Annotated in this window: 129 protein-coding genes and 1 other annotated feature; of the genes, 63 read left to right on the top strand and 66 right to left on the bottom strand. The window is 46.9% G+C overall.

The window, feature by feature from the left end:
• Positions 1 to 270 precede the first annotated feature (270 nt).
• From B2U10_RS09585 to B2U10_RS09550, 8 genes are all read right to left on the bottom strand, one after another.
• Positions 271 to 546, bottom strand: coding sequence for a hypothetical protein (locus B2U10_RS09585; RefSeq protein ID WP_290787118.1), 276 nt, complete (start codon positions 544 to 546; stop codon positions 271 to 273).
• 223 nt (positions 547 to 769) lie between these two features.
• Positions 770 to 1,663, bottom strand: a complete 894-nt coding sequence (locus B2U10_RS09580; RefSeq protein ID WP_290750026.1) for a DMT family transporter — start codon at positions 1,661 to 1,663, stop codon at positions 770 to 772.
• Positions 1,664 to 2,025: 362 nt separating this feature from the next.
• Positions 2,026 to 5,262, bottom strand: coding sequence for an ABC transporter permease (locus B2U10_RS09575; protein WP_290750029.1), 3,237 nt, complete (start codon positions 5,260 to 5,262; stop codon positions 2,026 to 2,028).
• A gap of 297 nt (positions 5,263 to 5,559) precedes the next feature.
• Positions 5,560 to 9,288 carry an ABC transporter permease gene (locus tag B2U10_RS09570; RefSeq protein WP_290787115.1) on the bottom strand — a complete coding sequence of 1,243 codons (3,729 nt, stop codon included), beginning with the start codon at positions 9,286 to 9,288 and terminating at the stop codon, positions 5,560 to 5,562.
• Between the two features lie 64 nt (positions 9,289 to 9,352).
• On the bottom strand, positions 9,353 to 13,057 hold the full coding sequence (locus tag B2U10_RS09565) for an ABC transporter permease (protein ID WP_290787112.1): 3,705 nt from the start codon (positions 13,055 to 13,057) through the stop codon (positions 9,353 to 9,355).
• Between the two features lie 207 nt (positions 13,058 to 13,264).
• On the bottom strand, positions 13,265 to 13,642 hold the full coding sequence (locus tag B2U10_RS09560) for a GNAT family N-acetyltransferase (RefSeq protein WP_414655323.1): 378 nt from the start codon (positions 13,640 to 13,642) through the stop codon (positions 13,265 to 13,267).
• A gap of 3 nt (positions 13,643 to 13,645) precedes the next feature.
• Positions 13,646 to 13,786, bottom strand: coding sequence for a hypothetical protein (locus B2U10_RS09555; RefSeq protein ID WP_290787109.1), 141 nt, complete (start codon positions 13,784 to 13,786; stop codon positions 13,646 to 13,648).
• A gap of 19 nt (positions 13,787 to 13,805) precedes the next feature.
• On the bottom strand, positions 13,806 to 15,032 hold the full coding sequence (locus B2U10_RS09550; RefSeq protein ID WP_290787106.1) for an MFS transporter: 1,227 nt from the start codon (positions 15,030 to 15,032) through the stop codon (positions 13,806 to 13,808).
• Positions 15,033 to 15,097: 65 nt separating this feature from the next.
• Positions 15,098 to 15,354: a binding site (T-box leader), on the bottom strand.
• 203 nt (positions 15,355 to 15,557) lie between these two features.
• On the opposite strand from B2U10_RS09550, the gene B2U10_RS09545 reads away from it, so the two are divergent.
• The gene (locus B2U10_RS09545) at positions 15,558 to 16,037 is read left to right on the top strand and encodes a hypothetical protein (RefSeq protein WP_290787103.1); all 480 of its coding nucleotides are present in this window, start codon (positions 15,558 to 15,560) and stop codon (positions 16,035 to 16,037) included.
• Between the two features lie 46 nt (positions 16,038 to 16,083).
• Here the strand turns inward: B2U10_RS09545 and B2U10_RS09540 are convergent, their stop codons facing one another.
• From B2U10_RS09540 to B2U10_RS09525, 3 genes are all read right to left on the bottom strand, one after another.
• Positions 16,084 to 16,521, bottom strand: coding sequence for a hypothetical protein (locus tag B2U10_RS09540; protein ID WP_290787099.1), 438 nt, complete (start codon positions 16,519 to 16,521; stop codon positions 16,084 to 16,086).
• Between the two features lie 319 nt (positions 16,522 to 16,840).
• Positions 16,841 to 17,335: a hypothetical protein gene (locus tag B2U10_RS09530; RefSeq protein ID WP_290787096.1), complete on the bottom strand. Its 495-nt coding sequence runs from the start codon at positions 17,333 to 17,335 to the stop codon at positions 16,841 to 16,843.
• Positions 17,336 to 17,360: 25 nt separating this feature from the next.
• Positions 17,361 to 18,236 (bottom strand): alpha/beta fold hydrolase, encoded by an 876-nt coding sequence (locus B2U10_RS09525; protein WP_290787093.1) that lies wholly within the window; start codon positions 18,234 to 18,236, stop codon positions 17,361 to 17,363.
• Between the two features lie 241 nt (positions 18,237 to 18,477).
• Here B2U10_RS09525 and B2U10_RS09520 point away from each other — a divergent pair, with 241 nt between their 5' ends.
• Positions 18,478 to 19,161, top strand: a complete 684-nt coding sequence (locus tag B2U10_RS09520) for an ABC transporter permease (protein ID WP_290787090.1) — start codon at positions 18,478 to 18,480, stop codon at positions 19,159 to 19,161.
• A 1-nt stretch (position 19,162) separates the two neighbouring features.
• Positions 19,163 to 20,053, top strand: coding sequence for an ABC transporter ATP-binding protein (locus B2U10_RS09515; RefSeq protein WP_290787087.1), 891 nt, complete (start codon positions 19,163 to 19,165; stop codon positions 20,051 to 20,053).
• Here the strand turns inward: B2U10_RS09515 and B2U10_RS09510 are convergent.
• The 3 genes from B2U10_RS09510 to B2U10_RS09500 all read right to left on the bottom strand — a co-directional run bounded on the left by B2U10_RS09510 (position 20,042) and on the right by B2U10_RS09500 (position 22,341).
• Complete coding sequence (locus B2U10_RS09510) at positions 20,042 to 20,653, bottom strand: YdeI/OmpD-associated family protein (protein ID WP_290787084.1); 612 nt, start codon at positions 20,651 to 20,653, stop codon at positions 20,042 to 20,044. The two genes, B2U10_RS09515 and B2U10_RS09510, sit on opposite strands and share 12 nt — an antisense overlap.
• Positions 20,654 to 20,716: 63 nt before the next feature.
• Positions 20,717 to 21,802, bottom strand: a complete 1,086-nt coding sequence (locus B2U10_RS09505; protein WP_290787080.1) for a GGDEF domain-containing protein — start codon at positions 21,800 to 21,802, stop codon at positions 20,717 to 20,719.
• A 155-nt stretch (positions 21,803 to 21,957) separates the two neighbouring features.
• On the bottom strand, positions 21,958 to 22,341 hold the full coding sequence (locus tag B2U10_RS09500) for a hypothetical protein (RefSeq protein ID WP_290750063.1): 384 nt from the start codon (positions 22,339 to 22,341) through the stop codon (positions 21,958 to 21,960).
• Positions 22,342 to 22,689: 348 nt separating this feature from the next.
• Here B2U10_RS09500 and B2U10_RS09495 point away from each other — a divergent pair, with 348 nt between their 5' ends.
• Complete coding sequence (locus tag B2U10_RS09495; protein WP_290787077.1) at positions 22,690 to 23,193, top strand: hypothetical protein; 504 nt, start codon at positions 22,690 to 22,692, stop codon at positions 23,191 to 23,193.
• A 107-nt stretch (positions 23,194 to 23,300) separates the two neighbouring features.
• On the opposite strand, the gene B2U10_RS09490 is transcribed toward B2U10_RS09495, so the two are convergent.
• The 3 genes from B2U10_RS09490 to B2U10_RS09480 form a co-directional block, all read right to left on the bottom strand.
• Positions 23,301 to 23,723: a MarR family winged helix-turn-helix transcriptional regulator gene (locus B2U10_RS09490; protein WP_035408199.1), complete on the bottom strand. Its 423-nt coding sequence runs from the start codon at positions 23,721 to 23,723 to the stop codon at positions 23,301 to 23,303.
• Positions 23,724 to 23,742: 19 nt separating this feature from the next.
• On the bottom strand, positions 23,743 to 24,162 hold the full coding sequence (locus tag B2U10_RS09485; protein ID WP_052019029.1) for a MarR family winged helix-turn-helix transcriptional regulator: 420 nt from the start codon (positions 24,160 to 24,162) through the stop codon (positions 23,743 to 23,745).
• A 141-nt stretch (positions 24,163 to 24,303) separates the two neighbouring features.
• Entirely contained in the window at positions 24,304 to 24,843 is a 540-nt protein-coding gene (locus B2U10_RS09480; RefSeq protein ID WP_290787074.1) for a hypothetical protein, read from the bottom strand.
• 193 nt (positions 24,844 to 25,036) lie between these two features.
• Between B2U10_RS09480 and arr the strand changes: the two genes are divergently transcribed.
• Both arr and B2U10_RS09470 read left to right on the top strand, forming a co-directional pair.
• Positions 25,037 to 25,438 carry an NAD(+)--rifampin ADP-ribosyltransferase gene (arr, locus tag B2U10_RS09475; RefSeq protein ID WP_035408197.1) on the top strand — a complete coding sequence of 134 codons (402 nt, stop codon included), beginning with the start codon at positions 25,037 to 25,039 and terminating at the stop codon, positions 25,436 to 25,438.
• A 142-nt stretch (positions 25,439 to 25,580) separates the two neighbouring features.
• Positions 25,581 to 25,757 (top strand): hypothetical protein, encoded by a 177-nt coding sequence (locus B2U10_RS09470; protein ID WP_155960154.1) that lies wholly within the window; start codon positions 25,581 to 25,583, stop codon positions 25,755 to 25,757.
• Between the two features lie 11 nt (positions 25,758 to 25,768).
• Here B2U10_RS09470 and B2U10_RS09465 read toward each other — a convergent pair whose 3' ends face one another.
• Positions 25,769 to 26,206, bottom strand: a complete 438-nt coding sequence (locus B2U10_RS09465; protein WP_290787070.1) for an Rrf2 family transcriptional regulator — start codon at positions 26,204 to 26,206, stop codon at positions 25,769 to 25,771.
• 164 nt (positions 26,207 to 26,370) lie between these two features.
• On the opposite strand from B2U10_RS09465, the gene B2U10_RS09460 reads away from it, so the two are divergent.
• Together B2U10_RS09460 and B2U10_RS09455 are read left to right on the top strand one after the other, a co-directional pair.
• Entirely contained in the window at positions 26,371 to 27,006 is a 636-nt protein-coding gene (locus B2U10_RS09460; protein ID WP_290787066.1) for an NAD(P)-dependent oxidoreductase, read from the top strand.
• A 128-nt stretch (positions 27,007 to 27,134) separates the two neighbouring features.
• The gene (locus tag B2U10_RS09455) at positions 27,135 to 27,317 is read left to right on the top strand and encodes a hypothetical protein (protein ID WP_035408191.1); all 183 of its coding nucleotides are present in this window, start codon (positions 27,135 to 27,137) and stop codon (positions 27,315 to 27,317) included.
• Between the two features lie 57 nt (positions 27,318 to 27,374).
• On the opposite strand, the gene B2U10_RS09450 is transcribed toward B2U10_RS09455, so the two are convergent.
• The 4 genes from B2U10_RS09450 to B2U10_RS09435 all read right to left on the bottom strand — a co-directional run bounded on the left by B2U10_RS09450 (position 27,375) and on the right by B2U10_RS09435 (position 29,480).
• Positions 27,375 to 27,656 (bottom strand): hypothetical protein, encoded by a 282-nt coding sequence (locus tag B2U10_RS09450; protein WP_056061134.1) that lies wholly within the window; start codon positions 27,654 to 27,656, stop codon positions 27,375 to 27,377.
• A gap of 91 nt (positions 27,657 to 27,747) precedes the next feature.
• Positions 27,748 to 28,143, bottom strand: a complete 396-nt coding sequence (locus tag B2U10_RS09445; protein ID WP_290787063.1) for a hypothetical protein — start codon at positions 28,141 to 28,143, stop codon at positions 27,748 to 27,750.
• Positions 28,109 to 28,912: a hypothetical protein gene (locus B2U10_RS09440; RefSeq protein WP_290787058.1), complete on the bottom strand. Its 804-nt coding sequence runs from the start codon at positions 28,910 to 28,912 to the stop codon at positions 28,109 to 28,111. The genes B2U10_RS09445 and B2U10_RS09440 overlap by 35 nt, the downstream gene beginning before the upstream one ends.
• Positions 28,913 to 28,937: 25 nt before the next feature.
• Complete coding sequence (locus B2U10_RS09435) at positions 28,938 to 29,480, bottom strand: GNAT family N-acetyltransferase (protein WP_290787055.1); 543 nt, start codon at positions 29,478 to 29,480, stop codon at positions 28,938 to 28,940.
• A gap of 214 nt (positions 29,481 to 29,694) precedes the next feature.
• Between B2U10_RS09435 and B2U10_RS09430 the strand changes: the two genes are divergently transcribed.
• From B2U10_RS09430 to B2U10_RS09420, 3 genes are read left to right on the top strand one after another with little or no spacing between them, the layout of a single operon-like run.
• The gene (locus B2U10_RS09430; protein ID WP_035408181.1) at positions 29,695 to 30,324 is read left to right on the top strand and encodes a DedA family protein; all 630 of its coding nucleotides are present in this window, start codon (positions 29,695 to 29,697) and stop codon (positions 30,322 to 30,324) included.
• Positions 30,325 to 30,378: 54 nt separating this feature from the next.
• Positions 30,379 to 31,506, top strand: coding sequence for an MGDG synthase family glycosyltransferase (locus B2U10_RS09425; RefSeq protein ID WP_290787052.1), 1,128 nt, complete (start codon positions 30,379 to 30,381; stop codon positions 31,504 to 31,506).
• Positions 31,507 to 31,522: 16 nt separating this feature from the next.
• On the top strand, positions 31,523 to 32,209 hold the full coding sequence (locus B2U10_RS09420; protein WP_290750106.1) for a polysaccharide deacetylase family protein: 687 nt from the start codon (positions 31,523 to 31,525) through the stop codon (positions 32,207 to 32,209).
• 46 nt (positions 32,210 to 32,255) lie between these two features.
• Here B2U10_RS09420 and B2U10_RS09415 read toward each other — a convergent pair whose 3' ends face one another.
• Genes B2U10_RS09415 through B2U10_RS09405 form a run of 3 tightly spaced genes read right to left on the bottom strand, consistent with a single transcriptional unit; the run spans position 32,256 to position 34,036 of the window.
• Positions 32,256 to 32,501, bottom strand: a complete 246-nt coding sequence (locus tag B2U10_RS09415) for a hypothetical protein (RefSeq protein ID WP_035408177.1) — start codon at positions 32,499 to 32,501, stop codon at positions 32,256 to 32,258.
• Between the two features lie 33 nt (positions 32,502 to 32,534).
• Entirely contained in the window at positions 32,535 to 32,909 is a 375-nt protein-coding gene (locus tag B2U10_RS15560; protein WP_035408175.1) for a YkvA family protein, read from the bottom strand.
• A gap of 17 nt (positions 32,910 to 32,926) precedes the next feature.
• Positions 32,927 to 34,036, bottom strand: a complete 1,110-nt coding sequence (locus B2U10_RS09405) for a GGDEF domain-containing protein (RefSeq protein WP_056061157.1) — start codon at positions 34,034 to 34,036, stop codon at positions 32,927 to 32,929.
• A 154-nt stretch (positions 34,037 to 34,190) separates the two neighbouring features.
• Here B2U10_RS09405 and B2U10_RS09400 point away from each other — a divergent pair, with 154 nt between their 5' ends.
• Positions 34,191 to 34,724 (top strand): DUF402 domain-containing protein, encoded by a 534-nt coding sequence (locus B2U10_RS09400; protein ID WP_290787049.1) that lies wholly within the window; start codon positions 34,191 to 34,193, stop codon positions 34,722 to 34,724.
• A gap of 317 nt (positions 34,725 to 35,041) precedes the next feature.
• On the opposite strand, the gene B2U10_RS09395 is transcribed toward B2U10_RS09400, so the two are convergent.
• Entirely contained in the window at positions 35,042 to 35,506 is a 465-nt protein-coding gene (locus B2U10_RS09395; protein ID WP_290787046.1) for a hypothetical protein, read from the bottom strand.
• Positions 35,507 to 35,719: 213 nt separating this feature from the next.
• Here B2U10_RS09395 and B2U10_RS09390 point away from each other — a divergent pair, with 213 nt between their 5' ends.
• Positions 35,720 to 36,205, top strand: coding sequence for an NUDIX hydrolase (locus tag B2U10_RS09390; RefSeq protein WP_290774548.1), 486 nt, complete (start codon positions 35,720 to 35,722; stop codon positions 36,203 to 36,205).
• Positions 36,206 to 36,245: 40 nt separating this feature from the next.
• Here B2U10_RS09390 and B2U10_RS09385 read toward each other — a convergent pair whose 3' ends face one another.
• Positions 36,246 to 36,737, bottom strand: coding sequence for a DinB family protein (locus B2U10_RS09385; protein WP_290787043.1), 492 nt, complete (start codon positions 36,735 to 36,737; stop codon positions 36,246 to 36,248).
• A gap of 91 nt (positions 36,738 to 36,828) precedes the next feature.
• Here B2U10_RS09385 and B2U10_RS09380 point away from each other — a divergent pair, with 91 nt between their 5' ends.
• From B2U10_RS09380 to B2U10_RS09365, 4 genes are all read left to right on the top strand, one after another.
• Positions 36,829 to 37,584, top strand: a complete 756-nt coding sequence (locus B2U10_RS09380) for a helix-turn-helix domain-containing protein (protein WP_290787040.1) — start codon at positions 36,829 to 36,831, stop codon at positions 37,582 to 37,584.
• Positions 37,584 to 38,219: a M15 family metallopeptidase gene (locus tag B2U10_RS09375; protein ID WP_290750126.1), complete on the top strand. Its 636-nt coding sequence runs from the start codon at positions 37,584 to 37,586 to the stop codon at positions 38,217 to 38,219. The genes B2U10_RS09380 and B2U10_RS09375 overlap by 1 nt, the downstream gene beginning before the upstream one ends.
• Positions 38,216 to 38,461 carry a phage holin gene (locus B2U10_RS09370; RefSeq protein ID WP_290750129.1) on the top strand — a complete coding sequence of 82 codons (246 nt, stop codon included), beginning with the start codon at positions 38,216 to 38,218 and terminating at the stop codon, positions 38,459 to 38,461. Before B2U10_RS09375 ends, B2U10_RS09370 begins: the two co-directional genes overlap by 4 nt.
• Before the next feature lie 134 nt (positions 38,462 to 38,595).
• Entirely contained in the window at positions 38,596 to 39,732 is a 1,137-nt protein-coding gene (locus tag B2U10_RS09365) for a GGDEF domain-containing protein (RefSeq protein ID WP_290774554.1), read from the top strand.
• A 55-nt stretch (positions 39,733 to 39,787) separates the two neighbouring features.
• Here B2U10_RS09365 and B2U10_RS09360 read toward each other — a convergent pair whose 3' ends face one another.
• Both B2U10_RS09360 and B2U10_RS09355 read right to left on the bottom strand, forming a co-directional pair.
• Positions 39,788 to 40,081 carry a hypothetical protein gene (locus B2U10_RS09360; RefSeq protein WP_035408158.1) on the bottom strand — a complete coding sequence of 98 codons (294 nt, stop codon included), beginning with the start codon at positions 40,079 to 40,081 and terminating at the stop codon, positions 39,788 to 39,790.
• A 204-nt stretch (positions 40,082 to 40,285) separates the two neighbouring features.
• Positions 40,286 to 40,969: a hypothetical protein gene (locus B2U10_RS09355; RefSeq protein WP_290787037.1), complete on the bottom strand. Its 684-nt coding sequence runs from the start codon at positions 40,967 to 40,969 to the stop codon at positions 40,286 to 40,288.
• 124 nt (positions 40,970 to 41,093) lie between these two features.
• On the opposite strand from B2U10_RS09355, the gene B2U10_RS09350 reads away from it, so the two are divergent.
• Entirely contained in the window at positions 41,094 to 42,167 is a 1,074-nt protein-coding gene (locus B2U10_RS09350) for a threonine aldolase family protein (RefSeq protein ID WP_290787034.1), read from the top strand.
• On the opposite strand, the gene B2U10_RS09345 is transcribed toward B2U10_RS09350, so the two are convergent.
• A complete protein-coding gene (locus B2U10_RS09345; RefSeq protein ID WP_214853527.1) occupies positions 42,137 to 42,544 on the bottom strand; it encodes a MerR family transcriptional regulator in 408 nt (135 codons plus the stop codon). The two genes, B2U10_RS09350 and B2U10_RS09345, sit on opposite strands and share 31 nt — an antisense overlap.
• Positions 42,545 to 42,626: 82 nt before the next feature.
• Here B2U10_RS09345 and B2U10_RS09340 point away from each other — a divergent pair, with 82 nt between their 5' ends.
• From B2U10_RS09340 to B2U10_RS09330, 3 genes are all read left to right on the top strand, one after another.
• Positions 42,627 to 43,376, top strand: a complete 750-nt coding sequence (locus B2U10_RS09340; protein ID WP_035408149.1) for an SDR family NAD(P)-dependent oxidoreductase — start codon at positions 42,627 to 42,629, stop codon at positions 43,374 to 43,376.
• A gap of 539 nt (positions 43,377 to 43,915) precedes the next feature.
• On the top strand, positions 43,916 to 44,257 hold the full coding sequence (locus tag B2U10_RS09335) for a DUF3139 domain-containing protein (protein ID WP_035408148.1): 342 nt from the start codon (positions 43,916 to 43,918) through the stop codon (positions 44,255 to 44,257).
• 250 nt (positions 44,258 to 44,507) lie between these two features.
• The gene (locus tag B2U10_RS09330) at positions 44,508 to 44,756 is read left to right on the top strand and encodes a hypothetical protein (protein WP_056061193.1); all 249 of its coding nucleotides are present in this window, start codon (positions 44,508 to 44,510) and stop codon (positions 44,754 to 44,756) included.
• Between the two features lie 66 nt (positions 44,757 to 44,822).
• Here the strand turns inward: B2U10_RS09330 and B2U10_RS09325 are convergent, their stop codons facing one another.
• The gene (locus B2U10_RS09325; RefSeq protein ID WP_214853536.1) at positions 44,823 to 45,149 is read right to left on the bottom strand and encodes a DUF3139 domain-containing protein; all 327 of its coding nucleotides are present in this window, start codon (positions 45,147 to 45,149) and stop codon (positions 44,823 to 44,825) included.
• A gap of 71 nt (positions 45,150 to 45,220) precedes the next feature.
• Complete coding sequence (locus tag B2U10_RS09320) at positions 45,221 to 45,730, bottom strand: hypothetical protein (RefSeq protein ID WP_290787030.1); 510 nt, start codon at positions 45,728 to 45,730, stop codon at positions 45,221 to 45,223.
• 136 nt (positions 45,731 to 45,866) lie between these two features.
• Here B2U10_RS09320 and B2U10_RS09315 point away from each other — a divergent pair, with 136 nt between their 5' ends.
• Together B2U10_RS09315 and B2U10_RS09310 are read left to right on the top strand one after the other, a co-directional pair.
• Positions 45,867 to 46,199, top strand: coding sequence for a methyltransferase domain-containing protein (locus B2U10_RS09315; protein WP_290787027.1), 333 nt, complete (start codon positions 45,867 to 45,869; stop codon positions 46,197 to 46,199).
• A 147-nt stretch (positions 46,200 to 46,346) separates the two neighbouring features.
• Entirely contained in the window at positions 46,347 to 47,282 is a 936-nt protein-coding gene (locus B2U10_RS09310) for a cation diffusion facilitator family transporter (RefSeq protein WP_290787024.1), read from the top strand.
• Positions 47,283 to 47,328: 46 nt separating this feature from the next.
• On the opposite strand, the gene B2U10_RS09305 is transcribed toward B2U10_RS09310, so the two are convergent.
• Positions 47,329 to 47,646, bottom strand: coding sequence for a hypothetical protein (locus B2U10_RS09305; RefSeq protein WP_064300912.1), 318 nt, complete (start codon positions 47,644 to 47,646; stop codon positions 47,329 to 47,331).
• Between the two features lie 175 nt (positions 47,647 to 47,821).
• Between B2U10_RS09305 and B2U10_RS09300 the strand changes: the two genes are divergently transcribed.
• Together B2U10_RS09300 and B2U10_RS09295 are read left to right on the top strand one after the other, a co-directional pair.
• On the top strand, positions 47,822 to 49,021 hold the full coding sequence (locus B2U10_RS09300) for an MFS transporter (protein WP_290787019.1): 1,200 nt from the start codon (positions 47,822 to 47,824) through the stop codon (positions 49,019 to 49,021).
• A gap of 376 nt (positions 49,022 to 49,397) precedes the next feature.
• Entirely contained in the window at positions 49,398 to 50,138 is a 741-nt protein-coding gene (locus tag B2U10_RS09295) for a sugar nucleotide-binding protein (protein WP_290787016.1), read from the top strand.
• Between the two features lie 49 nt (positions 50,139 to 50,187).
• On the opposite strand, the gene B2U10_RS09290 is transcribed toward B2U10_RS09295, so the two are convergent.
• Positions 50,188 to 51,327: a globin domain-containing protein gene (locus tag B2U10_RS09290; protein ID WP_290787013.1), complete on the bottom strand. Its 1,140-nt coding sequence runs from the start codon at positions 51,325 to 51,327 to the stop codon at positions 50,188 to 50,190.
• Positions 51,328 to 51,466: 139 nt separating this feature from the next.
• Positions 51,467 to 53,098 carry an ABC transporter substrate-binding protein gene (locus tag B2U10_RS09285; protein ID WP_290787010.1) on the bottom strand — a complete coding sequence of 544 codons (1,632 nt, stop codon included), beginning with the start codon at positions 53,096 to 53,098 and terminating at the stop codon, positions 51,467 to 51,469.
• 102 nt (positions 53,099 to 53,200) lie between these two features.
• Between B2U10_RS09285 and B2U10_RS09280 the strand changes: the two genes are divergently transcribed.
• Positions 53,201 to 54,436, top strand: coding sequence for an MDR family MFS transporter (locus B2U10_RS09280; RefSeq protein WP_290787007.1), 1,236 nt, complete (start codon positions 53,201 to 53,203; stop codon positions 54,434 to 54,436).
• 15 nt (positions 54,437 to 54,451) lie between these two features.
• Positions 54,452 to 55,015 carry a GNAT family N-acetyltransferase gene (locus tag B2U10_RS09275; RefSeq protein WP_290750181.1) on the top strand — a complete coding sequence of 188 codons (564 nt, stop codon included), beginning with the start codon at positions 54,452 to 54,454 and terminating at the stop codon, positions 55,013 to 55,015.
• Positions 55,016 to 55,106: 91 nt separating this feature from the next.
• On the opposite strand, the gene B2U10_RS09270 is transcribed toward B2U10_RS09275, so the two are convergent.
• The 6 genes from B2U10_RS09270 to B2U10_RS09245 all read right to left on the bottom strand — a co-directional run bounded on the left by B2U10_RS09270 (position 55,107) and on the right by B2U10_RS09245 (position 59,269).
• Complete coding sequence (locus tag B2U10_RS09270) at positions 55,107 to 55,622, bottom strand: DinB family protein (protein WP_035408126.1); 516 nt, start codon at positions 55,620 to 55,622, stop codon at positions 55,107 to 55,109.
• 76 nt (positions 55,623 to 55,698) lie between these two features.
• Positions 55,699 to 56,604, bottom strand: coding sequence for a helix-turn-helix transcriptional regulator (locus B2U10_RS09265; protein ID WP_035408125.1), 906 nt, complete (start codon positions 56,602 to 56,604; stop codon positions 55,699 to 55,701).
• A gap of 712 nt (positions 56,605 to 57,316) precedes the next feature.
• Positions 57,317 to 57,451 (bottom strand): DUF2164 family protein, encoded by a 135-nt coding sequence (locus tag B2U10_RS15525; protein WP_308102102.1) that lies wholly within the window; start codon positions 57,449 to 57,451, stop codon positions 57,317 to 57,319.
• A gap of 194 nt (positions 57,452 to 57,645) precedes the next feature.
• The gene (locus tag B2U10_RS09255; protein WP_349680030.1) at positions 57,646 to 58,062 is read right to left on the bottom strand and encodes an SRPBCC domain-containing protein; all 417 of its coding nucleotides are present in this window, start codon (positions 58,060 to 58,062) and stop codon (positions 57,646 to 57,648) included.
• Positions 58,063 to 58,185: 123 nt separating this feature from the next.
• On the bottom strand, positions 58,186 to 58,944 hold the full coding sequence (locus B2U10_RS09250) for a hypothetical protein (protein ID WP_290787004.1): 759 nt from the start codon (positions 58,942 to 58,944) through the stop codon (positions 58,186 to 58,188).
• 1 nt (position 58,945) lies between these two features.
• The gene (locus tag B2U10_RS09245; RefSeq protein WP_290787000.1) at positions 58,946 to 59,269 is read right to left on the bottom strand and encodes a PadR family transcriptional regulator; all 324 of its coding nucleotides are present in this window, start codon (positions 59,267 to 59,269) and stop codon (positions 58,946 to 58,948) included.
• 141 nt (positions 59,270 to 59,410) lie between these two features.
• Here B2U10_RS09245 and B2U10_RS09240 point away from each other — a divergent pair, with 141 nt between their 5' ends.
• From B2U10_RS09240 to B2U10_RS09230, 3 genes are read left to right on the top strand one after another with little or no spacing between them, the layout of a single operon-like run.
• Positions 59,411 to 60,076, top strand: a complete 666-nt coding sequence (locus B2U10_RS09240) for a GntR family transcriptional regulator (RefSeq protein WP_035408119.1) — start codon at positions 59,411 to 59,413, stop codon at positions 60,074 to 60,076.
• The gene (locus tag B2U10_RS09235) at positions 60,076 to 61,008 is read left to right on the top strand and encodes a multidrug resistance efflux transporter family protein (RefSeq protein ID WP_290786997.1); all 933 of its coding nucleotides are present in this window, start codon (positions 60,076 to 60,078) and stop codon (positions 61,006 to 61,008) included. Before B2U10_RS09240 ends, B2U10_RS09235 begins: the two co-directional genes overlap by 1 nt.
• Before the next feature lie 16 nt (positions 61,009 to 61,024).
• Entirely contained in the window at positions 61,025 to 61,729 is a 705-nt protein-coding gene (locus tag B2U10_RS09230) for a DUF554 domain-containing protein (RefSeq protein ID WP_035408116.1), read from the top strand.
• 44 nt (positions 61,730 to 61,773) lie between these two features.
• Here the strand turns inward: B2U10_RS09230 and B2U10_RS09225 are convergent, their stop codons facing one another.
• Positions 61,774 to 62,244, bottom strand: coding sequence for an NUDIX hydrolase (locus B2U10_RS09225; protein ID WP_414655322.1), 471 nt, complete (start codon positions 62,242 to 62,244; stop codon positions 61,774 to 61,776).
• 5 nt (positions 62,245 to 62,249) lie between these two features.
• On the bottom strand, positions 62,250 to 62,993 hold the full coding sequence (locus B2U10_RS09220) for an arylamine N-acetyltransferase family protein (protein ID WP_290786991.1): 744 nt from the start codon (positions 62,991 to 62,993) through the stop codon (positions 62,250 to 62,252).
• 183 nt (positions 62,994 to 63,176) lie between these two features.
• Here B2U10_RS09220 and B2U10_RS09215 point away from each other — a divergent pair, with 183 nt between their 5' ends.
• Genes B2U10_RS09215 through B2U10_RS09205 form a run of 3 tightly spaced genes read left to right on the top strand, consistent with a single transcriptional unit; the run spans position 63,177 to position 66,104 of the window.
• On the top strand, positions 63,177 to 64,097 hold the full coding sequence (locus tag B2U10_RS09215) for an ABC transporter substrate-binding protein (RefSeq protein WP_290786988.1): 921 nt from the start codon (positions 63,177 to 63,179) through the stop codon (positions 64,095 to 64,097).
• Positions 64,098 to 64,155: 58 nt separating this feature from the next.
• Positions 64,156 to 65,139, top strand: coding sequence for a FecCD family ABC transporter permease (locus B2U10_RS09210; RefSeq protein WP_414655317.1), 984 nt, complete (start codon positions 64,156 to 64,158; stop codon positions 65,137 to 65,139).
• A 5-nt stretch (positions 65,140 to 65,144) separates the two neighbouring features.
• Entirely contained in the window at positions 65,145 to 66,104 is a 960-nt protein-coding gene (locus B2U10_RS09205) for a FecCD family ABC transporter permease (RefSeq protein WP_290787669.1), read from the top strand.
• A 105-nt stretch (positions 66,105 to 66,209) separates the two neighbouring features.
• Here B2U10_RS09205 and B2U10_RS09200 read toward each other — a convergent pair whose 3' ends face one another.
• Entirely contained in the window at positions 66,210 to 66,785 is a 576-nt protein-coding gene (locus B2U10_RS09200; protein ID WP_290786985.1) for a hypothetical protein, read from the bottom strand.
• A gap of 75 nt (positions 66,786 to 66,860) precedes the next feature.
• Between B2U10_RS09200 and B2U10_RS09195 the strand changes: the two genes are divergently transcribed.
• Positions 66,861 to 67,193, top strand: coding sequence for a hypothetical protein (locus B2U10_RS09195; RefSeq protein WP_290786982.1), 333 nt, complete (start codon positions 66,861 to 66,863; stop codon positions 67,191 to 67,193).
• A 118-nt stretch (positions 67,194 to 67,311) separates the two neighbouring features.
• Here B2U10_RS09195 and B2U10_RS09190 read toward each other — a convergent pair whose 3' ends face one another.
• From B2U10_RS09190 to B2U10_RS09180, 3 genes are read right to left on the bottom strand one after another with little or no spacing between them, the layout of a single operon-like run.
• The gene (locus B2U10_RS09190) at positions 67,312 to 68,241 is read right to left on the bottom strand and encodes an ABC transporter ATP-binding protein (protein WP_290786979.1); all 930 of its coding nucleotides are present in this window, start codon (positions 68,239 to 68,241) and stop codon (positions 67,312 to 67,314) included.
• Positions 68,241 to 68,930, bottom strand: coding sequence for an ABC transporter permease (locus B2U10_RS09185; RefSeq protein WP_290786974.1), 690 nt, complete (start codon positions 68,928 to 68,930; stop codon positions 68,241 to 68,243). The genes B2U10_RS09190 and B2U10_RS09185 overlap by 1 nt, the downstream gene beginning before the upstream one ends.
• A gap of 28 nt (positions 68,931 to 68,958) precedes the next feature.
• Entirely contained in the window at positions 68,959 to 69,372 is a 414-nt protein-coding gene (locus tag B2U10_RS09180; RefSeq protein ID WP_290786971.1) for a DUF4064 domain-containing protein, read from the bottom strand.
• Positions 69,373 to 69,559: 187 nt separating this feature from the next.
• On the opposite strand from B2U10_RS09180, the gene B2U10_RS09175 reads away from it, so the two are divergent.
• Positions 69,560 to 69,862: a DUF2089 family protein gene (locus tag B2U10_RS09175; protein WP_056061265.1), complete on the top strand. Its 303-nt coding sequence runs from the start codon at positions 69,560 to 69,562 to the stop codon at positions 69,860 to 69,862.
• On the top strand, positions 69,859 to 70,143 hold the full coding sequence (locus tag B2U10_RS09170) for a hypothetical protein (protein WP_035408095.1): 285 nt from the start codon (positions 69,859 to 69,861) through the stop codon (positions 70,141 to 70,143). The genes B2U10_RS09175 and B2U10_RS09170 overlap by 4 nt, the downstream gene beginning before the upstream one ends.
• A 135-nt stretch (positions 70,144 to 70,278) precedes the next feature.
• On the opposite strand, the gene B2U10_RS09165 is transcribed toward B2U10_RS09170, so the two are convergent.
• On the bottom strand, positions 70,279 to 73,497 hold the full coding sequence (locus B2U10_RS09165; RefSeq protein WP_290786968.1) for an ABC transporter permease: 3,219 nt from the start codon (positions 73,495 to 73,497) through the stop codon (positions 70,279 to 70,281).
• 445 nt (positions 73,498 to 73,942) lie between these two features.
• Between B2U10_RS09165 and B2U10_RS09160 the strand changes: the two genes are divergently transcribed.
• Positions 73,943 to 74,416 carry a hypothetical protein gene (locus tag B2U10_RS09160; RefSeq protein ID WP_035408091.1) on the top strand — a complete coding sequence of 158 codons (474 nt, stop codon included), beginning with the start codon at positions 73,943 to 73,945 and terminating at the stop codon, positions 74,414 to 74,416.
• Between the two features lie 65 nt (positions 74,417 to 74,481).
• On the opposite strand, the gene B2U10_RS09155 is transcribed toward B2U10_RS09160, so the two are convergent.
• From B2U10_RS09155 to B2U10_RS09145, 3 genes are read right to left on the bottom strand one after another with little or no spacing between them, the layout of a single operon-like run.
• Complete coding sequence (locus B2U10_RS09155; RefSeq protein WP_290773163.1) at positions 74,482 to 74,859, bottom strand: VOC family protein; 378 nt, start codon at positions 74,857 to 74,859, stop codon at positions 74,482 to 74,484.
• 17 nt (positions 74,860 to 74,876) lie between these two features.
• Positions 74,877 to 76,040, bottom strand: a complete 1,164-nt coding sequence (locus tag B2U10_RS09150) for an MFS transporter (protein WP_035408088.1) — start codon at positions 76,038 to 76,040, stop codon at positions 74,877 to 74,879.
• Positions 76,037 to 77,020, bottom strand: a complete 984-nt coding sequence (locus B2U10_RS09145) for an ROK family protein (RefSeq protein WP_290786964.1) — start codon at positions 77,018 to 77,020, stop codon at positions 76,037 to 76,039. Before B2U10_RS09145 ends, B2U10_RS09150 begins: the two co-directional genes overlap by 4 nt.
• Before the next feature lie 260 nt (positions 77,021 to 77,280).
• Here B2U10_RS09145 and B2U10_RS09140 point away from each other — a divergent pair, with 260 nt between their 5' ends.
• The 4 genes from B2U10_RS09140 to B2U10_RS09125 all read left to right on the top strand — a co-directional run bounded on the left by B2U10_RS09140 (position 77,281) and on the right by B2U10_RS09125 (position 79,855).
• Positions 77,281 to 78,186, top strand: coding sequence for a methyl-accepting chemotaxis protein (locus tag B2U10_RS09140; protein ID WP_290786961.1), 906 nt, complete (start codon positions 77,281 to 77,283; stop codon positions 78,184 to 78,186).
• Positions 78,187 to 78,295: 109 nt separating this feature from the next.
• A complete protein-coding gene (locus tag B2U10_RS09135) occupies positions 78,296 to 78,784 on the top strand; it encodes a GNAT family N-acetyltransferase (RefSeq protein ID WP_290786958.1) in 489 nt (162 codons plus the stop codon).
• Positions 78,785 to 78,818: 34 nt separating this feature from the next.
• A complete protein-coding gene (locus B2U10_RS09130) occupies positions 78,819 to 79,397 on the top strand; it encodes a GNAT family N-acetyltransferase (RefSeq protein WP_290773157.1) in 579 nt (192 codons plus the stop codon).
• Positions 79,379 to 79,855 carry a GNAT family N-acetyltransferase gene (locus tag B2U10_RS09125; protein ID WP_056061289.1) on the top strand — a complete coding sequence of 159 codons (477 nt, stop codon included), beginning with the start codon at positions 79,379 to 79,381 and terminating at the stop codon, positions 79,853 to 79,855. The genes B2U10_RS09130 and B2U10_RS09125 overlap by 19 nt, the downstream gene beginning before the upstream one ends.
• Before the next feature lie 39 nt (positions 79,856 to 79,894).
• On the opposite strand, the gene B2U10_RS09120 is transcribed toward B2U10_RS09125, so the two are convergent.
• The gene (locus B2U10_RS09120; RefSeq protein WP_290773151.1) at positions 79,895 to 80,947 is read right to left on the bottom strand and encodes a C45 family autoproteolytic acyltransferase/hydolase; all 1,053 of its coding nucleotides are present in this window, start codon (positions 80,945 to 80,947) and stop codon (positions 79,895 to 79,897) included.
• 162 nt (positions 80,948 to 81,109) lie between these two features.
• Between B2U10_RS09120 and B2U10_RS09115 the strand changes: the two genes are divergently transcribed.
• Positions 81,110 to 82,816: a methyl-accepting chemotaxis protein gene (locus B2U10_RS09115; RefSeq protein ID WP_290773148.1), complete on the top strand. Its 1,707-nt coding sequence runs from the start codon at positions 81,110 to 81,112 to the stop codon at positions 82,814 to 82,816.
• 142 nt (positions 82,817 to 82,958) lie between these two features.
• On the opposite strand, the gene B2U10_RS09110 is transcribed toward B2U10_RS09115, so the two are convergent.
• Entirely contained in the window at positions 82,959 to 83,462 is a 504-nt protein-coding gene (locus B2U10_RS09110) for a DNA topology modulation protein (protein ID WP_035408072.1), read from the bottom strand.
• A gap of 477 nt (positions 83,463 to 83,939) precedes the next feature.
• On the opposite strand from B2U10_RS09110, the gene B2U10_RS09105 reads away from it, so the two are divergent.
• The 6 genes from B2U10_RS09105 (at position 83,940) to B2U10_RS09080 (ending at position 88,986) form a co-directional block, all read left to right on the top strand.
• The gene (locus tag B2U10_RS09105) at positions 83,940 to 84,380 is read left to right on the top strand and encodes a VOC family protein (protein ID WP_035408070.1); all 441 of its coding nucleotides are present in this window, start codon (positions 83,940 to 83,942) and stop codon (positions 84,378 to 84,380) included.
• A gap of 79 nt (positions 84,381 to 84,459) precedes the next feature.
• On the top strand, positions 84,460 to 84,789 hold the full coding sequence (locus tag B2U10_RS09100) for an ArsR/SmtB family transcription factor (protein ID WP_052019022.1): 330 nt from the start codon (positions 84,460 to 84,462) through the stop codon (positions 84,787 to 84,789).
• A gap of 19 nt (positions 84,790 to 84,808) precedes the next feature.
• The gene (locus B2U10_RS09095) at positions 84,809 to 86,104 is read left to right on the top strand and encodes an arsenic transporter (protein ID WP_035408067.1); all 1,296 of its coding nucleotides are present in this window, start codon (positions 84,809 to 84,811) and stop codon (positions 86,102 to 86,104) included.
• A gap of 15 nt (positions 86,105 to 86,119) precedes the next feature.
• Positions 86,120 to 87,778 (top strand): FAD-dependent oxidoreductase, encoded by a 1,659-nt coding sequence (locus B2U10_RS09090; protein WP_290786952.1) that lies wholly within the window; start codon positions 86,120 to 86,122, stop codon positions 87,776 to 87,778.
• A gap of 108 nt (positions 87,779 to 87,886) precedes the next feature.
• Positions 87,887 to 88,504 carry a flavodoxin family protein gene (locus B2U10_RS09085; protein WP_056061306.1) on the top strand — a complete coding sequence of 206 codons (618 nt, stop codon included), beginning with the start codon at positions 87,887 to 87,889 and terminating at the stop codon, positions 88,502 to 88,504.
• Complete coding sequence (locus B2U10_RS09080; protein ID WP_290750264.1) at positions 88,501 to 88,986, top strand: YusW family protein; 486 nt, start codon at positions 88,501 to 88,503, stop codon at positions 88,984 to 88,986. The genes B2U10_RS09085 and B2U10_RS09080 overlap by 4 nt, the downstream gene beginning before the upstream one ends.
• 478 nt (positions 88,987 to 89,464) lie before the next feature.
• On the opposite strand, the gene B2U10_RS09075 is transcribed toward B2U10_RS09080, so the two are convergent.
• The 3 genes from B2U10_RS09075 to B2U10_RS09065 form a co-directional block, all read right to left on the bottom strand.
• The gene (locus B2U10_RS09075) at positions 89,465 to 89,941 is read right to left on the bottom strand and encodes a hypothetical protein (protein WP_056061317.1); all 477 of its coding nucleotides are present in this window, start codon (positions 89,939 to 89,941) and stop codon (positions 89,465 to 89,467) included.
• Positions 89,941 to 90,147 (bottom strand): helix-turn-helix transcriptional regulator, encoded by a 207-nt coding sequence (locus B2U10_RS09070; protein WP_035408056.1) that lies wholly within the window; start codon positions 90,145 to 90,147, stop codon positions 89,941 to 89,943. The genes B2U10_RS09075 and B2U10_RS09070 overlap by 1 nt, the downstream gene beginning before the upstream one ends.
• A gap of 180 nt (positions 90,148 to 90,327) precedes the next feature.
• Positions 90,328 to 90,609 (bottom strand): hypothetical protein, encoded by a 282-nt coding sequence (locus tag B2U10_RS09065; RefSeq protein ID WP_290750277.1) that lies wholly within the window; start codon positions 90,607 to 90,609, stop codon positions 90,328 to 90,330.
• Between the two features lie 172 nt (positions 90,610 to 90,781).
• Here B2U10_RS09065 and B2U10_RS09060 point away from each other — a divergent pair, with 172 nt between their 5' ends.
• From B2U10_RS09060 to B2U10_RS09050, 3 genes are all read left to right on the top strand, one after another.
• Positions 90,782 to 91,000, top strand: a complete 219-nt coding sequence (locus tag B2U10_RS09060) for a hypothetical protein (protein WP_155960153.1) — start codon at positions 90,782 to 90,784, stop codon at positions 90,998 to 91,000.
• A gap of 133 nt (positions 91,001 to 91,133) precedes the next feature.
• Positions 91,134 to 92,045: a PhzF family phenazine biosynthesis protein gene (locus B2U10_RS09055; RefSeq protein ID WP_290786947.1), complete on the top strand. Its 912-nt coding sequence runs from the start codon at positions 91,134 to 91,136 to the stop codon at positions 92,043 to 92,045.
• Entirely contained in the window at positions 92,017 to 92,622 is a 606-nt protein-coding gene (locus tag B2U10_RS09050) for an HAD-IA family hydrolase (protein ID WP_290786944.1), read from the top strand. Before B2U10_RS09055 ends, B2U10_RS09050 begins: the two co-directional genes overlap by 29 nt.
• 39 nt (positions 92,623 to 92,661) lie before the next feature.
• Here the strand turns inward: B2U10_RS09050 and B2U10_RS09045 are convergent, their stop codons facing one another.
• The 3 genes from B2U10_RS09045 to B2U10_RS09035 form a co-directional block, all read right to left on the bottom strand.
• A complete protein-coding gene (locus B2U10_RS09045; protein ID WP_290750289.1) occupies positions 92,662 to 93,843 on the bottom strand; it encodes an MFS transporter in 1,182 nt (393 codons plus the stop codon).
• An 8-nt stretch (positions 93,844 to 93,851) separates the two neighbouring features.
• Complete coding sequence (locus tag B2U10_RS09040) at positions 93,852 to 94,454, bottom strand: TetR/AcrR family transcriptional regulator (protein ID WP_290750293.1); 603 nt, start codon at positions 94,452 to 94,454, stop codon at positions 93,852 to 93,854.
• 118 nt (positions 94,455 to 94,572) lie between these two features.
• A complete protein-coding gene (locus tag B2U10_RS09035) occupies positions 94,573 to 95,625 on the bottom strand; it encodes a hypothetical protein (protein ID WP_290786941.1) in 1,053 nt (350 codons plus the stop codon).
• Between the two features lie 291 nt (positions 95,626 to 95,916).
• Between B2U10_RS09035 and B2U10_RS09030 the strand changes: the two genes are divergently transcribed.
• The 3 genes from B2U10_RS09030 to B2U10_RS09020 all read left to right on the top strand — a co-directional run bounded on the left by B2U10_RS09030 (position 95,917) and on the right by B2U10_RS09020 (position 99,329).
• Positions 95,917 to 97,209 carry a globin-coupled sensor protein gene (locus B2U10_RS09030; protein WP_290786938.1) on the top strand — a complete coding sequence of 431 codons (1,293 nt, stop codon included), beginning with the start codon at positions 95,917 to 95,919 and terminating at the stop codon, positions 97,207 to 97,209.
• A gap of 78 nt (positions 97,210 to 97,287) precedes the next feature.
• Positions 97,288 to 97,983: a hypothetical protein gene (locus B2U10_RS09025; RefSeq protein WP_290750303.1), complete on the top strand. Its 696-nt coding sequence runs from the start codon at positions 97,288 to 97,290 to the stop codon at positions 97,981 to 97,983.
• Positions 97,984 to 98,387: 404 nt separating this feature from the next.
• Positions 98,388 to 99,329: a sensor domain-containing diguanylate cyclase gene (locus B2U10_RS09020; RefSeq protein ID WP_290787666.1), complete on the top strand. Its 942-nt coding sequence runs from the start codon at positions 98,388 to 98,390 to the stop codon at positions 99,327 to 99,329.
• A gap of 51 nt (positions 99,330 to 99,380) precedes the next feature.
• Here B2U10_RS09020 and B2U10_RS09015 read toward each other — a convergent pair whose 3' ends face one another.
• Positions 99,381 to 100,001 carry a serine/threonine protein kinase gene (locus B2U10_RS09015; protein ID WP_290786935.1) on the bottom strand — a complete coding sequence of 207 codons (621 nt, stop codon included), beginning with the start codon at positions 99,999 to 100,001 and terminating at the stop codon, positions 99,381 to 99,383.
• A 155-nt stretch (positions 100,002 to 100,156) separates the two neighbouring features.
• Here B2U10_RS09015 and B2U10_RS09010 point away from each other — a divergent pair, with 155 nt between their 5' ends.
• The 5 genes from B2U10_RS09010 to B2U10_RS08990 are packed head-to-tail and all read left to right on the top strand — an operon-like array spanning position 100,157 to position 104,327.
• Positions 100,157 to 101,635: a carboxypeptidase M32 gene (locus B2U10_RS09010; protein WP_290786932.1), complete on the top strand. Its 1,479-nt coding sequence runs from the start codon at positions 100,157 to 100,159 to the stop codon at positions 101,633 to 101,635.
• Entirely contained in the window at positions 101,635 to 102,357 is a 723-nt protein-coding gene (locus B2U10_RS09005; protein ID WP_290775072.1) for a glycerophosphodiester phosphodiesterase, read from the top strand. Before B2U10_RS09010 ends, B2U10_RS09005 begins: the two co-directional genes overlap by 1 nt.
• A 13-nt stretch (positions 102,358 to 102,370) precedes the next feature.
• Positions 102,371 to 102,820: a hypothetical protein gene (locus B2U10_RS09000; protein ID WP_035408033.1), complete on the top strand. Its 450-nt coding sequence runs from the start codon at positions 102,371 to 102,373 to the stop codon at positions 102,818 to 102,820.
• Positions 102,821 to 102,830: 10 nt separating this feature from the next.
• Positions 102,831 to 103,388, top strand: coding sequence for a guanylate kinase (locus B2U10_RS08995; protein WP_214853717.1), 558 nt, complete (start codon positions 102,831 to 102,833; stop codon positions 103,386 to 103,388).
• Between the two features lie 51 nt (positions 103,389 to 103,439).
• Positions 103,440 to 104,327: an aminoglycoside phosphotransferase family protein gene (locus B2U10_RS08990; RefSeq protein WP_290786929.1), complete on the top strand. Its 888-nt coding sequence runs from the start codon at positions 103,440 to 103,442 to the stop codon at positions 104,325 to 104,327.
• Positions 104,328 to 104,402: 75 nt separating this feature from the next.
• Here the strand turns inward: B2U10_RS08990 and B2U10_RS08985 are convergent, their stop codons facing one another.
• The 4 genes from B2U10_RS08985 to B2U10_RS08970 all read right to left on the bottom strand — a co-directional run bounded on the left by B2U10_RS08985 (position 104,403) and on the right by B2U10_RS08970 (position 106,881).
• The gene (locus B2U10_RS08985) at positions 104,403 to 104,651 is read right to left on the bottom strand and encodes a hypothetical protein (protein WP_231496855.1); all 249 of its coding nucleotides are present in this window, start codon (positions 104,649 to 104,651) and stop codon (positions 104,403 to 104,405) included.
• An 80-nt stretch (positions 104,652 to 104,731) separates the two neighbouring features.
• Positions 104,732 to 105,217 (bottom strand): tetratricopeptide repeat protein, encoded by a 486-nt coding sequence (locus B2U10_RS08980; RefSeq protein WP_290750328.1) that lies wholly within the window; start codon positions 105,215 to 105,217, stop codon positions 104,732 to 104,734.
• A 72-nt stretch (positions 105,218 to 105,289) separates the two neighbouring features.
• Entirely contained in the window at positions 105,290 to 105,733 is a 444-nt protein-coding gene (locus B2U10_RS08975; RefSeq protein WP_035408025.1) for a MarR family winged helix-turn-helix transcriptional regulator, read from the bottom strand.
• Between the two features lie 71 nt (positions 105,734 to 105,804).
• Entirely contained in the window at positions 105,805 to 106,881 is a 1,077-nt protein-coding gene (locus B2U10_RS08970) for a GTP pyrophosphokinase (protein WP_231496854.1), read from the bottom strand.
• A gap of 140 nt (positions 106,882 to 107,021) precedes the next feature.
• On the opposite strand from B2U10_RS08970, the gene B2U10_RS08965 reads away from it, so the two are divergent.
• Positions 107,022 to 108,158 carry a Six-bladed beta-propeller, TolB-like protein gene (locus tag B2U10_RS08965; RefSeq protein ID WP_290786926.1) on the top strand — a complete coding sequence of 379 codons (1,137 nt, stop codon included), beginning with the start codon at positions 107,022 to 107,024 and terminating at the stop codon, positions 108,156 to 108,158.
• A gap of 345 nt (positions 108,159 to 108,503) precedes the next feature.
• Here B2U10_RS08965 and B2U10_RS08960 read toward each other — a convergent pair whose 3' ends face one another.
• Positions 108,504 to 108,926 carry an organic hydroperoxide resistance protein gene (locus B2U10_RS08960; protein WP_023468292.1) on the bottom strand — a complete coding sequence of 141 codons (423 nt, stop codon included), beginning with the start codon at positions 108,924 to 108,926 and terminating at the stop codon, positions 108,504 to 108,506.
• Between the two features lie 108 nt (positions 108,927 to 109,034).
• Between B2U10_RS08960 and B2U10_RS08955 the strand changes: the two genes are divergently transcribed.
• Positions 109,035 to 109,466: a MarR family winged helix-turn-helix transcriptional regulator gene (locus B2U10_RS08955; protein WP_023468293.1), complete on the top strand. Its 432-nt coding sequence runs from the start codon at positions 109,035 to 109,037 to the stop codon at positions 109,464 to 109,466.
• Between the two features lie 17 nt (positions 109,467 to 109,483).
• On the opposite strand, the gene B2U10_RS08950 is transcribed toward B2U10_RS08955, so the two are convergent.
• Entirely contained in the window at positions 109,484 to 109,939 is a 456-nt protein-coding gene (locus B2U10_RS08950) for a hypothetical protein (protein WP_023468294.1), read from the bottom strand.
• 126 nt (positions 109,940 to 110,065) lie between these two features.
• On the opposite strand from B2U10_RS08950, the gene B2U10_RS08945 reads away from it, so the two are divergent.
• The gene (locus B2U10_RS08945) at positions 110,066 to 110,557 is read left to right on the top strand and encodes a PH domain-containing protein (protein ID WP_035408021.1); all 492 of its coding nucleotides are present in this window, start codon (positions 110,066 to 110,068) and stop codon (positions 110,555 to 110,557) included.
• Positions 110,554 to 111,609, top strand: a 1,056-nt coding sequence (locus B2U10_RS08940; protein WP_290786922.1) for a PH domain-containing protein, incomplete at its 3' end; no start/stop codon positions are given. The genes B2U10_RS08945 and B2U10_RS08940, both read left to right, overlap by 4 nt.

Genomic DNA, 111,609 nt, shown 5'->3' with positions numbered 1-111,609 from the left:
AGTTTCGAATCGTGATCGATGAGCATACTCGTGCCTTTGCTAAGTAGCGCCGATGATGATGGATGTATGCAGCAACGAATAGAAGGTGGATGGATCTGTCTTCTTGAAAAATCGTCTGAAGAATTTCTTTCAATTACGAGGCATTTAGGTCTTCCATTAAAAAGCGGATACGGCGTTCTGGTGTTGACTGAAAATAGGGTGTTGGTTTCTTGATATCAAGCTCGATCTGGAACCGAGATAAATCAAGCATATAGAAGTCTCCTCATTCTATTAAAGTTTTGATGACGAATAGGGAATGTGACGGATGAAGGCATCCAGCTGAATGTCGAAGTACGCTTCAAGATCGAATCGAAGTTGCCTTTCTAAATCAGACAAGCATGTCACCAAGGTGTCGAGAGGAATAACAGTGTTCATCCGTTCGTCGCCCCATATCGATTGAATGCGACCTTGATCCGTGAAAGGGACCATCGATACGATTGCCCCTTCTTCATCATGATCAAACTCCACCGAGTAATAAGAGAAGGCAGGAATGAAGATCGACGTCACCTGTCTTTTCCACCGATACAACGATTTATAAAACTCGAAGATGGCTATCGATGTTTCGAGATATAGTGCTTGATCAATGATGATTTTGACATTCGCTTCAATCGACAGAATGGTGGGGGTGTCCCTTGCTGAAGAATTTGAAATAGAGTTCGGTGAATTTAAAAAATCATACGTACATCTAATTTGAGAAGACATGTTCATCACTCCGGTTCATGAATTGACATTAGCTGAATACTTTATTTCGTTGCCGAAACGGACGAATCCCTAGAGCAACCGAAGCCCCGATGCAACTAAATAGACACCCGATGATTAAAGGAAGAGACAGCGTCGATTCACCGATCAATACTGAAGCAACACCACCGATTAGAGGGAATAGTGCCACCATATAGCCGCTCTTCGCACCACCGATCCGTTCGACGAGTTTCAAATAAAACAGCCAGGCAAGAAATGATGCGATCACGGTTAAATACAGTAAAGCAGAAAGATAGGTGACGGTTGTCGGGAGCGTAAGCGGTGTTCCTTGGAACCAGACGATAGCGCCCATCAGTAGACTCGCGACAGTAAATCCAATCGCGTTGGCGTGGACCGGGTTGATTCGTTGTTTGGCGTTACGCGCTGAACTGGCGTCACCCACTGACGTCAATAGCGTGCCGACCAAGGCAATCAAGACCCCTTTTAAATCGGTCAGTCCATCGATGCTACTTAGACTCGGAACAATCAGGACACCGACGCCGATGATACCAAAACATCCGCCAATCCAAACGCGCGCATGGAGGGTCTCTTTTAAAAACAAGCGCAGAGCGATTGGTGTCAAAATGACCTTGAGTGAGAAAATCAACGTCACGATGGCGGCAGAACTTAAGATCGTCGCGTAATAAAGACATAAGTAACTCAGAGCGAAGTTACAGACACCGAATACGACGATGAAAGGCATATCCGTCGCGCTAGGTTTGTTCGTTCGTTTAATGAATAACGCGAATAGGATGAAAAGAACAGCGGTCATCGCTAATCGATAGGTCAGGGATACTTCCAAGGCGACAGGTGTTCCTTGGATTTTGACAGCAATGAAATTCAGTCCCCAGACGATCAAACAAAATAGATACATGAAATATGTCATGGTTCGTCTCCGTTCTAAATATGTCGTAGTGTAACTTCCATGACTCAGTGTATCAGAGAAGCATGGTATTCGGTTTGCTGAAGTGACGTTCGAAGTAATGAAATGGGGCTGACTCAAAAGTCAGTCTCTACAAAGATAAGGGTTGCAGAATGATGATCTTCCACCCTTATCTCATGACAAAAAGAATGACGCGTCACACGCCACTCCTACAGGAAAAAACGCATTTATGCGTTGTCAGAGACGAACAAGACCCGCTTTCCTGATTAAGTGAAGCAGGAAATTGGCTTGTGTCTCGCCTGAGGAAAGGGCGTGAAAAGACGCGTCGTTCTTTTTTGAGTCAGCCTCTTGCGCAGAAAACAGGTTTAATTGGTTCGCTTCTGTAGATCAATTTTAACGGTGATTTTTTTACCGACTGCAGCCCCGTCCGCTAACAGTACATAGGTCGCTTTTTTGTCTGGCACGCGATAGACCAAATCTACTTGAGAGCGATACGGAGGATAATACTGAAAAGCATTGACCCATGCTTTTTCATTGTGATTGACGTAATCGATGGGTTCATAAGCATGTCCTTTCGCATCTTGAAGCGTGAAAGTGTTCGGTCTGTAGACCGCATAGCCGATGTCACTCTCTCCCTTTTCATGTAGGATGACTGGCACCGTTACATAACGTTCATTCTTGAGTGTCGGTAAATCGAGCGACGGGGGTGGTGTCTGAATTAACCGATCCACATGGAAAGTACTCTGTTTATGGAGCGGATCACCGGGATAGGTTTGAACTAAGCCTTGATCCATCAGTTTGTCGATGGTCGTCGCAGTTGACTTAGACGGTGCTTTTTCAGTTGGCTTTGAATCATTTTTCATATCGCGTAACTTACTTCCCGTCGTTTGGACAGTTGGTATTTTTGAAGTGACCGGAGTCGTCGATGTATCAGTATCCTCAGACGACGCGAAGAAGAAGAGGGTGAAGACAGCAGCAAGTAAGACGCCACCCGTCGTTCCAAGGGCGATTTTAAAGCGACGCTCTGTCGCTTTCGAGTTGATGACCACACTCCCAATAGCAGCATTTGGTGTAATTCGTACGGCGCGTTGTGCAGGGAGCAATGCACCGAGGACACCAGTTAACATCGGGATCAATAACATCGTACTTAAGAAGCCGAGTTCGCTGACCGGGAACTGATTGTAGACAAAGCCAATCATCCCGAGGGCGACGAGTAGACCGAGTATGCCGGCAAAGAGTCCGGTCATCATCCCTTCAATCAGGACGAGCGAGCGGATGTACCCATCTCGCCAACCGGTGGCTTTTAAGACGGCAAGTTGTGTTTTTCGTTCATTGACGTTCTGCCACATGATTTCCGTCGTCGTCAAGATAGCGATTAGAAGTGCGACGCCCATTGCGACATAATGCATCGTTCCGACTTCAAGGGCGACGAATTCACCGAGCCACGTCGCATATAAGACACCTTTTAAGCGGAACGTGACGAACAGGAAGAAGATGAACAGGCTTGTAGGTAAGGCAATCGCAATGATCGACAGGAGCGTCCGTTGCCAATAGGTCGCGAGCTGGTTGATGCTCATGCTGACGATGCCCCGAGCACGGACAATCCGGCGTCCTTTTGAAACTTCCCCCGACTTCATGCTCTCATAAGGACGAATTTTCCGAATGAGTGCCATCGGAACAAGCGTGCCGCCCCAGTAGATGAGAAGACCCACGAGACCAATCAGGATGATACGTCCTACTGAAGTCGCATGGCTCGTCGTCAACCAGAATGAGCCGAGGATCGCCCAAGAAATCAAGGTGACGAAGCTTCCTAAGAGAGTCGCTTCAAGGAACAATAACTTCGAGAGTTGACGCGGGCGCCAACCGAGCGACAGCAAAATCGCGAATTCCTTTTTCCGAGCAAACAGCAAAATGATGTTCGAACTAAAGACATACACTAAAGCAACCGCGATGACGCTTAAGATGACCCCGCTCATCCCAACCTTGGCTTCTTGGAAAATCGCCATCGAGGAGCCGAGCTTGATCCACGGCTGTTGCACCCAGCCGAGAGCCGATTCTCCTTTTAAACCAGGTAAGTAGGTCAAAGCGAGTTGTGGCGAGGAACCGAGTGTGACGTCTGTGATCAGTCCTGTTTTATCTTCGATTTCTTGCGCGACCGCTTGGAGTTTCTTTTCGCTCTCTGCATTCATCGTCTCGACACCTTTGACATTGACGCGAATGACAGAGATTGCTTTTTTGCCTCGTAACTTGAAGGCAGCATCCAGTGTCGTCAGCATCGAAGGCGGTTTTGTCAGGAAGTCATAGGCATCATTCGTCGGTTGGACATCACGTGGTGGATTAACTGGACGATCCTTCTTATCCATGACCCACTGAGCCTTCGCTGGGAAGTAGGTCTCCATTGGTAGTTCCGTTAACGGATCTTTTGAAATGTCTAGCTTTTTCGGATCAAAGATACCAATGTAATTAAAACGCATTTTAGGCATGTTGTTGATGTCTGTTCCAAATAGACGTGCTTCACGGTACATCGTTCGTTTGGCGAGTAGGCTATCGTTTGTGACTTCATATGGTTTGACCTGGTAGCTGAATGGCCACCGGGAGGGGTAGGGGCTAGCGACACTCTGATAGGAAATCGGTGATGGTTTGAGTGCTAGCCAATTAAAGCTTCCGGGTGGCTCTTCTGGAACCGTATGTTTTAGAATGTCATTCACTAATGTCTTCTGCGTATCCGAAGTCGTGACTTTATATGTTTTTTTATCCGATAAAGGTAACGTGTTCAGGTACTTGTAGCCACCTTTTTGAATAACTTGCTCCATCGTCGTATTGATCGAATCGTTCTGTAAGGGGAGATCAACTTTTTCATATTTATATGTCCGGAAGGCATCAACGTACTCGCGCTGATTTAATAAGATCGGGATTTGATAGACGTCACTCCCCATGTCAACGGGACTGTCATCCGTTTTAAAATAGCGGCTGTATGTAGCGGATTTAGTCGATTGATCCAGTCCGACCATTTTCGCCTCGGCTTCCGGATCAATTCCAGCGAGCATCGTCGCACTACCATAAGCGAATAATGGTTGTTCTCCGAGTTCTAATAAAGACACGCCTTTCACACGTGTCCCGCTTGGAGGTTCCCAACCGGCAGCAAGGAACGAAGTCGTCGTATCTTTTTCCATCCTCAGACCGGTATTTTGGGAGTCGGTGATCGTCAGTTTATAGATGCCGGGATCGGTGATCGTGTGGGTACCGACGTTCGCATCGATATAACTATTTCCGATCATCGCAATCGGGGCAGCGACTTCGACATCCGTAATTTTTTTGATCGTCTCATATTGTTTACGCGTGATGCCGCCGTCAAGACCACTTGTATAGTTTGGTTCAAGCAACTTCAAATCTTCCGTCACACTTCGGCTGTCTTTCGGACGAACGACAATATCGTAGGACGATCCCCAACGTTTTTGAAGTTCGTCGACGACTGTTCCATTATTGGCTTGCGTCGTCCCAATCAGATAACTCAGTCCGGTACTGACGATCAGGACGCCGACGAGAAGAAGAATGAATCGTTCTTTGTTCCGCCACCAAGAGTTCCAGATGAATCTAAGCATTGATGATGACCTCCTTTTGTAAGTCGAGTTGGTATGTAAGACGATCGTGCGGTTTACTCTTCATGAATCCATGCTTTAGGTGTGAGAAAGATCAGATTGTTTATCAGAATCTGCTCTTGAATGAAATCTGAGCAAACAACCATATATTTCATTATAAATCCAATACTTTACTATTGAAGCCTTTAATAAATCCTTGGAGTTCAAATAATTAAGTATGAGTCATTTGTATATCCTGTAGTTGTAAAGCAAAAAATAAGCCCATCATCTAGCTTGATGATGGACCGAGATAGCAAAAGGTCATAATTTGATTTTAACGGTGTAGAGAAAACCAGTGAATCCTGTTTTTACGTTCATGACGAAGGTATTTTCATTTTTAGGTACGATGTAAATGACATCAATTTTTGAGTGTAACGGAGCGTAATAACCTAAGCTTTCTGAATAGGCTTTTTTGTTCAGATTGATCGTTTCTTCAGGCGTGTAGCTTTTCTTGTGACGATCCATCAATGGGAAAGAAGAGGGTTTATAGTCGATATAAGAGTCAGCTGAATCTTCACCCTTTACCTGCATCTCAAGTCTGACAGATACGGCTTGTTTATCTTTCGGAAGATTCTTAAGTGGAACACGTTTCGCCGAACTGACCATGAACCCACGTTCTTTCATTAAATTTTTATCACCAGCATAAGTCTGAAGACCACCTTTATTCATCAGTTCTTCGATGGCGTCTGTATTCTTTTTCTTTGACTGTTTCTTTTGTCCGGTCTTCACGGTGGTTGATGTAACATCTACAGCATCGACTTCGATTTTGACGGTCGTCGGCTTCGCAATGGCTTCGCTTGTCGCGAGAAGCACATACGTATTTTTATCACTTGGTACACGGAATACAAGGTCGACTCGAGAAACGGAAGGAGCAAAGTAGCGATAGCCATCCTTCCATACATCTGGATTACGATTCTCATAATCAACCGTTTCGTATACTTTCCCGTTCGTATCTTCTAGGGTAAATGTGTTCGGTTTATAGATAGCAGGTCCACCTTCTACGTTACTATCCTTGTAGTTCTCTAAAATAACCGGTACCGTGACATATTGTTCGTCATCGAGAGTGGGCAATTTCAACTCTTTTGGTGGTGATAGGAGAAGTTTATCAACGCGGAAAATATTTCTCTTCGCTTTCGGGTCTCCCGGATAGGTTTGAACGACCCCACGCTCCATTAGTTGATCGAGCTTGCTCGAATTGACTTTTTTAGTAGAGGACGCCTTCTTTTTCGTGTTTTTTACGTCTGCCAATTTCGTTCCTGTCGTCTTGACCGTTGGCGTAGCTGTTTGTATCGGTTTCGTGGACGCTGGTCCTTCTTCTGTCGTAGCAAAGAAGAACAGGGAAGCGACACCAACGACAAGGGCACCACCAACTGCGGATAAGGCCAGTCGGAAACGTCGTTCCGTCGCTTTCGTATTCGTCGCGACACTTCCAATCGCAGCATTTGGTGTAATACTGACGGCGCGTTGAGCGGGTAAGAGGGCACCGAGAACTCCCGTGATGGCAGGAATCAACAACATGACACTCAAGAAACCGAGCTCACCTGTTGGGAACTGGTTATAGACGAAGCCGATCATCGCAAGAGCGATCAGTAAGCCGATGATTCCAGCGAACAGTCCCGTCATTAATCCTTCACTTAAGACGAGCGTCCGGATTTGACCGTTCCGCCAACCAGTTGCCTTCAAGACGGCAAGCTGACTCTTTCGTTCGTTGACGTTTTGCCACATGATCTCCGTCGTCGTCAGGATAGCGATAAGTAAAGCGACACCCATCGCAACATAATGCATCGTGCCGACTTCGAGTGCAACGTATTCGCCGAGCCATGTCGCATACAAGACACCTTTCAGTCGGAAGGTGATGAATAGGAAGAAAATGAACAGACTCGTCGGCAAGGCGATCGCGATTGTCGAGAGGATCGTCCGTTGCCAATACGTTGCAAGTTGGTTGATGCTCATCCCAAGAACACTTTGTGCCCGGACGAAGCGACGACCTTTTGAGACTTCACCAGAACGCATACTTTCGAATGGTTGAATCCGGCGGATGAGCGTCATCGGGACGAGCGTACCGCCCCAGTAAATCAATAGACCAGCAAGTCCAATCAAGATGATCCGTGATAAGGCAATCGGATGATCCGTCGTCAGCCAGAACGAACCGAGGATCGTCCAAGAAATCAAGGCGACGAGTGTGCCGAGTAACGTTGCTTCCAGGAACAGAAGCTTCGAGAGCTGACGTGGACGCCAACCGAGCGACAGTAAGATCGCGAATTCCTTCTTGCGGGCATAGAGTAAGATGATGTTTGAACTAAAGACATACACGAGCGCAACAGCGATGACACTTGCGATGATGCCGCTCATTCCGACTTTCGCTTCTTGGAAGATGGCCATCGATGAACCGAGTTTGATCCACGGTTGCTGGATCCAACCGAGTGCCGATTCACCTTTTAATCCAGGGAGGTATGTCAGCGCGAGCTGTGGCGAGGAGCCAAGCGTGACGTCGGTGATCAGACCGGTCTTGTCCTCGATCTCTTGAGCAACAGCTTTCAACTTTTTCTCACTCGTCGCGTTCATCGTCTCGACACCTTTGACGTTGACACGAATGGCAGAGATGGCTTTATCACCACGTAACTTAAAGGCGGCGTCAAGCGTCGTCAGCATCGATGGTGGTTTCGTCAAGAAGTCATACGGATCGTTCGTCGGTTTGACTTCCCGGACTGGATTGACCGGTTTTTCATTCTTGTCCATGACCCATTGGGCTTTCGCCGGGAAATAGGTCTCCATCGGCAGTTCCGTCAATGGGTCTTTCGAGATGTTCAATTTCTTCGGATCAAAGACACCAATGTAGTTCAAATGCATTTTCGGTACTTTATCAAGGTTACCGGTGTTGTCACCGAAGACACGTGCTTTTCGATACATCGATCGTTTCGAAATGAGGACGTCCTTATCGACCTCTTGAGGTGTTACTTGATAGGTGAACGGCCAACGTTTGGCAAAGGGACTAGCAATCGTTTGATACTCGACAGATGATGGCTTTAAAAACATCCAGTCAAAGCTACCACTTGCTTTTTCCGGAACTTTATCTTCGAGAATGTTCTTAATAAGTTGCTTTGATGCTTGCTCTGTCGAAATATAGTATTCCTTCGTATCTTTAACAGGAAGCGTTTTGAGATAGGATTCGCCACCTTTTTTCATGATACTGCGTACTGTTTCAACCATTGAATCTTTGACGAGCGGGATATCGACTTTCTCGTAGCGATAGGTCCGCGAAGCATTGACGTACTCCTGACTGTTCATGATCAATGGGATGTCCCAAACACCGTCACCATAATCGTTCACGACATCGTCCTTCGTGAAATAACGACTATGCGTAGCCTTTTTGGTTGCCTGATCGAGTCCAACGAGTTGTGCTTCTGCTTCCGGATCAATCCCGGCAAGCATCACTGCGCTCCCGTAACCGTAGATAGGAAACTCGCCTAATTCTTGCGGTGAAACATCTCGATTCAATCCGTCACTCTCAGGAGGGAACCAACCGGCTCCGGCAAAGAATGAATAAGATTCTGTTTCTTTCTTTAGCCCAGTATCTTGCATATCCGTAAACGAAATTTTGTAAATGCCCGGTTCTTTGAAATTATAGGTATCCGTTTCAGCATTCGTATTGTAGTTCCCAATCATCGCAATCGGTGCTGCGACTTCTACGTCAGCAATCTGCTTGATCGTCTCATATTGTTTGCGGGTGATCCCGCCGTCGAGCCCACTCATGTAGTTCGGTTCGAGCAGGTTCAAGTCTTCTGTGACGCTCCGGCTGCCTTCCGGACGAACGACGATATCGTATGATGAGCCCCAGCGTTTTTGCAGTTCATCGACGACCGTTCCGTTGTTGGCTTGCGTCGTACCGATCAAGTAACTCAGTCCGGTACTGACGATCAGGACGCCAACGAGGAGCAAGATGAACCGCTCCTTGTTACGCCACCAGGAGTTCCAGATGAATTTAAGCATCGACAAAACCTCGATTCCTTTCAATGATGGTACGACCCATGTCAAATTCCTCCTAGTGATTAAATTATTGTTTCGTCAGATCGATTTTGACGGTCGTTGGTTTGGGAAAAGCTGGATCAGAAGCGAACAGAACGAATCGCTTCTGATCGATTGGTACTTGATAAACCAACTCCACTCGTGACTTGTACGGTGCGAAATATTGAAAACCGTTTTTCCAGGCTTTCTCATTGCGATTCACATAATCGATCGGTTCATAATCAGTTCCTTGCAAGTCTGTCAAGGCATACCGATTGGGACGATAAGTGATGAATCCTCCCAGATCATCCCCTGTATCTTGCATGACGACAGGGATCGTCACGAAACGATAACCAGCACGTTGCTTTAGATTCAGTTCTTTTGGTGTGTCGATCAATGCCTCGACATGAAAACGATCAGATTGATGTTTCGGATTCCCGGGAGTTGTTTGCGTGACACCTCGCTTCATCAATGTTTTTAATTTTTCCGTTTCCTCTGTTGAAGGATTAGTAGCTGTCGCATTCGCTTTTTTGATATCGTCGAGTGTGATCTTGACGGTCGTCGTTTTTTCGACGGCCTCATCTTTTGCAAGCAAGACGAACACCTTTTGGTCAACCGGTACTTGGTAAACAAGATCGACCCATGATTTTTTCGAATTGATGTATTTGAATGCATTTACCCAAGCCGTTTTATCGTGATTGACATAATCGACGGGAGTGAATTCTTTTCCGTCAAGAGCAATCAAAGAGAAGGTTTGTGGTCGATACGACGAAAACGAATCTGCAGCTAATTCATCCCGGTTATGAAGGAAAACTGGAATCGTCACGAAACGATATCCTGACTTCTCCTTGAGCTTTAACTCTTTTGGTGTTGAAACGAGCTTTTTAACAGAGAAGTCATAATTCTTCGCCGCCGGGTCACCCGGGTACGTCTGAATAGCGCCTGCGTTCATCAATTGCTCCAGTGCCGTGTTGTCTTCGGCAGTATGTTTCTTATCGTCAGGATCTTGAGCGAGATTTTTTAATTTTTGTCCGGTCGTTTGTACTTTTGGTGTCGTTATTTCTTTTTGAGCCGTTCTCGTTTCAGGTGCAACGAGGAGGAATAAACTCGTCGTCCCGATGACGAGCGTAGCAGCGATGCTACCGAGTGCCCATTTGAAGCGACGTTCGGTCAATTGTTGATTATCGTTTACGCCACCGATGGCTGCATTCGGTGTGATCCGCACAGCACGCTGGGCAGGAAGCAAGGCACCAAACACACCAGTCGTCACCGGAATCAGGAGCATAAGACTTAAGAAACCGAGTTCACTGGATGGGAACTGATTATAGACGAAGCCAATCATTCCTAAGGCAACAAGTAGACCGACGATTCCAGCGAAGAGTCCAGTCATCACACCCTCGCTTAAGACGAGAAGTCGGATTTGACCGTTGCGCCAACCGGTTGCCTTCAGGACGGCGAGTTGATTCTTTCGTTCGTTGACGTTTTGCCACATGATCTCGGTCGTTGTCAGGATGGCGATGAGTAAGGCGACGCCCATTGCGACATAATGCATCGTACCGACTTCGAGCGCGACGTATTCACCAAGCCATGTCGCATATAAGACGCCTTTCAGTCGGAACGTGATGAACAAGAAGAAGATGAACAAGCTCGTCGGTAAGGCAATTGCGATGATGGACAGAAGCGTGCGTTGCCAGTAAGTCGCGAGTTGGTTGATGCTCATTCCAAGAACACTTTGTGCTCGGACGAAACGACGTCCTTTTGAGACTTCGCCAGAGCGCATGCTTTCAAATGGTTGAATGCGTCTGATGAGTAACGTCGGAACAATCGTCCCGCCCCAGTAGATCAAAAGCCCGGACAATCCGATCAAGATGATGCGTCCGAGGGCAATCGGATGATCCGCTGTTATCCAAAATGATCCAAGAATCACCCAGGCGATGAGTGCGACCAGCGTTCCAAGAAGTGTCGCTTCTAGGAAGAGGAGTCTCGATAGCTGCCGTGAACGCCATCCGAGCGAGAGTAAAATCGCGAATTCTTTTTTTCGAGCATAGAGCAAGATGATGTTCGAACTGAAGACGTAGACGAGCGCGACAGCGATGACGCTCGCGATGATGCCACTCATTCCGACTTTCGCCTCTTGGAAAATTGCGATCGACGACCCGAGTTTGATCCACGGTTGCTGGACCCAACCGAGTGCCGATTCTCCTTTTAGACCGGGTAAATACGTCAAGGCGAGTTGCGGGGAGGAACCGAGTGTGACGTCCGTGATCAGACCCGTCTTATCCTCGATTTCCTGTGCGACAGCTTGCAATTTTTTCTCACTTGTTGCGTTCATCGTCTCGACTCCTTTGACATTGACGCGAATCGCAGAAATTGCTTTATCCCCGCGTAACTTAAAGGCAGCATCGAGTGTCGTCAGCATCGATGGTGGTTTCGTCAGGAAGTCATAGGAGTCGTTGGCGGGCTTGACGTCACGGACTGGATTGACCGGACGATCATTTTGATCCATGACCCACTGTGCTTTTGCCGGGAAGTAAGTTTCCATTGGAAGCTCAGTCAAGGGATCCTTTGAAACATCGAGCTTACGTGGGTTAAAGACACCGATATAGTTGAGATGGACTTGTTTCCAGCCTTTAAAGCCACCTTCGAATTCACGTGCTTCGCGATACATGCTTCGCTTGAAGAGTAAGGATTCCTTGGCGACCTCTTTTGGTTGAACTTGGTAGGTAAAGGGCCAACGGGAACCGTACGGACTCTTAATTGTTTTGTATTCAACCGGTGAAGGTTTCAAAGTAATGGAAGACAGTGAATCACTATTGTTCGCATCACCTGTTGATAAGGTGTTTTTAAGGATACCGTCCACGAGCTTTTTTTGGACGTCTTGAGTCGTGATCGAATAAGAGGTAGGCTCTCCTACTGGTAGTTTACTCAGGTATGTTTTCCCACCTTTTTGTTCAATCTTTTGGACCATGTCTGCAACGCCTGTTGCAGTGAACGGAAGCTCTACCTTTTCATATGTATAGGTGCGCATCGCATCGACGTATTCGCGAGAATTCAATAGAATCGGAATCTGCGTCGCTTGATCACCGTACGAAGCGGGAAGATCCGTTTCGCTGAAGAAACGGCTATACGTTCCGGTAGTGGTCGCTTTTTTCAAACCGACGAGCTGGTCTTCAGAAGCAGGATCGATTCCGGCAATCATGACTTCTGAGCCATAGTCATAGAGGGGTTGTTCACCAAGTTTTAAAGGGGAGACGCCTGTGCGCGTTGCATCATCCACTGGTTCCCAGCCAGCAGCAAGAAACATTGTCATGGTATAAGATTCGTTTTGGAGTCCCGTATTTTGAGAATCCTTGATTTTCAAGCGGTAAATCCCTTCTTCTTGAATCGTATGGGTACCGACGCTACTCGATGTCGATGTATAACCAATCATCGCGATTGGTGCTGCGACTTCGACATCAGCAATCTGCTTGATCGTCTCGTACTGCTTGCGAGTGATCCCACCGTCGAGTCCGCTCATATAATTCGGTTCAAGCAGGTTCAAGTCTTCCGTCACACTCCGGCTGCCTTCCGGACGGACGACGATATCGTACGATGAGCCCCAGCGTTTTTGCAGTTCATCGACGACCGTTCCGTTATTTGCTTGTGTCGTACCGATTAAGTAACTTAGTCCGGTACTGACGATCAGGACGCCGACGAGGAGCAAGATGAACCGCTCCTTGTTACGCCACCAGGAATTCCAGATGAATCTCAGCATGTTCTCCACCTCATTTCGATTTGGTTAATTGAGCATTGCATAAGATGCCTTTCGATAAGATATTCTTTTATCCATATATTTCTTTTTATTTTTCCATTATATACAAATAAGAGTGAATTGACTAAAAAATCTGTTAATTATGGATATTAATTTTAAGGAAATAGAAATAGCACCTCACGGAGGAGGTGCTACATCAGGATTGACTCTTTAAACAACGCGTGGATTCCGTTTCCGCATGATGATTTCGTCAAACGAAACGCCATCGTACAATAAAGCATCAGGAATCATTTCAATGATTTGAAAACCGGCTTTCTTATAAGCCGCAATTGCTCGTGCATTGTGCGAAAACACTTCGAGTTCAAGTTGACCCAGCTGAAGTTCTTCGAAACAAAATCGAAAGATACACGCGATTGCCTCTGTCCCGTATCCTTGACCGGTCCAGGGGAGGGCACGCAGTGAAATCCAAAAGCCAGCGATTCCTGAATCCAAATCGATATCAAGAATCGAACACTCGCCAATCATCTCACCCGACGTCAGGCAAATTGCAAAATCATGACGCGTCGCATCAGCTTGAATCGAGAGAATATGCTATTCAATCTGTTCGAGCGAAAACGTCGCTGTCGTTCCGGTCAGGTAACGTAATGTCTCATTTTGTGTTTGTTCGAATAAGACGTGCGCGTCCGTCACTTCAATCTGGCGTAGAAAAATTCGTTCTCCAGTCAACTGCATGAATATCTTCCTTTCCTTCTCATGACGAAAGTTTAATCGTTTCATCGGTTTCGGTCGTAAAATATTGACGTTTCGTTCGGTCTTGCACGATGAAGACGATCAATACACCAATTAGGAGGAAGCCAACTGAAGCAACGGTATACGTCAACCGGATCGAGGTCTCGGCATATAGACCGATCAAGGCAGTCAGTAGAATGACACCAGTCGATTGTACAACGTGGATGCTACTGAGGAACCGTCCCATCAATTCGACCGGAATGTGTGTTTGAGCAAACGTCATGAAGCCAGTGTTTGCGAATGCAAGGGCAAAACTTAGCAAGAAAAAGCCAATCGCTGCAATCAAGAATGACGTCGCCGAGGCAAAGATCAAGTAACCGACAGGCGTCATCAGTGCCCCAAACTGGATCAAGAACCGGAGCGACAAGCGATGCGTAAAGGTTGCATTGACCGCGGAACCACAGATGATGCCGATTCCGGCGATACTGACGAGGAATCCATACGTACTCTCATCCATCTGCAAAACGATCGTCGCAAACGAGGCTTCAAGCGAATCGAGACCGCTCATCAGGACGATCATTAACGCATAGAAGGCATAGACGAGCGTGATATAGCGCCGCGTTCGTGCAAACTGAAAGGTTTCTTTCCAGTCCTTAAGAATCACTCGGAGTGAAAAGGGGACTGCTGTAGTCGCCGCCAAGCGGACGTCAGGCAAGACGGACAATAAAGTAGCAGAACACAACAGTGCTCCCGCGTTCAATACGATTGCTGTTTCTGGGGAACCGACCAAAAATAAGAACCCGGCAATTGACGGTCCGAGAATGAAACCGGCCGACTGAATGAAATTCTTTAATGCATTGAACCGTTGGCGACTAGTCTCTGGCACGAGCTTCGTCATGTAGATCAATGAGGATGTCTCAAATAGCGTGTTACCGATGTTCAGGATGAAGACGAGCGCATAGAGAACATACAATGAATCGATCAATGTCAGTGAAAAGACGAGCGCGGCGCGCCCGACGTCAAGCATTACGAGTAAGCGACGTTGATTGATTCGATCGACGACACTGCCGGACCAAAGACTCGTCAACAGCGCGGAGATCGGTAACAGGATATAGAGAACGGAGACGGCGAACGCCGATCCCGTTCGTTCGAGGACGATTAAATTCAAGGCGATGAAGTAGACCCAAGCTCCAATGTTCGAGACACCGACACCAAGTAACAGCAATCCAGGGTATTTCCAATTCGACATATGACACACTCCTTTTTTAATTGTGTTTTAAGCCAATAAAAAAATCCCACCTCCAAGACGTTGGTCTTGGGGACGAGACTGTGCGTGTCGTGGTGCCACCCCTGTTCGCGAAACCGTCACCGGTACCGCCTTCATCGGTACGACCGCTTTTAAACGGCAAATACCTGAGCTCGATAACGGGAGCACCCGTCACGATATCCCCGATTCGGTTCCACCGTGCTGCTCAGAGGCTTGGTTCGGTCAATGACTTTTGCTCCTTCCCACCAATCGGAGCTCTCTAGGAAAAGCCGAGATGACGTACTGTTCTCTTCAATGCGTTTGATTCATATGATTTGTCTCATCCTAGCATATGCCAAATGAAATCGTAAAGAATTTTTATCATTTTTTTACAATTGTTGAAAAAAGTACATAGGTATCAAAATTTGAAAAAATTATAAAAGTGGTAAAATATGTAACGTGCTATATGTTACATTGTCTTAGTTATGTGTTCACTTTCAAGAAAGGTGTATGAAAGGTGGGAAAAAAGTGAAACGTTTGATTTTTTTCATATCTCCACTCCTGGTTCTTAGCGGAGCTGTCTTTTTTACGACGTTCCATCCGATCGAGCAAGCAATCTATTTCTTAATCTTATTTTTACTGACCTGTCTGTCAGCGATGACAGTAGTGGAGCGTCTTGTCAAACATCATGATGTGATCCGGCGACTGAACACGATCCATCCACTTATCGGGATCGTACTGGGTACCCTCATGCTTGCCGTATTCATTGGTAGTATCTTGTGGCTAGCACCTTCACTAACGCACTCAAGTCCCGTCGGTCTTCTCGTCTCGTTCCTATTCATGTATGGTGGAATCCTCGTTCTCGGCTTCATCGTCAGTTGTTTCTTCGAAGGTATCACGCGACAACCGAAGGATCAATTGATTCGCCCGGTCTTTCTGTTCATCGGAACCGGCCATCTCATCTTGACTGTCCTCGGAATCTTGCAACTGTATCGTCAAACCGGATGACAGCAAACCCCACTGAAGTCATGAGACGACAGTGGGGTTATTGTATTTACTGCACTTTCAGTAAGAATCCGAATTGTCCATCTCCTTGTTTCCAGCGCGAATTTAATTCATACGCATAGAGACCGGGTTCTGTTGGGGCGTTGAACTGATCATCTTTTAATACAACACGAGATTTTTTTTTCTGTTCGTGCCATTGTGTTAGCTTAACTTGTTCTGGATTGCCGGATAATTCGACACGGACGACTGATCCGGAAGAGACATTAACCGGTTTTTGTTCTTTTGCCATATCGAGTCCATCGCGATAAACTTTATCACCACATTGACTGCGGAGTAAGCTGTCCCAGCAATAAGACCCTTGAACGGTCGGAACATCCTTTCCGTTCGCCTTAACTTCAGGGTTCGGTGGTGCGCCACGGAATGGTTCGAAAACGATGATGCACACGACTAGAATCAATAGGACGACCAATACTAAGCCACGTTTCATGAGGCACCTCCATTTGTTTTTATTTATTTTATCAAAATAAAACAAAGCAAGCGGAGGTGTCTTTCAAAAGAAAGGCTATTCCTTTCTTAAATTTCGAGAGTCCGTTTCCCATGACTTTACAGACAAGAAGTCGGTTCGAACGAAGACGATTCCGTTCGTCATCGATCGAACGTTTCCGCTCGCTGAAGCACGAGAAGTTCAAGCATACGTCAAACAAGCCCGTAAATTCGGCAAGGTCATCTTGCTATCATAAGAGAAAACGAACAAAACGAGCTATCCTATTCTTGTTAAAGAAAGGGTGGCTCGTAGTCGTATCCATTTAAGAATTAGGCAAGATGTAAAAAAGCGTGACGATTGAGCTGACAGGCTCATCTTCCGTATAGTCAACAAATTCCTCTTGTGATTCATGAAACGTATAACGGTTGCTCGGAAAGAGTTCCGTTACCCAGGTCGGAACATGTAAAGAAAGAGGGAAAGACTGAACCTGCTCGAGTGGGAAAGGAGTCCTGTATGGATTCGACGTGTGGACATGCAGTGCGTCTTGTGAAGCATCTTCGAGGGCAATCGTCATATATATCTGATGTTCAATCTGTTTTTTCGCTAGGTGTTGCCGCATGTCCTGCAAAGCGCCCAACGCAATCCGAAGATGGGCTTTTCGAATACGAAGACTCGCGTTGCCGTGCCCATAAAAGTCAGGGTGTACATGCCAGTCGTTAAACCAATCGTCTATATCGATATAGGAAGGAGAAGAGAAGCTTTTGAACTCAAGTTCTAGATTTTTAAAATAACGGCGTTTACCGCGAAATTTTTTCATGGTTCATCGACCTTTCACGTATAAATTATTCTATTCTAGCATTATTGATCAAATCTTGTTTATCGAACGACCAATGATGCCGAACCGCCTCGATGATGACATCGGGACGATCCCAGTGCAACATATGTCCTGTACCCGGCACATGGTGAATGGTTGCTTGCGTCATCTCATGTAATAGATTCGTCGCCTGCTGACGGATGGGTGCTTGATCTGGAGGTAACGTTGCGACGTACAACTGAATGTTTGTTAGTGGAACATCCGGGAGAAAATCAAGGACATCATCATGGTGAAGCGCACGTATGATCGCAGCGGCCGTCGTACCGCGCGCATGCCAGTGGAATCGTCCTTCCTCCATTCGAATGAGATCGACTCCCGCTTGATCAAGTGAGGGAGAACGACGAGCGTTTGGGGCATAAACGGCAATGTTTAAAAATTCGTCCCATGTTGAAACGGAATCCTCGAAATCACGTTCGTAAAAAGCGACCTCCTCTCCGACTGACTTCCCGTACAGCCGTTTACTATGATAGCCGCCGTCAATCAGGATCGTGCCGAGCACACGGTCCGCATGTTCAATCAAATAATAAAGCGAGAGAACACTGCCCCACGAGTGCGACAAGGCATAGAACCGCTTGATATCAAGGATGTGTAAGACTTCGTCGATCCAGTCCGTGAAGGGTTTCATTCGATAGTGTTGGGGATCTGAGAAAGCTGGTGTTTTGCCGTGACCGGGTAAATCAATCGCAATCAGACGGAATTCGTCCGCGAGCGCTTCGGCGATTTCGATGAAGCTGAGACTCGTACTGCCGAGTCCATGGAAGCAGACGATCATCGGAAGCTGTTCGTTTCCCCATTCCGTAATGTGGACGGATTGTTGCTGACAGGTGATTGTATAACGTTTCATTTGCCTCCTCCTTTTTTCTTTTACTGTACCATGAGGAGAATGTTGGAAATTGAAAAATAAGGAAACTTTCTTTAAGAAGTAGCGTAGAGTAAGATGACACGTCATTTACATAGAGGAGAATTCACATGGAAACCATCATCACGATGTTCTTAACAGCCGTTACCTTATATGGACTCGGTGTCTTTGTCACGAAAACAAAAGAACGCTTGCGTTAATCAAAATAAGTTCAAAGGAGTCCGTCATGTTTCCAATCGTAAAACAAGAATTCACGAGCAGCTTCAAAAGCATCAAAGCGATTCTATTGATTCTTTTTCTGACGATCACGTCTGTCTTCACAGCATCGTATTTGACGAGGCATCCGGAACTGCTTGCTGGTGTTAATCAACCGTCTGCTTATACTTCAAGTATTAAGTTCTTCATCCTGTTCTTCGGTTTTCTATTCGTGGCTGCATTATCACACGATATCATTAATCGTGAAATCGAGACGCGGACGATTCGTTTACTGGTCACGAAGACGTCGCGTCTGCGAATCGTTTTGGAGAAGTTTCTCGGTTCATTGTTGTTCTGGTGCGCGACGCTAACGATCAATTTCCTCATTGTCTCGCTCTACGCGCAGCAATGGTTCTGGATGGATTATCTAACGGTTCTGATCGTCATCCTATATATCACCAGTTTCAACATCTTTTTATCAACGATGATTGCGAAGCCTGGTTTGACGATGTTCCTCGGTATTTTTCTCGGGATCGTCGTACCGATCATCGGTCTTTGGTCAGCGTTCTCAGAAAAATGGTATCTGGTACCGTTTCAATACATCTTGCCGTACCATGCCGTCATCATGTCTGGAACGTTATTACTGTTACCTGTTTTATGGAGTGGGTTGTTTTTGACGGTCTCCTGTCTCACGTTAAAGCGAAAGGATTTGTAATATGAAAGCGATTGAAGTAAAAGGATTGAAGAAATTGTTCGGTGCGAAGGAAGTCTTACGAGAGGTGGATTTGACCGTCGAGCGAGGAGAAATCTTTGGTTTTTTAGGTCGTAATGGTGCTGGGAAATCGACGTTCATTCAGATTATGACCGGGATTACACAAGCGACAGGCGGAACCGTCGCACTTCTCGGTGAATCCGCTAATCGACTAGATGCCATCAAACAACGGATCGGGGTCATGCCGGATACATCAAATCTGTATCATGATATGACGGCACGTGCATTTCTTAACTACATGGCAGGATTATCAGGAGTTCGCATCACGAAGCAAGAAATTGGAAGATTGCTTGAACAGGTCGGATTAAGCGGGACGGAGCGACAAAAAATCGGGAGCTTTTCGTTCGGGATGAAGAAAAAGATCAGTATCGCGCAAGCGCTCACCGGAAATCCGGAATTACTCTTTTTAGATGAACCGACGTCCGGTCTTGATCCAGAATCGGCGATCGATATCCAGCGATTGTTGCTTGCATTAAAAGCGGAAGGAAAAACGATCTTCTTGACCTCGCATAACTTGAATGAAATCGAAAAGATATGTGACCGTGTTGCCATCATGGCGGAGGGAAGAATCGTCCGCTATGGAACCGTTGCGTCCTTACAAGAAGCGATGAGGCAGGAAATTCAAATCCGTATTCGGACTGTTCCGCGATTAGCGCCATCGCATCTACCAGCATACGCTCGGCTTTTGTCGCAAGCTGATGATTGTACACGGCTTGATTTATCGACGGAAGAGGATATTCCAGAGTTACTCGTCATGCTTGCGAAACAAGACGTCAAAGTCTACGAGGTGCAGATTGAACGCCAATCGTTAGAAGAGATTTTCTTAGCGGTCTGACCGATCAGCCTCTGATTCCGTCTCCGGAACATCTTCGAGTAAAAGACGACCTCCGTCATTCCATTGACCGTACATCTGATTCAGTTTCGTTTTTTCAATCAACGTTTGCAGACGTTTTTCATAGAGAGCGGGATCCTTACGTACACTTTGAATCGTATCAATCCGGATGCATCGATAGAGCTCCGGGAAGTCATTAAACTGTTCATGGACGATTGGGTCTTCTTGTAGACGCGCCTGGATGGTGTCATCGATGACGAACGCATCCGCACGCATGTCTGGTAGAACCTGTCGTCCGGACGGTTGCATCAAGCCGAGGCGCTCTAAGCGACGGACCCGTTCCTTATTTAGTTCGGTCCAGTTACTGTTCTTTCGACGCGGGGTGAACCGTTGCGCCAGTTCACCGTCCGTTGTCTTCTTCACAATTCCATCAATCCAGCCGAAACAAAGTGCCTCCTCGACGGCATCAAGATAGAGTAAACCTTCTCTTGTCTGTTTTCGACTGAGGATTACCCAACAAAACGACTTATGTTCCGCGTGTTCTGATAACCACTGTCTAAAGTCCTCGCGATTAGTGAACCGTAAGACGTCCGTGATCTCCATGCTCGTTCCTCCTTTTCATATCGAAATCCCCCTTCGCGTTACACGAGGGGGGATTTCACTTTTTTATCGTAACGGGTCATGATGAAAGACACAATTCCGACCACTCTTTTTCGCTTGATAGAGAGCGGCGTCTGCCTGCTGGATTGTCTGCAGAAAATTATAGCTCTCAGACGGTTGATGGGTTTGGCGAGACACACCAATCGATAACGTCACTTGTATCGGTTCCGTCGCTGATAACTCATACGTTCGCGTGGCACTAGCTATACAAATTTGTTCCGCGATTCGACGCGTCTCAGGCAATGAATATTCCGGTAACAGCATCATGAATTCTTCACCGCCGAATCGCCCGAGCACACAAGAAGGGGGACAATAGGACGTAAGCAAGGCACTGATTTGTCGTAAGATATGATCCCCTCGATCATGACCGTATGTATCATTGACCTGTTTGAAATGATCGACATCGATGATCATGATTGAAAAGTTCATCTGTTGTGATCTATATCGTTGGACCGTCTCTTCTAAATGGCGCCTATTATCAAGTCCCGTCAACATATCCGTCAAGGCGAGACGCCGATGCATCCGGACTTGATGGAAGTGCCAGCGGACTTGATGCAGAATACTGTGTAGCAGGAGACCGGCACAGCCGTTTCCGACGAGAAATACCGTCATCGCCGTCACGTCATTCGGACGAACATGTTGAACGAATGGTAAACAAAGAATGAGTGCAATCGTGAAGATGACCGGAAACGAGATAAAGCGATCCGGTGCTTCATTTTGTAAGTATAAGACAACGATGCTGACGATTAGATACGTACCGACAAGCCAAAATGCATGATTGGAATGAAAAACAAACGTTTGAAGGGAAGCGAAGACGAGCGTCGTAATGAAGCCGCTACTGATGCCTCCATAGATGAAGGCGATGACGATTAAAGTAATCGACAAATCGAAACGAAATCCCTCATAGGTGATGGCATTGTGAATGACCCAGTAGCCTGCACCGGTTGCAAGAATTAGCACTAACAGATTTTTTTTCAGCCAACTGTCGAGCGTATTTCGGAATTGAAACCGCTTAAAAAAGAATAGAGAGATGAGCACGAAGAAAAAGGTTAAAGCGACGTTGAGGATGAGATGATTCAATGTATTCCACATGTTCGTGTTCCTCTCGAATGGTTTCTGAAAGATAATTACAATAAAATGATTTACTTAGTAAATATTTATTCTATACAACCAACGATACCCTAAAGGTGTATTAAAGTATCGTAATTACCTTATCTTTAAAAAAAGATAACAGGTTCTCTTCTAAATCAATAATACTCTGAGATTTTCTCGCGTGAAGACTCGATTAGATAATCAAGTGAGACGAAATTATGAATGAATGCAAACGAGCCAATTTCCTTGATGGATACCCCTAATCTCTCTGCATCTTGATTGCGGAAACCTTCATTCGAGTGCAGAATTTCAAAACCTGCTGCTTGCATTCTCTCCCCGTCGAATTCGAGGGTGACGATATCTCCATCTTGCCACTCACTCTTTAATTGATGAAAGTGCATTTGGTACGCTTCGCTTGGAGGATCGACTTCAAACGCGATCCAGCCTTTTGGTGCGTCGACTTGGAATGCCGGCGATAATCCTCCGCGTGACACGATGGATTTCATATGATGCCGATGTGTCATATGACGTAATAGCATGGTCAGACCACTCCTTTTCATCTATTATTACGCGACGGCGTCAGAATATCGAGAAAAATTTACAAAAGAGAAGGAAGAATCTTGAATTTTTCTGATAGACAACGTTCGATTAGTCTGCACTTACTATTTGCTTCGCTCGTTTACGTCCCGGTTTCGATTTATGCGGGAGAGATCGATGCGAGCGGTATCCTGCAAGCATGATTGATTGAAAAATGAAATCGATAGATAATCGAAATCAGATAATGCATACCCTTTATTCCTGAAAAAGGAAATTTCAAATATCCCCTTATTGTATAATGAAGGTAATCATATTGATCACGAACATTTTTTAAAGGAGGGAACGATTGGATGAGAATCGTGAAGATAGACCGATTGATAGTAGCATTGAGTGTCTTTAGTGGACTTCTTGTATCCTTGGGTCGCTCGACGCAAATATATCCACAACAAATTAGTGGAAATGGGAATCTAGGGTTTCTTCCGCTTCTGTTACTTCTGTTACTTTTTCCGATTGGGATCGTTCTGATGTTGAAATGGATAAGAGAAGCGCAGTTACGTTTTTTATCCTTGATTGGTTTATCATTTAGCACGATGATCTATATTGTGTGTGGCATCTTTTATCAAATCGAACAGTTCAGCCAGTATCAAGTGTTGGTCAAACAACAAGTCATTGCAGATCGTGGAACGATTGATGGGGACTATTTAACGAGTATTACGTCGATGCCTTCGCCCTATATGAACAGTCAATACTTTAACGGCAATACCTTCTTGATTTACTGGGCAAGCATCTTATTAATGGCGAGCTTGATCGCATGGTGGACTCGAGAGGAATGGCAAATATCTGAGTCAGATTAAAAAATCGCGCGACATGATGTTACCAATGAATAACAAAAAGAGTCCTTCTCTCTCCTGTACCGTGCAGAAGAGAGAAGGACTTGCAAAGTTTTAGCGACTAGAAGTATTTAAAAATGATCGCTCTGCATCTTATGCAGCAATTGATCAAACGTTTCGTGGTCCTTTGATGTAAAGGCGCGGAAATAACGATCATCGATTTCCTCGATTTCAGGAGCGGACGTTTGGATCAACTTCGTTCCCTGTTCTGTCAACAAAACCCGCTTTTCTCGATTGATCCGTTTCCGGATGACGAGATGTTCAGCAAGTAATTTCTTGACCGTTTGTGAAATGGCGCCACTTGAGAGTTCAAGCGTTCGTTCAAGTGATTTTTGCGTCGCACTTTCTTGGTGATACAAGGTCATCAATAAATCGAATTGGGACTTCGAGAGTCCTTTTGGTTTCAACACATCGTTGACTTCTTTCGAATAACGGCCATGGAGTCGCTGAATGGCGTTCCAGTGCTGCATCGAGGATTCGAATGTGAAGGTCATATTTTTTCCTCCTCTTTCGTCACGCAGGGTTGAGCTTATCGAAGAAACGGATCAATTCTTCTTGTTGTCGAGCCGTCAAAGCGGCGAATTGTTCTTGTTGAAAACGTTCGTAGGCGGGCACCACTTCTTGTAGGATGGCTGTTCCTTTTTCCGTCAGCAGAAGATAGTTCGTCTTCCATTTCCGTTGACGCGTGATCAGTTGCCGGTCGAACAGTCGTTTGATTCCGTGTGAAATCGTGCCATCGGTCACTTGGATCCGTTCGGCGATTTCCTTCTGACTCGTGCATGAGGTCGTGTGTAAGCAACGTAATACTTCCAGATTCGTATGGGACAGATCCCAGTGTTTTAAGAAAGCGTTGACGCGCTTGATTTGTTGATTATGATAGGTCGCAATTGTATGCCAGCATGCCATTGGATATGTCTCTGTAGTTGTTGTCATGGAGAACCTCTTAAATATAGAATGTACTGCTGTTGAACTAGTTTCACCATACCATATTAAAAATATCTCGTGCTACTAGTTTGAGCGAAAAACCATCACTTTCCATTATTTCGATATACCTATAAAAAAATCCTGATCGAATCAAATCCGATCAGGAAGTATACCGCTTGATAACGTGAGATACGAATCCTTCAATTGGAATCCATATTTCGTAAAGCACTTCTTAGAGACGCGTCCTTGTAAGGTGATCGTCGCATAGTCGCCACGAATGACAAAAGACTTGAATTTTTTCACAATGTCTTGAATCAAAGCCTCGAGCAACAAACCGCGTTCGCCAAGACCTTCTTCTCTGACATTGATTTCAATTAAAGAAAACGTACCATATTCTGTATTTTCCGTCTGTTTCGTACCTTCATAAAGAACGGTCAAATAGGATCGTTTCGAGACAAGCGATCGACTATTCGGTGGTTCAAGAATCGTAACGTAATAACTTAGTGAAGGGAGACGTAAGTTTCGAGTGACCTCAACAATCTGGCGTTGATTATTATATGCAAGCCCAACGATTTGTTCTTGTGGATGATTCGGCACTGTCAATCCTTCTTGCTTACAAACGGTTTGCCACTCGGCTTCTGGAATCCAGACAGCCTCTTCGGTTTTCGCTAAAGCTTTAAAGAACTTCACGTTAAACGGATGACCTCCTATATAAAATGACTAATCCCATCATGCCTGACGGGTAGATGAAAAACGAGTTACAATCTGACGACAAATTTGTCTTCTTTTGCTATAAGTATACCTTGAAATTTCGTTTTGAAACAGACTACATCTCGATGAATCTACTGTCTATACTGAATGTATCAAGTCAGGAGGCGTGTATATGAAAACAGTCGAAGGTCCATTTTTCCATGGTACGAAAGCGACACTTCAAATCGGTGACGAATTAAAGCCGGGACATGCATCGAATTTTCGAGAACATCCGCTTCAACATATTTATTTCACGGCAACGCTCGATGCAGCGAAGTGGGGCGCGGAGCTCGCACAATCTGACGCTCCAGAGCACATCTACCTCGTCGAGCCGCTCGGAGCGTATGAAGATGATCCGAATTTGACGAACAAACGATTTCCAGGCAATCCGACCAGGTCGTATCGTTCGACTGAACCTGTGAAGATCATCGCTGAACTCGGAACGTGGGAACGGCATACGGACGAAGAGATTGAGACGATGAAAGCATCGCTTCAGCGGTTACGAGCAGAAGGGAAGGACACGATTATCGATTAACAAATCAATCTTACTCATTCCGTTTTTTGAAACTCGCTATTTCAACATCAACAGCTGATGATGAACTCTTTATTTAATCAACTAATATCATCATACAAGAGAAGGACATAATGGTACAATATGTAAAAAGGGGGTTATTCGATTGTCTCGCTACAAACAAGAAAAGAAACAAACACTCGATCATCTACGCGATGGTGTTGATCAAGGTCTTGGTAGTGCCGTACCTCGTGGACAAAACGACGGAATGCGCGGACTTGAGATGCTTGCAGTCGTCGTAATCCTTGGTGGAGGATATTTGCTATACCAATGGTTTTTCTAAAGTAAGAAGCATCATCCTTTCGAGGACGATGCTTCTTTTTGTTCGATTTCATTGACGATATCATCAAGCGTGACATGAGCCAGCACTTTCTCAAGGGCGGATTGCGCAAGCTCGAAGATTGGCGTGACCGTCGATTGGATGTTTCGTCCGACCGGGCAGTCTAGATTCGGTGCTGCATGGACGCCGAACAATTCCTTGTCCGGTACGACAGCGACAGCGTGATAAACGTCAAGCAGCGTGATGCTAGACAATGGACGGGCGAGTCGCGCACCGGCGACACCCGGACGAACTTCGATCAAACTGGCTTTTTTAAGCATGCTCATGATTTTACGGATGACAACCGGATTCGTATTGACGCTGCCCGCAATCAAGTCGGATGTCATTTTCTCGTCGGTCGCAATCAACGAGAGAATGTGGATGCCGACGGAAAAACGTGTACTGATGGCCAACGGATGACCCCTCCTTCTTAAAAACAGTGTTCTCTTATTATACGTCGTATTGTTCATTTGGCAAGAAACGGGGAATAGAGACAATAATGTTGACAAACACTTCAATTGTAACTATATTTGTTACATATAATCGAAGTAGTTACATATCAAAAGGAGGAATCATCATGAACATTGGAGTTATCGGTGCAACAGGAAAAGCAGGGCAATTGATTCTACAAGAAGCAATCGAGCGCGGGCATGACGTCACAGCAATCGTCCGTAATGCGGCAAAAGTGACGGCTAACGTCACGATTCTCGAGCGCGATGTCCTCGCACTGACGAAAGACGACTTGAACGAGTTTGACGCAATCGTCAATGCGTTTAACGCAGCACCCGGTGAGGAGACGAAACATATCGAAGTCGGGCGTCACTTGATCAATCTGTTAGCAGGTAGTACGACGCGCCTATTCGTCGTCGGTGGTGCTGGTAGTCTATTCGTTGACGAGAGTCATTCGACACGCGTCATGGAAACACCTGATTTCCCGGAAGCGTATTATCCGACAGCCTCGAATATGGGGGAAAATCTGATCGAACTACAAGGACAGCAAGACGTGACGTGGACGTATCTCAGCCCCGCTGGATTCTTTGATCCGAGCGGTCAACGAACAGGAACGTATTCGGTCGGCGGTGAGCAGATGATTCTAAATGCAAAAGGGGAGAGCTACATCAGTTACGCGGATTACGCTATTGCTGTAGTGGATGAGCTTGAAAAGGGACAACACCTCAACGAACGGTTTTCCGTCGTTGGCGAACAAGGATGATGATGTCAGACCGACTCGTGGAGTCGGTCTTTTATGATGGGCGGAGTACGAGATACAGCGGAGGACGGATGGCGAATCAGCGCAGTTTGCTTAAAATGAGAAGAGAAACGACAAAAGGAGCATACATCATGATGCGACGATATTTTAGTATCATCAGTCTGTTAGCTGTCTTGATCGTCTGTACGACGTCAACGCAACCGTCTCGGTTCGAACGTTCGGAACCAGTCGCGACGATTGAGGATCATTACGCAGGACAAATCAATTGGCCGAGTGACACCGATCCGTTGCTAGAGCTTCATGCCAAACCGTGATCTACATATGACCGATCAAAACCCGTCTCCTTAAAGAAGACGGGCTTTTTGGTGACGTTAAATGACAGTCATTGCGCTCAAGAAGACGAAGAAGAACGTGATGCCGCTCGTCAAAATCAAAAAGGGGAGGACGATCAGTAATTCGAGATGCGGACGAAGACCGTAGTAAAGCAGAAAGAACAGTGTCAAACAGGCGGTCGTGATCGTCAACGCAAGAGAAGTCATCAAGAGATGAAGAGGTTCGACGAACGGAACGAGAGACGATCCTGTGATCGTATCGAAAGCTAAACCGAAGGACAAAAAAATGAGTAAATACAGAAGCGATTTTTGACGAAACATGCGGCATGTCTCCTTTTACTAAACGATACATTTAGTATAAAGCGTAGGTCTTCTTGTTTTACCTAACAAAAATGTAAGAAAGTGGCTGATTTCAAACAGCTGGATCTTTCTTGTATAACAATGTCAAACGCGTCATCAAAAAGTAAAGGAAAGCGGCGCTACTCGCGATTGCCTGAAAATAGATCGGTTGAAACAGACCTTTGAATACAAGTAACAGTACGCCACCGAGTAATAAAGCGATGCCTTGATTCAGGAGGAGGTGTGTTATCCAAGGTAGTGGACGTGAGCGAAAGCGGAAGTAACGAATCGCGTCGGTCAGGATGCCACCGACCGTGATGACGATCACAAACGACAGCAAGGTCTCAAAGACACCTGGATAATACTCATAGTCCGTATCGGGCATGAGACGTGGTGATGACGGAAGGTGTTGATAAACCATCAGAAAAATCCAGTTACTCATCAATAGTCGAAATGACAGACGGATCATGGTGTTCCTCCTTTCCAGTCTTCATGAGGATGAATAGACGGGTGATCATCACATATAAAAAGGCAGCGACTACGTTTCCGATGAAAAATAGCGCGGGAAGTGAACTGAACAAGATGAACGCACCGGCAAACACGAAGACCGTACCTTGATGAACGAAGAGATGCGTCTTCCACGGTAGCGAACGCTTCTTGAAACGGACAGCTAACAGAGCGTCAGCAATCACGGTATCGCTGAAGAATAATAGCATCACAGCATCCAACTGTTCATTGACGAGCTGCACCGCGTAAGACAAAAACGGAACCATCATCGTCATCGAGCCAAACAATTGGAGAAACAGAAAAAAGCTGAAGACGGTCCGACCGAGCCACCCGAACAGATAGGGGAGGAATGACGGATACTTTCGCGCCGACTCGGAGACGATGTAATAAATTAACGCTACACCAGAACAGAATAAGATGAGAACGAGCGAAAACGAATTTGGTTGCATGAGCAGATAGAGGACGATGCTTGCGAATAACGCGACGATTTGATTGAGGATGACCCGTTGTGCAAATGAAATATCCGAACGAAATAACAGGCGCGGAAGCCCTTCTGTTAAGAGTGCACCGATCAGAATGGCGGGACCGGCAAACAATAGACCAATCATAAAGAAGTCAGTGAAGGAAGTGCCGTATATTGCTGGGTCACCCATCTCAAACCCAGCAATGAGTGCATACAAGAAAGCGAACAATATCGCGGAAATGAAACTGTTCTTTACGATAGATAACATGAGATAAGCCCTTTCCGACTGACGTTCAAAATAGTTTATACCAATACAATGTCAGGTCAATATGTGGATTGGCGAATTGTTTTAAACTATCGACACCGCCGAGCACGAAACCTTCTCGTTCGTAAAAACGGCAAGCAATCAAGTTATCGTCCTGTGCTTCGAGTGACAGACCACTCAACTCCCGTTGCTGTGCCCATTTTGACGCAGCGACAAGCAATTGGTGTCCGACGCCTAGTTTACGAAACGCTTGTTTGACCGCGATGTTTTCGATGTAGGCGAAACGGTTCCAGTCACGAACAAGACGAATCTGTCCGACACAAGAAGTGCCGGAAAAGGCGAGGAGGACGATTCGATTCTCGTTTTCGATATACGTCGCCCAATCGAGTCGATCGTCAGGGAAACGGGTTTCAGTAGCGGTTTCATAGAGTTCTTCCGTATAAGACCATGCGGTACCAGAAAACTGCGGAACGATGCGTCCGATGATCGGGAATGAATCGTTGGCATGATTGACGAATGGAATGCTCTCGAACGATAGCGGTTGAATCGTCAGCTTTTCAGTCTCTTTCATTGTCATCCTCCTTCTTTCTATAGAGATCTACTTTACTCTATTCATCATCTCCTACAGACTGAGCATTGTCACGAGGAGAGATGCGAGAACAGGTCAATTTTCGAATGAACCAGGTTTTAATTTTTCTAAAAAAGGAATTGCTTCAACAGGAACGAATACATAGTCAGAAGACGTTGAAACAGTACAGAAAGACAGCAGTAGAGGACGTGACAACATGAACATGGATACGGTCAATCAGTATCTCGATGCCTATGGATACGGCGTTATTTTTATTTTTTTATTTTTTGGCATCGTCGGGATTCCAGCACCGGAAGAATCCTTACTCGTCCTGATCGGCATCTTAAGTGGTCAAAACGAAGAACGTTTAATCTATTCGATCTTGACTGCGTATGCTGGGACGTTCGTCGGTATGCTGACGGCATATGGAGCAGGTCGCTTCTTCGGACCGACTGTCCTACGATACGGTCGATTCCTCGGATTGACGAAGGAACGCTGGGAGCGGGTGTCAAACGGCTACATGGAACGAATCAATCGAACGATCATCGGCGGTCTTTACATTCCGGGTGTGCGGCAGATCAATCCGTATTTTGCGGGCATGAAGCGGATTTCTTTCGGTCGGTACTTCTTTGTGTCAGCAATCGGTTCCGCGCTGTGGGTCGTCCCCTTTGTCTTACTCGGTCACTTTGCAGGAAAGACATTTCATATCAAGCCGGAAGTCGTACCGTATTTCGGACTTGCCTTACTCGTATTGTTCCTGCTCGGAGTGCTCGTGAAATGGCTCAAGCGGAAGCGACTTGAGAAACGCGTCGTTTCAGGGAAAAACGAAGCGGGAAAAGAAGACTAAACGTTACTTCTTTTTTGAAGGATCGTCGGAACAGTTTGAAGGAGTGGACAAACGATGCAAAAAATAGTGATCTTTCCTTTTTTAAGGATGCGATCCGGTCATCATCTGGTTGCCGAAGCGATCGCCGAACGACTGCAAGGTCCAGGGGTTGAAGTCAAGGAAGTAGAATTGCTCAGTACGATCAGTCCATTTGCGGAATGGGTGACATCGAAGTTTTACCTGAACTGGATCCGACACTTCTCAAACGGCTATAGCCGTTTTTATCATCAGCATATTGCCGGGCGTTCGAGCAATGCCCGGTCGACAGGGTGGACGTCGCATTATTTCCAACAACAGATGTTACGGATCATCCGGACGGAACAACCGGACGTCATCATCTGTACACATGCGTTTCCCTCCTATCTCTTGAATCAATTAAAAGAACGAAACCTTTGTGACGTACCGGTCATCAATGCCTATACCGATTTATTCGTCAGCCGCGTCTGGGGAAAGACGCATATCGAGTATCATCTGTTGCCGAATCGTGAGGCAAGGCAAGAATTGCACGAGCATCATGCTGTACCCATTGAGCGCTTGTTCGTGACGGGTATCCCCGTCCATCCAGCAATCGCTGGCGGTTCCATTTTTCGCTCGACGCAGTCACGCAAACAAATTCTTGTCGCAGGCGGAAACGGTGGACTAGGTCAACTCGAGACCTTACTGACGCAGATCGAACAATGTCCAGAAGCAGATTTCCATGTCTTATGTGGGAAGAACCAAACATTGTATAAACGACTAGCTTCGCGACGTCATCCACATATCCATCCGCTCACCTATATCGATTCACGGGATGAGATGAATCAGCTGTATGAACGAATGGATGCGATCGTCACGAAACCGGGTGGCGTGACGGTCAGTGAAGCATTCGAAAAACGTGTACCGCTGTTCATTCAGCACGTCCTACCGGGACAAGAAGAGATCAATCGTACGTATTTGATGGAGAAAGGGCTCGCGTTTTCCTTTGATCAAACGGATACACTCACGGACGTCATCCGTCGGACGCTTGAGAACCCAGACGTCATGCATGCTTGGCAACAAGCAGTCACGCAGTATCAAAATGATCGCGTCACAGCCAATCAGCGGTTCTTCGCGGAACGGATTGCGGGTTGCCTGCAAGACCGTCGCCGAAAAGTAAATGAATAAAAGGGAGTTAGTTTCTATGCGTTCACGTCTTATCACAGCAGGAATTCTCGCGACACTCGCCTATACGGTCGTCCCGTACGTGGCGTCACGCGTCTTTGGATGGCGCGTGACAAAATCACTGAACTCACGATACGTCGCTTTGACGTTCGATGATGGTCCAGATCCCGTCTATACGGCAGAACTGCTCGATCTCTTAAAACAAGAAGGCATTCAGGCGACGTTTTTTGTCGTTGGTCATAAAGCAGAAGCACATCCGGACCTCATTCGCCGGATACACGACGAAGGGCATCAACTCGGTATCCACAATTACGTCCATCGACCGAACTGGTCGATGCGACCGTCGACGGTCCGGGCAGGAATCGAGCGGACGGCTATGATCATTGAACGGATCACCGGTGAACGTCCGACGGTCTATCGTCCACCGTGGGGTGCACTCAATGCCGGAGATGTCCTCTGTCCAACCGCTTACAAGATGATTCTCTGGTCGAAGATGGCGGAAGACTGGAAGGTAGAAGGCGGGACAGTAAAAATCAAGAGGCTACTATCGAATGTGTCAGAAGGAGATATCATCTTACTCCACGATAACGGGGATACGTTCGGCGCGGACCCACAAGCACCTGTGCAGACGATTGAAGCGCTTCGTGAACTCTTGCCGAACTGGAAAGCACGCGGCTTACAGTTTCGTCGCATTGATCAAACGTAAAAAAAGAGGAGCTATCCGGTGCCGGATAGCTCCTCTTTTGCATGGATTATGCTTCGCGTGACAAGTCCTCATCTTCTTGACTATGATGGAGAATCAAGCGCCGCACGACGAACGAGCGTAAGAATAGGATGAAGGTGATGACCGGAAGTAGTAACCACCAAGATTGCGTCAAAAATAAGTCGTCGAACGTCGTGATCATGACGAAATGACGACCAATGTAAAGCCACATGAAAAAGGAACTGACGAATAGAATTGCTTCCGCCGTTGTCATGAACTCAAACTCATTTTTCATTGAACTACTCCTTGTGGATGGATTTGATTTTTTTTACACTATCCACCATATCACAAGACCGATACCAATGCCCCAACAACCTAATACGAACGCTAGACCATAACGTCGGAGCAATGGAAAGGAACGAGTTCCTTGTTGTTCAAGTCGCCGTTGTGCTTGTGTCAAGATCTCTTTAGGAATCGAACGGATGATGAAGTAGATACCGAGTGGAACGAGTAAGAGATCGTCGAGAAGACCGATGACAGGCAGAAAATCTGGTATCAAGTCGATCGGACTGACAGTATAGGCGATTAAGGCGATGATTCCCCATTTGATATGACGAGGTAAACGAGGATGTTCGATTGCATAAGAGAGGACTGATAATTGTTGCTTCATCCGTCTAGCGATGCGTTTCATTCGCTCTAACATAGGCGAGTACTCCTTTCTTATGAGCGAACCGGTTCCCGTTCGTTTGTCGTGACGGCTGCCTCGTCATCCGCTTCATACAGAATGACACGATTTCGTCCTTGTTCCTTTGAGGCATATAATGCGTCGTCCGCAAGAATATTCATTCGTTGAATGGCGATATGTTTCCCGTGAGCGATCCCGACGGATGCCGTGATGGCAATCGACGGGGATCCGTCGAGCTGAAAGTGTGTGTTCGCGATCCGTTCTCGAATCCGGTTAGCGACTTTCGTGACTTTTGGAGGCGTGAGATCATAGATGAGGACCATGAATTCTTCGCCGCCAATTCGAGCAGTGATATCATGCGGACGTGTCTCTTCCTGCAAGATCCGTGCAAACTGTTGCAAGACGAGATCACCGTTCGCATGACCGTACGTATCGTTGACATGCTTGAAATGATCGATATCGAGCGCGAGCACATTGTAGACGCGTCCTTCTGCTTCAAGCAATGTCGTCCGTTCGTCCCAGACACGCCGATTGTACAGTCCTGTCAAGTGATCGAGTTCTGCTGATTGTTTATAACGCTGGACCTGTTCGTTGAGCAACTGAAAGTCGATCGTCAAGAGACTCGATAACAGTCCAACCGCAAGTCCGATCGTCCACGTTGAAGCAAGTAAACGAAGAGCGGCGTCACTGAAGCCGAGATTGATCGAGACAGCGATCGAGATCATGAACAAGGACCAGACGTTCATGATCAGGTTTTGCAAGAGCGGTCGATGGAGTAACCGCTTATGAATGAAGTACATCCCGGTGCTGATGCCGAGGACTGCGAGAAAGGCGACGATTGATTGCGGGGTCCAGCCGAAGTAAAATCGAGAACAACCGATGATCAGCGTCGCGATGATGAGAGGCGAGCGAACGCCATAAAAAGCGAGCAGGACGAGCGGTAAATGACGTAAGTCCATCCGTAACGATTCATTGACTGCAATTCCTTTAAACATCAATAGCACACCGAGTAGTCCGGTCGCAAGACCAACGATGAGGGACTTCATTCTGCTCGATGCGAGGCGTTGACTATAGATGATTTTAGCGATCAAATAAAAGCCGGTGAAGGCGATACAGGCATTCAATAACAACTCGGCAATGAACATGAGTTCCACATCCTTGAGTATGATACTTTCACGATAGCAGTTTAATAAAGGATGTCAACGAGAGAGACTCAAAATTTTAAAGATTCAGGAAAAGTCTTGCTCGATTGAAAGTATTTGGTAAAATAAGAGAGCTTCAGGAAAAGGGAGGTATGAAGTGAAATTAAAACGTCTTATGATTGAGGCACGGAAACTTGACGGACGTCCGCACTATTCGTGGGATGGATATGTCCTAAAGCAGACAAAAGACTATCTACTCGTCGCGAATATTCCAGGGCGGACGCTTCATCATCATCGTCGCGCAACCGTTTATACATACGACAACTATAGTCTCGAATTCTATCCGTTTGAAGCTGATTTCACGGTTGGTCTCGATATAGAACGGACGGGAGAGATGAGCTATTACTGCAATATCTGTCTTCCGTCAGTCCTTCAAGATGAAACATTATCGTTCATCGATCTGGATCTTGATCTCGTCTATCGAAACGGAGTGTGGCAAGTCGTCGACGAGGACGAATTTATGGAGAACCAACGGCTCTATCACTATCCGGTCGAATTGATTGAACGAACCCGTGTGTCATTGCTGAACCTTCAAGAACGGATCGCGCAGCAACAGTTTCCGTTTGACGGCTATTTAGATGCTTTCATCCCGACCGTCATGAACATGAATGATGGAAAGGATACCCAATAAAAAAACCACGATATCACGCATTTAGTCTGTTCGCTTTTTGTCGCAAGACGTTTGAGTCGGTCTATACGTTGACTCTCTTGATTCTATCATTAAAGCTAGGGGTCCTCCTGTATGTCTCGTCTTAGTAGAGTAATCCGATGTAGTTCAATGAAACATCCTGTAGTGAGAGTAACGTCGTCTACTTAATAATATGGAAGTCGCTGAACCTTCGTTTGTGATCCAAGCGTACTTTAAACAACGAACAAACGGCTTGAGTCCGGTAAAGTACCAAATTCAAGCCGTTTTAAGGGACATTCGTTCATCTGTTAACGATTCATTCATGAAGTAACAATATGTTTCTTCATCATGTATTGCATGCAATTAAAAAAGGCACTGATGGCTAGTGGGATGATGACGATACTTATTCCTACAAGCACTAATCCAGGAGCATCATCTATCTGACCTATATAAAAGAATACGGGAAGAATAGAAATCGCTAAAACAGCAATCACGAGGAATGCCTTTTTAATGCTATTCGACGATGAAGAAATACGAATAGCCGCGTCCTGACTTTTTGTAAAAGCGCTCAAAATGCGGAAACCGTGAAAAATAGAAGCCAATAGCGGTATAAGAGCAATATAAGCAACGATCAATACGACATATCCTGGTTTTTCAAAAATGATTGAACTCTTGATTCCGTTCAGCAATGTAGGGATTGCGTAGCCCGCTAAACCCAGTAGACCAAGAGATAGTACAAATAGGCATGACTTTAGTAAAAAAACACTTAACTTTGGGGGATTCATGGTAGCAATCCTTCTTTCCATATGACTTTTCATTTAGTGATCCATGTAAAGTGTATGATGAGATACGAAATATTACGTTAGACTTTAGACTGATTTTGTAACGATTAATATAAAGCTAACCGCATTACCGCGTTCTTTAGATATCAATATGTTTAAGTGTCATTGTGATAAAAAATAAAAAATGTAAAAGAGAAGTAAAGGGAGGTATGATGAATGAAAACGATTCGTTGTCACCGTGCATTTGGAGTCTATGGCTTATTAATGAAAGAGGATGCCTTACTCGTCATCGATAAAAATGGTGGACCGTATATCAATCGCTATGATTTACCAGGAGGAAGCCTAGAAGAAGGGGAGACGCTCGCTACGGCGATGCGCCGTGAGTTTACGGAAGAGACAGGGCTTGAGGTAGCACTCGAACGACAGATCGGCGTCGCTGACTTCAAGCTCCCGTGGGACTGGCGGGAGTTCGATGAAGTCCATCATATCGCCGTCTTTTATCTCGTTCGACAGACCGGTGGAACGCTTGGCATTCCCGAGCAATTCGTCGGACAAGACTCACTCGGTGCGCGTTGGGTCAAGGGGAGTGAAGTTTCAATCGACAATGCGTCACCGCTCGTACTTGAAGCATTCCGCTGGATTGAGGAACAACAACTCGATCTTGAGGCACGACACTTTTCGAATTGGGATGTCTTAAAATGAATCGAAGCGCTCTTCGCATGCGGAGAGCGCTTTTTCATGTTCAATTGGCTAGCGCAGCGTCGAGTCGTCGTTTTTGATGCCGGTGATGCGCGAGATGGTACGAGACGAGGGCATACCACTCGGCAGCGTTCAACCAGCCCATCCCACCGTGTTGCGTCTTTTGATCAACGGGTGTCGCCTGAGCAATCGTTGCGAGCGTTACGTGACGATCAATCAGTTGCAACCAACGTGTCCTTATTTGTTCAACCTGATCCGTCTCATCCGGTGGGGCGTTCATCGCATCCGGTAACCGGATCGGTGTCGCCGGAAATGCACCGACAGCAAATAACTGTTCGCCGAACGGTGACTTCCCGGACGTGGTCACGGATGCGAACCGACACGACTCGACTTCATCCAAATACTCATGACTGACGACGATCAAATGATCATACATTTGACTAATCGACCACGTGTCATGGTCGAGATGATGAATCAACGCCTCCGGCTGATAGCGATCAAGTTCTTGTAGATAATAGGTGAATAGTTCGTTCATCCTGTCACTCCTCTCAAAAAATATCTTCTTCACTCTTTTCGAACAATCCACGACTTCTTCCTGTCATATTTCCTAGAAAGGAGGAATCACCATGCAAGCTCCATATCTTCCGGTTCCCCATACGCTCTTACGGAGCGGGACGGCATTCGCGTCCGTCCATGAAAAAATGATCTACCTGATCCTTGAAAGCTTCAGTGGTCAAGATGGTCAAGCATTTCCGTCCTATCAGACGATTGCCGATGCTGTTCCGTGCAGTAAATCGACAGTCAAGTCGTGTATCCAGTCCTTGATCGCAAGTGGTCGGATCGAGAAAGTCGAACGGTTCACGAAACACGGAGGACAGACCTCGAATGCTTATCGTGTCCTGCCCCATGTCGATACGCCATCCCCGGCGAGTCACGAGACGACTGCCCCCGAGACTTCTGCTGACTCCGAAGAAGAAGTCTTGAAGAAGACGTCTTTAAAAAAGGAACTGGTGCAGCAGTATGAGTCGAATCTCGGAAAGGCGACACCACGAATCGAACAAGAGTTGCTGTTGCTTGCGAACGAACATCCAATCGAGCGAATCCAGTACGCAATTGAAGAAGCGGGGCGGGCGAACAGTCGTCATTTCGGTTATATCGAACAGATCGTTAAGCGTCTTGCAACCGGATCCGCGTCAGAACGTCCGAAACAAGTAACCAAACGTTCGAGAAGGAATAATTCATTATTTCAATTACCGAATTGGGTAGAACGTGAAAAAGAAGCACAACGCGCATACGAGGCAAAACAACAGGAACGACAAGTCATTCCTGACGATGACGAGATTGCTGCTTTATTACATACATTGACTAGGGAGGGAGCCTGATGCAACTAGAAGAATTACTGCGACGCGCGAATCAAAAACTAACCGTTCCCGGCATGCATCCGTCGGTCGTCCGGATTGCCCGTGACGTGATTCAAGAGCTTTATCCGCATGGAATCAAACTCGGTATAGCCCAAAGTTTTCGGAGCATTGCGGAACAGAACGCGTTATACGCAAAAGGACGGACGACCCAAGGACCGATCGTGACGCAAGCCCGTGGTGGACAATCAAACCATAATTTTGGTGTTGCAATTGACGTCTTCCTTTACGAAGATGGTGCATTATTTCTTTCTCCACCGGACGCGCGACTTCGTCGAATCGTTGCGGCAATGAAACGGCGCGGAATGGACTGGGGAGGCGATTGGTCCCGTTTTCCCGATTATCCACATTTTGAATTGTACGATCATGTCAGTCTTGCGCGGCATCACGTGCCAAAACCAGGACACTATCTACGCGAACGAATTCAAGCACCGGAACTCGTCCGAGCGATTGAGAAGCGATTGGGTCTGATGGTGACAGGAATCTTTGATATACGTTTGACGCGAGCCATCCAAGCGTTCCAGCAGACATCTCGACTTGTGGTTGACGGGATTGTTGGACCGCAAACATGGCGTCGTCTCTTTCCGGTGTCACCATGATTCGTTTTCAAGCATGGCTCCGCCTCATGATACCGCTCTATGTCTTTCTAGAGTTATTCTTACCGACGCTCGGATTTACCGCTTTACCGGTGTCATCGAATGACGTCGAACGATTCGTGACCGGTCTGGTTGGGGTAATCGGTTTGTTCGTCGCTTGGTGGAAGAATAACGACGTGACCGAGCGGGCATTAAGACGACGTCAGTCGCAAGAACAGCTGGAAAACACATCCTTAACCGATTGAACGGTCGGGAAGCGTTTGGATTGTGTCAGCAACGGGCATTATTTCATACAAATGACTAATTGTTTGACTTCAAGATACTGATAGAAGAAATTGACTTTAGTCAAGTAGATAGAGAAAGAAAGGTCGGTCTTCTTGTGAAATGGTCAACGTTGCAACGGTATTTGTTTTTGGCACTCTGTGCGCTTTTATTTACAAGTGTTTGGAGCTATCAAGCTTTCCTAAAAATCGAACGAGAAAACGCCCGTATCTTAAAAGAAGCTATTCCGATCTCGACGGAAGCAGCAGAACTGTTTCCAGCGTTGTTGAATCTAGAACTCAGTGTCCGGAGTTACATCCTTTCACCGAACAAAACGGATCTAGCACAGTATGAACGGACGATTAATCAGCTGGATCAAACGATCACGCGGCTGAACCGGCTAGATGCGAACCATCCCATCATGCGAAAACTCGTTCGGACGGAGGCAATTCCCCGTATCGAGACGGCGACGCAGTTTTACGACACGCAATTTGAACTCGTCAAGGACGGTGACAGAGCTTCAGCAGAGGCAAGACGATATCAAGGAATGCAGTTCATCGAAACGTTCCGACCGATTGATGCCCGTTTGCGAACAGACGTCAACCGAATCATTGCGGAAGCAACACAACGCTCCGAGCAAGCATCGAGTGCTGCGAAATGGGTTATCGTTGTCGTCGCGAGCATCGCTGTTCTTGTTTTGATTGCCTTCATCCAGACGTTTCGAATGGAACGTAGCAAACAAGTCTTGATTCATCGTTCCTTGCATGATGCATTGACTGGCATCCCGAATCGGCGAGCGTTCGATGAACGATTGGAGAAGCTTCTCGAAGAAGCCAAACAAGAGCAGACACCGCTCTCCTTAATACTGATTGATGTCGATGCCTTCAAGTCCTACAATGACACGTATGGTCACTTAAAAGGGGATGAATGTTTGAAGGAAGTGGCTCGCGTCTTAAAACGGCAGGCTCGGCATGGACAAGTCGCACGATACGGAGGAGAGGAGTTCACGGTTTTACTGACGCGTGGCATAGAAGAAACCCGTCATATCGCAGAACGGATTCGACAGGACATTCTTGATTTGAACATCACACACGAGCAGTACGAACCCCTTTGCCGGGTCAGCGTCAGTCTTGGCTTGACGTCACTTGTACCCGAAGAACAGACGACAGAGAAGGAAATCATCGACCAAGCCGATCAAGCACTGTATCGAGCGAAAGAGAACGGACGGAATCAGATTGGGGACTTGGCAGGGTGAATACGATAAAATCCCCCGCGTGAGTGTTTGCTTCTCACACGGGGGATTTTTCATTTCATTGTAAGATGACGCAATACGATCGATCGGAAATGAGAGGCGCCGATATGACATAAACCGTCCTGACAGGTTCACCACCGACACGCGCATTAAGTTGTGTGAGCTGGGAACGAATCTTACGGCTTAAGCCATATCGTAATTCAGTACTGAGCTCATCAACATCTTCCTGTACGTGCAAGAGAAGTTGGAACGGTTCAAGCGAAAAGATTGAAAAATCACAGGAAATCCGCGGATCCTCGAATTTTTCATTCAATTCCTTCTTAATGTAATAGGCTTCTTGTGCACTAATCAACTTTTCTCACCTCACTCTCCTGATAAATCAGCTCTTTCTCTACTATAGTCTATATTACCCATTTTTCTGGCAACTAATCGTCTGATTTTGAAAAAAAGTCAATCCGAATTTTGAAATCATCCAAAATCTATTTTCAAGAAATCCTCTTAAACTCCGCCAAAAAAACGCCAAGCTTCAATGAGCAAGGCGGAAGGAGAGAAAAATTCAAGATATCGAAGACTGGACATGGCATTTTTTTAAATATTGTTCCATAGCTTGGACGAAGAAGGTCAGTTGATGAGTGGAGATGACGGGTACCTTTCCGTACCGCACTTCAAAATAAAGCGGATCAACAGGTGACGGAAAAGCGATTCGCTCGAACCATTCCGTCACGGTCTCATGTGTCCTGCGCTGTAACGAAAGCGGAAGTTGCTCATTAAAACGAACGAGTTGTTTTCGAATCGAGTCAGCAGGTAGGTCTTTTGTTTCATAAACGAAAATTGGGAAGCGTGGTGGAAGTACATGACCCGATGCATCAAGTCGCGGACGACGCAACCACTGGAGATAGTGCCATAAAAACCAGCTACAAAACAGGAGAACGAGACATAAGATGAGAAGATAAGGAGGTGTCTTCACCGAAGAGTCAAAACCGGTCCGGAACCAAGGAGTAGGTGGATCGGCTTCACTAATCGTGACAGTACTTCCGTCTCCGCCGTATGAGGTTCCTTTTTCGACTGCACTAAACATCGATGCTTTCGGACCACAGCGATCAATGCAGTATGTATTTGTTGCTGGATCGATTCGTCCAAGCAGTGATGTATAGAATGACGGGACGAATTGTTGGATGGCAAGCAGTAGAAGACAGACGATTGGAATAAGAAGCAACAGGCGAGTGCGGAGCGTTTGCACGATAGGGACACCTCCTTTGACGAGTACGTTTAACAGACGTTCGCTACACAGTATAGCAAAAGTGGAGATGGAATATTTTGATTTTTTCAAAAAATAGTCATTGATTTAGAAAGGAATGAATAGTATGGATTTACGATCGAGTTACCAAAAAACGACAAAACGATTGGATGGACACGGAAGTCGAACCATCGGAGTATTACAAGAAGCGTTGCAAAGCGTTTCTGCCGATCAACCAAGCGATATGTATGGAAACGGCGAATTGATTAAAACGTTCGAACGTAAGATAGCAGACTTACTCGGGCACGACGATGCGATCTTTTTTCCGAGCGGTACGATGGCGCAACAAATTGCGTTACGGATCTGGTCTGATGAACGGAATAATCGTAAGGTTGCCTACCATCCCCTTTGTCACCTCGAGATTCATGAGCAGGATGGGTTGAAGGAATTACACGGGATTAAACCAGTACTAGTCGGAGAAGTCGATCACTTAATGACGATAGACGACGTCAAAGCCTTGCCGGACGTCAGCTGCCTGTTACTCGAACTGCCACAACGCGAACTCGGCGGACTGCTTCCGTCGCGTGAGGAACTTGAAATCATTTGCGCATATGCACAGGAACAAGGAATTCGTCTGCACTTGGATGGGGCACGCCTACTTGAAATCTTACCGTACTATGAGGCATCGGCAAAAGAAATCGCAGAGTTATTTGACAGTGTCTATATCTCTTTTTATAAAGGTCTTGGCGGCGTCGCAGGAGCAATCTTAGCCGGACCGGAAGCATTTTGTCGTGAGGCTCGCATCTGGAAACGTCGCTATGGCGGTGATTTGATTAGTCTCTATCCGTATATTCTATCCGCGGATCATTATTATGAACAACGAAAAGACCGGATGGCGGAGTACTATGTAGCCGCAAAAGCACTAGCGAGCAGCTTGAATGCGATACCAGGCATCTCGACTCGTCCCCTTGAGCCGGTCTCAAACATGTTTCATCTTTACTTTGAGGCAGATAAAGCAGTCGTCGAGGAAAAATTGATTGAAATCCAGTTGCACGGAAAAGTTGGTATCGCCGGCTATCTTGTCGAGAAAGAAAAAGGCTGCGCAACGGAAATCAATATCGGCGATAGTTTTCTTGCATTGACGACTGACGAACGCGAAAGCGCCTTTCGTCAATTGACGGAGGCGTTCTCAGAGGATTGAATGACATCAGGAGCGGGAATCGTAGGATGGAGGCGACGATAGGTGTCGACTTTTTCAGCAATCATTCGCTCCGTTTCTTGTAATGCTGCCAGTTGAGCTAAGACGTTTGCATGGTGTGCTTCAAGCAACGCAAGGCGTTCGCGGGTCGTATCCTGCTCGCCGTGAGCAAGAAACAGTGACACATACGTACGGATTTGCTCGATCGGCATATGCGTTTCACGTAAGCGGAGGACAAATCGAAGCCACGTCACGTCTTGGTCGTCATAACGTCGTTGGCCATTCTGGCGCTTCGGAAAGAGTAATCCTTCTTTCTCATAATAGCGAATCGTATGGGCACTCGTCATCGTCAGTCGACTGATTTCAGAAATCGTATACATGAATCTCACCTTTCTGCTTGACTTAGAGTTCACTCTAAGGATTAGACTCTGACTATACCAAATCGAAAAGGGGATATGCTAGATGAAGTACACGGTCATTACAGGAGCAAGTTCAGGAATTGGGTATGAGACGGCAAAACTACTCGCAGGAAAAGGAAAGTCACTCGTCCTCGTCGCGCGCCGGACGTCAGAGCTCGAAAAACTTCGAGATGAAGTCAAACAGATTTCACCAGACAGTGATGTCATCCTCAAGTCGATCGACCTTTCTGATAACCAAAACGTTCATGATCTTTATGAAGGCTTAAAAGAACTTGAAATTGAAACATGGATCAATAATGCTGGATTTGGTGATTTTGATCTCGTCCAGGACATCGATCTCGGAAAAATCGAGAAGATGCTCCGCTTGAACATCGAGGCGCTGACGATTTTGTCGAGCCTGTTCGTCCGCGACCATCATGATGTCGAAGGAACGACGCTCGTCAATATCTCGTCAGCTGGCGGCTACCGGATCGTACCGAATGCCGTCACGTACTGCGCGACGAAGTTCTATGTCAGTGCCTATACGGAAGGACTCGCGCAAGAACTGCAAAAAGGCGGCGCAAAACTCCGGGCGAAAGTGCTCGCACCAGCTGCGACTGAGACAGAGTTCGCCGATCGTTCGCGTGGCGAAGTAGGGTTCGACTACAGCAAGAACGTTAAGAAATATCATACGGCGGCTGAAATGGCAGGCTTCCTGCATCAGTTAATCGAAAGTGACGCAATCGTCGGCATCGTTGACGGCGAAACGTATGAATTTGAATTGCGTGGCCCATTGTTCAATTACGCGGGATAAAAACTAAGTAAGATCCCTTTTTCAAATGAGAAAGGGACCTTCTTTATGTAAGCATTATATATACGAATTTCATAAATGAATCAAAAAAGACATCAATTACTTATTTTTTAAAGAGTTTCTTTGCTAACTTCCATACGACATAGACGACTGCGCCGATAATCAAAAGATTCATCAGAGCGCCGAAAATCATGAATTGTTCCACGATGTGACCACCTTTACATACGTTTTTTAGAGGCGAAAGCATTCTATTTACGTTTTCGTTTTGAGAACCTCAAGCTGATAAAGAATAACGCCATTAGAACTATTGCAATATTCACGGCTAATGTTAATCGCTCATTATCAATCACTTGACCATTTAAGAAGTTCAAAGTAAGAACAATCAACATAAATAACAATAAAAAGTATTTTATGGATTTTTTTATCATAAATGACTTCCTTTTTTTGTGTTCTTCTATTAGTTTATACATATCGACATTTTAAAAACAAGGAGAATGTCTAATACGAAGAATGACACAGAAACGATACTCAGGAGTGATGAAATGAAGCGAACCTTTATATCGATTACGTTATTGATGATTCTAGGAGTCGGCATCATCGGTGCCTCAGCCTATAAGTCGTTGTACTATGATGAAAAACAAGAGGTCACTCAGTCAATCAATCACTATCTGACGCGACAGAATTATATGACACACGTGAAGAACAAAGAAATTCGCTATGATACGAGCACAGGTGAATTCTTCGCACGCGTCGTGTTCGAAGATGAACCGAATAATGAATATGAGATTTATCAATCGGGATCGAGTCATATTGACGTTACGGGATATAAAGACGGCGTACAGATTACGAACAAACAAGAAGGACGGTATATTTCAAAGGATTGACAACACGTTAAATCCATTGAAGAAACGAGGTGATAGAATGAAAAACATGATCTTTTTAGGAAGCGTCGTTGCTCTACTAACGGTACTTTTTTCGCTTCATTACGGAGTACACCTTATCGATGATACAACGCTTAAAATATCTCTGTTGATTTCGCTAATCGTTGTATTGATTGCGCGGAAGAAATGGAAGATTACGTTTACTACAGCGGAATGATTTTGAGAGTGTATGAAGGATTGGGAGAGATAAAGGATGAATGAGAATGAATTCTTTGACTGGAAAATCAGCTTGGATGATGAACTATATGCCGTCATTGATGAGAAGGCGAGAAAAATGGTAGTCATGGGAAACTTCATCGAACTAACTGCAGTCTTGTGGTTGGATCAAAAAGGCACACTGCAATTAAAGCCGACGTGGGATTGTGTCATATCCATCGATGATGCTGCAAAACAGATTACGATCCGCTCGGCAGAATCATTGAACATGAAAGAAGAATGTTAAGTTACCAAAAACGAGTCCATTCACGAAATTCGTGGAGAGGACTCGTTTTTGATTTGAAAAGACAAGTTACTTTAATTCATGTTGACCAGGGACAGTCACTTCAACATTATGCTGGTCATATACGGTCGTCAGTACATGCCCCTCAATGATTTCATAGTAGTATGTATGATCCAGTTCATTCGTGTATGTGATTTTCATCTCATATCTTCCAGTTTTTGAATCATAGACCGTTTCTTTTTTAGAGATATCCTGATCGTATCCTGTTTCAGCCAACAAACGTTCAATCTTGATTTCCGTAATCACCTTAGATCCTAATCGATACGTTGGATAGGCGGCAATTAGCATGACGAGAACGACAAGGGTATAGACTAGTGGACGTACTTCTTTTTTCATGCAATCACTTCCCGTCAATTTGATGGTATAGATATAAAAGTCGTTTGAAAAAGGTCGCTCGTCTGCGTCATTTAACGAAATCGAATTATTTGTATCAAACGAATCATGGTAGAAAGAAGAAGATACAAAGCGGACGCGGTCATTAATACCAAACAGATATATATCAGAAATGTGTTCAGATTAAAAAATTGTGAGTTTAGATAAATGGAGAATCCGACTAAAACATCATCGATGTAATCTAAAGCTAATCCGGCATCGATCATGTGTTGTTTTTTGAGATGCTGATATGTAACGTAGCTTTCCCGCTGATGAAAATAACCGATGTAAGTATAGGTAGCGGCTAAAATGATCGTAGTCATCAAAGAGAAGGGACGAGCGTCAATCAAATAAAAAAGAACGATGATTCCTAATACGATAAGTGGAAGCAGGAAAACGATGATGTAAGCAAATAAAATTCCTGGATTGCCGTTTCCGCTGATCTGATGAGAACTTACTTCAAATCCATGTCCTGCCCAGAAGAAAAAAGCACAAATCGTTGTTAACACTAACAAGACAATCTGTAACTGTTTCAAACGGTTCATTTGCTGACTCCCTCCATAAAAAACGTCTATGTATAGTATTACATGTTTCTCTGATTTCATAGTGTGGGATTTCAGTGATAAGGGATATCGGAAATTTACTTTTCAATCATTCTCCTTTCGCAAACGGATGCAACGCATGTTACGGGACTTGATCTCTTCGAAGACAATGGTTCGTTCTGCGACGCTTCGTAATCGACAAGCCATTCAAGCAAACCGAGCGACGATTCAGCGAGCCAATATGATTCACTTGAAGTTAGTGCATGAGACGGTCGAAGGTATTTATAGTATTCGTACGATCTATTTTTGGGAATCCGTCGATCGAACGCTTCAAGAAATGTATCGAGCCTTACGACCAGGCGGACGATTCGTTTTAACATACTGTGATGGAAAAGCAAGGGAAGTGGGGGAAGAACTACATGAGCGGATCGAACGGGAATTCATCCCGCTTGCAAACAAAAGGGGATTCTAATCAGTCATTTTGAAACGTAGACCAGTCATTCGTTCGTTTCATACGGTAGCGCTTGTGGGATATAAAGGATGAGCCCGTTGACCAAAGAACAGTGGCACGTTATAATTCAAATAGACGTTTGAATGAAAGGTAAAAGGAGGCAATGTCATGGCACATGATCATCATCACCACCATCATCATACGAATAATAAAAAGGTACTCGGCTTGTCGTTCCTGATCATTACTGTGTTCATGATCGTCGAGGTCATCGGCGGAATTTGGACGAACAGTTTGGCATTATTATCAGACGCCGGGCACATGTTAAGTGATTCGATTTCACTTGCGATTGCCCTGTTAGCCTTCCAGTTCTCGAGTCAAGCACCGGATGCGAACAAGACGTTCGGTTCAAAACGCTTTGAAATCTTAGCCGCAATCCTAAATGGCGTGACGCTGATAGTCATCGCTCTCTATATTTTCATTGAAGCCATTCAACGCTTCATCGATCCACCCGCTGTCGCAACGACGGGGATGCTGATCATTAGTGTCCTCGGGTTGCTCGTCAACATTTTAGTTGCCTGGATCATGACACGCGGCGGTGGGCACGAACATAACCTCAACATGCGCGGTGCGTATCTGCACGTCTTAAGCGACATGCTCGGATCGGTCGGTGCGATTGTAGCCGCCTTGCTGATCCTATTCTTCGGGTGGGGATGGGCGGATCCACTTGCGAGTATCATCGTAGCGATCCTCGTCTTACGGAGCGGTTATTACGTGACGAAGGCGTCCGTACATGTCTTGATGGAAGGAACGCCGAGTGATGTCGACATTGATGAGGTCGTTTCGACGATTCAGACGAACGAAGCCGTTCTCGGACTACATGATCTACACATCTGGTCGATCACGAGTGGGTATAACGCGTTATCGTGTCACGTCGTCGTCAAGGAGAACATGACCGTCCGGGAGTCGGAGTCGATTCGCGAACAGATTGATCACGATTTGAAACACGTCGGGATTAACCACGCAACGATCCAGGTCGAGACGGATCAACACGCACATGGCAATACGTTGTATTGTGACGGCAAACACGAATCGCATACGCATTAAAAAACGAGCACACGTCCTAGTCAGACATGTGCTCGTTTGCTTATGCTCAAATGATCGGCACCGTTGGTAGAAACAGCGTCGCGAACAGACTGATACTCAAGAACATCGAGTATCCGAAAAAGGTCGTTTTGGCATTTCCAGCAGCTCGGTTACCTAAGTACATGAATAAGACGATGGATAAGAACGTCAAACCCGTCAATACGGACGAGTGGTGTTGATCCGGCGAAGGAGCAAGCGACTGGACAAGATGCGCGAGACCAAGCGGCAGGACGATCAAAAGAAAGTAGTAGCCTAGACGTGCCTCAGACGGGACGTCGACCTGTTCCTGTTCGGTTTCATAGTCATAACGCGTTTGCGTTTTCATGGATCTTCACCTCCCTATGCGTTTTAGTATAGCGAATGAACATGTCGGCTCTGTTACAGATGGGTAAGAATGCCTTAACAGACGATGACGATGTGATGACGAAAAAAGAATGGGCAGCAATTGAGAAAAATTGTAAGATGAACAAGAAGTCGTTTTAGGAAAGGAATAAAGCATCATGTCACGTGCATTTCGTTTTATGTATGTCTCCGATTTGTTATCGACTGTCGGGACGAGTTTTGTTTATATTGCGATTTACTGGTTGAGCGCGGAACAGATTAGTGCTTCCGCTGTCGCCTTGCTTGCAACAGGTGTGTTTTTGATTCGTTTTCTCGTCTCAACGTTCGTTGGACCGTGGATTGACCGTTTCGTCAGCGCATCGTTGTATCAAACGTCCTTACTCATTCGCTTGCTAGCGCTTGGTATTACGTTAGTGGGAATCGGTCTGACAGACGTCGTCTTACCGTGGTTACTCGGCTTGCTCGTCGTTCAGACGATCCTGCAAATCGTTGGTGGAAATGCTGTCTTCACGTGGGTCGTTGATCTAGTCGAAGATGACCAATTGCCGCAAGCGAATGCCTATCTCGCAACAATCGAACGGATCGGGACGTTAAGCGGATTCTTACTTGGTGGGATGATGGTTGCCCACTTCTCGATTGCGAGTATCTTGTGGCTCGATCTGGGACTGCATCTCGTTGCCTGGTTGCTCGTCCGACACATGACGGGACAGGTCGCAGAAGGAGCGCGTGTCGGATCGTACCGCGAAGCGTTACTCGAAGGGATTCATTACGTCGCGCGTGACGGTCGCTTAAAATGGATCCTTGGTTGTGCGATCCTTGCGAACTGGATGATCACACCGATGAATACCTTACTTGCGCCATATGCCAAGAACGTCTTATCGGGGAATGCCCAAACATTTTCCGCACTTGAGCTAGCGACGGTGATCGGGGGGATCACGATGTCGCTCCTTTACGGCAAGTGGGTCGTCTCGATCAGACAGGATAAGCTGTTTCGGATCGCAGTCGTACTGCAAGGACTCGCGATTGCAATCGTTGCTTATATGTCGTTCGTGCCCCTTGCGATTGGCGGATTCGTTTTACTCGGCATGGCGCTGACATTGTTCGGGATTCCGTTTGCGACATTGTTACAACGCTCTACGCCTGCGCACTTGCTCGGACGGGTTCGAACGGCGATGGTCGCAGCATCAACGGCGTGTTCTGCACTCTGTTACGGATTATCATCGTACTTGACGTCGCTCTTTAGCGTCTCGTTCGTTTTCCTACTGTTTTCCTTAAGTGGTCTCGTGTTGACAGCTATCTGGTTACTCATTCATCGTAACGTTTCCTTTACCGAGGCACGACAGGACAAGGTCGGATGAAATATCCGCCTTGAGGTGGAGGTAAGCGGTTTCGCGCTTATGTACACTAGAGATAGAAATGAACGATGAGGAGTGGAGTCGATGGAGAGTTTATGGATCACGGCATTATTGTTTTTGATTCCGATCAGTGGGATGACGGTCTTTTTGAATGTACTATGGCGTCGAATGGCAACGGAAAGCGTTTCGGAGTAATCATGAACTAAACAGTGCGCCTGCTTACCGAGATTAGATCGGATAGCAGGCGCTTTTTTCATTTGAGTCATGACTGGTCGTAGAAGAATAACCTCAGATTCGTTAATTCAGCGATTCGCGTGTAAACTGAAGTAGCAAGTGGTTTTATGATTTTTTCGATCGAAACTAAGGGGGATGAATCACAATGAAAGCAATCATTACAGGCATGAACGGAACGGTGGCACCCGTCGTTGCGGACGTCTTAGCAAAGCACGATATCGAGACAGTCGCGTGGGATCGGACGAAAGTCTCAACGACTGACGAGTCTCAGATGCGGACGTTTTTAGAAACGGAACGACCGGATTATTTTCTACATATTGGGATGGGGTCCGTCAGTTGTACGGAAGCGCTCGTCCGTTTGTGCCAGGAATATCAGATTCCGTTCTTTTTCACGAGTACAGTATCTGTTTTTTCGGACGACGTACCAGCACCGATTGAAAAGGACGCTGTACCGGATGCGACCGATGAGTATGGTGCCTATAAGATTGCTTGCGAGCAAGCGATTCAAGCAATTGATCCTCAAGCAAAAATCGTCCGAATCGGCTGGCAGATCGGGACTGAGGCAGGTTCGAACAACATGGTCGACTTCTTCACGAACGAGATGAAGCAACACGGCGTCATTCAAGCAAGTCGAAACTGGTATCCGTCGAGTTCGTTGCCTGAAGATACAGCAGAAGCGCTCGTTACGATTTTACTTGAATACGAAGCGGGGCTCTATCAGTTGAACGGAAACGATCATTATTCGATGTACGACTTAGCATGTGCCTTAAATACACTCCACGCGAAAAACTGGACGATTGAACCAGTCGATGAACCGCGCCGGGATAACCGGATGGCGACAGATGTCGTTTTGGTCCGTCCGTTGTCAGAACGATTGCCACTCTAATCAAACATCCCGCTCTCCTTGACCTGTATCAAAGAGAGCGGGATGTTTTTTACTGCGTGACTGGCGTTTCCGCGGCAAAAGCGAGAGCAGGTCCAAAGATTTCGTAATGCAGTTTGTCCGAAGACGCCGTGAAGTGTTTAATGACGTATTGAATCATTGCTTCCGGACCACAGACGTATGTCGGATCCGTGATGCTTGCGATGACGTCTTTCGGTAGACGTCCCGCTTGATCCGTCGCCTGGTGCTCTGCGTAACGAATGACGCGAGCGCCACGCTGCTCAAGCAGGGCGAGTTGTTCTGTAAACGGACGATTGCGTTCATCTTGGACGGCGTGATGTAATGTCACGTCTCGTCCAGCAGCTAACGCTTCGTCTGCCATTGCAAGCATCGGTGTGATGCCGATTCCACCAGCAATTAGAACGACGGGTTCACCTGATGCATCAAGCGTGAAGGCACCTGCTGGCGCACTGATTAACACCGTATCACCGATTCGAGCTGCATGTAAGTAGTTCGAGACAATGCCTTCTCGTTTGACACCAATCGTATAAGTCGTCGTGTTTGATGCCGCCGTCAGACTGTATTGACGATTGTGCCATAAGCCGTCGCTATCTTGAATCCGTATCGTGATGTATTGCCCTGCTCGATAATCAGGGAGAGGACCGTCCGTTTTGAAAGTCAGCGAGCGGATGCCGTCTGCTTGTTCCTGGATATCCGAAATCTTAACGGACTGATAACCGGAAAAGTCTTTCGCCTGTTCGTCCTGCGTGTATAGTTCGGCTTCGAGTGTGATGAACAAATCGGCAATCTCCCCGTACGCTTCACCCCACGCTTGCAGGATTGCAGGCGTTGCGGCTTCCCCTAAGACGTCTTGCATCGCTCCGAGTAATTCTTGACCGACGAGTGGATACATCTCCGGCTTGATTTGAAGACTCCGGTGTTTATGCAGCACTGGTAATAAGACCGGTTTTAGTGTCTCGAGTCGATCGATGTGAGCAGCAGCGGCATAAACGGCTGTAGCGAGTGCTTGCGATTGTCGGTCACTCCGTTGATTCGATTGATTGAAGACATGTTTGAGTTCTGGATGAGCTTGAAATAAACGTTGATAAAAGACTTTCGTAATTGCGGCGCCATGCGATGCAAGGACCGGGACGGTTGATTGTACGATTTGAATGGTAGAGGTTGATAACATAAGACCACTTCCTTTTCACTAAGTAATGAACACAGTCTTAGTATTTCGTAGCCTCGTCATTAATACAACATTTAAAATACTAGATTAAAGAACTTCGTGCGTTTTGTCACAAGCAAGTCAAAATATCGACAAGGATTCGTCACGATTGATTGGATATCCAGAGCTTTGAGAAATCAAAATAACCGAATGAATCAATCGTGATATTTTGCAGCTCGATCGGATACGGAATTAGTCGTGTATCGTGATAGAACGGGATGAAATACGATTCGTTAATCAAGTAGCGTTCGATTGCTTGATGAATCGGAAGCCAGTCTTCGAACGGTGTTGTATCGTATTGTTCAATCCATGTCAGCATCTCGGGCATCTGCTGAAATAGCCGGATCGGTGGTGAAAAAGTATTCGTCATGAACTGATAGAAGGCGTACTGGACATTCCGCTCGAACACTTCGGCATGAATGGCGAGATCGATCGTATCGTAGACATGAAAATCCGTAATACTCTCTTCGAATCCGACTTCGACGAACTCATACGGAATCCCGTCCTGATCAAATCGCTGACAGAGCCAACGTGTTATTTTGTCCGTAAAATCAGTCAACTTGATCCGGATCGGTTGCGTGAACAAAACAGCAGGACCGTCCGGGACGGTATACGATGGACTATAGGTCTCAAGAAAACCAGAGTCGTTCGGTTGTGTCCGTTCATGGAAGTCATGAATGCCATCACGGACTTCCGTGATGAGCCGGTGAATATAATGTCGCGCTGCTTTTGATTCAAACGGACCACCGGCGCGTGGATGGAGAAAGACGAGACCAAATCCGGACTGCGTCGCGATCGTATCAATCGGACTGGAGTCAGATGCTGATGTCCGGTAGACCGGGTCATATTGCTCCGGCATCTGGATGAACTCAATTCGGTCGAGCAGGGCGCGGATGCCAAAGTAATTCGGAAATGCCGTCAGAACGGTTTTCTTATCGTCATGTTGCGTGAGTTGAAATGGTCCAGTTCCAATGCCATCTTTGATGATGCTCGTATGTATCGAGGCGAGCTGCGGCAAAATCGAACTCCTGCGCTGATCGAGTGTGAGATCGACCCGGTATGGACCGTTCGAGACGATCTGTTTTACGTGCCGATAGGAATAAGCGTAAGCCGGATAGGCGATCAAGGCACGCAGACTCTTCGTCACTTCCTTACTCGTCAGGAGCGAACCATCATGAAAGCGGACGTCCTTACGTAAGAAGAGACTGAGCATCGGACCATTCCAGGCATAGTGATGTGCCAGTTCGCCTTGGATGTTGCCGTCGACGTCAATTGTAAACAAACGGTTGAAGACGTTTTGGACGAGGTGAGCACTATGAATGTCAGCTGCTTCTAACGGGTGTGTCGTCAAGAAGTTGCGTTTCCGAGGAATCAGCAATGCGTCCGATGTCGTTTGCGTATAGCCGAACTTTCGCTCGAGTTGGCGCATGAAGCGTCCTGCTTGTGCCGGTGACCAGTCCCACGACAGTTCTTCCGTCACTGATTCGATCGAATCACGGTCGATCCGCTCGAGCATTCGTTTCGCATACTCCCGTTCGACGTGGCGTAACCAGACGAGTTCACTTAAGTTGCCCCGTCCGCGACCACTCGTGTAATTCATCCAGCCGTCTTCCTGCCATTTATTGAGATATCGTTTCGTTTGTTTAGGACTTAAATGGATCGCTTCCGCGAGTGTCGTGATCGGATAATGTCCATTTCGGCAAGTCTTCCATAACATAAAAAGATAAGCATCCATCGTACTTCTCCTCCTTAAAAGGGGACATCTTTTTTATATGACGTCCATTTTTCTTATGTATTGTCTTGTTTATGATACAGGTAGAGAATGGAAGGTGACAATATGAAATGGAAAGAAATACCGAAACCAATTAAAGTACGTCTCATCACATCGTTTTTCAACCGCGCTGTCTCGTTTTCGATCATGCCGTTCATGGCTCTCTTGTTCGTCAAGGCATTCAACGAAGTCATCGCCGGTGCGTTTTTGATCGCGATGGTCTTCGTCAGCTTCATCACCAATCTACTCGGCGGATATCTCGCCGACCGCTTCTCTCGTAAACGCCTACTCGTCACGACATCTGCGCTCACGGCGTTGACGTTTATCACGATGGCGATCTCGTTGACGCTCGACTGGATGCTGTTGTTCATGGTCATTTACGCCGTCTTCTCGGTGACGAGTAATCTTGGTCGTCCGGCAATGGGGGCGATCATCATCGATGCGACGACGAAGGAGAACCGCCAAGCGGTCTATGCGCTCGACTACTGGTTGGTCAATCTCTCGATCGCCATCGGAACAGCGCTCGGGGGCTGGCTCTACGTCAGCAATCAATTGCTGTTGTTTTGGATCTTGAGCTTTACGTCGTCCGTTTTACCGATCGCGTACTACCTGTTTCTCGACGACACACCGCGAACGTGGCAACGTCAGAAACTACGTGGTGTCATCACGGATATCTTTACAAGCTATCAACTCGCTTGGCGGGACCGTCCGTTCGTTAAGGTCGTCTTTGGTTCGATGTGTATCTTAGCGGCTGAGTTTTCGATGGGGAGTTACGTCGCCGTCCGCCTCGCTGATTCGTTTGAACCGCTATCGTTTGCCGGGTGGTCGATCAACGGTGTTCGGATGATGAGTATCATCAACATCGAAAATACGTTGCTCGTCGTCACGTTGACGTTCGTCGTCCAGCGGCTTGCGAAGCGTCTTTCTCCGCGCCGGACGCTCGCTGCAGGTCTAATGCTGTACACGATCGGTTACGTTGTCGTGACGAGTGCCAATAGCATGACGGCACTGATGGTCTTCATCTTCATCGCAACGATTGGCGAGTTGCTCTACTCCCCGGTCTTGAACACACAAAAAGCAAATATGATGCCAGCCGATCAACGCGGAGCGTACTCAGCGTTCGCCGGAACGTCATTCGCTGGAGCAGACTTACTCTCTCGGTCGACGATTCTAGTCGGGACATTCTTGATCCCGTCGATGATGAGTGTATACCTCGGATTGATCCTCTTGACGGGATTTGGATTAGTCTATACGAGTCTGTTCGTGAAGGAATCTGTCGAACGAGAGCGAAACGTATCTTAATAAGGGGGAATACAGATGAACTTACCAGATACTATCGAAACACCACGGCACCTGTTACGCCGTTGGCAAGAAAACGATGCAGCCGCATTGTATGCTTACGCCAAGGATCCAAATGTTGGACCAAAAGCAGGCTGGGCGCCGCACGCGTCACTTGACGAAAGCCAGGAAGTGATTGGCATTTTCCAAGCGTCACCTGGTGAATATGCCGTGACCGATAAGGAGACGGGGGCAGTCATCGGGAGCTTCGGATTTCACTTTAATCGTCGGCCGGACGATTCAATCACCCATGACCGTCAAGTCGAGATTGGCTATGTCCTCGCGCCTAACTACTGGGGAGAAGGGCGGATGCCGGAAATCGTTGAAGCAATACTTGATTTCATCTTCCGGGAACTACCGATCGATGTCGTTTGGTGTGGTCACTTTGATTTTAATGACCAGTCACGCCGTGTCGTTGAGAAACTCGGTTTTACACCTGTTCTTGACCGACCATTCGTATTAGAGCGAATTGACGGACGGACCGTGACGAGCCATGTCTACAACTGGACGCGTGAGCGGTATGAAGCAATACAAGGGAATTGATAAATAGATAAAATAAGATGGCGTGCACCGGTGCACGCCATCTTATTTTATATAGTGATTTCTGAATAGACATAAAAACGAACACATTCTGTTATGGCTTAACTTTCATATCTTCATACCAAAAAAGAGAATAATCCATCATCAATGAGGATTCATTTTGCTGCCTTAACATGGTAGTAATGTTCCCCAGGTGATACGTACCGTGATTGGCTACATGTAAAAGAATTTCTTCAAAAGTCGTTTCCCGTGGACCAGACCAAGGATTATCCACATGTATCGTCATAGTAAGATTTGAGTTCTGATTTATAAATAGTTGATACTTTGATGCTATATTTTTGAATGCTGTTTTGAATTCTTCAATTGTATATGCATCAGTTAATGGTAATTGACTCATCGCATCTTGTAGCGCTTGTTGAAATTCTACTTTTTCTAAAACATGAATCCACATAGTATCAACTGCAAGAATATGACTAAGTGTTTTAGCGATTGTCGGATAAGAGCTTTTCACCTCTTTATTTAATAGATTTTCAGGTAATGCATCCATATGATCTAACATCAACTGCATCGCCCAGTTGTGATATTCATACATCGTTTTTCCGGCATTCATCCAAATCGCTCCTTTAATTGTAGTAAGAACTGTCTAACTACGTTCATTATAAAAAAGGATATATGACATCTGAGTGTCATATATCCTCATATAGATTAACTATTTTTTTGGCTTCATTTCTTAATATGTCTTGTAAGTACAAGGGATGAATAACAACTACACCCGATCTGAAGCTTAATAAAATGTTGATTAACCATTCCGCATGTAAAGGTGAAGGTAACAATAAAGTCATTGTAACACTACCATCTTCTTCAAAAACCATCGATTGATGCTGAAAATGGTTTAAGACTACATGAATGGATTCAGGATGAACTCTTAACGTGATACTTTCCCGTGCGGGCTTCACGACAGCTCTGTCTCCAGGAATGGGATGGTTATCCTGAATAGATGTTGAAAGTCTTTGAAGGTTGAGCATATGTGACACTTTGAATTCGCGGTAATCATTTCTTAAATAACAATAAGCATAAAGGTACCATGTACGAAATTTATATCGTAGAAAAATAGGATCTACTTCTCGAATGGTCTGTTCCTTTTGAGCACTGATGTATTGAAACAGAACTCTTTTTGATTCTTTGATACTCTTTTGAAGATCAATTAAGAAAGTAGGCTCAATGGATTGATCAGCTAAATCAATGTGTAAATGGTTATTTTGTTCTTCTGTCGTAAGAATCGATAGCCGTTCTAGCGTATTTTTTAAATCTTGATCATGTAATTGCGCTGATAAACTTTTCATTAAAGATAGAACATCGACCATAGAAGACGCATTTAAAAAGGTCTTATCCCATTTATAATTCTCAATAATACCGAAACCTCCATTAGTTCCATGATAAGAAGTAACGGGAATTCCAGCTGCACTAATGGTTTCGATATCTCGATAAATCGTTCTCTGAGAGACATTTAATTCACTAGCTAATTGAGCGGCCGAGATCGTAGAGCGATGCAGTAACTTAAATATGATAGTCAGTAATCGTTCGAGTTTCAAAAAATTCTCCTTTGTATTAAGCACGACTATAGTGTGAACCGTCATTCCATACAAATAATTACGTTTAGTATAATTGATTTATTCGTTCTATGGAGAGATTAAAAAGTACTTCGTAATGAATTGAATCAAAATCCAAAGAAAAAAGTATGCATCGCGCATACTTTTTGTGGTTTTCCTTATCTTATTAGATATGTTTGAGTTGTGAATCTAATTCAATATGTAATTTTGACCTATTTCTTTAAGAATTTATTCGGCGATAAGACAGCTACCACTTTGAAGTCGGGAAGCTAACACCAAAAAAATGAAAATTACTTATGAATCATAAAAATGTAAAATCAAGGGTTACGTATGGAAAAGGAAGTATGTTAAAATTCGGTTCAATTCAAATAAAGTCCTTATCTAAATAAGAAGGAGAGTGGGAAAAAATGAATCAGGTTGCAGCCATAAGTATGCTAGGAAACGTCTTTATTTTTATAGTCGTTTTATACTTTATTTACAAAATGATTCAATACATTCGACTGAAATGATTCGTCATCCTATAAAATGAACAATGGATGGTTCGATAAAAAAATAATGAGATACATTTTAATGAAACATAGTTGAAAGTGAACGCTAAAGAGCAAAAAAGTATGCGCCGGCGCATACTTTTTTGTAGAGCATGACAAGAGATCTCTGCTAAAAATATATTATGGAGATACGGGACGCTTGAGCGTTAACAATTCATCGTCGAGTGACGCGAATGACTTAACACAGCCGCATGAGCGTCTTGAATTCCAATATTATAAAAGTGAATAGCAACTGACTCTTTGATGAAATCAAAAACACGTTCTGCGGCGAACTCAGACAGCTCTTCGTTGCGCTCTTCTAAGAAAAAATCTTAAATAGACTGGATAATTTGTTATTGTTCTTTACTAAATCGATTGAACATAACGACACTCCCTTTATTTTTGTTGATCTCTGAATGATCTAAAAAAACTACAAGAGAATGTATTTTAAAATCACAATCTATATTTTGTCGTAAAAAAATGTACATGCCTTCTTTTAAAATGTTGCTTTCAATTTCTGAAGCATCCCATCCCAACCTTGGTCCATAAAGTTACGGACACGACCTTGTGGCTGATTTGCTTTCGGCACAAGGTCATCAGCGTTTTTCCATCCGCTGTGTGTCACAGTGAAAAGTGTAAGGTCGTTCAATGGAGTTAGGGAGAAGGTCACGATCCATCCATCTTCATCCCAACTAAACGATAATTCTCTTTCTGGTTGTACGTTTAATACCGTGCAAGGAGATGGACCAAAAGGAGATTGAATATGAAACACACATCCTGTTTTTGCGACAAGGTCGTTTGGCATAAACCATTTAGATAAAGAGCGAGCCGTCGAGATGTTCTCCCATACCTGTTCAATGGGCTTGTTGATCTTAATGGAATGTTGAATATCTTTCACAGATTGATGCATCATTTACAACCACCTATTCATTTTTAATATATTTTATTCTAATTCTATCCTCAATTTTTTCTCAATGATATACAAAAATGATCTTAGCGCTGAGGTCATTTTAAGTATCAGAACCAAATCGTTGCTTCAGTGCTTTGAGACGTTTGACTGATCTTGTTTAGATTCGCGAATAAAAGCGACTGTCATTGTAATGGCAGCAACAGCATATCCGACAAGTCCAGAGGTCAATTCCGACCAATCAAATACAGAACGGAGAATGATTTGGGGAACAAAATAGACGAGCAATGCAATCGGCAAAATCCATGTCTTCGTCTTCCATGCCGTGACAAGAATCCAGATAATCAATAGGGCACCAATCATCCAGCTGACGCTTGGGGATAACGTGATCTTTGGTGAATCGACAAGTCCGTTGACGATCAATAGTCCGATGATTAACAGAAAATGAATACTACCATGAATGCCGTAACGCATGATACGAGGGCGCGCTCCATCACGTAAAGCATCTTGACGGAAGAGAAACGCCAAGGTGGTCAGGTAAACGGCACTAATCAACAGGAAACCGCCAACGAGCAAGATACTGAACGTCGTTGTACCATTCAAGAGGTTTTGAAGATAGAGAAAACTGGATGCGCCGAGAAAAACTTGCAAGACGACCCAAAACGCTTCTTTTGGATCAAATGCCATCTCTTTAGAAATCGATTGGATGTAATCGGCGGGACTATCACCCGTGATCGCGCGAACGGATTTTCCGTCCGCTTCCGCTTCGATCAGGTGATCTTCGAGTTCTTTGACAATCTCGTTCGTCGCCAATTCATTTTTACCCGAAGCAAGTAGGTATACCTTTAAGTCTTCCAAAAATCGTGTTGATTCCGTCGATAAGGTCATCTCATTCGTCCTCCTTTAAAATGCTTTCGACACTCGTTGAAAGGTGATGCCATCTTAGTTTGAAAGCGGCGAGTTCTTCAACACCGCTCGTCGTGATCGAATAATACTTTCGTTTTGGACCGGACGGGGAGACGCGAGAGGTTGCTTCGATCCAGTCCAGTTTTTGCATCCGAATCAATAGAGGATAGATCGTTCCCTCACTGATGTCAGCGAAACCGTACGCTTTCAGTTTCGTCGCCAGTTCATAGCCATAAATCTCTTCTTCCGCAATCAGTGCGAGTAAGCAACCGTCGAGAATTCCTTTTAACATTTGCGTCGATGACATCCGCATCTTCCTTTCGCTACTTGGTATTACAAGGTAATGATACGTTATGCTACTTTGTATTGCAAGGTAGTGAGTAAAATAAATCCAATGAATTTTAAGAAGGTGCTTTTACAATGAATTAATATGTAATATATTACTTGTATGAAACCTACAAATGATTTTGCCATTGCACGACTTCCTTTAAGTGAGGAAGTGTATCGACGCTTGCAACACCACATCATCACCTTACGTCTTGCCCCAGGAGAAAAGGTGAACGATCAAGCACTCGCGGAAGCGTTCGGTGTCAGTCGGACACCGGTCCGCGAAGCCTTGAAACGACTCGAAGAGGAGGGATTGATTTTAGCAAAACGGGGCTCACGGACGATCGTGACGGAACTCGATGCTGAACAGGCACAGCAAACCTATCCAATCATTGCGACACTGCATGGGTTAGCGGCGCGTTTAGCAGGACCAATGCTGACGGATGACGATCTAACGAGTCTAAAGTCGATTCATCAACAATTCACGACGGCAATTGATCAGCAGGATACAGAGGCGGCACTAGCACTTGACGATGCCTTTCACGATGTCTTCGTGCAGCGCAGTCAAAACGATCAACTACGAGAGACAATCCGTCGATTGACACCGTTGATCCGCCGGCTCGAATATGCTCAGTTTGATCGTCTCGGACGCCAGTCGATTGCCGATCATGCAGCGATTTTAGATGCATGTCAACAACAGGATGTCGAGCAACTCGTCCAGGCGACGGAGCATAATTGGAACGGGCTCGGACGTCTACTCGTCTCGACACTAAAGGAGGAGAGCTGATGCGACCGATCATTTATGGAATTTTAGCGGCAATGTTTTTTGCCGTCACCTTCATCTTGAATCAATCGATGCAAGGGGCAGGCGGTCACTGGATTTATAGTGCGTCGCTCCGCTTTTTCCTGATGTTGCCGTTCTTTATCGTCATCGTCATGATCCGACGGGGGATCGGGCGCGTCTTCCAGGCGCTTCGAGCTGATATCGGCTTTTGGTTACTGTATGGAACGATCGGCTTCGGACTGTTCTACGGCAGCATCTGTTTTGCTGCTGACTACGCACCAGGCTGGTTGATTGCCGGGACATGGCAGTTGACGATTTTAGCGGGACCGTTGCTTGCCCCCTTGTTCAACCAACGGATCCCGTGGTCAGCACTGAAGTATTCCGTCCTGATCGTCCTCGGGGTCGTCGTCATGCAACTATCGGTCGCGGGAAGCCTATCGCTACAGTCACTGTTGTTTGGTGCCTTACCGGTCCTCGTCGCGGCAATTGCCTATCCACTCGGGAACCGGAAAATGATGGAACGCTATGGGAACGAGCTCGATGTGTTTGAACGGATTCTCGGAATGACACTTGCCAGTCTACCGTTTTGGATCGTTCTTTCTGTGATTGCCTACATACAGGTCGGCTTGCCGAGTGTCAATCAAGTGACCCAGTCCGGATTCGTCGCGTTGTTCTCCGGCGTCATCGCAACGTCGCTTTTCTTCTACGCGACGTCGCTCGTTCGGACAGATCCGGTTCGGTTAGCAGCGATCGAAGCAACGCAATCGTTCGAGATTGTCTTTACCGTATTCGGAGAGATTCTTTTCCTTCACGCGGCACTACCAACGGGACTCGCGACACTCGGAATCATCCTCGTCATGCTCGGGATGACGTTGCATAGTTTGAATCAGGCAGAGCGAACCGTCGTTCGTTCCGCTAAACGAAAAATCAATTGAGAAAGTAGGCTGTCAGATGGTTTTAACAGGTACACTCGTCAATACCGTCCTGATCATTATCGGGACGTTGCTTGGATTAATGTTCCACCGGATACCGGAACGCATGAAGGAGACCGTCCTGCAGGCGATTGGACTTGCTGTCGTCGTGCTCGGAATGCAGATGGGGATGAAAAGCACGAACTTCTTGATCGTCATCGGTAGTCTTGTTCTCGGTGGTGCAATCGGCGAGTGGTTCCGGCTCGATGAGAAACTCGACCGGATGGGAGCGTGGCTCGAACGTAAGATCAGTCGGGGTCGTCCGTCGAACATCGCGGAAGGATTCGTGACAGCGACGTTAATTTTCGTCATTGGCGCGATGGGTGTGTTAGGAGCCCTCGACGGTGGACTACGCCAGGATCACGACGTCCTTTATACGAAAGGATTGATTGACGGTTTTACGGCACTCGTCCTTAGTTCAACGCTCGGGATCGGTGTCATGTTCTCAGCGATTCCCGTCTTTCTCTATCAAGGGGCGATTGCATTAAGTGCTGTTGCGATCACGAAATTCATTCCCGACGCCGCACTGCAGGAATTTATTCTTGAGATGACGGCGACTGGTGGGGTGATGATTGCGGCAATCGGTCTTAATCTCGCTGGCATCACGAAGATTCGTGTTGCGAACTTGTTACCGGGAATCGTCATCGTCGCAGTTATCGTCACCGGTCTCCATCTGTTCTCATGAAAAATCCCCACTTATCCGATAACGGACGAGTGGGGATTTTCTGTTTATGTCTCGATCAATTTGTGTGTCTCGTAAGCAGTGATTGTATGTCCATCGTAATGGAAGTCATGCAACAACGGTTGATCCGTTGACAAAGCGACCGGTAAGTAATGCCGGAGATTGCTGATGATTCCCATGTTTTCATCGTTTAAGATCCAGTCGAGTGTTTTCCAATCAAGGATACCTTCGATCGTCATGACCGGTGTCGGAAACGGGCGGTCTTCTAGTTCAGCAAGATAGAGATACATGCCAGACGTTTCTTCCCCGTGTAAGCGAACGATACCTTTTGGTGTCACCGAATCTAACGGGATGCCGGTCTCTTCGAACGTCTCGCGGATGACAGCAACTTCCGGTGTCTCGCCCGGTTCAATCTTGCCGCCGACACCGTTCCACATGCCCATCGCTGGTCGTTTTTGGCGGTTGACGAGTAAAAAACTATCCGCGTGGCGAATTAAACAAAGCGTATATCGATCCATGTTCATTACTTTTGTCCTAAAAAGTGAGACTGATACAGCATCTCGAATTGAGCGGGACCTGCGACCGGCAATTCGGTCGTCGTCGTGTCTTCGATTCGTAACGTCCGCTCGGTCAACGTCTTTTGACCGCTTGGAGTCCGCATTGCGATGAGACGACCTTTGTTGAACGGTGAAGCTTCGCTTTGCTGGATGATCTGTTCCATCTTCGATAAGTCACCCTTTGTAATTGCCTTCTCACGGTCGAACTTGTAGCCAGTCACGAACTCGGCTTGTCCTGTCCGCTGCATTTCGAGAACATCACCTTTGCCAATCCGGTAACTACCGCTAGCGGAATGAACCGTCTCCCCACTTAAGGGAACCGGAACGAGCGGTAAATTGACACCGAAGCCGGTATCAAGTAGGTGTGTCTCATTCCAAATGATTGCAACGTGTGTCGGTCCCGTCGCTGACCAGGCTGCTGATTTCTGATCATAGACGGTCGCTTGTACGAGGCGAACGGGACAATTCAGTTCTTGTAGGACACGATGCAGCAGTCCGTTCAAGTCATAACAGACACCACCACGTCGCTCCGTCAGAAACGTTTCAATGAAGCGCTCGTCGTTAAACGGACGGATTCGTTTCTCAAGCACAGTCGTATTCTCAAACGGTAACTGGTAGGCAAAGGCTTCGAGTAAGCGAGGTAACTGATCAAACGTGATCGTCTCAAGCGGAAATCCGAGCCGTTGTTCCAAGTCCTTCATCCAATCCATTTGTAATCCCTCCTTTATATACTACCTGATTATCCCATATTGCTTCAGAAAATGTGGATTTGAGCATATATTATCTGAAAATAAGGATAACCCTTTTGTTCGATGGGAATCTTTGATATGCTGAAATAGGATTAATTAAGAATGATTCTCAATGTCGAATCACGAACTAAAGGAGGTCTCATCATGAGACGGAAAACTTGGATGACAGCGTTGACGCTCCTCGTGTTGAGCAGTTTGATGCTTGCGGCCTGTTCAGGTCAAGCAGAACAAACAAACGAAAAGACGCGGACGATTACGCATGAGGCAGGAAAAACGAAAGTGCCGGAGCACCCGAAGAAGGTCGTCGCACTTGAATACTCATTCGTTGATGCGTTAGACGAACTTGGGATTACACCAGTCGGAATCGCACAAGAAAATAAGACCGATGTCTCCGGATTACTCGGAAAAGACATCGCGTTCACGGAAGTCGGTACACGTCAACAACCGAATCTTGAAGTAATCAGTTCCTTGCAGCCGGATTTAATCATCGGCGACTTCAACCGCCATAAAGGAATCTACAAGCAACTGCAAAAAATCGCACCGACGATCATCTTGAAGAGTCGGAATGCGACGTACGAAGAGAACATCGAATCGTTCAAGACGATTGCTGAAGCAGTCGGGAAAACTAAACAGATGGATGACCGACTTGCCCTGCATGAAGAACGATTGAATGCAGCGAAGAAAAAGGTGGATCCAAACGACGACCGAAAAGTGATGGTTGGTGTCTTCCGCGCCGATTCACTGACGGCACACGGTGAGACGTCGTTTGATGGTGAATTACTCGAGAAGATCGGTATCGAGAACGCTGTTACGAAAACAGCGGAACCTACCGTTACGATTACGTTAGAGCAGATGGTCAAATGGGATCCGGACGTCATCTTCATGGCGGAAGCCGATCCGAAACTGCTGAAGGAGTGGAAAAACAATCCGCTCTGGAATCAGATCACAGCGGTTAAGAACAAGGAAGTTTATGAAGTCAATCGTGACCTTTGGACACGCTATCGAGGACTTGACGCTGCAGAACAGATCGTTGACGAAGCGATTCAATTGTTACAACAGAAATAATGAACGACAAAAGCCGGAGCAATCTGGCTTTTCGTCTTGATGAAAGGGGAACCATCCGGTGCAGCGGAAACGTCTGATTTTTGTACTCTTATTACTCGGTTGCTTGGCGGTTTATAGTAGCCTGTTCTTTGGCATCACACAGATGAATCCGATTCACTTAGTCCAAGAGTGGATCAGTGGCACGACATCAAAAGCAGGGCTCGTACTGACAAATCTGCGCTTACCGCGGCTCTTACTCGGATTGTTGCTCGGAGCGAATCTTGCCGTTGCAGGGGCAATCATGCAAGCCGTGACACGAAATCCGCTCGCTTCACCGCAAGTCTTTGGTGTCAATGCCGGTGCGTCATTTCTCGTCGTCTTAAGCCTGCTCGTCTTTCCGTCGCTCGGAACGGCAAATTTGATCTACTTCGCCTTTGCCGGTGCCTTAGTCGGTGGAGTGCTAGTCTTTTCGTTCGCCTCCGTTCGCGGGATGACAGCATTAAAACTTGCCCTCGTCGGGATGGCGATCCATCTCTTGTTGACGTCGCTGACGAAAGGCTTGATCTTGTTCAACGACCGGATCACGAACGTCTTGTACTGGTTGTCCGGTTCGCTCAGTGACGCGAGCTGGCTCGAACTACGGATCGTCCTCCCATGGTCGATTGCTGGTTTGCTTCTTGCGGCGAGTCTCGCGAAATCACTCGCTGTCTTCCAACTGGGGCAAGACGTCGCGGTCGGTCTCGGGCAAAAAGTGACGCGAATCCGTCTGCTTGCCGGCATCAGTGTCGTCTTACTCGCAGGCGTCACCGTTGCCGTCGCCGGAGCGATCGGTTTCATTGGATTAATGGTTCCGCACATCACGCGGCGCCTCGTCGGGGAAGATTACCGGATCGTTCTGCCGGTCGCTGCCGTCATCGGTGGACTTCTGCTGACGTATGCCGATGTCCTCGCGCGGTTCATCGCCTATCCGTATGAGTCACCAGTCGGCATCGTGACGTCATTGCTCGGTGCACCATTCTTCCTTGTTCTGGCACGTCGTCAGATGAAAGGGGGATTACAATGAAAGACATGCGTCGGATTTTGATTGTTGCGGTGCTCGTGTTCTTCGCGAGTTTTGCTTTACTGTCGGTTGGCTCGATTCAGTTATCGTTATCGGAACTATGGCAGTCGTTCTTTGGTGGAAAGGATGCCTTCATCGTCCAAAATTACCGTCTGCCGCGAACTGTCCTTGCTTTCTTAGCAGGTGCGAGTTTCTCACTTGCAGGAGTCATCTTACAAAGTGTCATCCGTAATCCATTGATTTCGCCTGACGTGATCGGTGTGACGAATGGTGCGTCACTGTTCGCCGTCTTAACGATTGCCCTCGTGCCGGATGGTCCGCTCTTGTTAACACCAATCGCTGCTTTCATCGGAGCAGCACTCGTCATGCTGGCATTGATGATGCTTGAGCGGGGTGGGAATGTATCCCGCAGTTCGTTTGCGTTACTTGGTATCGCGGTCAGTGCGATTTGTGCTTCAGGGACGGAATACTTGTTGATCAAGTTTCCGCTCCAAACGAACGATTCACTCGTCTGGCTCGCTGGGAGTCTGTTCGGGAAAGGGTGGCAGGAAGTGATGATCTTAGCGCCCGTGCTCGTCGTGATTGGTGCAATCATCTTCTATCGCCATCGTCAACTCGATGTCTTATCACTCAGTGAAGAAGTCAGTATCGGTCTCGGATTACCAATTCAGCGGACGCGGCACATCTTCTTGGCGCTCGCGGTCATTCTAGCTGGTGTTGCCGTCGCGACGGTCGGTGCGATTGGTTTCATCGGACTGATTGCGCCACATATGGCACGGCGTCTCGTTGGTCATAAGCATCTTGCTGTGTTGCCGATGGCGCTGTTGCTCGGCGGAGGGTTACTCGTCGTCGCGGATGCACTCGGTCGAGGGATACATCCACCACTTGAAGTACCAGCCGGATTGATCACAGCGATCATCGGTGTGCCGTATTTCCTGTATCTTTTACGGAGAGAACGGACGGCATGATGTTCGATCTACCAAAATGGAGTCCTAGCGATTACGCGAAGGACTCCATTTTTATGAAAGGAAAGAAGTACGCACTTGACGAATCATGGCGACATCTTTCTATATTTATTTGGCTTCAAGTTGATTTGATTTTTCTACTTCCTCTTTATACTTTTCTAAAAATTCATCAACTGAAACGTTATTAGCGTTTGGATTCGATTCAATGGTTAATTTACTCGAAGAAACCGATGTGCTTTGATCGTCTACATGTGATGGAATTTCAAGTACCAATTGATCACCTAAACCCGTTTCAAGACCACTTTTTCCGAAGTTAAAAGTTCGTGTGATATACGCTTCAGCATAATTTTTTTGATTCTCTGAATAGACTTTGACATCAGAAATGTTGTATTTGAATGAATTCAGCTGAATTTTATCGACTTCCGTAGTGGATAGAAAAATCAATACAGCCTCGTCCCCTTCAGATAACTTTGAAAGGTTAGTATGCGCTAACGGAGTATTGTTCAAGAAATCTGCTTTTTGTTGCTCAAGCACTGTAGTGAAAAAATTGAAGGCTTGTTCCTCTGTGATGCTACTCTTAGATTTTTCTTGTGCAACATTAGAATCGGCAATCGCATTACTCCATAAGAAACCAGCATATAGGATGACAGCTAAAGTGAGGGATGAAAAAATAGTTTTTTTCACGATCGCGACCTCTTTCTATTGTTTGATTCATGTTATTATATAACAAAAAAAACCAAAAAAGGAAAGGGTATAAAAATGAGTAAATCGAATTTTAAGAAAAAAAGGAAAAAGAGATTTTTGGTACTATTTTTAGGAGTTATAGCCCTCATTGTATTACTCATGCCGGTACTATCACCTATTCTGTTTACGGATGCTACGCCTAAAGGTGCTCTTAGACACGAACTATACAAACAAGGCTATTACTATCAAAATTACTTTGCGATCATTACGGAACAAGATCCTGTTGCAGAACGGTACCATATGTTTTGGTATGATTGGAAAAGTGAAACGGGAGGAACACCTTTTATCTGTTATTCAAAGAAGGTCAACGCGGAAAAGTATGCTGTTTCCTGCGGTACGGGTCCTTAAAGTGGTATCTTATATAAAATAGAATTGAGCTACATAAATCAGGCTTCCTGACATCGTATATTCACGATGCTAGGAAGCCTGATTTTTAATTCATAATGTATCGATTCAAAACGAGTGTTTAAGCCGAGCGACTTTCTGTGCCTAGATTCAAGAAGATTTCTTCTAAGGACGCTTCTTCTACTTCGAGTCGATAGACATGGATCTGTTGTGAGACAAGATAAGAATTGATCGTCGCAATATCCTGTTCACTTTGGACGATGAACGTTGACTGAGTCGGGGAGACATTGACGTCTTTCGCAAGCGTCGACAACTTGGACTGCAAGTGTAGTTGCATCTCATTGTCGAGCAACGCATGTTTGACATGAACAGTGATGTTTTTCTCATATTGTTCCCGTAACTCCTCCATCGTACCTTGCGTTTGGATTGATCCAGCCTGCATGATTGCAATCTCCGTACATAGTTTTTCGACCTCGTCCAAGTTGTGGGACGTTAGAAATATCGTCGTTCCGTCTGCTGCAATCTTGCGAATCAAAGAGTGAATTCCGAGAATCGAGTTGGCATCAACGCCAGATGTCGGTTCATCTAAAAATAAGATATCCGGTCGATTGATTAAAGCTTGGGCAATGCCGAGCTTTTTTTTCATCCCGAACGAGTAGTTCTTCGTTTTCATATCGATCGCGTCTTCGAGTTGTACATCACGCAGAAGTTGCTTCAACTCGTCGATCGTCGTCTTCAGACCAAGGACTTTACTGAAATACTTCAAGTGATCGAGCGCCGTGAAGTTTTCGTAAAAGGTCGAGTAATCCGGTAGAACACCAATCCGTGTCCGGACATCTTTCAAGGAATCGTTCGGCGCTCCGAGTAACTCGAATGTTCCGGACGTCGGGCGGACCAGTCCAGTGATCATATTGATGAACGTTGATTTACCGGCGCCATTTTGACCAAGGAATCCGAAGATGGTCCCTTGCTCGATCTCGAGATTCAACTGGTTGACGACGGTCTTATTGCCGTATTGTTTCGTTAAATTGGTTGCACGAAGGGCTAACATCAGAGATCTCTCCTTTTAAAGATAATCAGAGTCGTCAAGACATAAACAGCGATATGAATCAAAACAAGGTAAGTATAAGCAGTGTTTTCTTGCGTATAGTAATAATACGGCGTTAAGTAAGACAACGTATCAACGATGACATTTTTCGAAATAAGACTCCACATCCCGATGACCGGAAGCGCGATCGAGATGAAGATTCCGACGAACATCGTTATCGAGGAATTATTGACGACTGTTGAAAGAAACAACGACAATCCAATGAAATAAGAGACGAAGATGATGCTTTGAATCAAATCGACAAAATGAAACGACTTTGAAAATGGAACGATTAATATGAGGGCAACTGTCAGGCAGAGGACCCAAAACGATACGTTGCCTAAAAACTTCCCGAAAATGATGTTTTCACGGGACGTTTTTGTTGCAAGAAAACGAATCGTCTTCGACTCGATCTCTTTATTGACACTACTATGAGAAATACTTGTCACGAATAAAGGAGCAGCTAAAAACAGAAGTAACATCAATCCGATGATATACGCATTGTTACCTAGACCAAGATCACTGAGTTGCCCTTTGAACTGGCTGACGAGTTTAGCAGAACCAGTCGTCACGCCGAACAAGACGACGATGATCAGGATGGCGCGGATGCTTTGAAAAAGTGATTTGAATTCGCGAAGCGTAATGGCAAACATATGTAGACGCACCTTTCTCTAAGTAAGATTAATATTGTCGCGCTAGCTTCTTGTTCTTCGATACATTCGTGATACCGGCAATCAAGTAAGCGATTGAACCGAAGGCGCCGGCGAGTAACGTAAAGATTCCCCCGAGAATCGCTGTAATGATCAATAGCTTTCCAGCAGAACCGTTTTTGCGAATCCGGACGATTGAGAAGATGCCTCCTAATGTACATAAGAGCGAGACGGCACCAAGGTACAAGAAGAATTGTTGAAAGGATGTGAGGATTTGATTCGCCGTGACATCCGTGATGTTCTCATCGCGAATGAATTGATCGACCAAATCTTTCATGCCAGCGTGATCCGAAATCGAGCCAGACAATATAAAACCGCCTAAGCACAATGATCCAAACAAAACGATACCGATGACTGCAAATATGTACTCTGCTGTTCTTTTCAAGTAAAACACTCCTTTTCCTTATTTTTCCGATTTGACATTCCTAAACTACCATGACTTGAATCTCTATGACAAGTGGGAAAATGAATATATTTTAATTTTTTATTGGTTAAATGTTTAATTAAAATCAAAAATACTTTAACTTTATTTAAATAAATGCTATTGTGAATACATGGGAGGGAAATGGTAAATGAAGAAAGATGATGTTCCCGATTGGATTTTATCTCTAGAATTGGAAGAAGTGGAATTCGTGAAAAAATTCATCGTAAGCTCAGGTTCCTTGAAGGAACTAGCAAAACATTATGATGTGTCCTATCCGACCGTCCGAATTCGTGTCGATCGTATCATTCAGAAAATCGAAGTGAATGAGAAAATCGAGAATGAACCGTTCATCACATATATTAAACAAATGGCAATCGAGGATCGCATCACGATTGAGGATGCCAAAAAAATCATCGAAAAATATCGACTTGAGAGGGGTAACAATCAATGAATTTCTTCGTTTCTGCTCTACTTATCAGTATCTGTTTAGGAATACAGTATTTCTTATCGAGTCGTCACAATCCATATCTCGGCATCATCATGCCGATCATTTTAGTGATCGTGATGACGTGGCGTTACTTTGATGGTAGATATAATAGCCTATTAGCCTACGTGTTGATTTTAGGAATCGGGTTGATTTCACTTTGGGAACAATGGTCGCGTGGTCGAAAAGCTTTAAAAAAGAATCAAGAAAAAGAACTAGAACGAATGCGAGTCCACGATACGCTGTAAAGTCATACATATCGTTTCACATGAAGACGATCTTAAAAGAGATTGTTTTTATATAAAAGAGAGTAGCCTCTGTTTTGATGAAACAGAGGCTACTCTCATTTACGTGTTACGGGCTAGATTTATATTCCGTTCATTTTAATCGAGTTCAACCTTCACTGTCGTATCCTTCGGAAACGCATCATCCGCAGCAAAGAGGACGAATACCTTCTGGTCATCAGGAACTTGATAGACTAAATCAACGGTTGACTTATATGGTGAGAGATACTGATAACTGTTTCTGAATGCTTTCTTATTATGATTGACGTAATCAACGGTTTCATATTCTTTTCCGTCGAGCGACGTCAATGTAAAGGTGCCAGGTCGGTAAATAGCATAAGCGCCTTTTACTCTATTATCGGGATCGTACATGACAACAGGAACCGTAACGAACCGATAACCGCTCTTTTCCTTTAAATCGAGTTCTTTCGGTGTTGGAATGAGTGATTTAGCATAGAACAGTTCAGATGTAGCTTCCGGATCACCTGGATAGGTTTGAATAACCCCTTTCTTCATTAATTTTTTAAGTGCTTTTTGATCGTCTGTTCTCTTGTCAGCTGAGGATTTCGCTTCAGTAGCCAAATCCTTTAATTTTTGTCCGCTCGTCTGTTGCTGAGGAGCACTCTGTGTTGTAGTCGTTGAGGATTCCGTTGAGGCGAACAAGAATAGGCTTGCCACTCCGATACACAAGGAAGCGGCAATCGATCCAAGTGCCCATTTAAAGCGCCGTTCTGTTGCTTGCGTATTTTCGACGATGCTACCGAGTGCCGCATTCGGTGTAATCCGGACAGCGCGCTCGGCAGGAAGTAAGGCACCTAATACGCCAGTGATCACAGGAATCAAGAGCATGATGCTAAGGAAACCGAGCTCTTGAACCGGGAATTGTCCGTAAACGAAGCCGATCATCCCAAATGCTGTCAAGAGACCGATCACACCAGCACAGAGTCCTGTCATCATCCCTTCACTCAATACAAGTAAACGGATTTGCATGTCTTGCCAGCCCGTCGCTTTAAGAACAGCAAGCTGACTCTTGCGTTCATTGACGTTTTGCCACATGATCTCCGTCGTCGTCAGGATGGCGATCAGTAGAGCGACACCCATCGCGACGTAATGCATCGTGCCGACTTCAAGCGCGACATATTCTCCGAGCCACGTTGCGTACAAGACGCCTTTGAGTCGGAACGTGATGAACAGGAAGAAGATGAACAGACTCGTCGGTAAGGCGATCGCGACGACCGAGAGTCCTGTCCGTTGCCAGTACGTGACAAGCTGATTGGTACTCATCCCAAGCACGCTACGCGCGCGGACGAAACGACGACCTTTTGAGACTTCACCAGAACGCATGCTTTCATACGGTTTGATGCGTCGGATGAGCGTCATCGGTACGAGCGTTCCACCCCAGTAAATGAGTAAACCAGCAAGACCGATCAATAGAATCCGATCGATTGCGATCGGGTTGTCCGTCGTGACCCAGAACGAACCGAGAATCGTCCAAGCAATCAAGACGACAAGTGTACCAAGTATTGTTGCTTCGATGAACAGCAGTTTCGAGAGTTGACGCGGACGCCAACCGAGCGAAAGTAAAATCGCAAACTCTTTTTTTCGCGTATACAGCAAGATGATATTCGAGCTGAAGACATAGACGAGTGCGACGGCGATGACACTGGCGATGATGCCGCTCATCCCAACTTTTGCTTCCTGAAAGATCGCAATCGACGAGCCGAGCTTAATCCACGGTTGCTGAACCCAGCCAAGCGCTGATTCGTCTTTTAGCCCCGGTAAATAGGTCAAAGCGAGTTGCGGCGAGGAACCAAGTGTCACATCCGTGATTAGACCTGTCTTCTGTTCGATTTCTGTCGCCACTTGTTGGAGCTTTTTCTCGCTAGCAGCGTTCATTGTCTCGACACCTTTGACGTTGACGCGGATGGCAGAGATTGCTTTGTCGCCACGAATTTTAAACGCAGCATCGAGCGTCGTCAGCATCGATGGTGGTTTCGTCAGGAAATCGTATGGATCATTTGTCGGTTTGACGTCTCGAACTGGATTGACGGGACGTTCATTCTTGTCCATCACCCACTGGGCTTTCGACGGGAAGTACGTCTCCATCGGCAGTTCTGTCAGCGGGTCTTTCGAGATATTCAATTTCTTCGGATCGAAGACCCCGATATAGTTCAAGTTGACTTTGGGCCAATCCACGCTATCTTTTCCAAACATGCGCGCTTCCCGGTACATGCTGCGTTTAGCGAGCAAGGAATCTTGGTCGACTTGTTTTGGTTGGACTTGATAGGTGAACGGCCAACGTGAAGCGTAAGGACTTTTGATCGAACGGTAGTCGATCGGAGACGGTTTTAAGGCAATCCATGTAAAGGAATTGCTGTTCGTCTCTTCAGCGGTCGGTAACGTGTGTTTCAAAATATCATTGACGAGCTTCTTCTGGACATCTTGTGTCGTGATCGTATAACGTTTCGCATCGCTTGTCGGTAAGGAGTCTAAGTATTCTTTTCCGCCTTTTTGTTCGACTTGTTGTACCATGTCGTTGATGGATTTCTTTTTAGACGGAAGCTCGACTTTTTCGTACGTGTAGATCCGCGTTGCGTCCACGTATTCACGATTGTTCAACAAGATTGGGATTTGAACACCGTCTTCCCCGAACGAGATGACCTGATCATCTTTTGAAAAATAGTTACTATAGGTTCCTTTTGTCGTCGCTTGGTCCAAGCCGACGAGTGCGGCTTCCGCTTCGGGATCAACCCCTGCAATCATGACTTGGCTCCCATACTCAAAAAGTGGCTGCTTTCCAAGGAGGAGGGGAGACACCCCTGATTTTTTTGCATCCCCTGTGGGTTCCCATCCTGCTGCTAAGTAGGTGACCCCACTCGATGATTCGTTTTGTAATCCGGTATCTTGCGTATCTTTGATCGTCAGTTTATAAATCCCTTCTTGATCGATCGTGTGTGTACCGACACTCGAAACTGTTTGATTGTAGCCGATCATCGCGATCGGGGCAGCGACCTCGACGTCAGTGACTTTTTTGATCGTCTCGTATTGTTTGCGGGTGATCCCACCATCGAGACCACTCATATAGTTGGGCTCAAGTAACTTCAAGTCTTCCGTTACGCTCCGGCTGCCTTCCGGGCGGACGACGATGTCGTAAGAAGATCCCCAACGCTTTTGTAGCTCATCGACGACAGTCCCGTTATTGGCTTGCGTTGTACCGATCAAATAACTCAGTCCGGTACTGACGATCAGGACACCGACGAGCAGCAGGATGAAGCGCTCTTTATTGCGCCACCAGGAATTCCAGATGAACTTAAGCATCGGCAAAAACCTCCTGCGTTTGAATGTACGGTCTCGTTATTAACGGATTTCGATGAGTCGATCTTGCGTTAAGCATCGACTGAAGTGAAGTATGACTGAATGCGTGTAACGAATTGGTCATGCGTAAAACCTCCTTAATGACGATTTAAATTCCATATGTAAGTAAATAAATCCAATACCTACCTAATTATAACCATAGATAAAATGAAAAGAGAAAGTTAATAACTGAAAAATTAGTCAATTTACATATTTACCAAATAAATGGACTAGGATGAGCGACTGTTTTTCTGAAATGTAATGGATGAATTATTAAACGAACGTTGTCAATGTTTTACAGAACTATACGTTATGTTAGGATAGGTGAATCGAACGATAAAGACAGTAGGAACCTCAGTTCATAGAGGCTTTTACTGTCTTTTACTATTTTCGAAAGGGGGAGGCATCTATGAAAAAGCGAGTATTGCAGAAAATGAAGGCAATTCTGTTGATGAGTCTTCATTTTGGATTCATCTATTTATTGATGAATCCAGTGAACCTCGGGAGTGTTGAAGAAAATCTGTTCATGACGATATTCGTTCTGATCGAGGTCTATGTCGTGACGGTCTTTTATACGAGTTTGATTTTTTTAGGGATCGGGACACCGCTATCATTAGGGATTGAATATATCGTGAGTCAGCAAAAGCATAAGCGTAGATGGTCGATCGTCCTGCACCTGCTGTTAGGAGGAGTTCTGACATTATTAATTCTTCTTCTATTTGGCATCTTGCCACCATTTTCAGCGTGGATGGATACGGAGATTCTATTGAAAGTAATCTTCTTATTGTTCTACCCAGTAGGGTCTCTTCTCGTATTTGAACGAATGATCAATCGTCGGAAGTCTGCTCGTCAAGAGAAATACCAACAAGCAGAAAACAATTGAACAGTCATCGACCGACAAACAATCCCTCACTCTAATCAGAATGAGGGATTGTTTCGTTTCATCTATTAGACCGTCAATTCAATCACATTACCTTCCGGGTCCGCGATCGTACTTTCATAATACCCGTCACCCGTCGTCCGAGGACCGTCAAGATGTTGTATACCTTCATCCTGTAACCGAGCTGTCCAGTCATCAACTGCTTGTTTACTGCCGAGCGAAAAGGCGAGGTGGGCATAACCGAGCGCATTCATCGTCCGTTCCGTGATATCCGTCCGTTGCATCAATTCAAGACGCGCACCACTCGAGAACGTCAGGAAATATGACGTGAACCCTTTCATCGGATTATGATATCGCTCGCCTGTCGTAGCATCAAAATGTGTTTCGTAGAATTGACGCATCCCTTCCAGATCTGCCACCCAAAGGGCGATATGTTCAATCTTCATCTTCATTCCTCCTTTTTTCAAGACGCTTTTGCCAATCGCTGTCTGAATAACATCCGGTTCAATCCTTCCGTAGCGATCAGCATCAAGAAGATGAGACTGATCGTGAACCAATGGAACAACGATAAGGAGTAGGACGTCGCCAGCCATCCGAACAATGGCGGCATGAAGGTACTACCGGTATAGGCGAATGCCATTTGTACCCCCATCAGCCGTTGCGCCGCGGCCTCCCCGAAGCGAACCGGCGTCTCATGGAGCATTGCCGGATAAATTGGTGCGAGACCAAGCCCGACAAGTACGAAACCAAGCGGCATCCAGGCAGCAGGTGCGAGGATGAAACAGGTGGCTCCGACGAATGCCGTCCATTGACCGACACGAATCAAACGACGATTCGACCAGCGCAGCGATAGAAAACCACTGATGAAGCGCCCCGCGGTGATACTTCCGTAGTAGACGGAAATCCACGTCGCTGCTGATGTTACGGAAAAGGACCGGACTTGGACAAGATAACTGCTGCCCCACAGCCCGACGACCGCTTCGGCTCCACAATAAAAGCAGAAGGCAGCGAGAGCGGCAATCAATCCGCGTGGTTTTCCTGACGACGTACTCACGGTCTGAACCTGTTGAGACACATGTTTCGGAGCCCGCTTCCAGAGGGGTAAGCTGACGATTAAGACAATCATCAAGACGAGTTGCAATGCGCCGACGACGAGGTAACCAAAACGCCAGCCGGAATCGAGCAATACACCAGCCATGATGAGCGGACCAGCCGTCGCACCGATGCCCCAGAAGCAATGGAGCCAGTTCATATGATGCGCTTGATAATGCGTGGCGACGAAATGATTCAACGCCGCGTCGACGACTCCAGCGCCCAGTCCAAGCGGAATCGCAAGGACGAAGAGCCAAATCAAGGACGGAGCAACGTAAAAACCAATCAATGCCAGAGCCGTCAAACCGGCAGAAGCTGCCGTGATCGGACCTGTTGAATAACGTTCGATCAGTCGACCGCTAAACAGACTCGAGACGATCGTTCCGGCAGCGATCGTCATGAAGAGCCAACCTGCCATGTCGAGCGGGGCGTCGAGATCGAGCCGCATCACAGGCCACGCCGTACCGAGTAACGCATCTGGAAGACCAAGACTGATAAAAGCGAGATAAATCAAAGGTAATAGTAGACGGGTCATCGGGCGAGACCTCCTAACGGAATTTGTTCAATGAATGACTGGATGCTGAGTTGCATCAAACCATCTAAATAATCGGTTTCCCAGTCGCCTTTTCGCAACTGAGGTAATTTGCTGAGCGGAAAGCGCTTGGCGCATCGATCCGTCAATCGAGCTAACCCGTCATCCGAGACATCTGACGCTGCGAACAAGATAACATCCGGATTTAAGGTGGCGCTAAACGAGAGGATGATTCGACTTAATGCCTCATACCAGTCGTCAGAGTGTGGTGTAGTCGTCGCGAGGACTTGTCCGACATTTCGTTTGTCGTCAAACGGGATGAACGAGATCTCTCCAGCGAAGTGATGCGCTCCGTGGACGACATGACCTGAAACGGCGACACCGGCTCCCGGTCCGTTCGTTCCGAGATACATATAGACGGTCGTCTCGTTATCAGAAGCTTGCGCACGGACCGCAGCGTTCATATCATTTTCGACGATGATGGGTCGCCCGAACCGTTCAGTCAGTTCTTGTTGTAAGGGGTGACCGTCTAGCGTCGGATAATCCGGGGCGAATAGGATTGTGCCGGTCGTATCAACGGCACCGGCGACACCAATCGCAAGCGTCTGAATACGTGGATGATCGTTAAGTAATGCTGTCAGCGTGCTCAATAAAACAGATCCATGATCCGTCGAATCGAAGTTCAGGCGATCCGTTGCGATCACATGTCCACCGACGTCGTGGATGCGATACTGCAGATACGTCCGTTCGAGATAAAGAGCGAGTCCGTGAAAGTGATTCACGCGATAGCGATACCGTTTTGCCGGACGACCACCGCGAACCAATTCAAGTGGTGTCTCTTCAATTTCCCGAGCAGTGATCATCTGATCAATCTGTTTGCTCGCAGTCGGAAAACTGACGTCTAGGACGTTCCGAATCACCGGAATCGTATCGAGATGGTCGATCAAAAAAGCGTGACGCGTACGAGAGAGGACTTCAGTCAAAGGATAAACCTCCAATTTGGATTACTTATTAAAATATTTTAATAAGTTTTGATTTAAGTATAGCAGGTCGAGAAATATAGACAACAAAAAAGAGGAAAGAAATAAATCCACTGAAAATCATGTTTCATTCTTACTCTCTCTGGATAATAATAAAAGAAGCGAAAAAATTTTAGTCATATATCTTTAATTCATACTATTCCGATTTGTAATATCTTGGATAGCCTGTAACGGGAGGTAGATGGCGAGAGGAGCTTGTAATCATGACAACACAACTATCAACCGACCTAGGATCCCAAGATATTGTAGCCTCCCTGCGCGATAACGTCGCGATGATTCGATTCGATCGGCAACGTCGTGTCGTTGATGTCAATGGCTTGTTCGCGAAGACGATGAAATATAAACGAGAAGAGATGATTGGGATGCAACATCATCTATTCTGTACGACGGAGTTCGCAATGAGCGACAATTATCAAGCATTTTGGCAGAAGCTTTTCAGCGGCTTCAGTACGGCGGATAAAATTGAACGGATCGATGCGTATGGTCAATCGATTTGGCTAGAAGCGACCTATATGCCGATTTACGATGGAACGGAAGTGACCGGTGTCTTGAAGATTGCCTCTGATATCACCGATCGTCAGCAGACGATTCAACAATTCGCGACTTCGTTTGATGCGATCGCCAGTGATCTGAACACGCGGTCGACGCATGGCGAGCGGGAGAGCAAAGCGTTACGGCAAACAATCGAGCAGATGGCTGAGACGACCCGTGATAACCATCAGACGATTGAACGCTTGCAGCGCCAGGCGCAAGATATCGCCCAAGTGACCGAGACGATTAAAACGATCGCGTCCCAGACGAATCTCTTGTCACTCAATGCCTCGATTGAAGCAGCACGAGCCGGTGAACACGGGAAAGGGTTCAATGTCGTCGCGACAGAGGTCCGCAATCTCTCGAAACTCGTCGAGCAAGCCGTCGTTGATGTCCGGCAAACGACACAGCGAATGAACGATGAACTACAGCGGATTGCCCTTGCGATGACGCAGGCAACGACCGATGCACAAGCAAGCGTCATCGTCGTTGCGGAAACGGTTGATCGTTTCCATGACGTGCAGAGTGCAGCATCGTCGTTAACAGAGACAGCGCGAGATTTTACAAAAGCAATTTAAGTGAGAGACGGCATTCCGATAAACGGAGTGCCGTTTTGTATAAAAAGTATCCCTACACTTTGGAATAATATGTTAATATACTACAAAACGAAAAGGGAGCGAACTTCTGATGAATATCCGTACTGCCCGCCCTGACGATTTTCAGGCGTTGATTCCGCTATTCCAACAAATTCATGAGCAGCATGTAGCTTTACGCCCCGATCACTACCGTCCGCACGAGATGCCGGTTTCGGAAGACTTATTTTTGTCGCAACTCGACCGATCAGATTTCGAAATCCTCGTCGCGGAATACAAAGGACTTGCCGGTGTGATCGTCTTAAAGGAAGATATCATCGAAGGGAGCGGCTTCGTCTTTGATAAACATTACTTACGGGTCATCAGTCTCGTCGTTGCGGATACGCATCAGAAGCAAGGCGTCGGCATGCGATTGATGCAAGCCGCTTACGCGCATGCGGAAACAATTGGTTGCGACCGGATCGAACTCGGCGTCGATGACGCCAATCAAGAAGCGATCGCCTTTTACGAGGCACTCGGAATGTCTGTCCGCTCAAGACGGATGGAATGGAACGTGACGTCTAGCAGGGAAACGACGTCGTGACGTCAAACAACAGTTACTAGAAAGGGGAGAGGTCATGTTCAGGTTACAAGTGTCCGATCACGTATCGCTTCAATTGTTCGAACGGCACCATGCGGAAGAATTATTCGCCCTCGTCGATGCCAATCGCTCACATCTTCGCGAATGGCTCGGTTGGGTTGATGGTACAACAGATACCATTACATATCAGGAAGTAGTCATCCCAGCATGGCTGCAACAGTTCGCCGATGGCAACGGCTTTACGTGTGGCATCTATCTTCAGGAGGAGCTCGTCGGAACGATCGGTTTGCATGCAATCGATCGGCATCTCGGGCAAACGTCGATCGGCTATTACTTAGGAGAAAAAGGACTCGGGAAAGGTGTCATGACGGACGTCGTCCGGTTCGTCACGCATTATTGTTTCGAGACGCTCGGCTTGAACCGCGTCGTCATCGAGTGTGCGACTGGAAACGTCCGGAGCAGACGGATCCCGGAACGACTCGGGTTCACGGAAGAAGGCGTCTTACGGGACGCTGAGAAATTGTACGGGACTTATCACGACCTCCAGGTCTATGCGATGTTACGACGGGACTGGACGAAAACGCAGGAGGTAGCAGCATGCGCATCGAGCCAATGAAACAAGCGACCTATGAGGTGTATCTACCCGTGGCAATCGAGGAATATGCGGCAGATAAGTGTCGCGCCGGTACGTGGTCAGAGAACGAGGCGCATAATAAGTCGACAGATGAGTTTGCGACGTTGTTGCCTGAAGGTCTGAAAACGAAGGATCATTATTTGTTTACGTTTCGTGACGAGACAGACAGCGACATTGGAATGGTCTGGGTTCACGTAAAAGAAGAATCACGCGGACGTTCCGCTTTCATCTTCGATGTCAAGATTACGTCCGATAAACAAAACCAAGGGTACGGCAAAGAAGCACTCCGATTACTGGAAGTGATGTTAAAACGGATGAACGTCAAAAAGATTTCGTTACACGTCTTCGCGCATAACGAACGGGCGATTCATGTGTATGACTCGCTTGGGTATGAGAAAACGGATTATTATATGTCGAAACGACTAGACGTTTCCCAGTAAAAAGATGCCTCTTGCGCAAGCAGGAGGCATCTTTTTCGTTTAACGCCATGTCTGAAGTGTATTTGCAAACTGGATGGTCGTCTCAAGTTCTCCTGTGATTTCACTTGCTGTGAAGTCATTGCCGGCGAGCCAGTCAGAAAAGTCGAACGTGACCGGTTCCTGATCACCACCGAGCGCGAACCATACCTTTAACTCTTCCGGGAAGTAGGCAGACGTATGGATCGTTCCTGCCCACTGCGCATATAAATCAGCGAAGACGCCTTTATCAGTATCGTTCAAGAGTCGGAAAGCGGATTCCGCATCTTGAATCATATGTTGATGTGTCTTTAGCTCCATCATCCGACGTTTTGAGTCATCCAGGTGATAGCGGTTTTCGTGCTGTAGCAAATCGAAGTGATTGGTACACATGTTGGATTCCCGCACTTGGACGTCGCGTGCCGTCGCCTCGATGACAAACGAACGCGCGGATTTATCGTGGACGACGTACGTGAACGATCCGCGATGTGGAATCTCTTTGACGAGTGAGATCGCATCGTCGACCGACGTACACATCTCGAGGATGATCCGTCCGATCATGAAGCTGACGAATCCATCTCCCGGCCGCCGACGATTGATGAAGTTATAACCCATCGCAAGACCATGTTCGTTCATCCCGTCCATTCGACCGGTCACCCGAGATGCCGGGCCGATGATCGCTGAACCGCCATCGTTCGGTTGAAAGACGGAAAATCGTCCGTCGTACGTCATCGGATGATAATCATAATTGCGAACGAGAAAATTATCACCGGTCATGATCGAACAACCACTTTTAGGACCTTCAACACGGTAATGTCCGAAATGTAGTAAGGTGTCTGGCAATGATAGTTCGAGTTCGTCTTGCAGTCCGAGCAACTCGTCCCAGATGTGCGGAGCATACCGAAGGAACATCTCCTTCGTCTCGACCGGATCGACTTGAAAGCGAGGAACACGGATTTTCCAGTTGTCCTCTCGGTTATGGAGCAACTGATTTCGTTTGACGTAACGCCCTTGTTCGCGACCGAACTCATAATGACTGCCGCGGAATTGCGTGATTTCATTGGCTACTCGTTGCATGGGACTCATCCTTTCTTCAACTGCTGTATGCTGATTATATCGAACGCAAGGGAGAAAGTCGTATGGCAAGTCTTTACTAAAGCACATCTAAAGTATGGGAATATTGAAAAAATAGTCAACTTTTTCAATCCTGAACCGATAACAAAAACGGGAGGGGATGGAATGAAACATATGTCAGTCAGACGGAAGATACAAGCTTTGATCGCAACAGCCGTCGTTGCGATGCTACTCATTGCGGGAGCAGGACTCTATTTCTTGAACCAGATGTCAAACGCTTCCCGAGCGATGTATCAGGAGAACTTGATTCCGATCCAAGAAGTGGCACAGATTCGGATCGATACACGGGCTCTCGATTCCTTTTTAGTGGAGATGATCCTAACGAAGGATGAAGCACGAATCACGGAACTCCAAGCCGATATCGATACGCGACAGGCTCAGATTCGATCGTCGGTCACGAAGGTTGAAAAAACGGGACAATTTGATGCGCGAGAAAAGAAACAACTCGAGGAGTTGAAGGATAATGTCCTCGCCTACGACAACTCGATGACGCTCGTTCAAGATGCGGCGACACGAAATGAAGAGGAAGAAGCCTACACGGCGTATTCCGATGGTTTGGAACAAGTCCGGGATAACGTCGCGAACTCGGCAAAAGCATTAATGGCCTCAATGACGAAACAAGCGAAGATGTTAGATGCCCAGAATCAAGCGGAAAAACAAACCGCCTTTTACTTAATGCTCGGTATCTTTTTACTGGCGGTCCTCTTGTTTGCAGGACTTGCCTTATACATCACACGTCTCATCACGCGTCCGATTCGTCAACTGCAGGGTTGGATGAATCAGTCAGGTAAAGGTGACTTGACTGTCCGAGGTCACTATGATTCGAAAGACGAACTTGGTCAATTGACGACATCGTTTAATGAAATGATCGCCTCACAACAACAAGTCGTCCTTGAACTGACGGGAACGGCAGACCGCGTCGCCGTTGCGTCGGATGAGCTTAGCGTCAATGCGGAATCAACGACGAAAGCAACAGAGATGGTCGCTGTGACGATGGAAGAGATGGCAAGCGGTGCAAGTCAACAGCTGCATCAAGTGTCCGATGCTTCACGGACGATTGAAGAGTTGACGACGTCCGTCCGCTACGTCGCCGGCAATGCGCAACAGATGACGCAACGGACGACAGACGCGATGGAAAAAGTCGCACTCGGGGGGAAGGTCGTCGGATCACTCGGAACGCAGATGGGACGTATTCAAGAAGACGTGTCGCGTCTCAGCCAAGTCATTGATGGTCTTGGCAACCGATCACAGGAAATCGGTCAAATCACGGATTCGATCAAAGGTGTCGCGGCACAGACGAACCTCCTCGCTTTAAACGCAGCAATCGAGGCAGCACGCGCTGGTGAACAAGGACGCGGATTTGCCGTCGTCGCAGCGGAAGTCAAGACGCTTGCGGAACAATCGGCGGTCTCGGCAAAACAGATCGAGTCCTTGATTCGGGTCATCCAACAAGAGACAGAAGCATCGGTCGCCTCGATGGAGAAGGTCTCGACCGAGATGACGAGCGGGATTGCCGTCGTCGATCAGGCAGGGACATCCTTCTCGGAAATCGAGACAGCGATCACCGACGTGACAGGGCACGTCGAAGAAGTGTCCGGCGCCGTTCAGGAAATGGCGGCAGCGAGTGAACAAATCGCTTCTGTCATGCGGACGATTCAAGCGGTGACGGAAGGAACCGCTGCCGGGACACAAAACATCTCCGCTTCGACCGAGGAGCAGATGGCGTCGATGGAAGAAATTTCGTCTGCATCGCAATCGCTCGCGACGATGGCGGATGATTTAAAACAAGTCACAGGCAGATTCAGCGTGTAAGATATTGCACTACGACCATGAGGGGTAACCGTCATGGTCGTTTTTTTATTTGTGGTAATGACTGGAAAACGGGCAGGAGAGTAAGTTTGTTTCGTCGTATGTACATCACTAAGGATGACGAAAGGTAACAGATGGACGGATGTTATGAAAGTGATTGAAGAAACTGTTTGACAGCGCGGCGGGACCGCAAATGAACGATTTGTTTATCGGACGTCGCTTTAAGCGTTGAAAGGATACTCGGTCGCTTATCGATCGGAAACCGCCAAATCCATTTCAGAAAATCAAGCGACAGTTTCTCGGGACAGCCTGCCGCCATATCCGGTCGGCCGGTCTTACGATAGCGCAAGGTCCGTTTCAGCGCACGGTACAGACAAAGCGTCCGCGGCAGATCAAGGAAGATGACCGTATCAGCGGCATCGATTCGTAAGTCAAGCGTTCCACCGTAATTACCGTCGATGATCCATGTATCACGCGATATGAGTGTTTGTTGAATCTGGCGTTGTTCCTCACGCGAAACCGCCTCCCAGTTCGGACGCCACAATAAGCTGTCGAGGTGATCAACGGGATAACTTAGTTTTTTTCCCATCTCGCGGGCAAGCGTCGATTTACCGGACCCACCAGAACCAATCAGGATGATTTTTCGCATCATAGACCTCCTATTTTTTGTCATAGGAATTGATCATATCACGGTTTTCTAGTCGAGGATAGAACGAAAGGAGTGAATGAGATGGTACCAAATTTCATAATCGAAGGGATGACGATTGTTTTTCTATTTCTCTTACTGGGATGCAGAACAAGCGTATCTGAAACAAAGCTTTATGAATCGGTGTCGGGTTATCTTGAGCAGCTTTTGTGACATTCGTAAACAGCAGTTAAGTGATATATAACTAAGCGATACAACTGATGACATATTCAAGAGGAGCGGGGTCGTCACGAGCCAGTCGATGTAGAGAATTTCAGTCAGAAAGCCATCAATTTTCGATAATGATCCGGAGTCACCAACGGCTTGTTTCATGAAATAGCAACTGACGATACAAACTTCAGCCACCACTTCGAAACGCTCTAGATGTGCTTTCTATCACCGTTTTGAAAACATTTTGACACACTTGAGGAGGAATGACGGATGCCAATTAAACGAACGGATCATATCAGTCTGAACGTCGTGAACCTAGAAGAAGCGATTCACTTTTTTTCGCTTTGCGGGCTCGAAGTACGTGGACGATGGGAAATGGAAGGGAAGTTGCTCGATCGTTTGTTGAATCTAGACGGGGCAAAGACGGAATGTGTCGCTCTTGGGTTACCAGGTGAAGCAATCTGGCTCGAACTGGTTCGGTTCAAACGACCAGTTGAGACGTCCACTGTCGTTCAGCCCGTTTATGCCAGCGGATTGCGTCATCTCTGTTTTGAAGTGACAGGACTCAATGCACTCCTCGAACGATTAGCGGATCAAGGATATCAACCGATTGGGAACGTCGCGAATTACGAAAATGAGTATCGCCTATGTTACGTAAGAGGACCTGAAGGTGTGATCATAGAGCTAGCAGAAAAAATCGATTCCGTATAAACACGGGATCGATTTTTTATTTCTTGTTGTATAACCAAATGGTTATATTATATCCTGATGAAGAAAGGACGGGAAACTCATGACACGATTTGATCCAGAAATAGAAACGATGAGTCAGTATCTCAAAGGGTTAAGTGATCCGGTACGGCTGGATATCTTACGTCGATTACAGGTGCGCGAACACTGTGTCTGTGATTTGACCGCGGCATTCGATATTTCACAACCCGCGATCAGTCGACATTTAAAACGACTTCGAGAACAAGCGATCATCTCCGAACGCCGCGATCGGCAATGGATCTATTATCGCTTAAATCGGGAACATCCTTATTACGGTCAACTGGAATGGATGCTAAGACGGCTGGATACAGCAGATGTGCGCTCCAGTTCCTGTACCGTATTAGAAATCTAACAGAAATGAAGTGAATTAATTGACAGCATCACAATGGCTTGCGATCGGAATATTTCTGATCACCTTATTTTTAATCATCAAACAACCGAAAGGGCTCGGTATCGGGTACTCGGCGATCGGAATGGCGATTGTCGCACTTTTAACGGGCGTCGTCGAACTGGGAGACGTCGCGACCGTCTGGGGGATCATCTGGAACGCGACGTTCACCTTCATCGCCTTGATCGTCATCTCATTGATCTTAGATGAGATCGGCTTCTTTGAATGGGCCGCGTTACATATGGCCCGAATCGCCCGCGGTGGCGGTCTGAAACTCTTCATCTACATGACGTTACTCGGTGCCCTTGTCTCGGCCTTGTTCGCGAATGATGGGGCTGCCTTGATTCTGACACCGATCGTCCTCGCGATGGTCCGTCACTTGAAGTTACCGGATGCGGTCGTCCTGGCATATGTCTTCGCCTCCGGCTTTATCGCCGACACGGCAAGTCTTCCGTTCGTCATCTCGAACCTCGTCAACATCGTTTCGGCGGACTTCTTTCACATCGGCTTTACGGCGTATGCGGCGCGGATGGTCTTCGTCAACGTCTTTTCAGTCGCGGGAAGTCTGCTCGTCTTGTATCTCTATTTCAAGAAGCAGATCCCGAAAGTCTATGCCGTCGAGGATTTGGCGCAACCGACGTCTGCGATTCGCGATATGCGGATGTTCCGTGCTTCATGGATCGTCCTTGGCTTGTTGCTCGTCGGATACTTTACGAGTGATGCGATTGGCATTCCGGTCAGTCTCGTTGCTGGTATCATCGCTGTCTTTTTCTTATTCCTGGCGCAAAAATCACCGAGTGTTCCGACGAAGAAGGTCCTTGCCGGTGCCCCGTGGGCGATCGTCTTCTTCTCGCTCGGTATGTATATCGTCGTCTACGGTCTGCGCAATGCGGGACTGACGCAAGTCCTTGCGGAGTTGATCGAGTGGATGGCGACGAACCTCGCATCGGCGACGTTTGGAATGGGCTTCCTTGCCGCTCTGTTGTCTTCTGTCATGAACAATATGCCGACCGTCATGATCAATGCGTTGTCGATCGAGCATACGGCAACGACGGGAGCGATTCGTGACGCCTTAATCTACGCGAATGTCATCGGTAGCGATCTCGGTCCAAAGATCACGCCGATCGGAAGTCTTGCAACCTTACTGTGGCTCCATGTCTTGCGCTCGAAAGGGGTCCGGATCGGTTGGGGACAATATTTCAAAATTGGTACCGTCTTGACGATTCCGACGCTCGCCATCGCGTTGCTCGGGCTCTACATCAGTTTATTACTCTATTAAGAGGAGGACATGAATATGGCGAAACTACTTATCATCGGCTCGGTCGCTGCCGGCACATCAGTTGGGGCGAAGGCACGCCGTAATAGCGAAGACTTAGAGATCACGATCTACGACCGGGACGAGGACATTTCCTATTCCGGTTGTGGGATTCCCTATTTCGTCGGCGGTGAAGTCGCTGAGCTCGATGAATTGACGCCACGCGACGCAGCGTTCTTCAAGAAACGTTACAACATCGACGTTAAGACGCGTCATAACGTCGAAGCGATTGATCACGAGACGAAGACAGCGACGATCCGTCATCTGGATTCGGGTGAGACATTCACGGATACGTACGATACGCTCGTTTTCGCGACTGGTGCCTCTAGCATCATTCCGCCGCTACCGGGCGTCGATCTCGAAAACGTCTTCCCGGTCCGTAACATCCGCAATGCGGAAGCGATTCGTCGGTACGTCGACGCGCAAGCTCCAAAACGTGCTGTCATCGTCGGCGGCGGATTCATCGGACTCGAGATGGCAGAACAGTTGACATATCGCGGAATCGAAGTGACGCTCGTCGAACGGTTGACGCAAGTCATGCCACCGCTAGACGTCGATATGGCAAAACGCGTCAGTGACCATCTCGAAGCGAACGGCGTCATCTTACGTCTCGGTGAGTCCGTCACTTCGTTCGAAGGTGAGAAGACGGCTCGTACAGTCGTTCTTGCAAGTGGTGAGACGATCGAGACGGATCTCGTCATCCTGTCGGTCGGTGTCAAACCAAACACGCAACTCGCACAAGAGATCGGTGTGACGATTGGGCAGACGGGTGCGATCGCCGTCAATCGACAGATGCAGACGAACATCAAAGGCGTTTATGCGGTCGGCGATGTCGCCGAGAGCTTTTCGCTCATCACCGGTCAACCCCTTTACCGCCCGCTTGGTTCGACAGCGAACAAGATGGGGCGGATTGCTGGGATGGTCATCACTGGTGAAGCGATTGAACACCGGGGAATCCTTGGAACGGGAATTTTTAAAGCATTCGATTTGACGGTCGCCCAGACCGGATTGACTGAAAAAGAAGCCCGCGACGCCGGGTATGATATCGAAGTGTTACACAACATCAAGCCGGATCGCCCGGAATATCTCGGCGGGAAAGAAATGGTCATCAAGGCGATTGCAGATCGGAACGATGGTCGTATCCTCGGTGCCCAAATCGTTGGTCCGCAAGGGGTCGATAAACGGATTGATGTCCTTGCGACCGCAATCAGCTTCAAGGCAAAAGCGGAAGACTTATTCCATCTTGATCTGGCCTATGCGCCGCCATTCTCGACGACGAAGGACCCCATTCTTTACACCGGGATGGCCCTCGATAACGCGATCAAACGAACGGCCCGTCTGAAAACACCGAATGCTTTGATGGAAGAGGTCGCTAAGGGTCAGGTCTTCCAAATCATCGATACGCGCTCACGCGCTCAGTTCGAGAAGAGTCATGTCGACGGGGCAATCCATATTCCGCTCGGTGAGTTACGTGAGCGGGCGCAGGAACTTGATCCGACGGTACCGACAATCGTTTACTGCAATAAAGGTGTCACAGGAAACGCGGCACAGAACGTCTTGAAGAATCTCGGGTTCAGGGACGTCTGTAACTTATCCGGTGGCAATCAAAACTATCAACACATCAAGTCATGTCTCTGACGAGGAAAGTCTTCGCGAAAGCGGAGGCTTTTTTTGTTTACTTCGGATTAGAATCAGGAAAGGATTAAGGACGAGGAACATGTCAATTCAAAAGGGGAGGATGAACGGATGGTACGCGCTTTATTTTTGAACTGTACTTTAAAAGCATCACAAGAACCATCGAACACGGAAGCGTTGATTCGCGACGTGATTTCGTACTGGGAGCATGAGGACGTCGATTCAGAAATCGTTCGAGTCGTCGATCATCAAGTCGCATTCGGTGTGACGGAAGATGAAGGGAACGGCGACGAATGGCCGGCACTCTTCGACAAAGTCAAACAGGCAGATATCGTCGTCATCGGGACGCCGCTGTGGCTCGGTGAAAAAAGTAGTGTCGCGACACAAGTCATCGAACGGTTATACGGGGGAAGTGGCTTGACGAACGACGTTGGACAAGCCATCTATTATAACAAGGTCGGTGGTGTCATCGTCACCGGCAACGAGGATGGGGCGAAACACGCGTCCGCGTCGATTTTATACGGTCTGTCGCACATCGGATTCACGATTCCCCCCAATGTCGATGCGTACTGGGTCGGTGAAGCGGGACCTGGACCGTCTTACATCGAAGCCGGACGTGACAATGACTTCACGAAACGGCATGCCCAGTTTTTAGCTGCCAATCTTTTGCATCTTGCTCGGCTATTGAAAGCGCACCCGATTCCAGCAGAAGGGAATGTGATGGAATGAAGAGAGGATATGTTACAGGATACGGTGTTGCGACCTTATTTGCGATGAGTCTAATGGTAGCAGGATGCGGGAACGACGAAACGGCGTCGGACAAGGTCGAGGACGGATCTACAAACTCGAATACGACCGACAATACGATGAAAGATAAGGATGCGGTCACGAAAAATGCAGATACGGATTATGGATTCACCAGTTTATCGATTGAAGCGGACGTCAACGGGGATATGGACGCAATCGACATCAGCTATGACCGAGAGAATGACGGCACGGAAGCCGAATACCAGTATAAAGATGAAAACAAACGCGGGGACGCGGCGATGACGGAACTCGACGCGAAGTTCAAGAACTTAAAAGTAGATGCGGATACATCTGAGAAAGATGTCATCGCGGAAGTGGAGCGTGTATTTGCGATTCAAGATGCGTCCCGCCTCGAGGTAGAGATCGACTTCTCGGACGGAACAGAAAAAGAATATAAAAAATAAACGACGGGGCTGACTCACATGTCGTCCTCTAAAGATAAGGGTGGCAGAATGATGATCTGCCACCCTTAGCTCGTAAAAAAATGACGCGTCACACGCCACTCCTACAGGAAAAAGCGTATTATGCGCTGTCAGAGACAAACAAGACCCGCTTTCCTGCTTGAATGAAGCAGGAAAACTGGCTTGTGTCTCGCCTGAGGAAAGGGCGTAAAAAGACGCGTCATTCTTTTTTGAGTCAGCCTCGTCGTTTTAGTGAATCGTCATATGAGCGAGGACCCCATAATGATCACTTGGTATGACGTGATGGGGCAGTCGTTCATGTCCGATCAATTGAACGCGTTGTAAGGTTACTGGTGCCGGTGAGCGTTGACACAGCAACCAATCGTACCGGATATGCTAGGGAAACGGTGTATCACGAATAGGGTCAACTGACGGACCATCCGGAGCAGGCGCATACTCAATAGTCCTTCGTCAAATGATGTTAGCGGCGAACGTGGACGATCCAAGCGGTCATATAGGTAAGGGTTCCGACCGATAGGACGAGCGCGATCGCATAAAACGGAAACGAAGGATACCGTTCAAGTAGTGGCTGTTCAAACAAAAAGGCAATCATCAGGATAGGAAGACTGATCAAAAAAGCAACGTACGCTGCGCGGGTCGCCTTACCAGTGATGAGGGCCTCTCGTTCGTCCGAGTCAGAGAATTCTGCTGTTGACGTCGACCATTTTGAAAATGACCGGGAGCGATCCGTTCGTGAGAGATAGCCAATGCATGAGACGACAATAGCGATGATGATCAGTGGTAGCATGATGCTGAGATCGAGCTCAAACGACAGACCGGTACCGGATACAGGATCATCTTGAAATAATTGAAGTTTGTCATGAATCGCACTGATGAGAGACGCAGCTAAAAAATAGAGACAACAATTTAAAACAGATTGGGTTATGACGCGGTTCATCAAGACTCCTCCTCTAATTGAAATAATTCCTCTACTGGTCGATCGAAGACGCGAGCAATTTGCATTGCAAGTAATAAGGATGGCGTATAGCTGCCTTTTTCAAGCGAGATGACGGTCTGGCGTGTCACGCCGATCCGTTCAGCGAACTGTTCCTGCGTCCACTTCTGTTGTTGGCGGTAAATCCGGACTTGATTCGTCAGCTTCATCCAGCGACCTCCTTTCCAGTTGTTTATATTGTAAAGTCTGTTTTACATTTTGTAAAGTGAACTTTACTTTTTAAATGGGAAAAAGCCAATGAATCAAGACGATCCATTGGCTTAGTCGTAAGCGATACATTCAAATTGGTTTATATTGCAATGGGAATGAAGCAAGCCATTTGCAAAACATTACATGATGTGCGGCGTTACAATGATGGCTACGAGACACACGAACGTCGTAATGACGTGATGTCGTCGTAAGGACAAGGGAAGCAAAACAAGCCCTGCGATCGTGACACCAGTAACGATCCATCCTAAAAGAAATTCCGTGTCATGGGAAGCGATCGGAATACTCAATAGATACGCTGTCGCGTGCGGAAAGTAGCCCAGTGTTTGAAAAAGGATCCCGCTAAAAACACCAATCAATAGCAAACCAATCGAGAGCTGAAACCGTTTTTTGGATTTAATCATATAGATGCTCCTCATCTGTTTTTTGATGCATGACTTCGTGATCGGTGCGTCTACCTTCTAGTCATTCGTCAAAATGAATCGAATTCCTGTCTGTTATCTTTCTCGGAACTTTATCAAAAATCCTTGCTTCTATGCACAAATCGGAATATTCAGATAATAATCGGGTATCATCATGAAAACACCATCGCCGATTCAGTGGAAAGGAGAAGAGAAGATGATGCCTGAACTGATACCGGATGACCGGGAGCTCGAACGAAGGATTCGAATCGTCCATCTGTTGCGAAAACTGGGTAAGACAGACGAAGCAATTGCAAGGTCCCTCTATGTACCGATCGAATGGGTCCAGTCGATTTATGAAGAAGACGACTGGCAGCAAATGCAATCATCCTAAGGCAAGGGCGTCTCGTCCTTGTTTTTTCATCTGTTCTGTTAGACTTATTTTATAAAAATGAAATCAGGATGTCAGAAATCAAAGATACATAACAACACGGTGCGTGATCTGAAAACTGGACAGGAGGAGACAGATGATTGAAATATTGCACTATGATGTATTTACGACGACACCCGGAACCGGTAATCCAGCCGGAGTCGTGTTATCCGCCGATCGATTGTCGGAGCTTGAGATGCAACGGATTGCTCAGGCGAGTGGATTCACGGAAACGACATTCGTCCTCTCTTGCGAGCAGGCAGATTATCAAATGCGTTTCTTTGCACCGGAACGGGAGATGGACTTGTGTGGACATGGTACGATCGCTGCATTGACGGCGATCGATTCACACATTGGTGTACCTGCAACATGTCACATCAAGACAAAATCAGGTATCTTGCCTGTGATTCGATTAGCGCATGGCAGGTTTCGTTTACGACAAGGGCGACCTTGTCTGCACCCATTTAATGGTGACGTTGAGGCAGTCTTAGCATCGATTGGATTAGAAATGAAACATTTAGATGAACGATTTCCGATCGTTTATGGAAGTACCGGGAATTGGACGCTTGTGTTGCCGATTCGCCGTCTCGTCGATTTTCAACGGATGATGCCAGATCATCAACAATTTGCATCCGTTTTGGTTGACTATCCTCAAGCATCGATTCACCCCATCTGTTTCGATACATATGATGCGCAGACGACTTTACACGGACGTCACTTCTCAGCAACGGGATCAGGCAGCATTGAAGATCCGGTAACAGGAACGGCGAGTGGTGTGATGGGTGTCTACTACCGAAAATTCATGAAGCCATCCGTCTCAGGAACGATGATCACTGTCGAGCAAGGACATGAGATAGGACGATCAGGTCAGGTAAAAATTCATGTCTCCGGTGAAGGACTTAATCACAACGACTGGAAGGTTGAGATGGACGGGCAAGCCGTCTTTGTTGGAGTAAAGAAAGTGGGAGAGGAAGAGGCAGATGTTGAAACACTTCATTTGGGATTTTGACGGCACCTTGTTCGATACATATCCGGTGTTGATCGATGTTTTCGTGGACATGCTCGAGAGCGAGGGGCAATCGGTCGATCGAGAACGTGTCGCTGAGCTGATAGCGATCTCGGCTAAGACGATGTATGAGGCGTTTGCGGTGTCCGAAGCATTCATTACGAACTACAAACAACAAAAGGCGACGATCGAGCGCGAACGGTCCGGTCCGTTTCCGGGAATTCATGAATTGCTTGAGACATTATCGGCAAGTGGTGCGACGCATCATATCGTCACCCATCGTGGAACATCCATTCATGCGTTGCTTGCAAAACACGAATTGACGCATCATTTTCAAGACATCCTGACTGCAGCACATGGCTTCGTCCGTAAGCCGGATCCGGAAGCTGTCACGTGCTTGATTAATCGGCATCAGATGGCTCTAGACGAGACGATCATGATCGGAGACCGGGAACTCGACGTCTTAGCGGGACATCGTGCGGGTATTGCCACATGTCTGATCAACGAACGACCAAATGAGACGGTTGCGACCTATACGGTACCGACGCCTGAACAATTACACGAACGATTGCTGACATAACGACAGCCCCGCTTCCAGTGATGGGAACGGGGCTGTTTTTTAAGAAGACAAACGATCCGTTTCAGTTACTTCAGTGCGTGGTGCATGCCAGAAGTATGTCAGTAAAATACCGACCGCAAGCATCATCGTCGCGAAATAAAACGGATAGTTGAGGTTGACGTCAAACAATAATCCGCCGACGATCGGTCCGAGAATATTTCCGATACTCGTAAACATCGAGTTCATTCCACCGACAAAACCTTGTTCATCCCCGGCAATCTTCGAAAGATAGGTCGTGACGGCTGGTCTCATCAAATCAAAGCCAACGAAGACGACCATCGTCACGAGAATGATCGAGACATAGTTCGTCACGAACGTCATTAAGACGACGAGCAACGTCGAACCAATCAAACTGTATCGGATCAAGCGAATCTCGCCGAACCAACGTGTCAAACGATCGAACAGCCCGACTTGGACGATGACGCCGACAATCGCACCAAGGGAGATCGCAAGCGCGATATCTTTCGCCGTGAAACCGAACTTCCGGTCAACGAAAAGCGCGAACAAGGACTCGAACGAGGCGAGGCCGAACGACGAGATCAATAGGACTAGGAAAGCGATGAAATAGAGTGGACTAAATACTTTCCGAAAACCCGTCTGTTGTTTGATGGTCGTCGCCTCATAATGACGGTTAGGTTCCTTGAGCGTAAAGATAGATAACACCATTGCCGTCAGACCGAACGCGGCAGCAAAGAAGAACGGCGTCCGCGTGCCGAGGTCAGCAAGGAACCCGCCGATCCCGGGTCCGATGATGAAACCGGTCGAGATGGCGGCAGACATATAGCCAAGCGCTTTCGGACGGGTTTCGTTCGTCGTGATGTCAGCGATGAAAGCGGTGACAGCTGGCATGATGAAGGCCGCACTGACACCACCGAGAATCCGCGACGCGAACAGGACTTCGACCTGTTGACCGAGACCGAACAAGAGCTCAGACATGCTAAAGATGAATAAACCGATAATGATCATTGGCTTGCGTCCGTACTTATCGACGGCACGTCCTGCAAGCGGGGACAGAATCAATTGCGCGAAGGCGAAGGCAGATACCATGTAACCGACCGTCGCCCCGGAAATGCTTAACTCATTCATGATCGTTGGTGTGACAGGAATGACGAGTCCGATTCCGAGAAAAGCGATGAATAAGTTGAGCAGGAGTGTACTTAAAATCAATGTATTGTTTTGCATAGGTCACCTCAATTGTTTGGAATCGTTTTCGACATGCCACGCCAGACGATTGGCCATACGGCTTGCTGTCTAGCATGAAAGGCGTCGACGCCGTTATAGACAAGTTCTGTCAGCGTACCTTCAGCGACCGTCAAATAAGCAAGCGCTGCACTTTTATAATCCGTCGAATAGAGGATCTGTTCCGTTCGGTCACGTTCGCGTAACAGACGCGTCAATAAATCATGCAGTGAATCGAAGAACGGGTTGAAGCGATCGGTCATCTCTTGTTCGAGTTTTTCTGGTGGAAAATAGGCTGCCCGAAGGATGAATCGCATCAGGACATCATCCTGCTGCTCTAAAATGAACCAATCGAAGAAGCCGTGCAAGGATTGCTCGAGCGGTTGCTGTCGTGTTTTTGTGAAATACGTAGCGAAACGACGCTTTTGTTCCTGCAAGGCATATGTCGTCGCTTGCAGAAAGAGGTCGTCTTTGCCTTTATAATGCGCGTAGATGGACGGTTTTTTGATACCGACTTCTGTAGCGATCTCTTGTAGCGATGCTCCTTCATAACCATGCGCTGCAAAATGATGGATGCTCGTCTGTAACAATTGTTGCGCTTTCAGATAAATCACCTTCCTAACGGTCGTTAGGTAATAATGTAACAGGAAATTTCATGGGCAGTCAATGAGAGTGTCTTACCATACAAAAAAACTGACTCCGCCATGGCGGAATCAGTTTTAGAAGGAATCATTATTTATTCATGACACGACCGCGTGTTGCGACGCGTGAACCGACAATCCCAGCGAACGACGTGAAGATCAGTGTCAGAAGGAGACCGACGAACGCCCAGATCGAAACTTTCGATGCCGTTTGTGTCGCTTGTTCCGTTTGCTGACGAACATCTTGAACCGTTTTCTTCAAGTCAGCTGATGTCTCGTCAAGTGTTTGTTTCGCATTATTGATTTGTTGCGTTGTTTCTTTTGTTGCCGTGTTTAAACCATCGACAATGTTTTGCGTCGCTTTATCTGCCTCGGCGCCTGTAAGATCCGTGTTCTTCGCAACAGCGTCAGCGATTTTCTTTTCATCGACGGATTTCTCGATTTTCTCAGATCGTGCTGTCAATGAATCACCAAGATCCTGAACGATTTTGTCGAAGTCTTCTGGTTTCGTAATAGCCTCTTTACCGGCAGCCGTAACGTCATCTTTGACAGCATCCAGTTGACCTTGCAGGTAATTAGGTTGTAATTCTTTGATGTCTGTATCCTTAAGAATTTCTTCGACGTTTCCATCGAGTTCCTTCGTATCGATATCTGAGACGTTTTTCGTAACGGAGTCGAACCCTTTCGTCGCAGCGTCTTTTGCAGTCGACGCGACAGACCCGATGCCGCTACCGGCAGCTCCACCGACTGTTCCGAGTAATGAACCGACCGATTGTAACGTATTGACGGTCGTAAACGTCAAGAGAGCGAACAAGAGGATGACGCTCGTCGACCAAGTCAAAAATCCGTGAATGAGACCGGCTCGAGCTGACGTCACACCAGAAACGAATCCGGCAACGAATAACGAAATGAGCAATGACAGAATCGCCCAGATGATCAAGCCTGTTCCGACGCCATCGAACGGGTTATTCGACGTGACGTCCGTGACGCCGAGACCGATCGCCGATCCAATCAGACTGAAAAGAATCAATAAAGATAAGAATGATACCACACCGGCAAAAATTGAACTCCATGAAATGTTACGACCCGCACCGTCCGCTTCCGCTCGGAAGTGGGATGAAAAGCCTTTATTTGTTTTTTCCATAATCAGCACTACCTCTCCCAAAATTAATCTTTCAAGTTTGAGATGTTCATGAATAGCAAAGCTTCATCTCAAGTTTCTTACGCGCATAGCTCTTATATTTCCGGGAAGTAACAATGAGAAACCTAGTATTACAGTTACATGATTAATGATCGTATGAACTTCAAAATATCCGGAATATTCCAACATGCAATTACCATGATATGTAGAAAGAGACTAACGTTTCCCTTTAAAGGTCAATCAACGGTGACGATATAAGAGGTGAAGTGAAATTAAAAACAAGGAGATGAATATATGAATTGGTTTAAGAAATCACCTTCACCTTCCTTTGACGCGCTCATTGAAGTCGAACGCTCTCATGTCATATTGAATGTTCCAGCATCTTTACATGAACAATTACGTCTAATCGGTCTACACGCCATCGATTTACAAATTGCACGAGTCATCCGCGAGGATGTTTCCCGTTGGATGCCGAGCATGGTCGATGCGTTCTACGAGGAGTTAGTCCGGGTTCCGTCTCTCCGTCAGTTGATTGAAAAACATTCGACACTCGAACGATTGAAAGGCACCCTCGCTCGGCACATCTTACAAATGTTCGATGGTCAGGTGACAATGGACTACATCGAAGCCCGGCGCCGGATTGCTGAACGGCATGTTCGGATCGGTTTGCACAATAAATGGTACATCGCTGCCTTCCAGAAAGTCTGGAACGTTCTCAGCGAGAAGATTGACGACAGTGCTTGGCCGGAAGCAGAGCGTGTCCGAATCATGCGGGCAGCGGGAAAACTATTCAACCTCGAACAACAGATTGTCATGACGATGTATGAGGATCAAATCGATGAAGAACGCCAAGCGATCGCGACAGCAAAACAACACGTCGGGGATGGTGTTCAAAAATCGACCGAGGAACTCGCTGCTATGAGTGAGGAGTCGTCAGCGAACTTCCAAGAGATTGAACGGCACGCTAAACACGTCTCAACGACGACAAACGCGATTTCGATCCAGTTGACGGAAGCGGTCAGTGAAGCAGAAGCGGGTGTCGTCCTGGTTGAAGAAGAGACACGGCGCTTTGAGCATGTCGTTGCAGATTTATCACGGACGACCGAACAAGTCGCTGAACTGTCCCGTCTGTCGCAGGAAATCGAACGGATCGCTGGGATGGTGACGACGATTTCTGATCAGACGAATCTACTCAGTTTGAACGCCTCAATCGAAGCGGCACGTGCCGGGGAGATGGGACGCGGGTTCACCGTCGTTGCGCAAGAAATTCGGAAGCTTGCCGAAGAGAGTAAACAGTCGGCAACAGAGACGTCGCGGATCGCCCAAGAGATTACGCAAAAGATGCTCGTCGTCTCAGAGCGGATGGGAACGACGGAGACAGCGGTCGTCCGGACGACGACAGAGATGCAACAAGTCGTCCGTGCCTTTTCACGGATTTCGGAACAGACCGACAATGTCTCGCGGCAAATTCATGAACTATCGACTGATACGAAGGATGTCGCCGGCACGATCGAAGGCATGCGTAAGATTGCAGAAGCGATTGCTGAGACAGCGGATGATTTACAAGAAGTCGCCGCGACCCTCTGATTTAGTCCTCCTTTCCATGTGAAAGGAGGACTTTTTTGACGTTTTATGGAAAAATAAAGCTGGAGGTGTGGAAGGTTTATGGTGCAGAGTCTATTATTGATTGTTTTATGCTTTTTCGCTTTGATCGGACGTTACCTGATGACAGGGGAACTCGCTCCACGTGAGTTGTATGGATTACTTGGTTTAACGGGCGTCGCTTTCTTGATCGGTGGAGTCGAATGGTGGCAAATCAGGCGTGATTTGCGTTATCGTGGACGAGAGGCAGGGGTGTCCGTTCACTTAGCGGACCGGGCGACCCAAAAGACGAATACGGTTTTTCTCGCGCATGAACAATGGCTGACGTTCTCACGACGTTATGCCACGTGGTGGCAGGCGATCCTTGTGCGCTTCAAGAAGTTTGAATCGTTTTTCCTCGATGTAACGTTCGACGGAGAAGGAACCCGTCTTCAAATTAAAGAAACGAGAACGGAATGGCTTCGCAATACGACACATTTCGTGATTCGTAAAGATGGACGTGACGTCGGTACAATCCGTACCGATCCGGCACTTCGTCAGCAATTGCGACTACAAGAAGTCTTACTCGTCTCGTATGCCGGTCAGGAGTATCAAATTCGTTCCTCAACAGTCAAAAGAAAGATCGGCGTTTATCAAAACGGGGACTGCATTGCGACGGGTTCACGACACGGGGCGCAACTTGACTTTGATTGTGAGACGAATATACGTCTATTAGCTGTCGCAAGCATGATCGTCTTTCGACTTGTTTATTCAAAATGATTTTATTTCAAATACCTCATTGCTGTTAAAATAAAATGAATCGGTTTCAAGGGAGTACGGCATTACATACTAAACGGCTCCGATTACGAAAAATCCGACTGGCTGATACGGAAGCGATGTTTAGAACGGATTGTGGAACAATGGAAATGGTAGTGAGGCATTAGCTGCAGTCCTTGTCTTTGGTTTTCAAGAAATGCTCCTTTATAAGGTTTCAGTCGCCCATAATATCGATAAAGCTCCAGGAGGAATCATGCAGAAGGTCGGTATGATTCAAGAAGGAGTGTATGGGTGATGATTCGCAATACGACTGGAAAATATAAGGATTGTGCAATCGATGGGCTGCTTCGTGAAACATATGATCTAAAAAGAACGAATAACGAATGAGGTGTGATACGTTGCAAGAAATGACACTGTATCGGAATTTTAACGAACTGGCAGATGATGTATTGGAATTAGCGAAAGAGATTCTACCTGATCAATTGTTATATTTAACGACGATCGAAGAAAACCAACAGATGATTTTACGACTCTCAAATGATCATCAACGAATCGAGATTCGAGCAGGACAAGTGTTTGAGATGGAAAAGACACTTTGTCGTCACATCAATTTCGAACAGAACGAACCCATCTGGTATGAGTCCATTAGCGATGACGAGCGCTTAGAAGATATGCAGGACGCATTAAAAGCGTTACAGATCGAGTCCTATCTCGGGATTCCAATCAGTTTAACGAATGGTCAAACCTTTGGTACGTTGTGCGCTGTCCATGATGAAGCAAGTCAATTCGAAGAGAAGAGCATTCAACTTCTCCAACGGATCGCGAAACTGTTTTCGTATTACCTTGAGCTCGAACAGTTTGCTTGGAAGGACACGCTAACACAATTGTATAACCGACGTTATTTGACGAGACAGTGGGAAAAGGAACAGCAACATTCCGGTGCGCTGTTTTATCTTGATCTCGACGGATTCAAGCAAGTGAACGACGTGTATGGGCATGAGACCGGCGACAAAGTCTTGATCGACGTCGCGAAACGACTACAGGATAGTACACGTTCTTATGAAGACGCGTTTTCTGTCCGGATCGGGGGAGACGAGTTCTTGATTCGTTTCACCCATCAGAAGACGAAAAAGGAGTACGAACGAATTGCGCAGCAGCTCCTTCAGAAACTTGGAACATGGCAGACGCCATACGCTGTCTCGACCAGCATCGGGATCGTGCTGTTTGATGATGAAACCATTAAGCTAAAAACGATCATTCAACAGGCAGACCGTGCGTTATATGCCGCAAAAAAAGACGGTAAGAATACGTTTCGTTTTGCGGATGCTGTCTCACATCGCGTCCAATAATCAACGAAAAAACGCGATGTTTCCTCACAAGGAGGAGCATCGCGTTTTCAATTAACCGGTCTTTCGAATCGATTCGAACAAGCGTCCCTTATAGACATCAGCGATCGTATTGAGGAACGTCTCGCTCAGTTTTTTCGGGAAGAACGGTTTTGCATAGACATACTGGTAGGCTTTCTTCAAATCATCCCATTGTGTACACGGTTCGGTTTGACGGAACCTTGCGACATCGATGATCCGTGTTCCATTTGCCGTTAACAAAATATTGCGTAGATGAATATCTGATGGATTAAGACCTACGGCGCGTGCCTCTGCTAGTGCTGCATCGACTGTCGTTAAGACGGATTCTGGAATATAGGTCCCGCTGACGAGGCATTCGAATAACGTTTGTCCCTCGATGTATTCGAGCACAAGGTAATCGGGTCCATATTCGAACATCCTCGCATACGTCGAAAACGTCGTCAGTTGTTCATAAATGCCGCCTTCTAACTCAGCGAGAGGACGAAATGACGGATAGAACTTCTTGATGACGCGGTCGGTGCCACGAACCCGGAATACATAGGCGCTACGACCGGTGCCGATCCAGTCGAGCTCTTTTGGGAGATGTTCGATCGTACAGACCGGTCCCGCTTCCTTCAACTGAATCAAATCGGCTAACTCAGCGTCTGTCTTCACTGTTGCCACTTCCTTTCGCTCTGCTTGATCGTATGTTCATTATACGCTCATCTGACGGGAAAAGTTTCAAAAATCATTCGTGTGTGAAAGTTTTGAACATTTTGTGATATGCTAAAAATGCTACACTGTTACATACTTCAAGGGGGTCTCTAATCATGTCAACGACACAACAATGGCGCGACCATTTTGATGGTCTTCGCGCATACGAAGAAGCCGTCGCATTACTATACTGGGATATGCGGACATACATGCCGGATCAAGGTGCAGCGAACCGTTCCGCTTCAATCGGATTCCTCTCAACAGAGAGCTTCCGTCGCCGGACAGGAAAAACGTACCAACAATTACTGGCAGCGATGGAGCAAGAGACGCTGACGGGCATCGAAGCGATCTCGTTCACGAAAGCAAAAGAAGCATTCGATCGCGACTCGAAGATTCCAGAAGCCGAGTATCAAACGTTCATCACGCTGATTTCGGAAGCCGAGAGTGTCTGGGAAAAGGCGAAGGACGCGAATGATTGGTCGATGTTTGAACCATATCTCGAGAAAATCGTCGCGATGGAACGCCAGTTTGTTGAGTATTGGGGTTATGACGCGCATCCATACGACGCATTGTTGCATGACTATGAGCCAGGGATGACGGTCGCAACACTCGATCCATTGTTTGCGGAACTTCGTCAAGCAATCATTGGTTTGCTCAGTCAACTCGAAGGAAAAGACTTCCCGACGCTTGATTGGTCAGCGGACCGCGAGACACAGATTGCCTTGAATCAAGAATGGCTCCGTGATATCGGTTATGACTTCACGTCCGGTCGATTGGATGAGACGGTTCACCCGTTCCAAACGACGATCAACCGGAAAGATGCGCGGATCACGACGAAATATGATGAGAACGACTACCGTAACTCCGTCTTCGGCACGATGCATGAAGCCGGACACGCGACGTATGAGCAAGGTATCGAACCGGAACTCGATTCTCTCGGTCTCGGTGAAGGTGCTTCGATGGGGATCCACGAATCACAATCACTGTTCTTCGAGAATTTCATCGGACGTAATCAAGGCTTCTTATCAGCACGTTATCATGGTCTACAACAAGCAATCCCGTCGCTTGCTGATGTCCCGTTCGAACGCTTCTACGCAGCGGTCAACGAAGTCAAGCCGTCACTCATTCGGATCGAAGCCGATGAATTGACATATGCCCTTCATATCATCATTCGGTATGAGCTTGAAAAGCGCCTGATGACGAAAGAACTCGAAGTGAAGGATCTCCCGCAAGAATGGAACCGTCTCTATAAAGAGTATCTCGGCGTTGATGTCCCGAGTGACGATAAAGGGGTCTTACAAGACGTCCACTGGTCAGGAGGCTCGTTTGGTTACTTCCCAAGTTACGCGCTTGGTCTCGTCTATGCAGCACAATTGAACGAAGCGCTTCGTCGTGACGTCGAAAACGTCGATGGTCTGATTGCAGCTGGTACACTCGCACCGATCAAAAGCTGGCTGAAAGAAAACATTCACCGTCACGGGAAATCGAAGACACCGGCTGAACTGATCGAAGCAGCAACGGGTCAATCGATCTCGGTCGCACCCCTCGTCAACTACTTGACGAAGAAATACACGCGTGTCGTCGAGGCACTCTGATGTTATGGTTTGCACACCGCGGTGTCAGTGACCGTTTTCCTGAGAACACGCTTGAAGCAATCGCCGCTGCGATCGAAGACGAAGTCGATGGTGTCGAGTTCGATGTCCATTTCTCAAAGGATGGTGTTGGTGTCATCATTCATGACGAGACTGTCAACCGGACGACGAACGGGACAGGGCGTGTGATCGACATGACGGTCGCTGAACTGCAAGCACTCGATGCCGGAGCACGTTTCAAAGGGGAAGCGCTCAAGACGAAGATTCCGACGCTTGACGAAGTACTAGCAATCCTCGCACCAGCGACACTGCGGCTCAACATCGAGCTGAAGACGGATACGATTCGCTATGATGGCATTGAAGCGTATGTCCTCGAGCGTTGCGCGGCGCACGGCATTGCGACGGATCGGTTGTTGTTCAGTTCGTTCAACCATTATTCGGTTGCTCTGATTCGCAAGCTTGACCCGAGCGTCGAGACGGCGATTCTGTATCCGTATCCGATCTATCATCCGGAAGAACAAGCCCTCCGGATCGGTGCGACAGGGATTCATCCCGATTACCGACGCGTGACGGAGGCGGATGTCGCGTTCGCTCACGCAAAAGACGTCACGGTTCGGGTCTATACCCCGAAGACGATCGACGATGTCCGTCAGATGCAAACGATCGGTGTTGACGCCGTCATCGTCAATGATCCAAAAGGAATGCGCGACACACTCGAAGGATGAGGAGGAGGAAGGGATGCGCAAGGAATACGTATTCGTCATCAGTTTGTCGCTCGTCGCTTTATTCGTCGGTCTCCAGCTCGGATTTGCCCGCTTGCCGGAACCAAAACCGAAACAAGTGACGACGACACCGATGCGCCCTGCGGATTATGAGGCAGGACTTGCATCAGCGAAACGTGAATTGAAGCAGATTCAGCGCTTCACCTTGAAAAGCACCCTTCCTGCTAATGGAACGACGGTGACTTGGATCTATGAGACCCCATCCGATGAACGGATTGCGGTCGATTGGTACTATGTTGAGAGTTACCCGGAAGCTCAAGTCCAGATGACACGTAATGAGACGTCCCGGATCATCTCGTATGAACGCTACTTGATCGTCATCCGACCAATATACGGGACGGTCGTTGATAGTGAACTAGAACAGTTCGCGCTCCGCTTTACAGGTTATTTCACGACACAACAATAGGGGGAAAACGATGTCAGGTAAAATCATTCTCTTGATTGGTGGATCGGGCAGCGGAAAGTCTTCCCTAATCAAACGTCTGCGGACGGAATACGCACACGTCCGGTTCATCCCGTCCGTGACAACACGACCGAAACGTCCGACGGAAATTGATGGAGCAAGCTATCACTTCGTCGACGTCAAGACGTTCCAGCAACTGATCCAAGAGGACGGGTTCATCGAATACGCCCATGTTCACCGCGCGTGGTACGGAACACCACGGCAAGCGTATGTCGATGTCCTCGAGCAAGATCAAATCGTCATCAAGGACATCGATCCAAAAGGAGCAGCAAACTTTAAACGTCTGTTTGGTGACCAAGTCATCACGATCTTCGTCTCGGTCCCACCCGATTTGATGAAGGAGCGATTGTTAATGCGCGGTGATACACCGGAGTTCGAAGCGCGACTCGTCGATTACGAGGAAGCGTGGAAAGACCGCGATCACTACGATTATATGATCGAAAACATCGATTTCGAAACGGCGTATGCCGATCTGCTTGAGATCATTGCCAGCTATATCCCACAGGCATGACGAAGAGGACGCAAGTAAGCGTCCTCTTTTTGTCTTCAGAGAGGAGTCTTCATGCTACCAGATCATCCATTACTGACTGATATCGATAGCGTTAGACGGCTTACCGGACGCTCGCATCAAGCCGTCTGGTCCGTCAAGACGGCAACAGCACACTACATCGTCAAGGTCGTGACGGACCCATTAAGTCGTCAGTTTGAACGTGAGACGGCTTTAATGATCCCAGAACAAAAGGGAATTTCTCACGCCTTACCGCTAGTGACCGGACGGACTGCGACGACCGCGTACGGCATTTATCCATACCTACCCGGACGAACCGTTCGAAGCGTGCTTCTCGAGTCACCAGAATTAGCCCCTCGACTCGGTCAGGAGGCAGGGCGAGCGTTGAGATGCATTCATGACGTGATAGCACCGAGCGGGACGGCGGCATGGAAAAAACGTTGTCAGGCGAAACATGACCGCTATCGCGCAGCGGTTGATGGGTTGCTTGAGCCAGAGTGGATCGAGCGACTCGATCGGTTCATTCTTTTGAAGCTCTCCCTTTTAGCTGAGCGTCCGAATCAACTGCAACATGACGATGTCCATCTTGATAATCTTCTTGTTAAGAATGGACATCTCTGTGCCTTCCTCGATTACGGGAACCATGATTACGGCGATCCGTGGCATGACTTCGTCAAATGTGGGTTGTTTCAAGTCGAGACGAGTCCCGTCTTTGCCCGTCACATGATCGATGGATACTTTGAGAACGAAGTACCTTCTAACTTTTGGCAAATCTACAGCCTCTATATGGCGATGGTCGTCTTCTCGTCTCTCGTCTGGGCAAAACGGTTCGATGTAGACGGATTGGAGGCAATGCAACGACGTGTTCAGCGGATCATCCGAGACCACGATGGGTTTCAGTGTGAAATACCGCTTTGGTATGAGAGGCAAAGCCATAACTAAAAAATGGATTCGTCTCTCACTTGAAGAGAAACGAATCCATTATTTTTTGAGTGGACCTTTAAATGAAAAGGGAGATTACCATTCGAATCCTTCTTCACTATACTTGCCGTTCGAATTGAAGAACCGTTCTTCTGTTTTACCGTTTACCGTATTCGTATAAATCACGTAGACGTCGAGATGATCGTTTTGATCCGCCATCTTCTTAGCGGCTTTCTTAGCATCCGCTTCAGTCGTATATGTTTCTGACTTACTTGCCTTGCCGTGTTTTTCTTGCCCTTGTTCTTCATAACCTTCTACTGTCCATACTTTTTTTGATGACATCATTAACTTCCTTTCCTGCCAAAAGCGAGTCCGCTTGGCTGTTACATTATGCTGTGCGAACCAATCCATCGTCAACTGTTGCTTTATTCCGTGTCGATCTCGTCCAAATGATCGGCATAATAACGAAGTGCCCGGTTAAATGTCTGGATCGAGGCGTCCGACGACGTCGCAGCAAGACTCTTGAGTAACCGACCGACAGCCTGATTGACTTGACCAAGGTTGTACTCCGTCATCGCGAGGAATGCTTGTAAGGCGTGGGCGTCTGGAAATTCAAGCAACGCGCTTCGGAAAACGCTTGATGCTTGTTTGAACTGACCGATGACGCGGTATGTACTGCCGAGCCCGATATAAGCTTGCAAGCGGTCCTCACCAGCAAGACCGAGCGCAAGTGCTTGTTCATAGTAGGGGACAGCAGCCTGTTCCTCACCAAGACTATCATGACACCAGGCCATCTGATAGAGGACCGTCGGATCGTTAGGGGCTGTTTCGACATACTGACGGACGAGTTCCTTTGCTGCTTCATACTGCCCTGTCTTTCGTAAGTGTTGCACTGATTCGAAATCAAACATCGTGTCTCCTCCTAATCGATTACTAAAAAACGGATCCGATCGCTTTTGACCGGATCCGTTCCATCGAACAGCTTAGACTGTTTTTTCAAGCTTCGTTAAGAGCGAACGGAACAACTCCAGTTCCTGATCCGAGAAGTCCTCAAAGACGTCTGCAAGGTAATCCATCTTCATCGACTCGAGTTTTTCGTAAAGCTCGATGCCTTTCGGTGTTGCCCGCAGTTCGACGACACGACGATCGAGCTCGCTCCGCTCACGTGAGATCAACTCTTTTTTCGTCAATTCGTCTGCCAGAGCCGTAATCATGCTTGCTGAAAACTGGAACTCTTGTGAGAGCGCTGAAGCAATTTGTGGACTGTTCGCACAAAGTGATTTTAAGATGAAGAACTCGTTACGTGTCAAGTAAGTCGTAAACATGCTACGCACGTCCTTTTTGATCGCGCGGTAGTTCATCCGTAATCCTTTTTCCGTATCAACGATCAACTGATCGCGTAGTGCTACTTCTAGTGTAGTTGCCATGTATCCTTCACTCTTTCTATACCGTAGTTTCTTTCACTCGTGATTTAGTATAGTGAAAAATTTTAGTTTAATCAATATTTTTCTCTTGAATCATCTGACTCGACGACACGGGCGACTTGAGCGACGATTTCTTCGACGTTACGTAACTCCGGATAGAAACGGCGGAAGAAGTAGTCAATGCGGTGCGTATCTTCGCCAGCGATCGTCAATGCCATACAGATATAGGCGATCCCGATTCCTTGACGAGGCAAGAATGGGTTCGGCATGACCTTTGCACAACGTAAGGCGAGCGGACTATGTGTCGAGACCGCTTCAATCAGTTCACCGTACGTCCGGATATCGACGTAATGGAACATCCGAATTAGTTCGTTGATCAGTTGTTGATCGGAATCGAGCATCATCTGTGACGTGACGAGTCGTTTATCGAGCTCGTTGATGACCGGGGAATGATCGATGAAATAGTTCAAGTTATCTGCTGTGATCCGGACTTGATGTGGATCAGACAAGATTTGTTGGACCGTCTCATCTTCGAATTGTTTCAATTGCTTCTTGATGTTGACGAACTCCTGATCGGCGATCTCTAGAAGTCCTGCCACTCGACTGAAGCTACGCCGAACTTCTGCCGGGACACTGTTCGGATTTTTATATCCGAGATCATGCTCGATCTCGGCCCACGCATGTTGGAGGATCGAGCGGATCTGAATCTCTGCCGTATAGTCCTTGAAACGTCCATACTCGCTCAAGGCAAGCCGCTGTTCACTGAGTGACGCGACGAAGTGGACCGAGAGGTAACCAAATTCCGTCGTATCAAGCAAGGTCGACTTATCGACCGATTGATCGCGATCGATTGCGAACTCATTCTCGATGATGCGTGCCGCTTCCCGGACATCGTCATGGAAATAAGTGACGATCCGGATCCCGGTCAAGTCATGGACGTCCTTGAGTGAACGGTATTTGTTCGGTTGCCGTAAGACTTTTTGATACAGACTCTCGGAGTCCTTCGTCCGGGCGACGATTGAGTGGTACTTGATACCCGCTGCGTCTAACAGCTCGGACAGAAGCATCTTCAACTTGTCGGCATAGGCATCGTATTCTTCCTTATCGTTGACATATTCGAGCATCATCGTATTTAAATCTTGTGATTGCACCGTTTCGCACCTTCCTCATCCTGTAGTCATCTAGCCATATTGTAGCACTCTGCTTCGTTAAACGCACAGCAAGACCCTGTTTGAAGCAGTACGATTCGTGGGAAAAAGACAAGTAGTACGTGTCCGGGAGGAGATTAATCATGGAAATAGTGGATGCCCGTGCTTTACCCGCCGATCATATGGATGTCTTGCATGTCACACCATCGTCGATCTATTTTCGACGTCGTCTTGATGACGCCCGTTACCACATCAGCCGATATGATCTTGAAGATCAGGAACAGGTCGATCTAACGCCAGAAGCCTTGACGGATCACGGACCGACCCGACCGTTCGTGCGGCACGGAAGAGTCTATTGTTTGAATGAACATACGCAAGAGCAGGGCGGGGAGACGGAAGTGCTCGTCATCGATCTCTTGTCCGGGAAACGCGAGCAGATTGCGTCGTTTTATGTCGAAGGGGATTTGACGCTCTACTGGGTGCTCAATGAGAATTATCTCGTATTCTTACAAACGACCGATACGACGTCCGCGTTTTTGTATGACGTCAAAGATGAATCGCGGCAGACGATTCGCGATCCACGGCTCTACGGGATGACGGAGAATTACCGGGAACTCTATTTCTTTCTCGTCACGCTCGAAGAGAAGGAGTACATCGTCTGTAATGCTCGGCTCGATGAGTTCTCGTTCTATGATGCCCTTGAAAGTGGTGTCATCTCACCAGAAGATCCGATTGATCACTCCGAAAGTCTGTTGATCGCACCACTGTCGACCTTGATTGAGGAGATTGAACAAGGTGTCGAACATTTATCATTTGCGACACTACTGAAATTAGATGGGGAAGGGGATACCGTCCAGTATCTCGGGGAACAAGAAGGGCATCTCATCTTCAGTGCCTATACCGATCGTCTGAACGAAGAAATCTTTTACCGGATCGATACGGAAGCGAGTGTCGAAGAGGTCGCCCGGATCCAGTGGAGTGACTACGAACCGCTCGATTTCACCTACGATGATGTTGAGTCAACGATCTTCATCGTTAATGACCGATCCGAGCACCATCATGAAGTAATCAACTTACGCAACGGTGCCCGATTCCTTGATAAAGAACCGTTCGAACGTGTCTTACGGGGACGCTTCTATCTACACGAAGCGATTGGAGACAACGCGGAACCGATGGTCACCGTCTATGATGCAGAACACAATGAACGCTATCGGTTCGAGGATGCCTATTATGTCACTGTGTCCGGGGAACTTGTCATCTTATCAGTCCATCAATTATAAAAAGGTGGGGCTGACTCAAAAAAAGAATGACGCGTCTTTTCACGCCCTTTCCTCAGGCGAGACACAAGCCAGTTTTCCTGCCTTATTCAAGCAGGAAAGCGGGTCTTGTTTGTCTCTGACAGCGCAAAGATGCGCTTTTTCTGTAGGAGTAGCGTGTGACGCGTCATTCTTTTTGTTACGAGATAAGGTTGGCAGAATGATGATCTGCCAACCTTATCTTTGAAAAAACTGACTTTTGAATCAGTCCCGTCTGTATGAACATATAATTATTTCAGATACCATAATTAATATAAAAAACAAAAAACCAGCCGAGAGTAAACCTCAGACTGGCTAGAAATGCTACACTTATTCTGCGTCAGTCGTACGTGTGTAGACGTCGACTTGAATGTTTCCAGCAGTTGCACGTGAGTAAGGGCAGACCGTATGCGCGACTTTCGCAAGTTCAGCCGCTGCTTCTTCTGAGATCCCGCGGACGAGAACATCAAGTTCGACGGAAAGCATGAATCCGTCAGCTGCTTCGTTTAACGTCACGTGTGCTGTGACTTCACTGCCATCATGTTTGATCCCTTGTTTGCGAGCGACCATGTTTAAAGCAGAGTCGAAGCAAGCAGAGTATCCTGCAGCAAAGAGTTGTTCTGGGTTCGTTGCTTGTTTTTTCGATCCTGGTACTGGCATTGCGAGGGCGACGTCAAGGATTCCGTCCTCCGACACGACGCGTCCGTCGCGACCTCCGACAGCTGTTGCAGATGATGTGAACATTGGTTTCATGTGTGTAACTCCCTTTCGTTGTTAGATTCAAATAAGTAGCTTACAATTAGATTGTATACAATTTAAATCGAAATGCAACTCGTTTGCTCACGATAGGAGGAATTTTTTATGAACCCGTTAGCTTTAGATGAACAACTCTGTTTTCCGTTTTATGCGATTTCGCGTGAGATCACGCGTCGTTATCGTCCGTTACTTGAACCCCTCGGTCTGACGTATCCACAATATCTCGTCATGCTCGTCGTCTGGGAGGAGGAGGGACAATCGCTTAAAGCCATCGGCGAACGGCTCCATCTTGACTCCGGTACGTTGACGCCGTTACTAAAGAAACTCGAAGCAGCAGATTTGTTGCGACGCGTCCGTAAGCCGGAAGACGAACGACACATCCAGATTTTTTTGACAGATGCCGGTCGTGCGTTACGGAAACAAGCAGAGACCGTTCCGCTTGATCTCGTCCAAACACTCGACGTCGATGAAGAAGACTTACGCGTCGTCAAAGCGGCACTGAATCGTCTCGTCATGAAAATGAGCGACCCGGATTAACCGGATCGCTCATTTTCTTATTTACGGCGGAAGCCTTCTTCTTCAAGATAATTCGCTGCTTCCTTATACGAGTTGAATGCACCGTCTAAAAGATCACCGGCGTAGACGAGCCACGTGTCGATGTCTTCATTGAGCAACGTCAATTCGAACTGGTTATCGTTGACCCATGTTTCTTCGAGTGTTTCGACCGATTGGACTGTTGAGAGTGCTTTGATTGCATCTTCTAATAAGAGAATTAAAGCAGGCTCTGAGAATTCACGGATGTTGACGAACCCTTTTTCGTCCGTTTCATAACCTGGTAGACCAGCGGCATAGACGAAGCCGTTACCGTTCGGATGTAAATGATAGACGAGATTCTTCTTCTCGTACTGACTGTCCGGAAATTGGAAATTGACACGCTTCAGTGAGACATCTTTTCGGACGAGTTGCGGGAACGTCTCGATAATTCGTAATTTTTCTTCAAAAGTTAACATGGTTCCTCCTTAGTGTTACAGTTCTTCACTTCTATATATGCGATGAATTCAAACAAAATGTCAACCGCTGTCTGAAACCAAGCGACGTTTTTAACCGTAAATGGAAACGAAAGGAAGTGTTTTTTGATGTCTACTGTACAATGGCATACGCTGCCAGAACGATCGATTCGAGCAGAACGGCTCGGATTGTTGCCGTTACACGGCTTAATCGCCGTCATCTTGATCGGAACGACGATCACCCAAGTCATGTGGCTCGACCTGACACCTTGGTGGATGGGCATCGTCGGTCTGCTTTGGCTGATCTATTTCATTCCCCGTATCGTCTACATACCCGTTCTTCGCTTGAAGTATATGCGTTATCGCATCGATGAGGAATTTCTCGTCGTCCGCAACGGCATCTTCTTCCGCCGCGAAGTCACCGTGCCGCTCGTCAAGGTGCAATTGATCGATAGCCAAACGGGACCGATTCTGCGTCGCTATGATTTGATCACACTGGATATTCGAACGGCATCCGGCTTCGTCACGTTGTCAAGACTCGATCGTGCTCAAGGAGACGCGCTACGCACCCAAGTCGAACGATTCGCGAAACTCGAGGAGCGGGAGGAGGAATCGTTATGACCCGGCGCGTCCACCCGCTGTTCATCGTGATGTCGAGTATCTCGATCATCCGCTCGCTCCTGATTCCGTTCGCCGCCTTGATTTTAAATGCGATCCGAAAAGGCGAGATCAACACCTATACGTGGATCGGGATCAGTGTTGGGATTGTGTTCGTCCTCTTATACGGGATCGCCTCCTGGTATTTCTATACGTTCACGATTGATGCCGAGACGATTCGGGTCCGCAAAGGAATTTTCCAAAAAAGTGAACGGACAACGCAACGTAAACGGATCGAGTCGATCGGCATTCAGCAAAACGTCATCGAACGACTGTTGCGTCTTGCGACGTTGACCGTCGAGACATCGTCTGAGAGCGGAACACCGGAAGTCGAACTAAAAGGGATCCGACTTGATTTTGCGAAAGAACTGAAATCGTCGATCAAAAACGAGGGACAGCTCGTCGTCGAAGAACAACAGGCGGAAGTCGCCTATACGATCCCTGTCCGCGATTTGGCATTAGCTGGTGCCTTGTCGGGACGCGTCGGACTAGCGCTCGTCGGGATCGGGACCGCCTATCAATTCATCGATCAGTTCATTGAACGTTATGTCGATCGACTGTTCTCAGAACTCGCTCATTTATCGTTGTTCGTTTTGACGGGACTTGGCGTACTCGTCTTACTCGTCATCTACATCGGCTCGATCATCGTCTATATCTTGAAATACGGTTCGTACCGTGCCGTTTTGCAACACAACCGATTGTTGATCGGGTACGGGATGTTGAATCGGACCGAGGTCGCGTTTCATGCTGATAAGATTCAAGCCCTCGTCATTCAGGAAAGCTGGATTCAGCGTTTGATCGGACGAGCGAGCCTGTCCTTGCACATCATCTCAGCGACCGGAGAGAAGGAGCGACTGTTGCTCCATCCGTTCATCCGGACGAACGAGATTGATCCGTTTCTGGCGACATATCTGCCGCGCTTTCGACAGTTCAGCCCGCAGCATGAAGTCGCACCGATTGGCTTTCGCTACCGGGTTCGTTGGCCGTTACTCGGTTATGCGCTGTTGTTTACTGCA

It is taken from the genome of Exiguobacterium sp. UBA7533 (genome assembly GCF_002479335.1).
In the GTDB taxonomy this organism is placed as follows: domain Bacteria; phylum Bacillota; class Bacilli; order Exiguobacteriales; family Exiguobacteriaceae; genus Exiguobacterium_A.
Note: the sequence above shows the minus strand (reverse complement) of the source record. Positions and strands in the feature narration are given on the sequence as shown.

Bases quoted from the DNA above. Each gene is read 5' to 3' on its own strand.
- B2U10_RS09580 (WP_290750026.1), bottom strand. From the start codon at position 1,663: ATGACATATTTCATGTATCTATTTTGTTTGATCGTCTGGGGACTGAAT.
- B2U10_RS09575 (WP_290750029.1), bottom strand. From the start codon at position 5,262: ATGCTTAGATTCATCTGGAACTCTTGGTGGCGGAACAAAGAACGATTC.
- B2U10_RS09570 (WP_290787115.1), bottom strand. From the start codon at position 9,288: ATGCTTAAATTCATCTGGAACTCCTGGTGGCGTAACAAGGAGCGGTTC.
- B2U10_RS09565 (WP_290787112.1), bottom strand. From the start codon at position 13,057: ATGCTGAGATTCATCTGGAATTCCTGGTGGCGTAACAAGGAGCGGTTC.
- B2U10_RS09555 (WP_290787109.1), bottom strand. From the start codon at position 13,786: ATGCAGTTGACTGGAGAACGAATTTTTCTACGCCAGATTGAAGTGACG.
- B2U10_RS09550 (WP_290787106.1), bottom strand. From the start codon at position 15,032: ATGTCGAATTGGAAATACCCTGGATTGCTGTTACTTGGTGTCGGTGTC.
- B2U10_RS09540 (WP_290787099.1), bottom strand. From the start codon at position 16,521: ATGAAACGTGGCTTAGTATTGGTCGTCCTATTGATTCTAGTCGTGTGC.
- B2U10_RS09530 (WP_290787096.1), bottom strand. From the start codon at position 17,335: ATGAAAAAATTTCGCGGTAAACGCCGTTATTTTAAAAATCTAGAACTT.
- B2U10_RS09525 (WP_290787093.1), bottom strand. From the start codon at position 18,236: ATGAAACGTTATACAATCACCTGTCAGCAACAATCCGTCCACATTACG.
- B2U10_RS09520 (WP_290787090.1), top strand. From the start codon at position 18,478: ATGTTTCCAATCGTAAAACAAGAATTCACGAGCAGCTTCAAAAGCATC.
- B2U10_RS09515 (WP_290787087.1), top strand. From the start codon at position 19,163: ATGAAAGCGATTGAAGTAAAAGGATTGAAGAAATTGTTCGGTGCGAAG.
- B2U10_RS09510 (WP_290787084.1), bottom strand. From the start codon at position 20,653: ATGGAGATCACGGACGTCTTACGGTTCACTAATCGCGAGGACTTTAGA.
- B2U10_RS09505 (WP_290787080.1), bottom strand. From the start codon at position 21,802: ATGTGGAATACATTGAATCATCTCATCCTCAACGTCGCTTTAACCTTT.
- B2U10_RS09500 (WP_290750063.1), bottom strand. From the start codon at position 22,341: ATGCTATTACGTCATATGACACATCGGCATCATATGAAATCCATCGTG.
- B2U10_RS09495 (WP_290787077.1), top strand. From the start codon at position 22,690: ATGAGAATCGTGAAGATAGACCGATTGATAGTAGCATTGAGTGTCTTT.
- B2U10_RS09490 (WP_035408199.1), bottom strand. From the start codon at position 23,723: ATGACCTTCACATTCGAATCCTCGATGCAGCACTGGAACGCCATTCAG.
- B2U10_RS09485 (WP_052019029.1), bottom strand. From the start codon at position 24,162: ATGACAACAACTACAGAGACATATCCAATGGCATGCTGGCATACAATT.
- arr (WP_035408197.1), top strand. From the start codon at position 25,037: ATGAAAACAGTCGAAGGTCCATTTTTCCATGGTACGAAAGCGACACTT.
- B2U10_RS09460 (WP_290787066.1), top strand. From the start codon at position 26,371: ATGAACATTGGAGTTATCGGTGCAACAGGAAAAGCAGGGCAATTGATT.
- B2U10_RS09455 (WP_035408191.1), top strand. From the start codon at position 27,135: ATGATGCGACGATATTTTAGTATCATCAGTCTGTTAGCTGTCTTGATC.
- B2U10_RS09450 (WP_056061134.1), bottom strand. From the start codon at position 27,656: ATGTTTCGTCAAAAATCGCTTCTGTATTTACTCATTTTTTTGTCCTTC.
- B2U10_RS09445 (WP_290787063.1), bottom strand. From the start codon at position 28,143: ATGATCCGTCTGTCATTTCGACTATTGATGAGTAACTGGATTTTTCTG.
- B2U10_RS09440 (WP_290787058.1), bottom strand. From the start codon at position 28,912: ATGTTATCTATCGTAAAGAACAGTTTCATTTCCGCGATATTGTTCGCT.
- B2U10_RS09435 (WP_290787055.1), bottom strand. From the start codon at position 29,480: ATGAAAGAGACTGAAAAGCTGACGATTCAACCGCTATCGTTCGAGAGC.
- B2U10_RS09430 (WP_035408181.1), top strand. From the start codon at position 29,695: ATGAACATGGATACGGTCAATCAGTATCTCGATGCCTATGGATACGGC.
- B2U10_RS09425 (WP_290787052.1), top strand. From the start codon at position 30,379: ATGCAAAAAATAGTGATCTTTCCTTTTTTAAGGATGCGATCCGGTCAT.
- B2U10_RS09420 (WP_290750106.1), top strand. From the start codon at position 31,523: ATGCGTTCACGTCTTATCACAGCAGGAATTCTCGCGACACTCGCCTAT.
- B2U10_RS09415 (WP_035408177.1), bottom strand. From the start codon at position 32,501: ATGAAAAATGAGTTTGAGTTCATGACAACGGCGGAAGCAATTCTATTC.
- B2U10_RS15560 (WP_035408175.1), bottom strand. From the start codon at position 32,909: ATGTTAGAGCGAATGAAACGCATCGCTAGACGGATGAAGCAACAATTA.
- B2U10_RS09405 (WP_056061157.1), bottom strand. From the start codon at position 34,036: ATGTTCATTGCCGAGTTGTTATTGAATGCCTGTATCGCCTTCACCGGC.
- B2U10_RS09395 (WP_290787046.1), bottom strand. From the start codon at position 35,506: ATGAATCCCCCAAAGTTAAGTGTTTTTTTACTAAAGTCATGCCTATTT.
- B2U10_RS09390 (WP_290774548.1), top strand. From the start codon at position 35,720: ATGAAAACGATTCGTTGTCACCGTGCATTTGGAGTCTATGGCTTATTA.
- B2U10_RS09385 (WP_290787043.1), bottom strand. From the start codon at position 36,737: ATGAACGAACTATTCACCTATTATCTACAAGAACTTGATCGCTATCAG.
- B2U10_RS09380 (WP_290787040.1), top strand. From the start codon at position 36,829: ATGCAAGCTCCATATCTTCCGGTTCCCCATACGCTCTTACGGAGCGGG.
- B2U10_RS09375 (WP_290750126.1), top strand. From the start codon at position 37,584: ATGCAACTAGAAGAATTACTGCGACGCGCGAATCAAAAACTAACCGTT.
- B2U10_RS09370 (WP_290750129.1), top strand. From the start codon at position 38,216: ATGATTCGTTTTCAAGCATGGCTCCGCCTCATGATACCGCTCTATGTC.
- B2U10_RS09350 (WP_290787034.1), top strand. From the start codon at position 41,094: ATGGATTTACGATCGAGTTACCAAAAAACGACAAAACGATTGGATGGA.
- B2U10_RS09345 (WP_214853527.1), bottom strand. From the start codon at position 42,544: ATGTATACGATTTCTGAAATCAGTCGACTGACGATGACGAGTGCCCAT.
- B2U10_RS09340 (WP_035408149.1), top strand. From the start codon at position 42,627: ATGAAGTACACGGTCATTACAGGAGCAAGTTCAGGAATTGGGTATGAG.
- B2U10_RS09335 (WP_035408148.1), top strand. From the start codon at position 43,916: ATGAAGCGAACCTTTATATCGATTACGTTATTGATGATTCTAGGAGTC.
- B2U10_RS09330 (WP_056061193.1), top strand. From the start codon at position 44,508: ATGAATGAGAATGAATTCTTTGACTGGAAAATCAGCTTGGATGATGAA.
- B2U10_RS09325 (WP_214853536.1), bottom strand. From the start codon at position 45,149: ATGAAAAAAGAAGTACGTCCACTAGTCTATACCCTTGTCGTTCTCGTC.
- B2U10_RS09320 (WP_290787030.1), bottom strand. From the start codon at position 45,730: ATGAACCGTTTGAAACAGTTACAGATTGTCTTGTTAGTGTTAACAACG.
- B2U10_RS09315 (WP_290787027.1), top strand. From the start codon at position 45,867: ATGTTACGGGACTTGATCTCTTCGAAGACAATGGTTCGTTCTGCGACG.
- B2U10_RS09310 (WP_290787024.1), top strand. From the start codon at position 46,347: ATGGCACATGATCATCATCACCACCATCATCATACGAATAATAAAAAG.
- B2U10_RS09305 (WP_064300912.1), bottom strand. From the start codon at position 47,646: ATGAAAACGCAAACGCGTTATGACTATGAAACCGAACAGGAACAGGTC.
- B2U10_RS09300 (WP_290787019.1), top strand. From the start codon at position 47,822: ATGTCACGTGCATTTCGTTTTATGTATGTCTCCGATTTGTTATCGACT.
- B2U10_RS09295 (WP_290787016.1), top strand. From the start codon at position 49,398: ATGAAAGCAATCATTACAGGCATGAACGGAACGGTGGCACCCGTCGTT.
- B2U10_RS09290 (WP_290787013.1), bottom strand. From the start codon at position 51,327: ATGTTATCAACCTCTACCATTCAAATCGTACAATCAACCGTCCCGGTC.
- B2U10_RS09285 (WP_290787010.1), bottom strand. From the start codon at position 53,098: ATGGATGCTTATCTTTTTATGTTATGGAAGACTTGCCGAAATGGACAT.
- B2U10_RS09280 (WP_290787007.1), top strand. From the start codon at position 53,201: ATGAAATGGAAAGAAATACCGAAACCAATTAAAGTACGTCTCATCACA.
- B2U10_RS09275 (WP_290750181.1), top strand. From the start codon at position 54,452: ATGAACTTACCAGATACTATCGAAACACCACGGCACCTGTTACGCCGT.
- B2U10_RS09270 (WP_035408126.1), bottom strand. From the start codon at position 55,622: ATGAATGCCGGAAAAACGATGTATGAATATCACAACTGGGCGATGCAG.
- B2U10_RS09255 (WP_349680030.1), bottom strand. From the start codon at position 58,062: ATGATGCATCAATCTGTGAAAGATATTCAACATTCCATTAAGATCAAC.
- B2U10_RS09250 (WP_290787004.1), bottom strand. From the start codon at position 58,944: ATGACCTTATCGACGGAATCAACACGATTTTTGGAAGACTTAAAGGTA.
- B2U10_RS09245 (WP_290787000.1), bottom strand. From the start codon at position 59,269: ATGTCATCGACGCAAATGTTAAAAGGAATTCTCGACGGTTGCTTACTC.
- B2U10_RS09240 (WP_035408119.1), top strand. From the start codon at position 59,411: ATGAAACCTACAAATGATTTTGCCATTGCACGACTTCCTTTAAGTGAG.
- B2U10_RS09235 (WP_290786997.1), top strand. From the start codon at position 60,076: ATGCGACCGATCATTTATGGAATTTTAGCGGCAATGTTTTTTGCCGTC.
- B2U10_RS09230 (WP_035408116.1), top strand. From the start codon at position 61,025: ATGGTTTTAACAGGTACACTCGTCAATACCGTCCTGATCATTATCGGG.
- B2U10_RS09225 (WP_414655322.1), bottom strand. From the start codon at position 62,244: ATGGATCGATATACGCTTTGTTTAATTCGCCACGCGGATAGTTTTTTA.
- B2U10_RS09220 (WP_290786991.1), bottom strand. From the start codon at position 62,993: ATGGATTGGATGAAGGACTTGGAACAACGGCTCGGATTTCCGCTTGAG.
- B2U10_RS09215 (WP_290786988.1), top strand. From the start codon at position 63,177: ATGAGACGGAAAACTTGGATGACAGCGTTGACGCTCCTCGTGTTGAGC.
- B2U10_RS09205 (WP_290787669.1), top strand. From the start codon at position 65,145: ATGCGTCGGATTTTGATTGTTGCGGTGCTCGTGTTCTTCGCGAGTTTT.
- B2U10_RS09195 (WP_290786982.1), top strand. From the start codon at position 66,861: ATGAGTAAATCGAATTTTAAGAAAAAAAGGAAAAAGAGATTTTTGGTA.
- B2U10_RS09190 (WP_290786979.1), bottom strand. From the start codon at position 68,241: ATGTTAGCCCTTCGTGCAACCAATTTAACGAAACAATACGGCAATAAG.
- B2U10_RS09185 (WP_290786974.1), bottom strand. From the start codon at position 68,930: ATGTTTGCCATTACGCTTCGCGAATTCAAATCACTTTTTCAAAGCATC.
- B2U10_RS09175 (WP_056061265.1), top strand. From the start codon at position 69,560: ATGAAGAAAGATGATGTTCCCGATTGGATTTTATCTCTAGAATTGGAA.
- B2U10_RS09170 (WP_035408095.1), top strand. From the start codon at position 69,859: ATGAATTTCTTCGTTTCTGCTCTACTTATCAGTATCTGTTTAGGAATA.
- B2U10_RS09165 (WP_290786968.1), bottom strand. From the start codon at position 73,497: ATGCTTAAGTTCATCTGGAATTCCTGGTGGCGCAATAAAGAGCGCTTC.
- B2U10_RS09160 (WP_035408091.1), top strand. From the start codon at position 73,943: ATGAAAAAGCGAGTATTGCAGAAAATGAAGGCAATTCTGTTGATGAGT.
- B2U10_RS09155 (WP_290773163.1), bottom strand. From the start codon at position 74,859: ATGAAGATTGAACATATCGCCCTTTGGGTGGCAGATCTGGAAGGGATG.
- B2U10_RS09150 (WP_035408088.1), bottom strand. From the start codon at position 76,040: ATGACCCGTCTACTATTACCTTTGATTTATCTCGCTTTTATCAGTCTT.
- B2U10_RS09140 (WP_290786961.1), top strand. From the start codon at position 77,281: ATGACAACACAACTATCAACCGACCTAGGATCCCAAGATATTGTAGCC.
- B2U10_RS09135 (WP_290786958.1), top strand. From the start codon at position 78,296: ATGAATATCCGTACTGCCCGCCCTGACGATTTTCAGGCGTTGATTCCG.
- B2U10_RS09130 (WP_290773157.1), top strand. From the start codon at position 78,819: ATGTTCAGGTTACAAGTGTCCGATCACGTATCGCTTCAATTGTTCGAA.
- B2U10_RS09125 (WP_056061289.1), top strand. From the start codon at position 79,379: ATGCGCATCGAGCCAATGAAACAAGCGACCTATGAGGTGTATCTACCC.
- B2U10_RS09120 (WP_290773151.1), bottom strand. From the start codon at position 80,947: ATGCAACGAGTAGCCAATGAAATCACGCAATTCCGCGGCAGTCATTAT.
- B2U10_RS09115 (WP_290773148.1), top strand. From the start codon at position 81,110: ATGAAACATATGTCAGTCAGACGGAAGATACAAGCTTTGATCGCAACA.
- B2U10_RS09110 (WP_035408072.1), bottom strand. From the start codon at position 83,462: ATGCGAAAAATCATCCTGATTGGTTCTGGTGGGTCCGGTAAATCGACG.
- B2U10_RS09105 (WP_035408070.1), top strand. From the start codon at position 83,940: ATGCCAATTAAACGAACGGATCATATCAGTCTGAACGTCGTGAACCTA.
- B2U10_RS09100 (WP_052019022.1), top strand. From the start codon at position 84,460: ATGACACGATTTGATCCAGAAATAGAAACGATGAGTCAGTATCTCAAA.
- B2U10_RS09090 (WP_290786952.1), top strand. From the start codon at position 86,120: ATGGCGAAACTACTTATCATCGGCTCGGTCGCTGCCGGCACATCAGTT.
- B2U10_RS09085 (WP_056061306.1), top strand. From the start codon at position 87,887: ATGGTACGCGCTTTATTTTTGAACTGTACTTTAAAAGCATCACAAGAA.
- B2U10_RS09080 (WP_290750264.1), top strand. From the start codon at position 88,501: ATGAAGAGAGGATATGTTACAGGATACGGTGTTGCGACCTTATTTGCG.
- B2U10_RS09075 (WP_056061317.1), bottom strand. From the start codon at position 89,941: ATGAACCGCGTCATAACCCAATCTGTTTTAAATTGTTGTCTCTATTTT.
- B2U10_RS09070 (WP_035408056.1), bottom strand. From the start codon at position 90,147: ATGAAGCTGACGAATCAAGTCCGGATTTACCGCCAACAACAGAAGTGG.
- B2U10_RS09065 (WP_290750277.1), bottom strand. From the start codon at position 90,609: ATGATTAAATCCAAAAAACGGTTTCAGCTCTCGATTGGTTTGCTATTG.
- B2U10_RS09060 (WP_155960153.1), top strand. From the start codon at position 90,782: ATGAAAACACCATCGCCGATTCAGTGGAAAGGAGAAGAGAAGATGATG.
- B2U10_RS09055 (WP_290786947.1), top strand. From the start codon at position 91,134: ATGATTGAAATATTGCACTATGATGTATTTACGACGACACCCGGAACC.
- B2U10_RS09050 (WP_290786944.1), top strand. From the start codon at position 92,017: ATGTTGAAACACTTCATTTGGGATTTTGACGGCACCTTGTTCGATACA.
- B2U10_RS09045 (WP_290750289.1), bottom strand. From the start codon at position 93,843: ATGCAAAACAATACATTGATTTTAAGTACACTCCTGCTCAACTTATTC.
- B2U10_RS09035 (WP_290786941.1), bottom strand. From the start codon at position 95,625: ATGGAAAAAACAAATAAAGGCTTTTCATCCCACTTCCGAGCGGAAGCG.
- B2U10_RS09030 (WP_290786938.1), top strand. From the start codon at position 95,917: ATGAATTGGTTTAAGAAATCACCTTCACCTTCCTTTGACGCGCTCATT.
- B2U10_RS09025 (WP_290750303.1), top strand. From the start codon at position 97,288: ATGGTGCAGAGTCTATTATTGATTGTTTTATGCTTTTTCGCTTTGATC.
- B2U10_RS09020 (WP_290787666.1), top strand. From the start codon at position 98,388: ATGACACTGTATCGGAATTTTAACGAACTGGCAGATGATGTATTGGAA.
- B2U10_RS09010 (WP_290786932.1), top strand. From the start codon at position 100,157: ATGTCAACGACACAACAATGGCGCGACCATTTTGATGGTCTTCGCGCA.
- B2U10_RS09005 (WP_290775072.1), top strand. From the start codon at position 101,635: ATGTTATGGTTTGCACACCGCGGTGTCAGTGACCGTTTTCCTGAGAAC.
- B2U10_RS09000 (WP_035408033.1), top strand. From the start codon at position 102,371: ATGCGCAAGGAATACGTATTCGTCATCAGTTTGTCGCTCGTCGCTTTA.
- B2U10_RS08995 (WP_214853717.1), top strand. From the start codon at position 102,831: ATGTCAGGTAAAATCATTCTCTTGATTGGTGGATCGGGCAGCGGAAAG.
- B2U10_RS08990 (WP_290786929.1), top strand. From the start codon at position 103,440: ATGCTACCAGATCATCCATTACTGACTGATATCGATAGCGTTAGACGG.
- B2U10_RS08985 (WP_231496855.1), bottom strand. From the start codon at position 104,651: ATGATGTCATCAAAAAAAGTATGGACAGTAGAAGGTTATGAAGAACAA.
- B2U10_RS08980 (WP_290750328.1), bottom strand. From the start codon at position 105,217: ATGTTTGATTTCGAATCAGTGCAACACTTACGAAAGACAGGGCAGTAT.
- B2U10_RS08975 (WP_035408025.1), bottom strand. From the start codon at position 105,733: ATGGCAACTACACTAGAAGTAGCACTACGCGATCAGTTGATCGTTGAT.
- B2U10_RS08965 (WP_290786926.1), top strand. From the start codon at position 107,022: ATGGAAATAGTGGATGCCCGTGCTTTACCCGCCGATCATATGGATGTC.
- B2U10_RS08960 (WP_023468292.1), bottom strand. From the start codon at position 108,926: ATGAAACCAATGTTCACATCATCTGCAACAGCTGTCGGAGGTCGCGAC.
- B2U10_RS08955 (WP_023468293.1), top strand. From the start codon at position 109,035: ATGAACCCGTTAGCTTTAGATGAACAACTCTGTTTTCCGTTTTATGCG.
- B2U10_RS08950 (WP_023468294.1), bottom strand. From the start codon at position 109,939: ATGTTAACTTTTGAAGAAAAATTACGAATTATCGAGACGTTCCCGCAA.
- B2U10_RS08945 (WP_035408021.1), top strand. From the start codon at position 110,066: ATGTCTACTGTACAATGGCATACGCTGCCAGAACGATCGATTCGAGCA.